Source organism: Paenibacillus sp. 01T47 (assembly GCF_056398245.1).
This window is the reverse complement of record NZ_JBFTPA010000005.1, coordinates 230,685-346,027: the sequence shown is the minus strand read 5'-3', so window position 1 is coordinate 346,027 and position 115,343 is coordinate 230,685. Positions and strand designations below refer to the sequence as shown.

Annotated in this window: 80 protein-coding genes and 1 pseudogene (2 of these 81 cut by a window edge); 13 read left to right on the top strand and 68 right to left on the bottom strand. The window is 47.1% G+C overall.

Annotation, left to right across the window (positions count from 1 at the left end; all coding sequences use genetic code 11):
* The 7 genes from AC1DOV_RS13385 to AC1DOV_RS13355 form a co-directional block, all read right to left on the bottom strand.
* Positions 1-1,721 carry the 5' portion of a DUF5696 domain-containing protein gene (locus AC1DOV_RS13385; RefSeq protein WP_477550190.1) on the bottom strand. It extends 832 nt beyond the left edge of the window, so the window shows 1,721 of its 2,553 coding nt (coding positions 1-1,721); the start codon lies at positions 1,719-1,721; its stop codon lies off the left edge, out of view.
* 17 nt (positions 1,722-1,738) lie between these two features.
* Positions 1,739-2,365, bottom strand: coding sequence for a Yip1 family protein (locus tag AC1DOV_RS13380; RefSeq protein WP_339204235.1), 627 nt, complete (start codon positions 2,363-2,365; stop codon positions 1,739-1,741).
* On the bottom strand, positions 2,358-3,815 hold the full coding sequence (locus tag AC1DOV_RS13375; protein ID WP_477550189.1) for a hypothetical protein: 1,458 nt from the start codon (positions 3,813-3,815) through the stop codon (positions 2,358-2,360). The genes AC1DOV_RS13380 and AC1DOV_RS13375 overlap by 8 nt, the downstream gene beginning before the upstream one ends.
* Before the next feature lie 16 nt (positions 3,816-3,831).
* Positions 3,832-4,695 (bottom strand): carbohydrate ABC transporter permease, encoded by an 864-nt coding sequence (locus tag AC1DOV_RS13370; RefSeq protein WP_441880614.1) that lies wholly within the window; start codon positions 4,693-4,695, stop codon positions 3,832-3,834.
* Positions 4,696-4,709: 14 nt separating this feature from the next.
* Positions 4,710-5,603, bottom strand: a complete 894-nt coding sequence (locus AC1DOV_RS13365; protein WP_477509117.1) for a carbohydrate ABC transporter permease — start codon at positions 5,601-5,603, stop codon at positions 4,710-4,712.
* 83 nt (positions 5,604-5,686) lie between these two features.
* Complete coding sequence (locus AC1DOV_RS13360; RefSeq protein ID WP_477550188.1) at positions 5,687-8,581, bottom strand: extracellular solute-binding protein; 2,895 nt, start codon at positions 8,579-8,581, stop codon at positions 5,687-5,689.
* A gap of 95 nt (positions 8,582-8,676) precedes the next feature.
* The gene (locus tag AC1DOV_RS13355) at positions 8,677-10,059 is read right to left on the bottom strand and encodes an ABC transporter substrate-binding protein (RefSeq protein WP_477508879.1); all 1,383 of its coding nucleotides are present in this window, start codon (positions 10,057-10,059) and stop codon (positions 8,677-8,679) included.
* 381 nt (positions 10,060-10,440) lie between these two features.
* Between AC1DOV_RS13355 and AC1DOV_RS13350 the strand changes: the two genes are divergently transcribed.
* Positions 10,441-11,202: a response regulator transcription factor gene (locus AC1DOV_RS13350; RefSeq protein ID WP_477508880.1), complete on the top strand. Its 762-nt coding sequence runs from the start codon at positions 10,441-10,443 to the stop codon at positions 11,200-11,202.
* 160 nt (positions 11,203-11,362) lie between these two features.
* On the opposite strand, the gene AC1DOV_RS13345 is transcribed toward AC1DOV_RS13350, so the two are convergent.
* The 6 genes from AC1DOV_RS13345 to AC1DOV_RS13320 form a co-directional block, all read right to left on the bottom strand.
* Entirely contained in the window at positions 11,363-12,238 is an 876-nt protein-coding gene (locus AC1DOV_RS13345; RefSeq protein ID WP_430060255.1) for an ABC transporter ATP-binding protein, read from the bottom strand.
* A gap of 3 nt (positions 12,239-12,241) precedes the next feature.
* Complete coding sequence (locus AC1DOV_RS13340) at positions 12,242-15,109, bottom strand: ABC transporter permease (RefSeq protein WP_477550187.1); 2,868 nt, start codon at positions 15,107-15,109, stop codon at positions 12,242-12,244.
* Positions 15,110-15,164: 55 nt separating this feature from the next.
* Entirely contained in the window at positions 15,165-16,250 is a 1,086-nt protein-coding gene (locus AC1DOV_RS13335) for an efflux RND transporter periplasmic adaptor subunit (RefSeq protein WP_477550186.1), read from the bottom strand.
* A complete protein-coding gene (locus tag AC1DOV_RS13330; RefSeq protein ID WP_441880612.1) occupies positions 16,198-16,881 on the bottom strand; it encodes an ABC transporter ATP-binding protein in 684 nt (227 codons plus the stop codon). The genes AC1DOV_RS13335 and AC1DOV_RS13330 overlap by 53 nt, the downstream gene beginning before the upstream one ends.
* A 538-nt stretch (positions 16,882-17,419) precedes the next feature.
* Positions 17,420-19,411: a glycoside hydrolase family 43 protein gene (locus tag AC1DOV_RS13325; protein WP_477550185.1), complete on the bottom strand. Its 1,992-nt coding sequence runs from the start codon at positions 19,409-19,411 to the stop codon at positions 17,420-17,422.
* 171 nt (positions 19,412-19,582) lie between these two features.
* Positions 19,583-21,154, bottom strand: coding sequence for a response regulator transcription factor (locus AC1DOV_RS13320; protein ID WP_477550184.1), 1,572 nt, complete (start codon positions 21,152-21,154; stop codon positions 19,583-19,585).
* Between the two features lie 122 nt (positions 21,155-21,276).
* Between AC1DOV_RS13320 and AC1DOV_RS13315 the strand changes: the two genes are divergently transcribed.
* Positions 21,277-22,419 (top strand): family 8 glycosyl hydrolase, encoded by a 1,143-nt coding sequence (locus AC1DOV_RS13315; protein ID WP_477550183.1) that lies wholly within the window; start codon positions 21,277-21,279, stop codon positions 22,417-22,419.
* A gap of 272 nt (positions 22,420-22,691) precedes the next feature.
* On the opposite strand, the gene AC1DOV_RS13310 is transcribed toward AC1DOV_RS13315, so the two are convergent.
* The 13 genes from AC1DOV_RS13310 to AC1DOV_RS13250 all read right to left on the bottom strand — a co-directional run bounded on the left by AC1DOV_RS13310 (position 22,692) and on the right by AC1DOV_RS13250 (position 41,846).
* Positions 22,692-24,320, bottom strand: coding sequence for a response regulator transcription factor (locus tag AC1DOV_RS13310; protein ID WP_477550182.1), 1,629 nt, complete (start codon positions 24,318-24,320; stop codon positions 22,692-22,694).
* Positions 24,295-26,064, bottom strand: coding sequence for a sensor histidine kinase (locus tag AC1DOV_RS13305; protein ID WP_441880477.1), 1,770 nt, complete (start codon positions 26,062-26,064; stop codon positions 24,295-24,297). Before AC1DOV_RS13305 ends, AC1DOV_RS13310 begins: the two co-directional genes overlap by 26 nt.
* 85 nt (positions 26,065-26,149) lie before the next feature.
* Positions 26,150-27,865, bottom strand: coding sequence for an extracellular solute-binding protein (locus tag AC1DOV_RS13300; protein ID WP_477550181.1), 1,716 nt, complete (start codon positions 27,863-27,865; stop codon positions 26,150-26,152).
* A gap of 165 nt (positions 27,866-28,030) precedes the next feature.
* The gene (locus AC1DOV_RS13295) at positions 28,031-30,883 is read right to left on the bottom strand and encodes an ABC transporter permease (RefSeq protein ID WP_477550180.1); all 2,853 of its coding nucleotides are present in this window, start codon (positions 30,881-30,883) and stop codon (positions 28,031-28,033) included.
* A 55-nt stretch (positions 30,884-30,938) separates the two neighbouring features.
* A complete protein-coding gene (locus AC1DOV_RS13290; protein ID WP_477550179.1) occupies positions 30,939-32,681 on the bottom strand; it encodes an ABC transporter ATP-binding protein in 1,743 nt (580 codons plus the stop codon).
* Positions 32,682-32,886: 205 nt separating this feature from the next.
* Entirely contained in the window at positions 32,887-34,200 is a 1,314-nt protein-coding gene (locus AC1DOV_RS13285; RefSeq protein ID WP_477550178.1) for an ABC transporter substrate-binding protein, read from the bottom strand.
* Between the two features lie 43 nt (positions 34,201-34,243).
* Positions 34,244-34,840 carry a thioredoxin domain-containing protein gene (locus AC1DOV_RS13280; protein WP_430060237.1) on the bottom strand — a complete coding sequence of 199 codons (597 nt, stop codon included), beginning with the start codon at positions 34,838-34,840 and terminating at the stop codon, positions 34,244-34,246.
* A 16-nt stretch (positions 34,841-34,856) separates the two neighbouring features.
* A complete protein-coding gene (locus tag AC1DOV_RS13275) occupies positions 34,857-35,375 on the bottom strand; it encodes a MauE/DoxX family redox-associated membrane protein (RefSeq protein WP_477550230.1) in 519 nt (172 codons plus the stop codon).
* Positions 35,376-35,757: 382 nt separating this feature from the next.
* Positions 35,758-37,074 carry an ABC transporter substrate-binding protein gene (locus tag AC1DOV_RS13270; protein WP_477550177.1) on the bottom strand — a complete coding sequence of 439 codons (1,317 nt, stop codon included), beginning with the start codon at positions 37,072-37,074 and terminating at the stop codon, positions 35,758-35,760.
* 72 nt (positions 37,075-37,146) lie between these two features.
* The gene (locus tag AC1DOV_RS13265) at positions 37,147-37,416 is read right to left on the bottom strand and encodes a hypothetical protein (protein WP_477550176.1); all 270 of its coding nucleotides are present in this window, start codon (positions 37,414-37,416) and stop codon (positions 37,147-37,149) included.
* Positions 37,417-37,676: 260 nt separating this feature from the next.
* Positions 37,677-38,153: a GNAT family N-acetyltransferase gene (locus tag AC1DOV_RS13260; protein ID WP_477550175.1), complete on the bottom strand. Its 477-nt coding sequence runs from the start codon at positions 38,151-38,153 to the stop codon at positions 37,677-37,679.
* 29 nt (positions 38,154-38,182) lie between these two features.
* Complete coding sequence (locus tag AC1DOV_RS13255; RefSeq protein WP_477550174.1) at positions 38,183-40,000, bottom strand: ABC transporter ATP-binding protein; 1,818 nt, start codon at positions 39,998-40,000, stop codon at positions 38,183-38,185.
* Positions 39,987-41,846, bottom strand: coding sequence for an ABC transporter ATP-binding protein (locus AC1DOV_RS13250; protein ID WP_477550173.1), 1,860 nt, complete (start codon positions 41,844-41,846; stop codon positions 39,987-39,989). The genes AC1DOV_RS13255 and AC1DOV_RS13250 overlap by 14 nt, the downstream gene beginning before the upstream one ends.
* 198 nt (positions 41,847-42,044) lie before the next feature.
* Between AC1DOV_RS13250 and AC1DOV_RS13245 the strand changes: the two genes are divergently transcribed.
* Genes AC1DOV_RS13245 through AC1DOV_RS13235 form a run of 3 tightly spaced genes read left to right on the top strand, consistent with a single transcriptional unit; the run spans position 42,045 to position 44,670 of the window.
* Complete coding sequence (locus AC1DOV_RS13245; RefSeq protein ID WP_441880457.1) at positions 42,045-43,055, top strand: ABC transporter ATP-binding protein; 1,011 nt, start codon at positions 42,045-42,047, stop codon at positions 43,053-43,055.
* 13 nt (positions 43,056-43,068) lie between these two features.
* Complete coding sequence (locus AC1DOV_RS13240) at positions 43,069-43,857, top strand: ABC transporter permease (RefSeq protein ID WP_477550172.1); 789 nt, start codon at positions 43,069-43,071, stop codon at positions 43,855-43,857.
* 18 nt (positions 43,858-43,875) lie between these two features.
* On the top strand, positions 43,876-44,670 hold the full coding sequence (locus AC1DOV_RS13235; RefSeq protein WP_477550171.1) for an ABC transporter permease: 795 nt from the start codon (positions 43,876-43,878) through the stop codon (positions 44,668-44,670).
* Between the two features lie 45 nt (positions 44,671-44,715).
* Here AC1DOV_RS13235 and AC1DOV_RS13230 read toward each other — a convergent pair whose 3' ends face one another.
* The 6 genes from AC1DOV_RS13230 to AC1DOV_RS13205 form a co-directional block, all read right to left on the bottom strand.
* On the bottom strand, positions 44,716-46,338 hold the full coding sequence (locus tag AC1DOV_RS13230; RefSeq protein WP_477550170.1) for a response regulator transcription factor: 1,623 nt from the start codon (positions 46,336-46,338) through the stop codon (positions 44,716-44,718).
* A 7-nt stretch (positions 46,339-46,345) separates the two neighbouring features.
* Positions 46,346-48,082, bottom strand: a complete 1,737-nt coding sequence (locus AC1DOV_RS13225; RefSeq protein ID WP_477550169.1) for a sensor histidine kinase — start codon at positions 48,080-48,082, stop codon at positions 46,346-46,348.
* Between the two features lie 80 nt (positions 48,083-48,162).
* Positions 48,163-49,755: an ABC transporter substrate-binding protein gene (locus tag AC1DOV_RS13220; protein ID WP_477550168.1), complete on the bottom strand. Its 1,593-nt coding sequence runs from the start codon at positions 49,753-49,755 to the stop codon at positions 48,163-48,165.
* Between the two features lie 62 nt (positions 49,756-49,817).
* Positions 49,818-50,732 (bottom strand): carbohydrate ABC transporter permease, encoded by a 915-nt coding sequence (locus AC1DOV_RS13215; RefSeq protein WP_477508895.1) that lies wholly within the window; start codon positions 50,730-50,732, stop codon positions 49,818-49,820.
* A gap of 14 nt (positions 50,733-50,746) precedes the next feature.
* The gene (locus tag AC1DOV_RS13210) at positions 50,747-51,655 is read right to left on the bottom strand and encodes an ABC transporter permease (RefSeq protein ID WP_477550167.1); all 909 of its coding nucleotides are present in this window, start codon (positions 51,653-51,655) and stop codon (positions 50,747-50,749) included.
* A 366-nt stretch (positions 51,656-52,021) separates the two neighbouring features.
* Positions 52,022-52,816 carry an alpha/beta hydrolase gene (locus AC1DOV_RS13205; RefSeq protein WP_441880443.1) on the bottom strand — a complete coding sequence of 265 codons (795 nt, stop codon included), beginning with the start codon at positions 52,814-52,816 and terminating at the stop codon, positions 52,022-52,024.
* Positions 52,817-53,191: 375 nt separating this feature from the next.
* Here AC1DOV_RS13205 and AC1DOV_RS13200 point away from each other — a divergent pair, with 375 nt between their 5' ends.
* Positions 53,192-54,898: an RICIN domain-containing protein gene (locus AC1DOV_RS13200; protein WP_477550166.1), complete on the top strand. Its 1,707-nt coding sequence runs from the start codon at positions 53,192-53,194 to the stop codon at positions 54,896-54,898.
* Between the two features lie 106 nt (positions 54,899-55,004).
* Positions 55,005-55,226: pseudogene (locus tag AC1DOV_RS13195) on the top strand (stage V sporulation protein R); the annotation flags it as partial.
* Between the two features lie 238 nt (positions 55,227-55,464).
* Here AC1DOV_RS13195 and AC1DOV_RS13190 read toward each other — a convergent pair.
* From AC1DOV_RS13190 to AC1DOV_RS13135, 12 genes are all read right to left on the bottom strand, one after another.
* A complete protein-coding gene (locus AC1DOV_RS13190) occupies positions 55,465-56,433 on the bottom strand; it encodes a glycoside hydrolase family protein (protein ID WP_477550165.1) in 969 nt (322 codons plus the stop codon).
* Between the two features lie 207 nt (positions 56,434-56,640).
* Complete coding sequence (locus AC1DOV_RS13185) at positions 56,641-58,935, bottom strand: chondroitinase-B domain-containing protein (RefSeq protein ID WP_477550164.1); 2,295 nt, start codon at positions 58,933-58,935, stop codon at positions 56,641-56,643.
* Positions 58,936-59,073: 138 nt separating this feature from the next.
* Positions 59,074-60,204: a glycoside hydrolase family 88 protein gene (locus AC1DOV_RS13180; protein WP_477550163.1), complete on the bottom strand. Its 1,131-nt coding sequence runs from the start codon at positions 60,202-60,204 to the stop codon at positions 59,074-59,076.
* Positions 60,205-60,225: 21 nt separating this feature from the next.
* The gene (locus AC1DOV_RS13175) at positions 60,226-61,101 is read right to left on the bottom strand and encodes a carbohydrate ABC transporter permease (RefSeq protein WP_477550162.1); all 876 of its coding nucleotides are present in this window, start codon (positions 61,099-61,101) and stop codon (positions 60,226-60,228) included.
* Between the two features lie 12 nt (positions 61,102-61,113).
* Positions 61,114-62,067 (bottom strand): ABC transporter permease, encoded by a 954-nt coding sequence (locus AC1DOV_RS13170; protein ID WP_477550161.1) that lies wholly within the window; start codon positions 62,065-62,067, stop codon positions 61,114-61,116.
* Between the two features lie 103 nt (positions 62,068-62,170).
* On the bottom strand, positions 62,171-63,841 hold the full coding sequence (locus AC1DOV_RS13165; RefSeq protein WP_477550160.1) for a type 2 periplasmic-binding domain-containing protein: 1,671 nt from the start codon (positions 63,839-63,841) through the stop codon (positions 62,171-62,173).
* A gap of 172 nt (positions 63,842-64,013) precedes the next feature.
* Positions 64,014-66,368 (bottom strand): AraC family transcriptional regulator, encoded by a 2,355-nt coding sequence (locus AC1DOV_RS13160; protein ID WP_477550159.1) that lies wholly within the window; start codon positions 66,366-66,368, stop codon positions 64,014-64,016.
* A gap of 21 nt (positions 66,369-66,389) precedes the next feature.
* The gene (locus tag AC1DOV_RS13155) at positions 66,390-67,571 is read right to left on the bottom strand and encodes a polysaccharide lyase 6 family protein (protein ID WP_477550158.1); all 1,182 of its coding nucleotides are present in this window, start codon (positions 67,569-67,571) and stop codon (positions 66,390-66,392) included.
* A 282-nt stretch (positions 67,572-67,853) separates the two neighbouring features.
* The gene (locus AC1DOV_RS13150) at positions 67,854-68,564 is read right to left on the bottom strand and encodes a metallophosphoesterase family protein (RefSeq protein ID WP_477550157.1); all 711 of its coding nucleotides are present in this window, start codon (positions 68,562-68,564) and stop codon (positions 67,854-67,856) included.
* 624 nt (positions 68,565-69,188) lie between these two features.
* Complete coding sequence (locus AC1DOV_RS13145) at positions 69,189-71,585, bottom strand: glycoside hydrolase family 95 protein (RefSeq protein WP_477550156.1); 2,397 nt, start codon at positions 71,583-71,585, stop codon at positions 69,189-69,191.
* 506 nt (positions 71,586-72,091) lie between these two features.
* Entirely contained in the window at positions 72,092-74,461 is a 2,370-nt protein-coding gene (locus AC1DOV_RS13140) for a beta-galactosidase (protein WP_477550155.1), read from the bottom strand.
* 220 nt (positions 74,462-74,681) lie between these two features.
* The gene (locus tag AC1DOV_RS13135) at positions 74,682-74,813 is read right to left on the bottom strand and encodes a hypothetical protein (RefSeq protein WP_477508908.1); all 132 of its coding nucleotides are present in this window, start codon (positions 74,811-74,813) and stop codon (positions 74,682-74,684) included.
* Positions 74,814-74,983: 170 nt separating this feature from the next.
* Between AC1DOV_RS13135 and AC1DOV_RS13130 the strand changes: the two genes are divergently transcribed.
* Positions 74,984-75,289 carry a hypothetical protein gene (locus tag AC1DOV_RS13130; protein WP_477508909.1) on the top strand — a complete coding sequence of 102 codons (306 nt, stop codon included), beginning with the start codon at positions 74,984-74,986 and terminating at the stop codon, positions 75,287-75,289.
* 140 nt (positions 75,290-75,429) lie between these two features.
* Here the strand turns inward: AC1DOV_RS13130 and AC1DOV_RS13125 are convergent, their stop codons facing one another.
* The 6 genes from AC1DOV_RS13125 to AC1DOV_RS13100 all read right to left on the bottom strand — a co-directional run bounded on the left by AC1DOV_RS13125 (position 75,430) and on the right by AC1DOV_RS13100 (position 83,586).
* Positions 75,430-76,623, bottom strand: a complete 1,194-nt coding sequence (locus tag AC1DOV_RS13125; protein WP_477508910.1) for a Gfo/Idh/MocA family protein — start codon at positions 76,621-76,623, stop codon at positions 75,430-75,432.
* A complete protein-coding gene (locus AC1DOV_RS13120; RefSeq protein WP_477508911.1) occupies positions 76,613-78,433 on the bottom strand; it encodes a right-handed parallel beta-helix repeat-containing protein in 1,821 nt (606 codons plus the stop codon). Before AC1DOV_RS13120 ends, AC1DOV_RS13125 begins: the two co-directional genes overlap by 11 nt.
* Before the next feature lie 127 nt (positions 78,434-78,560).
* A complete protein-coding gene (locus AC1DOV_RS13115) occupies positions 78,561-79,976 on the bottom strand; it encodes an endo-alpha-N-acetylgalactosaminidase family protein (RefSeq protein WP_477550154.1) in 1,416 nt (471 codons plus the stop codon).
* Between the two features lie 75 nt (positions 79,977-80,051).
* Positions 80,052-81,680 (bottom strand): extracellular solute-binding protein, encoded by a 1,629-nt coding sequence (locus AC1DOV_RS13110; protein ID WP_477550153.1) that lies wholly within the window; start codon positions 81,678-81,680, stop codon positions 80,052-80,054.
* Between the two features lie 60 nt (positions 81,681-81,740).
* Positions 81,741-82,628, bottom strand: a complete 888-nt coding sequence (locus tag AC1DOV_RS13105) for a carbohydrate ABC transporter permease (protein WP_477508914.1) — start codon at positions 82,626-82,628, stop codon at positions 81,741-81,743.
* Between the two features lie 13 nt (positions 82,629-82,641).
* Positions 82,642-83,586, bottom strand: coding sequence for an ABC transporter permease (locus tag AC1DOV_RS13100; RefSeq protein ID WP_339204297.1), 945 nt, complete (start codon positions 83,584-83,586; stop codon positions 82,642-82,644).
* Positions 83,587-83,977: 391 nt separating this feature from the next.
* Between AC1DOV_RS13100 and AC1DOV_RS13095 the strand changes: the two genes are divergently transcribed.
* On the top strand, positions 83,978-86,149 hold the full coding sequence (locus AC1DOV_RS13095; RefSeq protein WP_477550152.1) for a helix-turn-helix domain-containing protein: 2,172 nt from the start codon (positions 83,978-83,980) through the stop codon (positions 86,147-86,149).
* A gap of 82 nt (positions 86,150-86,231) precedes the next feature.
* On the opposite strand, the gene AC1DOV_RS13090 is transcribed toward AC1DOV_RS13095, so the two are convergent.
* Genes AC1DOV_RS13090 through AC1DOV_RS13075 form a run of 4 tightly spaced genes read right to left on the bottom strand, consistent with a single transcriptional unit; the run spans position 86,232 to position 91,143 of the window.
* Positions 86,232-87,248 (bottom strand): metallophosphoesterase family protein, encoded by a 1,017-nt coding sequence (locus tag AC1DOV_RS13090; protein ID WP_441880397.1) that lies wholly within the window; start codon positions 87,246-87,248, stop codon positions 86,232-86,234.
* Positions 87,245-88,075, bottom strand: coding sequence for an alkaline phosphatase family protein (locus AC1DOV_RS13085; RefSeq protein WP_441880395.1), 831 nt, complete (start codon positions 88,073-88,075; stop codon positions 87,245-87,247). Before AC1DOV_RS13085 ends, AC1DOV_RS13090 begins: the two co-directional genes overlap by 4 nt.
* Before the next feature lie 21 nt (positions 88,076-88,096).
* Positions 88,097-88,966 (bottom strand): EamA family transporter, encoded by an 870-nt coding sequence (locus AC1DOV_RS13080; protein ID WP_477550151.1) that lies wholly within the window; start codon positions 88,964-88,966, stop codon positions 88,097-88,099.
* A gap of 38 nt (positions 88,967-89,004) precedes the next feature.
* Complete coding sequence (locus AC1DOV_RS13075; RefSeq protein ID WP_477550150.1) at positions 89,005-91,143, bottom strand: alpha-amylase family protein; 2,139 nt, start codon at positions 91,141-91,143, stop codon at positions 89,005-89,007.
* Between the two features lie 262 nt (positions 91,144-91,405).
* Here AC1DOV_RS13075 and AC1DOV_RS13070 point away from each other — a divergent pair, with 262 nt between their 5' ends.
* From AC1DOV_RS13070 to AC1DOV_RS13060, 3 genes are all read left to right on the top strand, one after another.
* Positions 91,406-93,325: a DUF6259 domain-containing protein gene (locus AC1DOV_RS13070; RefSeq protein WP_477550149.1), complete on the top strand. Its 1,920-nt coding sequence runs from the start codon at positions 91,406-91,408 to the stop codon at positions 93,323-93,325.
* 127 nt (positions 93,326-93,452) lie between these two features.
* Positions 93,453-94,946 carry a cellulase family glycosylhydrolase gene (locus AC1DOV_RS13065; RefSeq protein ID WP_477550148.1) on the top strand — a complete coding sequence of 498 codons (1,494 nt, stop codon included), beginning with the start codon at positions 93,453-93,455 and terminating at the stop codon, positions 94,944-94,946.
* 60 nt (positions 94,947-95,006) lie between these two features.
* A complete protein-coding gene (locus AC1DOV_RS13060) occupies positions 95,007-95,579 on the top strand; it encodes a TetR/AcrR family transcriptional regulator (protein ID WP_477550147.1) in 573 nt (190 codons plus the stop codon).
* 693 nt (positions 95,580-96,272) lie between these two features.
* Here the strand turns inward: AC1DOV_RS13060 and AC1DOV_RS13055 are convergent.
* The 5 genes from AC1DOV_RS13055 to AC1DOV_RS13035 all read right to left on the bottom strand — a co-directional run bounded on the left by AC1DOV_RS13055 (position 96,273) and on the right by AC1DOV_RS13035 (position 99,840).
* Positions 96,273-96,395, bottom strand: a complete 123-nt coding sequence (locus AC1DOV_RS13055; RefSeq protein WP_477550146.1) for a hypothetical protein — start codon at positions 96,393-96,395, stop codon at positions 96,273-96,275.
* 238 nt (positions 96,396-96,633) lie between these two features.
* Positions 96,634-97,872, bottom strand: a complete 1,239-nt coding sequence (locus AC1DOV_RS13050; protein WP_477550145.1) for an anti-sigma factor — start codon at positions 97,870-97,872, stop codon at positions 96,634-96,636.
* Positions 97,869-98,372, bottom strand: coding sequence for a sigma-70 family RNA polymerase sigma factor (locus AC1DOV_RS13045; protein ID WP_477550144.1), 504 nt, complete (start codon positions 98,370-98,372; stop codon positions 97,869-97,871). Before AC1DOV_RS13045 ends, AC1DOV_RS13050 begins: the two co-directional genes overlap by 4 nt.
* A 320-nt stretch (positions 98,373-98,692) precedes the next feature.
* Positions 98,693-98,899, bottom strand: a complete 207-nt coding sequence (locus AC1DOV_RS13040) for a hypothetical protein (RefSeq protein ID WP_076267682.1) — start codon at positions 98,897-98,899, stop codon at positions 98,693-98,695.
* A gap of 122 nt (positions 98,900-99,021) precedes the next feature.
* Positions 99,022-99,840 carry a MerR family transcriptional regulator gene (locus AC1DOV_RS13035; RefSeq protein ID WP_477550143.1) on the bottom strand — a complete coding sequence of 273 codons (819 nt, stop codon included), beginning with the start codon at positions 99,838-99,840 and terminating at the stop codon, positions 99,022-99,024.
* Positions 99,841-99,995: 155 nt separating this feature from the next.
* Between AC1DOV_RS13035 and AC1DOV_RS13030 the strand changes: the two genes are divergently transcribed.
* The gene (locus AC1DOV_RS13030) at positions 99,996-101,507 is read left to right on the top strand and encodes an MFS transporter (RefSeq protein WP_477550142.1); all 1,512 of its coding nucleotides are present in this window, start codon (positions 99,996-99,998) and stop codon (positions 101,505-101,507) included.
* A 154-nt stretch (positions 101,508-101,661) separates the two neighbouring features.
* On the opposite strand, the gene AC1DOV_RS13025 is transcribed toward AC1DOV_RS13030, so the two are convergent.
* The 9 genes from AC1DOV_RS13025 to AC1DOV_RS12985 form a co-directional block, all read right to left on the bottom strand.
* Positions 101,662-105,405: an S-layer homology domain-containing protein gene (locus AC1DOV_RS13025; protein ID WP_477550141.1), complete on the bottom strand. Its 3,744-nt coding sequence runs from the start codon at positions 105,403-105,405 to the stop codon at positions 101,662-101,664.
* Positions 105,406-105,714: 309 nt separating this feature from the next.
* A complete protein-coding gene (locus AC1DOV_RS13020; RefSeq protein ID WP_477550229.1) occupies positions 105,715-107,451 on the bottom strand; it encodes an ABC transporter ATP-binding protein in 1,737 nt (578 codons plus the stop codon).
* Between the two features lie 43 nt (positions 107,452-107,494).
* Positions 107,495-109,258, bottom strand: coding sequence for an ABC transporter ATP-binding protein (locus tag AC1DOV_RS13015; RefSeq protein WP_477550140.1), 1,764 nt, complete (start codon positions 109,256-109,258; stop codon positions 107,495-107,497).
* Positions 109,259-109,352: 94 nt separating this feature from the next.
* Positions 109,353-109,787: a MarR family winged helix-turn-helix transcriptional regulator gene (locus AC1DOV_RS13010; RefSeq protein WP_339204315.1), complete on the bottom strand. Its 435-nt coding sequence runs from the start codon at positions 109,785-109,787 to the stop codon at positions 109,353-109,355.
* Positions 109,788-109,961: 174 nt separating this feature from the next.
* Complete coding sequence (locus tag AC1DOV_RS13005) at positions 109,962-111,038, bottom strand: hypothetical protein (protein ID WP_477550139.1); 1,077 nt, start codon at positions 111,036-111,038, stop codon at positions 109,962-109,964.
* On the bottom strand, positions 110,998-112,662 hold the full coding sequence (locus AC1DOV_RS13000; RefSeq protein ID WP_477550138.1) for a glycoside hydrolase family 3 protein: 1,665 nt from the start codon (positions 112,660-112,662) through the stop codon (positions 110,998-111,000). Before AC1DOV_RS13000 ends, AC1DOV_RS13005 begins: the two co-directional genes overlap by 41 nt.
* 13 nt (positions 112,663-112,675) lie before the next feature.
* Positions 112,676-113,701: a zinc-dependent alcohol dehydrogenase gene (locus AC1DOV_RS12995; protein WP_477550137.1), complete on the bottom strand. Its 1,026-nt coding sequence runs from the start codon at positions 113,699-113,701 to the stop codon at positions 112,676-112,678.
* A 75-nt stretch (positions 113,702-113,776) separates the two neighbouring features.
* The gene (locus AC1DOV_RS12990) at positions 113,777-114,580 is read right to left on the bottom strand and encodes an ABC transporter permease (protein WP_477550136.1); all 804 of its coding nucleotides are present in this window, start codon (positions 114,578-114,580) and stop codon (positions 113,777-113,779) included.
* Between the two features lie 12 nt (positions 114,581-114,592).
* Positions 114,593-115,343 carry the 3' portion of an ABC transporter permease gene (locus AC1DOV_RS12985; protein ID WP_477550135.1) on the bottom strand. It continues 59 nt past the right edge of the window, so only the last 751 of its 810 coding nucleotides appear in the window; its start codon lies off the right edge, out of view; the stop codon is at positions 114,593-114,595.

Sequence of the window (115,343 nt, the reverse complement as noted above, 5' to 3'; positions counted from 1 at the left end):
AATCCCTTCCCCGTATGCGCGGTTAGAATGGCTACGTCCGGATAGAGGTCTACGCCCTGCTCCTTCGCGAACATCGCCAAGCTGCGCAAGCCTTTTGCACCGCCAATCGCATTGTCTACCGACAGGTCATCGGGTACTTTATGATCGAGTCCGCCGTTGAACCAACCGGCATATCGAATCTTAATATTGGCGATGCCGAGCTTCTTCATTTCGCTAATCATTTCCTGCGTCTGCTTGAAAGTGGTAAGCGGCTCGAGCGTCATGTACGGGACGCCGACGAAATGCTTCTGTTTCGCAATGCTTCCCACGACCTGAACGTAGAACGGAAGCTCACTATCCCCGCTCCCCTTCTTCGGAGCCGGTAATCCGTCCTGGCGCTCCAAATATTGACGATAATACTCGGCCATGCCCTGATACGATGCTGACTCGCCCGTAAGGAAGGCATAACGCACCGTAAAATCACTTTTCATCGGTTGTTCCTGGAATTTCGGCAATGTTCGCTCCGATCCGTTCGCCTGGAGCGTAAGCTCCCCTTTGTTCGTAACGTTGAAGGTCGGATAAACATAATTGTAACTGTTCAATTTGCCGCTGATATCCGCATTGATCGTCGCAACAGGCGCGCCTTCTTCGATAATGCCAAGAAATGCGTTGCCGTCCCTGATCATGCCGAAAACCGGCAGCCTAACGGTTTGTTCGTTAACAGCGTTCTCGACCCTCTCCATTGCCTGGTCATTACCGTATACCGCCTGCTGGTACGCAGGGTACTTCGTCTTGCCGTTATTGAACGAGATGAGAGCGCCGGAGCCGTCCGGAACGAAGATCGAGCCTTTCTCCTTACTCCCCGCTGCGCCAAAGAAGCTTAGCATTGAGACGTTGCTGACCGGATACTCGCTAGGAGACTGAATTTCCTTTGATGGCACCCTAACAACAAGGCAGTCCGCATCGAGCTTATACTCGATGGAAGCGAGGAAAATTCTCGGTGCAGGCGAATCTTGCGAAAAATTCAGTTCAGCCATATCCTTCTCCAGATCCTCTTGCGTATAGCCGGCATCCTCGAATGCTTTGAACGCGCGATCAAGCTGAAGACCGTTCAGCGCTTGGTCATTCCGAGCATAGACCGCTTTATCCTCATTTTTTGTATAACCAATACGCAAAGCACGTTGACCTGCCTTATCCAGCTTGCCCGACAACTCATCAAAACGAGTCATACTTAACATGAGAGGCAGATCCATGGCAGATCTCTCGGCTTTACCGAATTTATAGGTTACTTTGACTCCGCTATCAATCGTTTCATATTTAACCTGTTCGTACAAGGCGCTGTCCAGGAACGTATTAATCGAATTGACCTGTCCGAAGCTGTTATAGTAATCTATTTTCAATTGCGAGGACAGCAAACCCTTATTCACCCCGGTTGCGACAGGATCAGCCTCCGCTTCGAGGGGATTGCTATGCCATACTTCGCCTCCGCTTTTGTTAAGCACGGCAATAGCGCCCGTCTCCTCGTTGATGAACAGCCTAAGCCGCTCATTCTCGGCGATTCCCTTCATATCGGCGAGACGCGCATCCGTGAACGAAGCGTTAAGCGCCTTTCCTTGCACGAATGCCGCCTCTAGCTGCTGCGCGTCTTCCGCTTGGTTTGCGGTACCCGAGCTGGAACAGCCGGCGACCAGCAGTCCGGTTGCGAGAAACGCGGACAAGATGGCATTTCTGGCCATACGCATCTAACGTTCCTCCTTTCCTAATTCCTCAAGGTGATTTCTTGATATAAGATCGTGATGAAGGTAATAATTTGTTGAATCAAGCTAAAAAACAATAAGCAGAGAAACGCCATGAACCCAATGGCAATCAGCGAGAGCATAATCGTTACGATTGTTTTGCTTGGTGTGAATTGATGAACGGTCATATTTCCAACGAACAGAAGATATACCGACCATAGAACGGCAAAGCTGTTGCAAAAATAATAAAACGTTGTCTCTTGCATGGAAATGACATTGCTTAGCCAAATCCACGGGAAGTTGACAATAACCAAAGGCAGTAGTGCGAAGCAGGTGGATGTGAAGATATCCACGAATTTACCTTCACCATCCATTAGAGTCGTAAGCGACCAATTCGCTACACACCAGAATAAGACCGGTACGAGAACATAAGTGATCTCCATTAAGCTGTTCATGTATTCAGGATTGTAGATGTTAACTAGAAACCCGCTGTACTGACTGCTTAGTACGTTAGTCAAGATAAGCATCAGCAGAATCCCGAACGACAAGATCAAGTTCAGCTTCTTGTTTTGTTCGTATTTCAGCTCCCAATAACCGTTAAAGGGATGCATGATAACATAAAATGGAAATGTAATGTACTCTTTATTCAAACGAAACGCCCCTCTTTCTAGCCTGCTTTTTCCGATAGATCCTTACGGTCAGGGTAACGGCGGCTAATCCGATGACAACCGTCATAACGGTGCTGAAGTTTGCTCTTAGCACTTCCTTGCGGTAAAGGAGAAACGCCTTGGAATAGTTGGGTTGATCAAGGCTTTGCTTGAAGTAACGCATCGCATCGTTGTAGTCGCCCTGCCTCAGAATCGCCTTGCCGATGCCGGAATAAGCGAAATCCAAATTCGTGTTCATATTAATAGTCTGCTCATAGAGCTGAAGCGCCTTGTCTTCCTCGCCCCGGTAATAGCTTCTGACGGCTTCATTCAACGTCCGGCCGTACTCCGTCGTCTGGAACAACGTCATTTCACCGAACGCCTTGTCCAGAACGAGGAAATCGTCCCCAACCCGTTCAATGGCAACCGGCGTGTTGAACTCGCCGATCCGATTGCCCATGCCTCCGAACACGTACATGAATTGCCCGTCTCCGTTATAAGTGAAAATCCGACCTCTCTTCGAATCAAGAACCGAGTAGATTTCACTGTCCGTAATATCGACGTCTATAAGTCTGGAAGGTCCAAGATCGCTCGTAAAGTTTATATCACCCTGCGGTTTGTAAAAACCGGTTCTTCGCAAAATATCATTGCCTTGGGCGTTCAGCTTACGAATGGTGTCACCCGAATCACCGCTGGTCGCGTAAATGAAGCCTTCGTCATTAATGTCCATATTGGTAAACTCCGTTGGCGTGAACATCACCATTTGGCTGCGCTGCGCCTTCGTCGATAGCCGCTTCCAGAACAGCTCCACTGGATCTACCCAGACACGGTTCGCGCCGATGTAAGAAGTGAACGCACCCTCCGCGCTAAATTCCATCAGCCCGTCGAACACACCTATCGCCATGACATAGATGCGCTGCGCTTTATCCATGACGACCCGCACCGGTTGAAAATTAAAGTTGACCGGCAGCAGATCGGATTCAGGCTTCTCTACGATTTGCGCCAAACGGCCTTTCTCATCCAAATGAACGACCCGCTTGTTTCCTGTATCGGCGATCAGCACATGCTTCTGATCGGTTACGAAGATACCTTGAGGATTCAGAAATGTATCGGTTGCTCCGGCGTTATCGAAGGTGTCGATGATGGCCTTCTGATGATAATTGATGTCCAAAACGACAATCCGATTATTGCCGGAATCGAGTACATATATTTCATTGTCCGCCGTCACGTGCAGATCACTTGGATCTTTAAACGCACCTACACCAAGCGAAGTGCCGGTCATTAGAGTCGTCGCTTCATAAGCGGAAGGAGATACGACAGTCTCTCCCCAGACGGAATAGTTGTAAGAATCGCCACTCGCAGCAGAAGCAAGCGTTCCTCCCGTGCTTATGCCAATTAAGCAGCATATGGCCGCAAGGAGATAAGCTCTTCGTTTGTTTTTACTCTTCAACATCGTGCAAGTCTCCCTTCTACTCTTTCATCCCGGAAGTCGCCATCGTCTGAATGACGCTGCTCTGGGAGATAACAAAGAGCGTGATCGGAACAACCATCAAGATGAGCGCGACGGCCGCTCCGACGCCCGCGCGCGCGATTCCACCTAGCGTAATCTGTCCCAGTGCGTAATGAAGCGTCTTCAGGTTCTCACTGTAGATGAAGCTGCCTCCGTCTGTTCCCCATAGCATAGGAAACTGCAAAATCATAAGCGTGAGCCACGCTGGCTTCACGTTCGGCATCACAATGCTCCAATAGATCCGGTACTCGCTCGCTCCATCAATCTTGGCGGCTTCCAGCAAAGCCGTCGGAAGCTGCTCCATGAATTGCTTCATTAAAAATAGGCCTAATGGAAAAGCGAGCGATGGAACGATAATTGATGCATGCGTATTGATCCAGCCGAGCCAAGACATGACCATATAGTTTGGAATCGCTGTGACATGACCCGAGAACATCAGCGACAGAACGACGATCGAGAAGAGCGTCTTCGAACCGAGGAACTGATATTTAGCCAGCGGATACGCCGCAGCGGAAGCCAGCAAAATATGTCCTACCGTCCCGATGAGAGTGATAAGCACTGTATTGGCAATGTAACGCGATAACGGTACCCATGAATTGCCCATCAAGGCAATCAGGTCATAGAAGTTATCCAATGTTGGATTATTGACAAAGAATCGCGGTGGGAATATAAATAATTCGTCCAGCGGCTTGAAGGCGTTGTTCACTGCATAAAGCAGAGGCAGCACCATAAAAGCTCCGAACACGGCGAGAAACGCGAACAAGATGAAGCTAACCGTAAACGAACGGTTCAGACGCTTCGTTGTCCGAAATACGGTCATCATTTTAACGACCAACGTTACTCACCTACCTTTCTGAGCAGTTTTTGCGTCAATTTGTTAGTCCCGATCATAATACCGAACAAAACGGTCGCAATCGCCGAGGCATAACCCATCTCGAATCGAATCGTGCCGTAATCCATCAGGTGGGTTACAATCGTGTGCGCCGCATAGTTGACGCTCGGGAAACCCGCGAGCGCGATCGTAATATCGGCCACCGCGAGAGATCCCGTAATTTGCAAAACGGCGCCGAACAGCAACTGCGGCCTCATCGAAGGCAGCGTAATGAACCATAGCTCCTGCCAGCGGTTTTTTATTCCGTCCACGACACCCGCTTCTATCAGCGTCCGATCAATCGTTTGCAGTCCTGCTATAAAGGCAAGGAAGCTTGTGCCTAAGCTGAGCCATAGCTGCACGATCATGACAATCATAAGAATGTATTTTTCATTAGTCAGCCATTGGATCGGCTCCAGAATAAATCCGAATTTAATCAGGAATCCGTTCAAATAACCATAGCGGTCGCCCGAAAATACAATCAGCCAGATAAAAAACACGTTTCCAGAAATCGCCGGCGCATAGAAGATCAAAGTCATAACCGCCCGTATCTTAGGCGACAGCTCGTTAATAACCCACGCAAAGAAAAAGCAGGCGATATAGCTGACCGGACCGGTAATGATTGCGAAGATGAATGTGTTCTTCAATGCAATCATGAAGATGTCGTCATTCAGAAATAATCTAGAGTAGTTCTGCCATCCGACAAACCGCGGAAATTCGAGCATGTTGAAGTAAAAAAAGCTAAGTATGAGTGAGAATACGACCGGAATGACCGTAAAGGTAAAGAAAATAAGCATGTATGGGCTCATCAGAAGGTAATAATGCTTATTTTTTTTCAGTTCCGTCCATACATGGGACATCTTCGATTTTTTCTTCGGATGGATAAGATTAGATACGGCTTGACTGGTTGTTTCGGCTTGCAATGAACTCCACCCCCAAACAATTACGGTAAATTAAATTCTTTCCGCTTAATCTCGATTTCATCGTTAATGTAGAGCACATAATCGTTAAGCGCTTCCCTAGAATTCTCGTTCGCGTTGACGACTCTGCGGAAGGCGTTGTCCAGATGTCGGCCGGTGAAATAACCGCCCGGCACTTGAGGTATGCCTTCAACCCACTCCCACTGACTGGACAGATTGTTGTAATCCTTGATTGGCCAAGGCAATTCTGCAAGTGCTTCTACGTTAGCAGTTGGATAACGTGCAGCTTCGCCCATTAAACCTTCCATCTCTCTACCGTAAGCAATTTGCGTATCCTTGCTGGTCCACCATTTCATAAATTCCCAGGACGCTTCCTTATTATCGGCATTCTCCATCATCATAACGCCAGTCGTATGACTGGCTACCGCATGATTAACGGTTCCGTTATCTTGCTCCGTACCAGGAACGAGCGTGAACTCCCACAGCCCTTTAATCTCAGGCGCGAGCACCGTCAGCATGTTATATGTTGTATAGTCCGCAATGCCGATTGGCATCTCGCCCGTACGGAATCGGTTCGGGAAGTCTGCCAATACCGGGAATTTGTAGTTCGTATAAAATTGCGTCCACTTCTTAAACATTTCCATAGATAAATCCGTATCAAGCGCACTCTTCTTATCGTCATCACGATAGAATTCGCCGCCATTCTGATAAAGCAGCATAGAGAAGGTCGCATTCGGTACGAGACTTGCGTTCGTAGCCTCGATTGGCAGCCAGAACTCCATGTTGTGCTTCTGGAGGACGGAAATCATGTTGTAAATATCCTGCCATGTCTTTGGCGGCGCAAGCCCTAGCTCCTCAAGAATATCCTTCCGATAGAACAGCATCGGGAACGACTGCTGCTCAGGCAGTGCATAAACGCCTTGATCGTACTTGTAAGGCGTAAGTCCACTGTCATGGAAACGCGAGGCTACATCATCGAAATCACTAAACTGGGTCAAGTCTGTCGCAGCATCCCGCATCGCATAGTTCACGGGAATGTCCTCACCGATTTGCATGGCAACGTCAGGTCCCTCGTCTGCCAGTGTTGCCGGAAGCAAGATGTTCCCCGGTACAAGCCTTAAATCTATCGCGATATTCGACTCCGGCGTGAAGGAATCGTCGATTAAGCTCTTAAGCACCTGTGCTTGATCCCGCCCCGTTGTAATCCACACCGTTATTTTACGGTCCTGCTCTCCTCCCGTATTGCCGATGCTGTCATAGTCCTCGGTGTAAGAAGCAAAGTACGCACCAAGCTCATGCTTCATCTCTTGAAAAAAAGTCGCTCCCGCTCTCGGAAGCTTCTTGTCTGGAGAGGACACAATGAGATAGTCCAGCTTAATCGGTTGCTCGCGAACCGTGAGAATCCACGTGCCTAATCCCCCGACATTCGTTTTAAATGCGGTTAAGCGATTGCCAACCGTTTCCGGATTTTTGATCATTTCCTTTAATTGACCAACCATGGTATGAAGAACGGCTACTTTGTCGCTCCGCTCTCCTGTCGATTTCTCTAAATAATCGGCTACGTTCTGTATGATTACGGCTTGCTCTTCGAATGTCTTAACCATGTCCGGTATCCGCTTCCCTAATTGGTAATCACGGAACGGATCGGGCGTATTTGACGTTATCATCAATATTTTCCGATACATCTCATTAAGCTGCAGCACGCTGGATTCAATCGTTCGAATGAGCGGGGCGATATCGCCGAGTGAAACTTCCATTCGAATGCGATGCGTTCCCTTGGACAAATGGAACAAATACGGCTCTTCTTCATCGCCCAGTACGTTCATCTCCCAATCCATGTTGAAATTAAAGCGTAAGCGCTTCATTTCCAGGAAAGGAGTCTCTCCGTCGATCGTGAGGCTTCGAGTGGCGTATATGCCGCGCAGTGTATCCTGCTTTTGCTTTAACGCGATCTGATATAAGCCGTCTTCTGGGGCCTCAAACTCCCACTCGATCCACTGTCCAGGAAGCTTCCAGTTCGTTCCGCCGATCGTATTGATTCGAAGCTTCGACACATTGTAAGGGATGACCGTCGGACTCGATCGGTCCGCCAGCGGATATAACGTAGGAGATGATTTGGCGACCGCGTCCTCCGCTTGTATTTCAAGGTATTGATCCGATACTGCCTTGATTCCTTTGGTCTCATACTCTTTCTTCATATCCTCATACGAATACAAAACTGATTCCTGATACAGCTCAATATAATCAATCGCCATCGGTTCCCTTAAGGCCGTCAAGGAAAACGATTGCTGCCCGCTCTCAAAGTAAAAGGAGTAAGGCTCGTCATAATATCCATTTCGATCCGTGAAAATTCCGATTTGCCATGCCGGTTTTTCTACCTGCCTTGGCCTGATTTCATTGCCGCGATCGTCACGCTCGATTTCGTCCTGTCGATTTCCCCAAACTCGATCGAATAATAATATATCCGCTCCCTTAAAAGGGACTTTTTCGTTAATGGCAAACTGCCTTTCGATCGCAGAGCTTTTTCCCTCGATCGGCAAATAATGAATCCTTATGTTGTACAGACCCGCTTGTTTTACCAGTACATCCCACACAATGGAGCCGTTATCCGGAGTGACAACCGCCTTGCCGGACAGTCCTTCTAAATCGTCCGCTATGTCGAACCCTTCTCCAGTCGTTCCCGAGAACTTCTCGCCCTCTATTCGGATGACTTCTTCCGGCCGCCCAGCATTTATGTGGCTAGTCAAATACGCATCATAACTGTCTTCTCCTGCTGATGCCGTAACAGCGTCGAAATCTCCCATGGCCATTACGCGTCTGCTATCCTTCGAATCTGAAGGGTAGAAAGCCCATATAGAAGTTGCCACTATAGTGAGAACGAGTATAATTGCGATGTAGTTCTTCTTTCTGAAGTTCAACTTTTCTCCCTCCTGCAGTAAGAAGTTAAATTCAACAACAGTCCCCATTAGAAATAGTTCTAAAATGGGGACTGTCTCTCACACGTTATTACATGTTAAGAACCATACACCGCATCAATCGCCGCTTGGAATACCGGTTTATACTTCTCGACAACTGTAGATACCGATACCCCGCTGTTGATCTCTCCGACAAAGTCCCAGAACTTCAAAGCATCGCCGTACGTACCATGGTCGAATACGATCATGCCAGATCCTACTTGCTTAGCGTTGTTAATGTCATCCTCGTTCGCAAAATTGCTTTCAAGGGACGCTTGACCCGGATAGTCATATTCGGAGTCGATATCGTTGATTTTTTCCCAAATGTAAAGCAGCTGCTCTGGATGCTCCACTGCCTTTGGAATTGTTAGTGCTTGGTATGCGCCTTCGCCGGAATGATATTCCGTTGCGCTTGGTCCTTTAGGGAACGGTACGAAGCCGATATCCGCATCCGGCATATCCGTTTTGAAGCCATTCAGTTCATAAATGGCACCGGCATACATGAGCGTATTTCCTTGACGGAAAAATTGCCCAGGCTCGGTCCAATCTCCACCCTCAGTCGGTCTGTACACTTGTTCGGTTGCGAGTTTCGACAAGAAATTCAATGTTTCCTGCGTTGCTGGATCATCCAGGTTTTGCTTGTCGCCTTTCGTCAGGTGAGCGCCGTTCGAATACATTGCATGCTCGACAACTTGAGAATTTGCAAGCCCCCAAGTATCCAGCTTGCCGTCGTTGTTTGTATCTTTATTGGCTTCTTTCGCTGCTTGAACGAATGTATCCCAATTCCAGTTGTCTTCTTTTACATAATCTTGAAGCGCCTTGATGCCAAGCTGATTCAAGAGCGTCCGATTGTAGAAAATGCCTTGAATCAGGTTGCCCTGGTCTTCTGTGAACGCATAGCCTTTGCCCTCATAAGTAAAGAATTCGCTTGTAGCCTTTTGATTGAACACTTTCGTGTTTTTCGTATACTCGTCGACCGGCCATAGCAAATCTTGCTTGACTAATGTCGGAATCGTATAGTTTCTTCCCAAACGGACGATATCGCCAAGCGGTTCTCCAGCAAGCAAGGATGCTGTTACTTTTTGTTGATATTCGCCGAAGTCGACCGCTACGTATTCCATTTTGAAGTTATGCTTCTTCATCAGTTCATCGAGGTTTTTCTTGCGTTGTATGTTATCCGGATTGTCTTCTTGAATCGCCATATCCCACCAGGAAACGACTTTGATCGTTCTTCCACCCATGTCGAAGTCCATCTCGGGCGAGCTGTATAACTCTTCTTCTCCGTCGCCCTCAGGAACGGTAGTCTCCGTGCCTGCATTGCCCGAGCCATTGTTCGAGCCGCCGTTTGTTCCGTTGTTCTTGCTGTTGCCCGAACCGCTGCTGCATGCAGAAAGAACGAGAACGAGCGCGCATAACAAAACCATTAATTTACGAATCTTCATTGCGAATCCCCCTTAACATATTGAACTACATCGAAAGTGTAGCGCTTTCATAAGGCAAGCAACAACCTGTTGAATATCAGGTTTATTACCTGTCATATTCTAGATTGGAAATCATTTACTTTCGCCAAAAGCCGGTTTTTTTTCAACAAGTAAAAACCTGTGGGCAATGCAAAGAAAAGCACGTTGTATCCACTGCCCCCAATTTACATAATTAAAGCGTAGACTTATCTCCCGTCAGGGAAACCCCTAAGTACAAGTATAAGAATGTAAAGCATCTGTTGATTTACTGTGCTTATATTTCACAGCGAAACGTTAGCTTTTACAGCCAAAGACGGCGGTAGACGTTTACGCTCAAGCAAATGCAATTGGGAGGTAACCATCGTGTATAAAGTGCTGCTTGTCGACTATGACTCCACATCGTCGATGGAGATGTTGCAACATATGCCAGAGTGGAATGGAATTGGATTTGAATTGGACGCTTATGCGAACAGCTCTGCGGACGCTATCGAATTTCTCGATCGAAACTATTTTTCGCTCATCCTGGTCGGCATGAACGGCTCTCACCATGACGCCTTGTTTCTTTGTGATTACATTCGCCGGAAGAGCCGCGTACCGCTCGTCTTGATAGGCGGAAGCAACGACTTCCAGCTTGCCAGAAAGGCTCTCTATTACCAAGTAAATGATTATTTGCCAGATCCTGTTTCTTCTGTCGAGTTGACTTCATGTCTTATGACCGTCAAAGGCGAGCTTGATTGTGTAAACGATAAAAATAAAGCGCTATCATGGACGCCTGTGGAAAATGATGCCCAGCTTCAGCCTAATATCATCGAGAGGGTCAAGGAATATGTCGATGAATCGCTGCATCAAAATATTACCTTGAAGCAAATTTCCAACAGTCTGCATTTCAATTGCTCGTATTTAGGTCAAAAATTCAAGTATCAGGAAAATATGACCTTCAATGAATATTTGCTGCAACAGCGCATGGAGAAAGCAAAGCTGCTGCTTGAGAATACGGACATGAAGGTGTACGAAATCGCGAATGAGATCGGATATTCGGAGATGGATTGGTTCTATAAGAAGTTCAAAGCGTATACCGGTGTAAGTGCTAACGAATATCGTAAGATGTTTTCCATTATCGCGTAACCGCTTACATTTTTGCGTAGCAGTATCGACTGACATTTCTAGCAAAAAAACCTCATCCTCGCCTAATAGCGGGAAATGAGGTTTTTGCTTTTCGCATAGGAGGTTTCCCAATCACGTCATAATCTTTAAGATTGCCGCTACGTTAACTTTCCGTGCGTTCCTAACGCGGATACAGGACAATGCGGCCATCCTCCATTTCTACCCGCACCTTGTTGATTTCTTTGAATCCTTCCGTGTCTAGGAAACCGGAAGGAATTTGCAGGCGACCCGCTTTATCCAGCACCGCATATTCCGTGTGGCTCTCCGCCTCCAACATAGCGCTTTCGGCATCCAACATGGCCAGCTCATCAGCGTACGAGACTTTGCGGATCATCTCTGCCGACGTTTTGCCATCCCGAATCTGGACGACCCGATCCACCTTGCGAGCCAGTTCCGGATCATGCGTTACAATTACGATCGTAATTCCGATCGATCGATTAAGCGCTCGGAACAAATCGAGTACTTGATTCGATGTGTTCGTATCAAGGGATCCTGTTGGCTCATCGGCGAGCAGCAGCTTCGGATCGTTGGCAAGCGCGATCGCGATCGCCACCCTCTGCTGCTCACCGCCAGACAGCTCATTCAGCCTGTTCTTCATCCGGTGGCCAAGTCCTACCGCCTCCAGCAGTTCCATAGCCCGTGCCCGCCGGCGCTTGCCGCGAAGCAGCATCGGAAGCTCCACATTAGCCAGCGCCGTTAAATAAGGAATAAGATTACGCGCATTGTTCTGCCATACAAAACCGACTGTATCCCGCTTATAGGCTACCAGTTCCTTTTCTCCGAACTTCAGCAGGTCTTTGCCGTCCACATAAAGCTTGCCGGCCGACGGCTTGTCAAGTCCCCCCAGCATGTTCAGGAGCGTCGACTTGCCGCTGCCTGAATTGCCGATAATCGCCATTAGCTCGCCGGCCTCGACCTGTAGATCCAGACCTTGCAGAGCGAACACCTCAAGATCCGCCATTTTGTAAATTTTGACGAGTCCTTCACTTCTAATCATCCTTTACTCCTCTCCAAGCTTGAGTGCTTGTGCAATCCGGATTCTCGACAAGCGGTAACCGAGAATAAGCAAACCCAGGGTCAGCGTAATGCCGACGATGCTGTACAGCTGCAAATAATCACTGAGCTGCTGAATCATTTCAAAAGGCGGTACTTGATCCTTCGTTGCGAAGGACATCTCGAAGAGCGGTACGAATAGCTCGCTTATCGAATTGCCGATGAAAACACCCAGAACAACTGCCGCTCCCGAAGTCAGCAATTGCTCGCTGACGAGCATGCCGATAATTTGTCCAAACCGAATACCCATTGCCCCGAGCACGCCGTATTGAAGTGTTCTGCCTGACAGCGTGAGCACCCAGAACAGCAAGAAGCCGAAAAAGCTGATGAGCATGGAGATAACGAATCCGAGTGTCATAACGCCATTGATTGCGAGTCTGAACGGATCGTTTTTCGATTCAATCAGCTCTTGCGTGGCATCCTGAAGCTGGATGATTCGCAGCTTCTTCTCTGCTAGTTGGTCGTAGACGAATTGGCTTGTAACGCCGTCCTTCAGTTTCAGCCATACTTCGTATGGCTCTACAGCAAGTCTCTTCTGAATTGTTCCGAGATGGCCCACGATCAAATTGGGTTGAACCGCTTTTTCATTATCCTTGCTGCCCGTAGGAAGCGGATTCCAGCTTGGCCAGTAGTCGATAATGCCATAGACGACGAATTGCGCCTGATCGAGCCCGTCCCAGGACAAGCTGATGGTGTCGCCTGGCTTTGCTTTTGCCTTCTTCGCGATTGAACGAGAGATCAATACCGCCTTCGTATTAGGCGCGAGGAGATTCAGGTAGCCGTTAATGGGATAGTCAAGCAGTCCATCCTTCATCCATGTCGTCTGGCCGAAGTTCATCGTGTCGATGCCAAAGAGCGTCGTCGATCCGCTTGCCCCGCTGGCAGGCGTGACGAAGCGCGCATTTTCTTTCTTAAATACTTTAGCGCTCGCCTCAATGCCTTCCAACTCTTCGAACGGCTGAAACGGTGGTTCGATGTAATTAACCCGGCTCGAGCTGGACGAGGTCGACTCGGACAGCGTTTGAGGAGCCGACGACATATAGGTTGAGGGACGCGCATCGCTTTCCCAGCGGGTCATAATCGACATATCCGCTCCGATGGCATACTGAATCTTGCTCTCCATGTTGTCGTTTATGGTTCGGGCCGCATTCGCGCTAAAGAGTCCTGTCGCAACGGTCATGATTAGAAACAGCTTGATCGTCTGATATTGACCGGACGATCGGCTAATCTGTATTAGCGTGTTGTACAGCGCTGGCGACCACCATCTGCGGCCTGCCCAATAGATTAGACGTATGAACCACGGATAAACCCGCAGCAGCAGCAAGCCGCCCCCGAGAGCAAAAAGCGAAGGCATCAGAAACAGCATCGGATCGAGCTGGAAAGCATCCGAATCAAGCCCTAACCGCTGCAAATCCTCCTGCCGTTTGTTGAAATTATAGAGCAAATACATAGCAACGCCGACGAGGATAAAATCAAGTCCGGTCTTATGCCAAAACGTCAGCTTGTTATGGCGGGCATTCTGCTGCTTATGACTGACGATACTGACTCTGGTTGCCATGAAAGCCGGTATGAGAGTCAAAACCAATGCGGCAGCTACCGCTGCACCCGACATCAAGTAAGCGCTGCTGGTCAAACTGACCTCAAGGGCCGAACGATCGACGAACTCTAGGAAACCGTTCGAGGCGCCTAATACTTTAGTGAACAGAATGCCGAGAAAAGGACCAACCGCAAGTGCGCTAACGCCAAGAAATAGGCTCTCGAACGTATAGGCCGTCATAATCTGCAGACGACTTGCCCCTCTGCTGCGCAGGACGGAAATCTCCGTCTTCTGCCGTTCAATAATGAGATTGGCCGCCATATAGAGATAGAAGGCGAGCATCAGCATGACCGGCGAATAAAGAGACAGCATCATGACATCAAGCTTCTCTTGTTTGCCTTGATAAGCATCCACTGTCGAAATGGCAGGAATGTTGACCTCGTCGACGCCGATGCGACCACGGAAATATCGCCTGATGTCCTTGTCGGCCTGTACGAATGCATCAATCGAATCGATCGTTAAATTCTCGTAATCAAGCGCCACGCGCCAATCGAGGCTCGCGAGCTTCGTCTTGCCTCCTATTATAAAATCGCTCTCGAATTGATCGAATGGAATAATAAAACCATCGCTGTCCTCTGAAGCGAGATAAGGCAAATAAGGATCAGCAGTCGGATCCGTCTCCATGATCCCTACCGCGATAAAGCGGAACTTCATTTTGTCCGGCGCTTCCGCGATCAATTCATCCCCGAGATCACGCTTCGTCGCAATAAGGAACTTCTGCGTAACGAGAGCCTCGTAAATGCCGTCCGTGCGTACGGCTGGCATCACGCCGTCGATCAGGCGAACGCGCTTCTCAAGACCGGATAGCGACTTGATGCTGCCCGCCGCCTTTTGCGACTGCTTCTCCTGATCCGTAGCATCAGCTCCGTACACCTTCATTCGCTGCGTGAAGCGTTGTTGATAAGCGGATAAAGCTTCGAGTCCCGCTCTTCCCGGTATCGTTTGCACGAATCGGTCAGCCCGCCTGATGGCCTCTACTGTCTTCTCGTCCACGATCGACGAGGATACTGTCGTTCCGATGCGGATATATCCCGGATACACGCCTTCTTGAAGCTGCACCGATTGAAGCTCCTTCTGCAGCGTCTGCTGCAATATGGCTTCGGAGTAAAGCGGCATGGAGCTGAACAAAGCCACGCACACAGTAAGGCCGATCCAAAGGTTCAACTGCAGCCACTTGTTGTTTGCCATCTTTCGAAGGATCATCGTCCATAAGGCCATACGTACACCCCATCCCAGCGCCGGATACATTGCTGTATCCGGTCTTCATTGTTAGTTAGTTGTTCAAGATGACCTTCTGGCCTTCCTCGAGTCCCTTAATGATTTCGGCCTCCGTCGGCGTTATCAGCCCCACCTCTACGTCGACCTCCTTGCGTCGCTCGCCTTCCGCCACCTGTACGTAATAGCGCCCCATGTAAGAACGAATGGCCGAGCGAGGCAGGATGATGACGTTCTCGCGCTTCTGAAGCTCGATCGTCAGCTCGGCGCTATCTCCGATTTGGATGCCTGCCGGGGCCTTATCCATGCTCATGTAGAGCGTTACAGCATTGCGCTCTGCTTTGGATCCGTCCGTTCCGATAGGCACAGTGGAAGGCGATTGCAGCACTTTGCCTGTATACGCCTTTCCCTTATATTTCAAATTGACCGGCATTCCTGCTTCGACCGGCTGTACCTCCTTCATGTCTGCGGCAACATACGTAAGCTGAATGCGGGACGTATCCGCGATCGATACGATAGCCTGGTAGGCGTTCACAAAGTCGCCCGCATTCAACGTCTCCACGAACGTCACCGTTCCCGATAGGGTCGCATAAAGACGTGATTTTGCAAGACGCTTCTCCATCGACTGAAGCGATATTTTCTCGCGTTCGAGATCGATTTCGCGCAAACGCAAGTCAGTGGTCGACGCGCCGTCAAGATATGCTTGCTTGAACAGCAGCTCTGCTCGTTCCACGTTAAGCTGTTGAAGGCTAACCTGAAGCTCAAGATCACCGGTTTCCTGCTCCACGAGCAGATCGCCAGCGTGAACTTCCTGCCCGGCGCTTACCTTGATTGCTTTGAGCCGGCCTCCCGATTCCTTGAATGACAAGTTCTCCGCGCTCGAGGAAACGAAATGAGCCGTTCCTTTCAGATATGTCTGAATCGATCCGCGGCTTGCTTCTACGATATCCAATTGCTCCTGCGCCGGCTGAACAAGCGGCGGCTGCAAAGCAGACTGCTCTGCAGGGAGAAGGCCGCAGCCGGACAGCGCTAGCATCAATGCCAACGCCACTGCCGATCGGCGCACGCCTGAAAGCAGCAGTCCGCCTCCCTTATTCGATGTTCGTTTGCGATACAATTCTTCCATCCTCCAATGAAATGACATGATCGACAAGCTCCATAATGCCCGGGTCATGCGTGGTCAGAACGACCGTCATACCAGAACGATTAACGAGCTCCCGGAATACTCTCATCACTTGAAAGCCCATTCGGCTATCGAGCTCCGCCGTCGGCTCGTCCGCGATGAGCAGCACAGGCTCGTGGGCAATTGCCCTTGCGATCGCCACGCGCTGCTGCTCTCCTCCTGAGAGCTCGGCCGGTCGGTGCTTCATTCTTTCCTTCATCCCAACCTGCTCCAATGCCCGTTCCGCCGCCTCCCGATTGCCCTTAAACGGCGTGCCCGCAACGCGCAGGCCGAATTCCACATTCTCGTATGCATTCATGAGCGGAATAAGTCCAAATGACTGGAAGACGAGGCCGATTTCTTTGCGCCTCAGAGCACTTCTCTCTTTTCCGGGCATACGCGTAATTTCTCTGTCTCGGAAAAACACTTGCCCTTCCGTTGGCTCGTCAAGCGCGCTGAGCATATTCAGCAAAGTCGTCTTGCCTGAACCGGACCTGCCCTTAAGCGCAACCATTGATCCGGCTGGTATAGCCAAATGAACATCCGATAACGCGGTGACGGCGCCACTGCCTCTACCGAATACACGCTTAAGGCCGACCGCCTTCAGAATCATCCCGCCGATTGCTTCTCCCGGCAATTCTAACTTCGCCAATACCGCTAACCTCCTCATTTTTCCCCGTTATTACTATTTATTTTAACGCTTTCATTTCTGTAGAAGTACCTGTTCATTTCTTGTTCGTTTACCCTATAAACGATAGCTTTGGTCTCGATTAACAACTAAAAAACAACAAATTGAACCCTAAATCGCAAGCTAAGGCCTCTTTTCAATTGAACTATATAAGTTGAACTAAAGTTTCTCGTTTTGGTCGCTGCACGAGAAGATCATTCTTACGATCGCGGTTGTAACCAAATTTTTTGATTGACTAAGACATTTAAAGGTAAAAATCCGGCTACAAAGGCGAACACTGCGTTTCTCCAGAACGATCTTCTCGCTTCGCTTAAACTGTATTTCTTTAGTTCAACCAATATAGGAACTCCACTAACAACAAAACCTCTGCTTTACATCAAAGAAAAGACTCGCAGCGAAGAGGCTGCAAGTCTTTTTCTGTTCAAGTAAGATGAATCGATTTCATTAAGGGTAACCTTTTCAATTATTTAGAAAACTGCCATGCACGAAAGGTGAACAAATCCGTATCGGCCTTGCCTTTGAACACAAAATACAGATCGTGAATGCCTACGGAGCCTTCAACCACCGTATTTACTTCTGTCCAGCCTGTCGATCCGTCATCAGCCTGTGGAACAGCAAGCGAACCTATCAAATCGCCATCCGGACTGTCCAAACGAAGCTCTATGACGGCAGCCTCGCTTCCGCCTGCTATGAACGCCGAAAACGTAGAGGCGCCGGCGCCGAAGTCCACGCCTGACACAGCTGTCCAATCGCCGTTGTGAATAGCTCCGATTGCAACCTCTTCTACCGTCGTTCCGTTAACGTCCATCTTATGCGGCAACGCATCAATGCCTGCGCTCCAAGCAAGCGTTCCCGCCTCCACTCGCACGAACGGGTTAAGCTTATCGAGCTGCGGTACACCTTTCAAATCCGCTTCAATTTCTAGAATCGAGCCGTCCGCGCCGAAGCTCACTTTGTTCAAATGCGTCGATCGATAGCCTTTCGGTACACCCATCGCCTTTGATAATGTCTGCGCGTGATACGCAATGTACCATTCGTCCTGGAATTGGAACATCGCATGGTGATTATTGCCGCCCACGCCGAAGAAGTGGCCGGGATTTTTCAGAATGGTGCCTTGGTATGTCCACGGCCCCATAGGATGATCGCTTATCATGTAAGCGATTTCCCCTGCAGGCGGGCTTCCTTCTGAACGAGTGCCGCCGTAAAAATTCGAGCAGTATGTGTAATAATAAGTACCGCCTGCTTTATTGATGCCGGCATCCTCGAACATGAATGGCGCAGGAATGACAGCGGCTTCGCCGACGACGCTGATCATGTCGTCCCCTAGCTGCATAACGCGAGCCGTATCCGGCTTCTCCTCTTTGCCCTCTGGGATACCCCCGCCAAAGTAGATGTACGCCTTGCCGTCATCATCGACCAGCACCGCCGGATCGAACAGCCATGTCACGCCTTCTGCGGCCGGCGCCGATCTCGCAATTAACGGCTTGCCGATCGGATCGATCCAAGGTCCCGTCGGGCTGTCGCTCGTGAGCACGCCAATGCCACTGGCGTTATTCGCAAAGTAAAGGAAGAACTTATCCTTGCCGTCAATCACCTTATGCGCCGCTGCCGGCGCCCAGGATTGCGTCGCCCACTTCGCCTCCCCTTCGGGACCAGCGGCAACTACGAAACCATGATCCGTCCAGTTCATTAAGTCCGAGGAGGAAACGATCGACAGCCGCTTGATTGATCCGTAAGAGTTATCCTTCACCTCTCCAGCGGAGTCGTATTCTAGTACGTCGTAGGTATTGTAAATATAAACACGGCCATTATATACGAGAGCATAAGGATCTGCGCCGAATTTATGGGATACGATCGGATTGCCGTTCTGCGGAAGCTTCCCAACCGCGCTGGCAGGCGGCTCATAGCTCAGCTTCGAGGTTGCCTGGTTAACGTCATATGCCGTGTTATTATGATTGGACTCCAAGATTTCCAGACTGCTTACCTTCAATTCATCTTTCATTTTCACAATCAACTCCCGCTTTTGTTTTAATGTAATCGTAGCCAGCGCTTTGCTGCCGTCAAGATTCGTGAATGAAACCTTGGAACCGTCGTCATTGCTGATCCAAAGCTCCAGCCCTTCATCGGAAGGCTTTAAGGCGACATTTGCCGCCAAAACATTATTGAGGTTCAGAACGATCGAACCGACTTCGAATGCAACCGGAATGTGAAGCAAGGCGCGAATTTGTACAACCTCAGCCCCGATCGGGAAATCATCCATGAGTAAATCCACTTCATATGTGCTATCCCTCTTCTTGCTAAGCTCTACCGTCTCTTCCTTCAGATAAGCCGACAGCTTCACATCAGGCCGCTGCTCCGATTCATTCCGGTTAGCCTGCAATTGGCTGAGAAGGAATATCGCTGTGGCGGTCACTGCAAAGGCGGCAATGATTCCAAAGCGCTTCTTGCTTGTCAAAAAGCTTTCACCTCTTTCCCTATTATTGAACATAGTAAGGTTAACCTCGGCAAGGAACAACCCGCCAAATTCTCAGTCATTACCCGTCTATTTCTAGTTGTTATGCAGATGAATCCGATCACGAAGCGAAATAGCAATTCGAGCAGCACCGCCAACTAACAGCCTTCGGTCTTATTGCAGGTTCCATTTATTTCGATATTCGGAAGGTGACATTTGCTCCAGCTTCTCGAATTGAGTGATGAAATAATCGGAATTGTTAAATCCGACACGCTCTGCCACCTCGTATATGCGAAAGTCCTTAATCCTCAACAATTTTTTCGCCTCTGTGATTCTAAGCTGCTGCAGGTATTCATTAAAGTACACACCGTATTTTTTTTTGAAGAGCTGTCCTAAATAAGCCGGATTCAAATAAAATTGACCAGCAATGATTTTCAAACTAATATTTTTGCTGTAATTTTGGTCGATGTACGTTTTGATTTTGTGAATTCTCCCCTTCCCGTAGGTTCTGTATAGCATGTTGATCAAATCGCTTGCTTCGAAAACGAAAGCGTTAAGCAGCCGTATGATCTCGTCTAACGTGACATTGTAATCATACCAATTAATAATTGGTTCAAAGGACGTCAGCTCGGTTTCATCGCCTTCCATGCTTCTAATCGATATACAAATCAATAACACGCAGTGTACGATGCTTGTTTGAATCGCCTCGGGCGAGAAACGTTTCTCGCGAAATTCAGAAAATATCCGATTAACGACCAGTCTGATTTCATATGAATCATTCTCCTCGACTGCCTCTACCAACTTCCGACATAGGTCGCCGTCTAATTGTCCGTAAACTAATGTTGTTTCTTTCACTTCGCTATATGCAATGAAACACTCGGCGCTTCTGTAATACTTGCTAGTTACTGCTTTTTTGGCGCTTGTATACGATTCCTTGATCTTATCCAATTGCTTGACCGTTGTTCCCGCGTAGGCGCGATACGGAAGCCCACAGCGATCTTCGAGCCGCATTAATAAAAGCTCCATAAACGTCTTTATGCTTCCTCCAACGCCAGCAAGATACATTGAGGGAACGATCAACCCATAGGTTCTTCCGTGCTCGGATATAAACGGCTCTGACGCTCTTGGGACGATTTGCTGTATCGCATCCCGAATGTCTGCCCGAATTTTCTCCTTTAACGGAAACTTCCTTCCGCTCCAAGGATGAACGTTATTCAGCTCAATTAGCGTGTATGTAAACGCCTCTGATCCGATCGCCATTTCCAGCACTATGCTTTCCTCTTTCGCCTTCCCCGTCGATTCTCCCCTGATCAAAGTTTCGATCTGCTTCTGGTTCTTCAGCATGCGTTTACGCACTTGAAGCTGTTTTTTCCTCTCCAGCTTGTCGTGCAGCTTCACAAGTGCATAAACAAAGTCATCTTCGTCGATAGGCTTAAGCACATAATCCAATACGCCCAAACGAACGGCCTGCTGCGCATAACAGAAATCGGTATGCCTGCTTATAATAACGAACTCGGTATCGAGCTTCTCCTCCTCCGCAGCTTGGATTAAGGCAAGACCGTCGAGTACGGGCATTCGGATATCAGTGATGACAAGATCGGGTTTTTTGTCTCTAATCATGGCAAGCGCGTCCTTGCCATCAGCCGCTTCACCGATCACTTGATAACCGTTGCCCTCCCAATCTATCATTCCTATAAAGTCTTTGCGGAAAAATAGTTCGTCGTCGACAATAATAACGCTATGCATGAGGCAGCCCTCTCTCTTCGAAAATTGAAAAGTGCTATATTTTTTAAAGTAAACGCTATAATTCCTTAAGCATCGACCATGTTATGATATGTTCAAAAAAATGTACTGTGGAGGTTGCGACAATGTCAGACTCAAACCAAGGTGCTTTCCATACAGGCAGCTACAGAAATCTATTCAAGGAACTTGGGTATTCCTTTCAGGAAATCGAAAGCAAGCTCGAGCAGGCTTGGAACGAGCTGTTCTATGGCAACCCTGAAATGCGCATCTATTACCCTTTGGGCGACGACAAAGGGTATCTTCTAGATACCGGCAATCTGGATGTACGCTCAGAAGGCATGTCTTACGGCATGATGATGGCGGTGCAAATGAACAAAAAAGATGAATTCGACAGACTATGGAACTATGCGAAGACGTTCATGCAGCATAAGGACGGGCGTTACAAGCATTACTTCGCGTGGCATTGCAAGCCAGACGGCTCTCGTATTTCACAAGGTCCAGCACCCGACGGGGAAGAGTTTTTCGCCATGGCCTTAATTTTCGCCTCGAACCGCTGGGGTAACGGGCCAGTGCCGTTTGATTATTCCGAGCAAGCTAAAACAATTCTGCGCGCATGCATCCATCAGGGAGAGAACGGCGAAGGCGACCCGATGTGGGATCCAGCAACTAAGCTGATTAAATTCATACCTGAATCGCCGTTTAGCGATCCCTCCTATCATCTCCCGCACTTCTATGAATTGTTCGCGATTCATGCCGATGAACAGGACAGGCCGTTCTGGAGAGATGCCGCAGAAGCGAGTCGCGCTTACCTGCATGCCGCCTGCCATCCGGAAACGGGACTCTCCCCCGAATACGCGAACTATGACGGAACGCCTGCGGTACCTCAGCGGCACGGCGACTTTCGGCATTTCTTCAGTGACGCTTACCGCGTAGCGGCGAATATCGGACTTGACTATGAATGGTTCCGCAAGGACCCATGGCAAATCGATCAGAGTAATCGCATCCAGGCGTTCTTCCGCAACATCGATGTTTCCGACTATCGTCGCTATACAATCGAAGGCAAACCATTTGAGGAACCGGCGCTCCATCCGATCGGCCTTCTCGCCACGAATGCAATGGCTTCTCTCGCTGCGGACGGACCCGATTCCGCCTATTTTGTCCGCTTGTTCTGGGACACGCCCCTCCGTACCGGCGAGCGGCGCTATTACGATAATTGCCTGTATTTCTTCAGTCTGCTGGCATTAAGCGGCAACTACCGTATTTATTAAACAATTTCACAAGGTGAAACGGCTGTCGCCGTCATTTGGCGGCGTGGCTCGATTCATTCCGAGTTATATAAGACTTCGATTGCGATCCGCGGCATTGCTCGGCCTCTCGTTACATCAATTTATCGTCTTCAAGATACATCCACAACCTGACGAATCATATTTTTTTACCCTTCAAATTGTAGTACTGCAACAACCGGCTGCGCGCAGAAACAATAAACAAGGCGAAAGGATAAGAGAAACCTTATCCTTTCGCCTTGTTCATTGGAATTCATCTATACGTTGAGTGAATCGCGATACTCTTGGGGCGTCATACCCGTCACCTTCTTGAAGAAACGCGTGAACGAATGAGCGGCTTCATACCCGACTGATACGGCAACCTCTCTTACCTTCAAATCGTTGTCATGCAGCAGTTCCTTCGCTTTTCTTGCTCTGCAGGTGTCGATATATTCAGATAGATTAATGCCTCGTTCCTGCTTGAAGAAACGCGACAGATAGGATGGATTGAAGTAGTGGATTTCCGCAAGCCTTACCAAAGAAAGGTCCTCCCTCAGATGGTCGTCGATGTACTGGCAGATTCGGTCAATAACTTGCGAGGTTCTGTCCCGCTCATCGCTCTGCTTATATCGGAAAATCGCTTCCGCGGTTTGCTTCAAATACTCGAACCCCTCCTTCATCGAGGCATGGCAGTCCAGTCGCATCAGCTTCCCGTGATCATCAAGGCGGCTTTGCAGCCCCAGCTTGTTCAAGCACGAGTAGAGTATCAGAGCAACCGAATAATAAGCTTCGATGGATCGCTGTGCTTGCTCGTTGTGAAGCAGCGCCACTCTCGACAATTGCTCCCAATCAGAATAAAACTCTTCCGCGCGGCCAGCCTCCAAATGTGCAGCCATAATCTCTACTTTACGGCTCGGTACGAATGCTTCTTTCCCCGAAAATCCGTCCATATTCTCGTCATGGTCCCTTAGAATCATGCCAATGCCAGTTCCGATCCTAAGCTGCTGCAGTCGGCGCAGTCTCTCATATTGCTGGGTGACGGCCGTCCAATCGCAGCTTGCTCCGCTTATTGTCAACGTGATTTCCAGTTTAAGAGAGGAGAGGCAGGCTTCTTGGATAAGCTCGAGTACCCCCTCGATATAACATGCGAAGTCGCCGGCTGGTTTCCCACCGCTTTCACTTCCAGTCTGTATGAACCACATAAGGTCACCATGCCGATCGACAATTCCGATGCTCTTCACATGGTCCTTCAGCAAGGAATCCCATATCGTCCTGGCCGAAGCAAGCAGCTTGCTCCTCTCCGTATACGTCATACCGGACGGGTACGACAACCTAGCAAGCACGAGCATGACAGTTTTCGTTGGGTCCAGTCCGATATTCAAATGGCCGAATTCCTCCATGAGCTCCTTCTGCTCCGAACAGAGCGAATCGCTCTCATGCAGCAGTTGCCTCATATAATCGCCTTGCGCCATGAACTCGTATGCATACTTCTGCTCACGTGATTGCTCAAGCAACATGTTCTCGACCGTGCTTCGCTGAATATCGAGCAAGGCCCCCCGGACGGCTTCCGTCACTTTCGCATACCCTTCTGTCTTCAGCAAATAACGGACATCCGGCATTTGAAATGCCCGGTAAGCAAAATCGAATTCGCTATGTCCCGTAAGAAAAATGACCTTGCATCTCGGCCAATACGTCAATATTTCTTCCGACAACTCCAGTCCGTTCTTGCCCGGCATGGCGATATCAGTCATTACAATATCGATGCGCGTTCGCGACATCCATTCCAAAGCTTCCTTAGCCGAATACGCCTTGCAAACGTCCAATTGATCCGGAATGAGCTTGCTCAACACCTCATAAAGTCCGTCGGTTATAATTTCCTCGTCATCGACGATTAGCAGCCGGTGCATCCCCATCCGCCTCCTTTGAATTTATGCGTATTTCGACTCGCAAGCCACCTAACTCACTTCTTGATAGAAACAAGCCGCTGCCTTCGCCATAGGTCAGTATAATCCGACGGTGGATATTAATGATCCCTGTCATTTCATGCGCTTCCCCGTTATTTGCCATTTGACCGTTCAAAGCGTCGACTAGAGCGTCGTCGATCCGGCTTCCGTTGTCTTCGACGACAATCATGGACTCCTGCTCATTCCGTACAAAGAAGATGCGCAGAAAGCCCTCCTCCGACATTTTCTCAAGACTATGTTCATACGCGTTCTCGATAATCGGCTGAACGATAAGCCTTGGTACACGTATGCGCTCCATTTCCTTCGGCAGCTCGTCGAACTGTACGCTTATGCGTCTAGAAAACCTAAGCTTCTGGATCTCGGTATACATCCTTGCATGCTTGATTTCCTCCGAAAGGTAAACATTATCCTCCCCGTTGCGCGTAATGAATCTGAAATATTCGCCCAGCATATTTGTAAAAAGCTCGATACGATCCGTATCGCCCGTTTTGGCAAGCGAATTAAGGATAAAGAAGCTATTGTACAGGAAATGCGGGTTAATCTGTGACTGCAGCTGCTTCAGCTCAGCCTTCTGCATCATCAGCTTCTGCTTAAAATCCTGATCGATCAGCGTCTGCAATTTGTTCAGCATGTGATTAAAACGATCATATAAATAACCGAACTCGTCCTTCTTCTCGTGATCGATCTGAATATCCAGCGTGCCGCCTTCCATTCTGCGGAAGCTCTGAACAAGCAGCAGCAGCGGCCGATGAACGAGCCTGTATGTCGAGAGGGAATAAACAACTATAGCGAGAATCGACGTGCCCGTGAACAGCCAAGCCCATAGATTAAACTTATTAAGCGGCCTTTTGACCGTCTCCTCCGGCAAATACGTGACGACCGAAAGCCCTAATTCCGGTGAATTGGCTTTGTCGACATGATACGTTTGTCCATTTACTTTCAATAGCAGGGAACTTTCTTTCGAAAGACGAGTTGTTTGCAAATATTTGTCCAAAATAACGCTAGAATTGTCGTTGCCAAGCAGCGTAAAATCCACCTCATCGGCGATCAAAAAAGAACCGCTCTCAGCATAAACGCTCAGTTGATTTAACGATTCCTTCAGCTTCGCCGTATCGAGCTCGATCTGCACGATATAAAGCGGCTCTTCCCCCTTCCTTCCCCCGAACTTGGAGGCGCTTAGGTGAAGTGAATCTCCCTGCCTGATGAGACGCTTCGCCCCGTTTCGTTCCGACACGGCACGGATTTGATCATACCTTCCTTGCTCGAGATCGTGAACGGCATTGCCGAATGAGAGCGTTTTGCCGATGGAGGGGATATGAACATATATATCCTTCATATAAGCGCTGCTGTTCTTAATGGAGGTCAGCCGATGAACCAAGTAGTCCATGCTCTCCTTCTTCTCGACGCTGTCCATCATATCCCACGTTACCGCGACTTTCGTAAGCTCTCCTTCCTGCAGCATATCGAATTGCTGAACCTCCAGCCATTCCACCTCGCGGTTCATGTCCTCAAGATACGATGACAGCTGCGCCAAGGTGTTTCTGGAAATGTCCTGGCTCGCGTTGGTGTAGCTCCAGTTATATAAATAAACGCCAAGTAAGATAATAGGCAAAATAACGACGAGATGCATGATAACAAGCCTTAAAAACAAAGCATGGCGCATGGAATTGACGGGTATCTTAAGCAATCTTACACAACTCCTCGCAAGCAGCTTTATCTATGGAGGGAACAAGTAATACTAAAGGAACGCCATGAGAGAACCTACTTCTTATCTAGGATGTACCGTCTTTCTTGGTATACCACTCGTTTACCTCAGCCGTCATCTGCGATCCGCCTAATCGATGCCATTCTTCGACGAAGCGGTCAAATTCCTCGATAGGCCGTCCGAGAATAATGTTCATATATGTTTTATGCTTCAAATCGTCCAATATGGATTGCTTCTCGATAATCGCTTGCGTCGGAACGCCGACGAACTTCTCGTAGAGCAGCTGATTGTTTTTTTCATAATCCCTGAAGATGGAGAACGCCCCCTTGGGCCCGTAAGTACGTTCCCACCCCCAGCCGGTTACGTTGTTTTTAGTCAAATACGCATCGATATTTTTTTTGATCGCTTTAGCCTCATCATGCAGCACCGCTTCGTCTCCCGTTGTCCGGAATTCATCCAGCTGCAGAAAAGCCTCGTAATTTTTGAGCAATGGGGCGGGAGTAAAGGGCGAGAGCTGCCATGCTGGATACGGAGTGCTGTAGTAGGTTTCGTATTCCGCTGTAACGCCCCAATTTTTCTCTAGATGCAAATTGATCATTTTCACGATCGCTTCGGGGTGCTCTACCCCTTTTTTGACGGCTAGAAACTGCGTAGTCGCAAAGCGAAGCGGTACTTTGGGCTTCTGGCCGCTATCCGACACAATAGGGAATGGCTGCCAGTCCGCATCGGCATCCTTCTCGTAGCTTGCTTGAACCAAGAATGAACCCCATTGCTCTCCGAACATCATGCCGATTTTCCCTTCCGAGATCATCGCCTTCTCTTTACGGCCGTCCTTTAACGCAAATTCCGGATCAATTTGTCCATCGCGGTACATCTGCTGAAGAACGGCTAGCGCCTTTTTCACTTCCGGCTGAACGGCTCCATTCATAAGCTTGCCCGTATCATCCTCCAGCCAAATGTTTGGGTAAGCGCCGTAACCGGCCATAAAATCCAAAGCCCCCATAACGGGATCCCACAAATATTGCGTTAGCGCCAGCCCGTACGTGTCGTTTTTGCCGTTTCCGTCGGGATCTTTTTCTGTAAACGCTTTCGAAATTGCGAGCAAATCATTCATCGTCTCTGGCGGCTTTAAAGCGAGCCGCTTCAGCCAATCGGTCCGTATCCATAAATATTGGGCACCTTCGATCGATGCCGACGTTTCTGGTATCGCCATCAGCTTCCCGTCAATCGTTGCCGCCTCAAACGGCCCCGTCCCTTCCTGGTTCAGCACATCCTTGGTGAACGGCGCTGCATACTGCTCGTACACGCTGGTTAAATCCTGCATGAGTCCTTCGTTTGCCAATTGCCGCAACTGCTGCGCATTCACTCTGACGATATCGGGTATGTTGCCCGATGCTAATGCAGATCCTAATTTTTGTTGATAGAGATCCCTTTTGGCAATCCATTCGTACTTAACACGAATGCCAAGCACATCCTCGTAGAGCTGGCTCCACCGATTGTTATCGAGTGTCTCCCCCGGAAAATTGGCTATCAAATCCGTAAAGTCTTCGTCTATTTCCCGTACGAGCGAAATTTCGATCGGTGGATTATATTTGGTTAAGCCTAAATCCGTATACATCGATTGTTCCGTAACTTCGGTATCAGGCTTCTCTGCTGATTCCTTATTTTCTTCGCACGCCGTAAGCGTCTGCATAAACATGAATACGGCGAGCATAAGCGCAGCCTTATTCCATATTCGCTTCCGCAAGATGACAACCCCATTTCTCGACAACGAATTAATCATGCATGTTTATTATTCTCCATGATTGATCACCAAAAAATCAAGAGCCAATCCTTTATAATGTTACCCAATCTTTACTTGATGAAAAAAACGAGGCACAAATCGGAACCCGATTGCCGATAGAATGCAAAAAACACGCCGGTTCTGGCGTGTTTTCATGTTGGCCTATTATTCCTCTCCCAGCTTAAGCGCTTGGCTAATTCGCGTACGCGACAACCGGTAGACGAGAATCGACAAGCCGATGCCAATCGTGAGCCCAACGATGCCATAGAGCTGCACATAATCTCCAAGCTTGCGCACGATTTGGAACGGCGGCACTTGCTCCGTTGTTGCGAAAGACATTTCGAACAGTGGAACGTATAGATCGCTCGTCAAGTTGCCGATATAGACGCCGATAATGATTGCGGCTCCCGAGGTGAGCGCCTGCTCGCTGACAAGCATGCTGAATACCTGGTGGAACGGAATGCCCATTGCCTGCAGCACTCCGTATTGAAGCGTGCGTCCGGATAAGGTCAGTACCCAGAAGATCAAGAAGCCGAAGAAGCAGATGAGCATCGCAACGGCAAAACCAAGCGTCATAACGCCGTTCATTGCCATCCGCAGCGGAGCGTTCGCGGACTGTATCAATTCCTGCTTTGCGTCACGGACACTCACAAGCGGAATTCCTTTCTCCGCAAGCTGATCGTAGATATGCGAGCTGGAAATGCCGGCCTTCAGCTTATACCATACCTCGTATGGCTCGAATCCAATTCGATTCTGAATTGTACCCAGATGTCCAACGATCAGATGAGGTTTCTCCGTCTCCTTGTCTCCAAACGACCTTTCGGAAGGTAGAGGATTCCATGTCGGCCAATAGTCGATAATGCCATATACAGTGAACACGGCTTGGGATTGTCCCTGCCAATAAACCCGAATATTATCGCCCGGCTTTACGCCGTGCTCCTCGGCAATGGAACGAGAGACGAGCACCGCCATCGGGTCTGGCGCAATAAGATTAAGATAGTTGTTAATGTGAGAATCAAGCAATCCGTCTTTCATCCAGACCGTCTTGCCGTAATCCAACGTGTCGATGCCGATTATCGTCATAACGCCAGAGCTCTTGTTATTCGTTTCTACGAAAAACGCGTCTTCCTTCCTGAACACTTTGGCTGCCGATTCCACGCCATCCAGCTCTCTCATCGGCTGGATGGGCGGCTCAATGTACTTCATTTGCTTCGAATTCGGTGCCAGACTTGCTTGACCTCCGGAATCGGACTCGTAGGTTTCCCACTTGGCCTTCACCGTGATATCCGCGCCGATAGCATATTGAATTTTACTTTCCATATTATCGTTAATTGTCCGCGCTGCATTGGCACTGAACAACCCTGTCGCTACAGTCATAATTAGAAACACCTTGATCGTCAAATATTGGCCAGATGAGCGACTGATCTGCACAAGCGAATGGTAAAGCGACGGCGGCCACCATCTGCGACCAGCCCAATATAAGAACCGAATGAACCATGGATAGACGCGAAGCGCCAATAGCCCCCCGCCAAGCGCGAACATTGCGGGCATGAAGAACAGCAGAGGATCAACCTGCAAGACATTGGCATCGAGCGCAAGCCGCTGCAAATCGTCCATTCGTTTATTGAAGTTAATCAGTAAATAGATGGCCAATCCGACCAAAATAATATCAATTCCGCTCTTGTACCAGAACGAGAGCTTAGCTCCTCGAGCCATCTCCTGCTTGTGGCTAACGATGCTGACGCGAGTAGCCATAAATGCCGGAATCAGGATCAGCAGAAGCGCCGCACCAACGGCAACCGCTCCAATCTTGTAAGACTTGCTGCTCAAGCTGATCTCAAGCGCCGAACGCTGGACGAACTCCAGAAAGCCGCTGGAAGCGCCCAGCAATTGTGTGAATTTCACGCCAAGAAACGGTCCGATCGCAAGTGCACTGAGGCCAAGAAGCAAGCCTTCTACGGTATAAGCCGTCATCAGCTGCGTACGGCTTGCTCCTCGGCTGCGCAGCACGGATATCTCCGTCTTCTGCTGATTAATAATCAGGTTTGCAACCATATATAAATAGAAGGAGAGCATTAGCATGACGGGCGTATACAACGCCAACATCATAACGGTCAGTTGACTCTCCGTCGCATGATATGATGCCGCTGTCGGCGTTGCCGGAATTTCGACCTCGGCAATGCCGATATAACCTTGGAAAAAACGTCGAATCTCGGTATCCGCCTTAACGAGCTGATCGATAAACTCAACGTTCAACTGCTCATATTCCATAGCATAACGCCATTCTAGGAAAGCGATTGCCGCTTTACCTCCTTGTACAAACTCGCGCTCGAACGTCTCGAATGGAATCATGAATCCGTCAACGACCTCTTCTGCAACAAAAGGCAAATATGGCTCCGCATTCGGATCGGTTACAATAAGTCCAACAGGGATTACACGGAAGCGTGCACGATCCCCTGTCATCACTTCGGCGATCAGTTCTTCTCCGAGCTCCCTCTTCGTCGACAGCAAGAAGCGTTCTGTAACGAGCGCCTCGTAGACGCCGTCCGTTCGATCGACGGGCATCCGTCCCTCAATAAGAAGAACCCGATGTTCCATGTCCGTCAGCGTCCTAAAGCCGCCTGTCGCATTCAGCACTTTCTTCTCTTGCTCCGACGCGTCCGCCCCGTATATTTTCATTTTTGATGTAAATCTTTGTTGGTAGAACGCTCTTGCTTCCATTCCCAACCGCTCGGGTATCAATTGTACGAATTGATCGGCCTCGGCGATCTGGCTTCTCGTCTTCTCGTCCGTCGTCTTGGAGGAGACGGTCGTACTAATTCCTACATATCCAGGAAATACAGCTTCCCTCTCTTGAAGCTGCTGGAGCTCCCTCAGCAACGTCCGCTGCAGGATGGCATCAGAATAAAGGGGCATCGAGCAGAATAGAGCCACACATACAGTCAGACCGAACCACAAGTTCAGCTGCAGCCACTTATTATTAACCACCTTGCGGAGAATCATCGTCCATAATGCCATATATACACCCCCGTCCTTGATATGAAGTTCATAGCAGGTTGGTTAGAAACCTAGATTATCGGTAAGCCAATGACTGCAATTCGAACATTCGGCTATATTCCCCTTGCAAGCTTAGCAATTGTTCATGTGAGCCTTGCTCGACTAGTGTGCCATTCTTCATGACTAGAATATGATCCGCCATTCGGCAGCTTCCGAGTCGATGAGAAATGAGCAGCGTAATGCGGCCTTCGGCCAGCTCCGTGAATCGCTTGAACAACTCCGCTTCAGCCATCGGGTCCATGGATGCTGTAGGCTCGTCAAGTACCATAATTGCAGAATCTCGCATAAACGACCTTGCGAGGGCAAGCTTCTGCCACTGGCCGACGGACAGCTCGTGCCCCCCATCAAAAATCGGGCCGAGCAACGTATCCATACCGTCCGGAAGCCCTTGTACAACGTCCGCGGCACCGGACCGCGCGGCAGCCGCCTCAATTGCGGCCAAGTCTTCCATCCGGCCTACATCGCCGAACCCAATATTCTCCTTCACGGATACTTGGTACCTTAGAAAATCCTGGAATACCGCTCCAGTACGGTCGCGAAATGTGTTAACGTCCAGCTCCATCAAGTCAACGCCGTCGTATCTTATAGAGCCCGAATATTCACGGTAAAGTCCAATCATGCAATTAACGAGCGTGCTCTTGCCCGCGCCGTTCTCCCCTACAATCGCTACTGTCTGATTCGGTTTGATTCGGAACGAAATATCGTTAAGCACGGGCTTTAGGCTGGTTGGATAGGCAAAAGTCAAATGATCAACGGTAATTCCTTCCGCAATGGGGCTGTTTAGCACATGCCGTCCCTGCCCGTTCTCTTCCTCCTCCGAATCCAAAAAGTCGTAATACTCGTTCATGACGAGCGTTTCCTCGTAGATGGACGACAAGTTCTGAGCAATCATGCGCATTGAAGCTTGAGTCGTGGCCAGCACTTGCGCGATCGCGACATAAGCCCCGAGCGATAGCTGCTGTGAATAACATACCCAGACCGCATAACAGGAGAATAAAAAGGCAAGCACTCCGTTCAGACCTTCAATTCCTATTCGCATCTTTTGCGCTCGAAGCTCGACCTTCTTCTGCTCGCCAGCATTTTTCCAGAAATATCCTCCCCAATAGTGTAGCAGCTTATTAGCGTGCCGATACAATCTGACCTCCTTAGCGGACTGACGGTTGGTCATCAGATCGAAGAAGTAGAACAGGCGCCGCGAGAACGGCGTCTGCACACGCATCAGCCAATACTTCCATTCACCGATTCTCATATGTACAACAAGCGTCGGAACGACAACAAGCACCATTCCCAGCGACAATACAAAGCTAAAATGCCACAGCAGGGCGAAGAATGAAGCGACCGTGAGCAGCGATTGGCCAATGGAAAAAAGCTGCTCTATCAGTTGAAAACCTCGAAAAGAGACGTTCATCTTAGCCCTTTGCAGTTGATCATAGTATTGTGGCTGCTCGAATCGAGACAGCGGAATACTCATTGATTTCCCCGCCAGCATCGTTTCCATTTTGAATTGCGTCTTCTGTTTCATCAGCATCGTCATGTATTGGGCTGCGGCATCCAAAAGCGCGCCAATCAGCAGCAGACCGCCGCTTGCCGCCAGCCACTTGACGGGCTCCGACATCTCGCCATCACGCGTGAGCAATCCGGCGACCGCATCTGTTAATTCCTTCACGACCAATACCTGCATAGCCGGAATGAATGCGCTCACAACTCGCATAACGAGAAGCAGCAGCACAAGTGGCGCCGATAAACGCCACACGAGCATCAATGAACGCCCCAGTATGGCTATTATGCTACGAATCCCGATGTTCGGTCTCTGAGTTTGATTTGTCATATTCATCTTCTCCATTGCACGCATAGGATTCCGGCTGCTCAAGGTGATGCCATAAAGTCAGTTCAAGCATGAGACGCCTCCTTTTTATCTTTCACAGTTTCATAACACTTCGAAAAGTTGTTTCGCGTATGCAATTTCATTTCAACTCCAGCTCTAACTCTAAAGCATAATGGTGCAGGGATTCACGAATCGGCAGGCCATTATGAATGGCAGCTAACCGATTAGGACTGCTCCATTGCTCAAAGTATGGCATGGAAAATGCCTCATGCATGAAGAGCGCTGCCGGAACGGAACGTTTCATTTCATGTATAATTAACGTTTTCCTCTCAGTGCTGGTTGTTACTGCTAAGGGCCTCATATTCGCTTGCAGCGTATAATCCGATATGTCCGAATAAATGGTGTCTTTATCCTCCATTAAATATTGCAGCAGCTTTAATGCCAGCTCCTTATTCTTCGACCGTGAGGCAAGAGATAGGCCCGATACATGAGCGGGATTAATGCCGCCATCTCCCGTAGGAAGCCCGGCAATGCCAATCAGATCATTGCGCTGGGATATTGCCTCGTAATTATTCGGGTCGCCAACAGACGCATATTCGACTGCAAGCGCAATCTCGCCGTCTAATAAATCAAAGGGCATTGCCGGCGGAATCGTGCCATTGACAACTTTCTCTCTATACTTTGTTCCGATGCCGACGAGCCACTCGGCACTTTTGATCGCCGCTTCACTATCGAGATATCCACGGTATGTGACACCATCTACCGCTGCGATACGCCCGCCGTTCAAACTTGTCGCCCACTCCAGCGTATACGGGTTAAGTGGAATATAAACGGTCTCTCCTGCTGCTCTCAGCTTGACAATCGTATCGTTCAGCTTTTCCCAGTCCCATTGATTCGAAGGAGGGTCCAGTCCAAGCGATTCAAAAGCTTGCTTATTATAGTAGACAATCATTGGATTGATCTTGCTCTTAATGCCCAGCACGTAGCCGTCATTGGAGGAGATCACATATTCGCTAACGCCTGTTTCATTCATATTCAGCGGTTCAATTGCGCCGCGCCGATACAATTCTAGCATCTGATTAGGCGCAAGCTCGAAGATATCCGGTACATCCTGTGCCCTCTGCGTTACTGTATACAAGTCGGCTGGCTTTGTAGTTTTTATCCAAGTCGGCACAGAATTAGAGCCTTGTGTCAAATTATAATCATTTATCCAACGAATCGTAATGTTCGTATTGGGATTGAGATCTCCAAATCGTTCGATTTTCCGCGCTAGCCGATGGTGCTCCACACCGTAAAACGAGCCGTTAATGGATACAAGCTGGATGGTCAGCGTGTCTTTCGACTTGGGTTCCTCACTGTTCCGTGCTGCTTCTTCAGCTGTTGTTGTCGACACGCAGCTGGATAATAAAGTGATGAAGAGCAATGCTACATTTATCATCATTGTGTATTTCACGACAGGGCTCCCACGATGTAAAAGTAATCTGTCAGATAACCGATTAGACTTGCTGCTCTGCATTAGATCTTTGCCGATAGAAGGCTAGTCTGCTTTTCTTCGACTGCTTCGGAGCCCACGTAAGGAGAAGGTCAAATTGCTCTTCATTCGTAATCAATCCTTTGGATGTGACTTTACCATCCGGAGATAGCAAATAGCCGAATGGGAAACGATCGGTCTTAATTGCTTTCAAACTTTCCTCGTTCTCCAGTTGAACAATCGGCACCATCAGGCTGTAGTTATGACCGATTGCCTTAACCTCTTGCAAATCACCATACATCATTGAGATAAACTCGTATTGATCGTTTTTGTTCTGCATGAAAGGATTGATCAGTGGATATAACGTCGTGCATGTGCCGCAGGTCGGAGAGGTGACCAATATAATTTTCTTTTTTCCTGAATCATTATGAACCGCAGCTTGTCCGCCAGTGATCGTCTGAAAGTGTGTTACTGGAAATTTCTCCCCTAGCGGCGCACCGAAATCGGAGTACAACAGTTCTTTTAGCTTGAAAGGCATATAGACCTTATTGCGCAACCGCAGCACACTGACCGCTAACATTATGACTAATAACCATAGAACAGCATTCGCAATGGATTGCATGTTATCCAACTCCCCCTTACTTGGAACCGTCACTTGCTAAAGTACCGAATGCCGCGTACGGCATTAAACTGTAAACCAGAAGCACACCGATCGAACCAACTCCAGCATAATAGATATCTTCGATTGGATACTCCGCCCATACAGTTGTTGTTCCGGTTGATAAGAGATATAGGGTAATGACAAGTAACAGGACAACCCGTAGTACCGTATTCCAACCGAACGACTCTGGATTAATATTGCCGAAGCAATTACAGGCCACTTTCAGCTGGCGTTTATATGCCCGGTAGATAGACCACACAAAGCAGCCTAGTAAAAACAAGATTATTAAATACGCGAGATACTGAGTCCCTGAAAATATAAGAAGGATCGAAACAGATAATTCTAGCAGTACAACAACAGCTGCACTCGGTAAAACAAGTCGACGGCTGATTTCTAATTGTTCAATCGTCTTCTTAAAAACTGTTAAACTGATTAGTTTTCCGAATCCAGACAACAAAAAGGTAATCAATAACAGGAACTGCAAAAAGGGACCCATCACTTTATGATCCTCCTATTCCAACATGAAATATAATGAGAAAACACGGCATAAAGCCGTGTTTTCTCATTATTGTAAGCATGTAGTCCACTGATTTTAAAGGTTGCAGCAACCCGACGAAGTCTGGGATAGAATGACACCATCACATACGTAATTCACCAGTTGAACCCCCAGTTTAGAAGAACCTCCGCAGGAACTCGCCAGACAGCCCCCTGATTGATATCCACACATATAATCACCTCCGTTTCTATTTTTTTACCAAGACCAGTCCTTGGAGAGTACAGACTACAGAATCGACAAAACTCTCGGACTCACAATCATTTTAACATTTATGGAATATTTTATAATACATGTCTAATTATTGGTTTTTGACTTAAAAACATTATTTGTCTCTCGCATCGCTATCCAGTTGATCCGCATACTGTTTTAGCATATCTCTAATTGACTGCCCGTCCCTGATCGCAAGCAGTGGTTTTGGCAAAAATAATTGTATCGCGTCATAAAAACCGATTTCGGCTACCTCATGCGTATTAAGTATTGCTGGAACGGACCTTTTCATAGCCTTTATAATTATCAATTTCCGTGCAGCGTCCACTGGCTCCTTCAAGGTTCTTGTAGCGGTCTGAAGTGTATGCGAAGCAATGTCCGTATACAATGAATCTCGGTCTTCTGATAGATACCGAATTAACTGCATAGCCAATTCTTTATGTTCTGATTTCGAGGTTAGGGATAATCCCGATATTAAAGCCGGATTATGACCGTTCGTTCCTACAGGTAACGCTGCCACTCCGATTTGGTTATTCTCTTGCGCAATCTCCTCATAGCTGTTTTTCATAGATATATTAAATCCATACGCATATTCTATCGCTAGCGCGATTTTACCATCGACCAAATCGTAAGGCATAGGGGGCCGTAAATCAGTTAAGGACATCGAGGCATATTCCATTTTCGTTCCGATAGTCATAATCCACTTGGCAGCTTTAATTGCATTATCACTATCGATATAACCGGCGAATGACCTGCCGTCTACTCCGACAACACGTCCACCGTACAGTCCCGTTGCCCACTCCAGTGTAAATGGCGATAGAGGAATATAGAGCGTCTCTCCCGCAGCCTTCAGCTTGACGATCGCATCGTTCAACATATCGATATCCCATTTTTCCGAAGGAACTTCAATCCCCAAGGTAGCAAAAATATCTTTATTGTAGTAAAGAATCATCGGGTTAATCTTGCTTTTCATACCCAGAACATATCCGTCATTAGTCGCAATCGCATAATCATCTAGATCCGATTCGTTCAAATTTAACGGCTCGATAACTCCCATCCGATACAATTCTCGCATCTGGTAGGGCACCAGTTCAACGATATCCGGAACGTTATTAGAGTCCTCATACAGCTCAGAAGGTACCTCAATTGGAGTCCAAGGTGCAAACAAAACTGGAGATTTGCTATATGGATTATTATAAGACTGAACCCACTCGATCTTAATTTCCACATTCGAATGCATATCGGCAAAACGCTGGATCTTCTGAGGGAGCGTATCCCCGCTATAACGACCAACCAGCTTAATTGTTAGCTGCTGTTTCTCCCCGACTCGAGCAGACGTATCGTTATTCCTGAGTGTATGCGATGACGACATACAACTCGATAACATCATAACGAACATTAGCAGTATCCCCAGTTTTCTGATGTTTGACATGAACATATTTCTCCTCTACGCCTTTACTTCACATGACAATGTAATGCCAGATGCTAATCTCGAGAGCCAAATTCAATATCTAATTCTTTCGCATATTGCTAACGCCTCTCTCCCATTCTGTCCATTCACGATCACTTGAAGAGACTTGGTGCTGCTCAACCATTTTTCTTGCTCAATATTCGACTTTCCTCCAACATTCACGGGTTCATCTAATTGATCGTAATTTGTACATTCGGATACTTTTCGCGGAAACGGTCGATTTTTTGCTTTTACAATTGTCGTACAGCCGGATATGAAGACCGTTTTTAGCAGTAAGATTGCAAATAACCTTTTGAATTTCATGACGCTCATCCTCCTTTTGCTTGTTCGTCAATGTATACGAAATATTTTCTTCATAAAAAAGTGTAACTTTTACATCTTTTGTAAACAACCTTTTGTTCAATGGTTTCTATACCTGTTAGATGATGGGATTTTCCACACAAGAGCATGGGTCAGATACTCATTTCATCGCACTAAAAAACAAACAAGCAGCCGACATGGTCGACTGCTTAACCGTATTCTCCAGTGTAGCGCACATAGAACTGCGGATTCGACTGATTTCATTAACGCTTACATAGAACAAACTCAGCATATACCTCACTAGAAGGGTGGGTATTTCCTGTTTCAACAAATCCTAATGAGGCATATAAATTTTTCGCAATTATGTTTTCGGGGTTATAGGTAACTTCAACAACCCTCGCTTCACCATGAGGAGATGTCTTAGCGAATTCTACAGCTTTTTCCATGGCTTCCTTCCCATACCCTTTGCCTTGATATCGCCCATCAATCATGATTTTAAAAACGCCATAGCTGCTGTATTCGAAATTCCCATTTCCATCGTCATAATACATCATGATAAAGCCGACCATAGTCTCATCTTTATAAATAGCAAATGTAATAATGACCTGCCCCTCTTTTGATGCGATATATGCTTCTGCGAGTGCATGTTGATTAGAGGAGATAAAGCGTTTCTGTTCCTCTGCAACTTTCAGCTCAATACATTCAATAAAGTTGTCCCACGTTATTTCTCTAAATTCCACTATCCAAGCCACCCCACAATCATTATTTTTCAAGCTCCTACAACCACGCGGTAACGTGATGCCTGAAGGTTAAACATTTGAGCGTACTTCCCGTCCATTCTCATAAGCTCTTCGTGTGAGCCTTGCTCAATTATTTGACCATTTTCCATCATGAGTATGCGATCCGCCATTCTGGTCGTCGATAAGCGGTGTGAAATAAAAATGATGGGTCGATCTTCTGCCTTCTCCAGCATCACTTGATTCAAATGATATTCGCTCATTGGATCCAAGGCGCTGGAAGGCTCGTCTAATAGGATGAGAAGAGTCGGCTTGGCGAACACTCTTGCGATCGCTACCTTCTGCGCCTCTCCACCAGATAGCTCTATCCCGGCGTCGTCAAACTCCTTGGTAATGGAGGTATCGGTCCCCAATCGCAAGGTCTGCAGCTTATTGCCAAAATCACTTTTCTCCAGCGCTTCTCTTACCAGAAATGAATCGCCGGATGAAAACTGATTCATGACGACATTTTGGGAAAGCGTAGCAGCGAACAGCTGATGATCCTGAAACACTGAGCTAATCTTCATACGATAATCATCCAGCTTGAACTGATCGATTTGTATCCCATTTAAACGAATTTCTCCCGAGCTTGCATCGTATAGACGCATGATCAGCTTCGTCAATGTCGTTTTTCCGGCACCATTGTAACCAACAATTGCAATTTTCTCACCTGGCCTAATGCTGAAATTAACATGATGAAGAATACGCGGCCCGGATGGACCATATTGGAACGATAACGCTTTTAGCATTAATCCAGTAAACTTATCCGGCACAGGCAGTGGATCTTCAACTTCCTTCAGAGCGTTCTTTTGCTCCAGGAAACTTCTTAACTTCTCGATGTACAAGCTGTTTTCTTGCATCTCACTGATGAGCGTCGTCATATATTGCATGTTGCCTTTTAGACGCCATGATGAATTCAACAGTGTAACCGCGCTACCAAAGCTTAACGTTCCTTTCACTAACGTCATAAAGACAACATAAGTCACGTACAGGCCGCTCAATATCAACTCATTGAAGAAATACTCTGAGGTGAAGTTTAACCAAAACTGCTTTTTTGAACGTTTTTTAACAATCCCGTGCATTTCTTTATGCGTATCGGTGAAATCTCTAAAAAATTTCTCCTTGATGGAATAAAGTCTTAATTCCTTCGCGTAATCAGCCAAGTAAAACAATCGTTTCAGATAGATTCGTTTACGATCCTTTTCGTTAAGCTCCATTCTCATTTTGTACCTGATTTTATTGGAGATCATGCTGACAATCAGAGTTAGAATGAAAGACGCGAGCACAAATAGCAAACCAAGCTTGTCAACAAACAAGAAAAAGCTTATAGAGGTTATAATAACCGTGACGGATCGGCACAATTTTCTAATGTTGTTTATCGTAGCATCAATTCGATTATGGGCATCATTGGCGCTCCATACATAATCATTATAATAAACAGGATCATCATAGTTGGCCAAATCGGTGCTAATCGCTTTTTCGTAGAGATCCATCCTTATTTTTTGATAAAGCAATTCCTTTCCTTTCGGTTCAACGCTTTGAAAATAGATGCTGTCCAGCACAAAGCAAATTGCGATAAACAAAATTGTAAGTCCGATATATAGAGCAACGGTAGAGAAGGAAGTTCCATATTGAACGCTGTCGAATACAAACTTAATCAAAATGACATGCTCAATAAAAATTTCGATTTCCTGCAAGCATGCATACAAGCATGTAAAAATGATATAGTTGCGGGAATGGCGCAGCCCGTATTTCATAATAAACCAATTATTTTTAAGGACTCTAGTAAAGCTATGCTTATTGGGCTTCATGCAGATTCACCACCCCTGCCAACTCTTCTTGATCAACATACTTTTCCGCTTGCTTTAAGAATAGCTCCGCATATTTCCCCTGCAGCTGCATCAATTCCATATGTGAACCAGACTCTCTGATTTCGCCATCCTCCATGAAATAAATACGATCTGCAAGCATAGCTGATGACATGCGATGAGAAATAATAACAACAGCTTTATCCTTGCAGGCTTCCATCATACTTTCAAAAATTTCATATTCCGCAATCGGATCCAACGCGCTCGTAGGCTCATCAAGCACGAGGATTTCAGCCTGTTGCGCAAAGATTCTAGCTATCGCAATCTTTTGAAACTCGCCGCCTGATAAAACAACCCCGTGTTCATCAAACTCCTTCGTGAGCATCGTATTTATTCCCTCCGGCAACGAGGCTACCTTATCATAAACTCTGCTTTTCTTGAGTGCATCTATGACGAGCTTGCGGTCTGCTTCGGAAACCAAATCACGCATAAGCACATTCTCTGCAATCGTCATCGAAAAAATCTTGAAATCCTGAAATATGGTTCCATACATTGAGCGGTATGACAGGAGATCAAACTCTTTAATATTTTGGCCATTCCATAATATTTCGCCGTCAGTAGGATCGTACAATCGCATCATGAGCTTGATTAGCGTTGATTTGCCGGCGCCATTATGGCCGACTAAAGCAATTTTCTCGTTCTTATTAACTTCTATCGTAATATCGCGAATAGCAGCCTCAGCTGCCCCATCATAAGTAAAGTTAATATGCCTAAATGTTAATTTCTGTATTGGCGGCGCAATTGCTTTAACTGGACCGGCATGCTCCTCGATTTCGGAAACGTAGCTTAAAAAGGTTTTTAAATTTTCAATGTAAATGCCGTTTTTATTAATTTCTACAAAACTATCAGACAATCGGATGAGCGACCACGCACCGCCGACCATTGCGCTTCCCAGAACGATAAAGGAACTGATAGAAATCGACTGCTTGACAATAGCCAAATAAGCTCCATACAACAGAACCCCTTGGAATATTAGTGTAAAGGTTGTAAATATCTTGAAAAAGGAAACAACTCCTGCTTTGACTCGATACTTATGAACGACCGAAATGGCACCGTCATACCCTTCTATATAGGTGTTTCTCAGAACTGAAAATATGCGGGACAGACGGATTTCCTTGGCAAAGTGGGATAAATAGATGACACGGTTGACATAATCCATTTTTCGTTGGTAGGGTACCCGTTCATTATTTTGCTGAAACTGGATTCGGTTAAGCTTTTTTCCAAAATAAAAATTTCCGAAAATAGGCAATAAAGCAAACCATACCACCCATGGGTCAATGGCGTACATCACGGCAAATATGCTAATCGTTGCGAGCGATACGAATATCACCCTTGAGAGATTTTCAAGAACAGCGCTGACTCTTTGATCGGCTTCTTGAATGGCTTTTGTATACTTGTTATAAAACTCATAATCCTCAAAACATTTCAATTCTACGGATGCTGCCTTCCGAAAGAGAATGAGATACAGCTTCTCATATAACTTGAGATCACTTAAGGGTTTGAAGCGAATTTCATACCAATTGTCCAGTAAAATTAAAGCAAGTATCAACACTAACGTCATAATTATGAAATGGATAATTTGCTGAAAGTCCCTTTCGATTGAAATAGACTCAATGAGGTACTTCATGAAATATACAGAAAAAAACACATTGCCAATCATTCTACCGGCTTGAACTGCAAAATCCGCCAGCACTCTCTGTGGATGTATACTCCAAGCTAATCTGAACACAAATAAGTTATTGGCAATAATCACTTTAATATGTTGAATTGTAAGTTTATTTTTCTCCAAGGCCGTTTCTTCCTCCAATAATTAGTAATTCAAAATTTACTACATAGTGGAATTGGAAACAACCTGTCAATTAGCTGATCATTCACCCGTCAAATCATAGTTTATTTTACATTTTATTGAATTTACTGCCAATATCCCTTAAGATTGTTAAGCTGTAAATAATCGAAGTAGCGATAAATTCTAAAGGCAGGTGACGATGTGAGTATAATAGCTGTTAACCGAATTACTAAGACGTATCGGCAATACCGAAGATTTCCTGGACTGATTGGGTCCGTTAGAAGTCTATTTACAAGGCAATATACGGAAGAAGATGCTGTTAACAATATGTCCTTTACGATCAATGAAGGAGAAGCCATTGGTTATCTGGGACCAAATGGTGCGGGTAAATCTACAATGATTAAAATGATGACAGGCATCCTGGTCCCAACGCACGGAGACATTAAAGTACTCGGCGCAGTACCGCATGAAGCAAGAAAAGCGAATGCACAGCAAATCGGGGTCGTTTTCGGACAACGAAGTCAATTATGGTGGGACCTTCCCGTCACTGATTCCTTTGATCTTCACAAATACATCTATAAAATACCAGATTCTGCTTTTCGTAAAAATCTGGAGCTTTGCATGAGTCTGCTCTCCATCCATGAATTTGTGCAGAAGCCTGTAAGACAGCTCAGCCTAGGGCAACGTATGCGAGTTGAGATCGCCATGGCGCTGCTTCATGAGCCCAAAATTCTATTTCTCGATGAACCAACGATCGGTCTAGATGTCATGGCCAAGGATCAAATTCGGCGCTTTCTCCGCACTGTAAATCGGGACCGTAAAGTAACGATCGTATTAACTACCCATGACATGAAAGATATTGAAGAAATTTGCCCACGTATGCTTGTCGTTAACAAAGGAAGCCTGGTCTACGATGGCTCTGTTGAAGATTTGCGAGCTAAGCTAGGAAGTGAAAGGAAAGTTATCATCGATTTCCGAGTCGATCCCGGGCTGATCGATATCCCTGGCATTACGATGCTTCAGGACGAGGGAATACGCAAAACCTTTCTAGTACCGCGAGGTGAATCAACCGTATTTGAACACGTCAGCCGGATTGCCTCCCAATATCCTGTAGAAGACGCCTCTATTGAAAGCCTGGATATCGAATCTGTAATACGCAAGTTGTATCTTCAACTAGCTAGCGAGGAACAAACGATCAGCAAAATCGGATGAGAAGGAGCAGACAATGTCGACCTATTTTTTGTTTACGTTAAAGGCCTTTGTTAACCAGTTAGCATATCGTTCCGAAGTATGGCTTCGTCTGCTGGGCAACTATTTTGCAATACTCATCCAAGTGGAGATTTGGAGGGCCGTTATCGGAAATGGCGGTTCAGCCAGTACGACAGTCGAACAAATGATTACATATAGTATACTAAACACCCTCCTTTTTGCTCTTTTGCTAAACCGGGTCAGCAGTAAAGTTGACGGCAGTCTTAAGTCCGGCAGTATCGCATCAGAGCTCGTCAAGCCGCTCTCCTATCCTTTATATCTGCTTTTTGACGGGCTTGGACAATCGCTTTATCAGTTCATTTTCACAGTTATCCCCTCTCTGATTCTTGCATGGATTTTGTTCGGGATGCTTCCTCCTGCTTCCACGATACATTTCATTGCTTTCCTAGTGGCTCTGCTAATGGCTTTAATACTTTCTTTTCTTCTTGGTTATCTTGTTTCTCTTCTGGCCTTTTGGTTCTTAAGCCATTTTGCGCTCAGTTGGACGCTTGGCGGCCTAACTACCATTTTCAGCGGTTCGTTTCTGCCCTTGTGGTTCTATTCCCCTTCTTGGGCAGCGGTCGCCAAGTTGTTGCCATTCCAATATCTAGGTTATGTACCTGCGGCGATTTATCTCGGTAATCTGAACGAGGCAGAATTATGGAGAACCGTCGCGTTGGGATGTGTATGGATCATCTTGTTGCTTGTTGTTGCCTATTGGCTTTGGGGCAAAGCCGTACGGCGATTAATTGTTCAAGGAGGCTAATAAGAAAGGAGGCGTACTATGACTTTATTACTCTTCAGTAAGCTGGTTCGATTATTGTTGAAAGAGAAAATGGAATACCGAGCTGATTTTATACTTTCTGCCTTCGCGCAAATCATTTCCTATGCAGGAGACTATATTGTCATTTGGCTGTTTATGAAGCAATTCAACTCGATTGCTGGCTGGAACTGGCCTGAAATTGCTTTGCTTTATAGCATCGGATTATTTACATATGCACTTGGCGCATCCTTTTCTTTCGTGCAAATGTCGGGTCTAGAAGGTCAAGTTCGGGAAGGCACATTCGATACGCTGCTCATTAAACCTGTCAACCCCTACTTATACCTGATTAGTCGCGGTTTTAACCTGGCATACGTCGCCCATATCAGTATTTCCGGAACTGTATTGATTTGGGCCATCGCTCAATTAAATTTACAGTGGGCGTGGACAGAATATGTCTATTTACTGCTTGCTTTAATCAGCGGTGCAATGATTCATGCTGGATTGCTCACTGCTATTGGCGCTACAACCTTCGTGTGGGTGAGGACGGGATATTTGTTTTCATTGTTTTTCCATTTGAAGGAGTTCATATCCTATCCTCTTCCCATATTCGGAACAGTGGTTCAGCTGCTCTTGACCGTTGGCGTTCCACTCGCTTTTGTCAATTTCTATCCTGCAGCCTTTCTTTTGTCGTACGAGACATCGCTAATACCGCATTGGGCCAAGTGGCTGGTCCCGCTCGCGGGTCCGCTGATTTATGGACTAGGCTACCGCTTTTGGATGTACGGCGCAAACAAGTATCAGGGAGCAGGCGGATAAATCTTTGCCGTTCTTAAAGTCCGTATCGTTGTGTAAAATGATTAATTAATCCCGTTTTTTCCGTGCTCGATATTGCTGTGGCGTTACGCTGACAATTCTTTTGAACAAGTTCGAAAAGCTTCCTAAGCTGGTATAACCTATACGCTCTGCAATGTCTGTAATCTTGTATTCGGTTTCTTCCAGCAATCGTTTGGCCTCTTGGATTCGTTCCTGAATGATGGCATCCGACAAAGATAACCCGGTTTCCTTCTTGAACAATCTGGATAAATACGCCGGGTTCAGATAGACATGGGCAGCCATTTCCTCCCGGGTAATCTCCTGGTTCAATCGTGAACGAATGTAATGTCTAATCTTGGTAACCACAGCAGAAGATACTTTGTTGCTTACCGTGAGAAGTCGTACGGTTGCCTTCAGGCAGCATCTCGTCCATTGTTGCAGGGCATCCGAGTGCTTGGGATAGCTTTCCTTATCTGTCAAGCTCTTTAATTCGGCCGACTTGTGAATAGATAAACCTTTTTGGGCCAATATGGTGTGAATAATGAAGAGAATACCGTGGATAAACTGATGATGAGATTCCTTTGTCCATGTATTTCCTTCACTGCTCCAGAACCATTGCTTCACGCGGCGATCCAGCTCTTCTAACTCACCAAGCTCCATAATAGTGGACCACTCCGCAAATAAGCTTAGTGGAGCTACAGCCTGCAATTGTTTCATGCTTTTTTCCATAGGAGTAGAGGCAGGCATGAATACTTGCCGGGATCGAGTTAAATTGTGCTGCTCTCTCTCTGTCACATACGTGTAGGCGCTAACGATTTCCGGTAATACTACCGTCGGACTAATATAAATAGATAAGGAGCATTGAAGAAGCCGTTCGCACTCGTTCAGAAACTGACGGCAATTGTGATTAAGCACGCTGTTAATAGAGGTTTCTTCACTTCTCACATATACGATCGCCAGATTAAGCCCTGTATGATCCTGAAATACAACACCTTCCAGCTCTAGCAGAAGCAGTTCTCCAGCCAAATTGCGAAGCGCGTATTCCATAATGGCTTCATCCCGCGCGCTCAGATTATCTTTCCATTGCTCAAGTCCAAACAGAACCAGGATATAACGATCACCAGGCTTGATCGACAAGCCACAAGTTTGTGCGGATCTTTGTAGCGAGTCCGGGAGCAGAGATGCCCGCTGACTAAGGATGTCCTGCCAGAAGCGTTCCACCAATATAGGCAGCTGATGTTCCCATTTTCTTCGATAGTCCTGCATCAGAGCTTCAAACTTTTTTTGTTCTTTTTGCCTACCGACCTCTGCAAAAGCATCGCTGGCCACTTTCTTCAATTGCTCATAATCGACGGGCTTCAGCAAATAATGGAACGCTCCATGATGGATGGCGCGCTGCGCGTACTCAAAGTCCGCATGACAAGTAAGCATAATCGTCAAAGTGTACGGCGAATGCTGCTCCACCCAGGCCAACAAATCCAAACCGCTGCTCCCCGGCATTTCGATATCGCAAATTAGCAAATCAATAGTAGTGTTCCTTAGTATCTTCAATGCTTGATCCACGTTCTCCGCCAAACTAATGTGCGTAACGCCCAGCACGCTCCAGTTCACGCCTTGCTGCAAACCGAGCAAGGCAAAATATTGGTCATCAACAATTAAGATTCTATACATACGATAATCAAAGCCTCCTTTGCATAGGCAATTTGATATTCACTATTCCGCCGCCCTGTGGATCATTGCTGAAGGCTATATTCGCGCGTCCATCATAGAACATAATCAAGCGTCTGCGCACATTCCATATCCCCAGTTGACGGTCTGTGGGCTCCTTTTCATATAAGCCAAGGTTAAGCATGACCAATTGCTGCTCGGAGAATCCAGGTCCAGAGTCGCGGATTTCGATGGCCATGCATGAATCCCCTTCTTTACTAGTTTCTTTACTTACCGTGACGTTGACTTCAAAATGCTTGGCATTATTAATAAATCCATGCTTCATAGCATTCTCCACGAACGGTTGTACAAGCAATGGCGGCACAAGGACGTTCTCAAGTTCCTTGGGCACCCGTTCGTGAAAACTCAACTTGTTCGGGTACATAACCATTTGGATTTCAAGGTAGTTTCGGATATGATTAAATTCGCTAACAAGCGTAATCCACGCATCGTTGGTGCTCATGATGAACCGGAAATAGGAGACGAGGTGGCTGATCATCTTTTTAATCAGTGAATACTTCTGAAGCTCTACAAGATGGAAGACGATATTTAAGGAATTCATGAAAAAATGGGGATTGATCTGGGCCTGAAGATGCTTAAGTTCGGCTTGCTGCACTTTCATTTGCTCTTCATATACGAAGATTTTTAAATTCCCAATTTGTTCAGCCATCCGATTGAACTGTTGTGTAATCAGTTGGAACTCCTTGGATTTCTCTTCCTTTAAACGGTAATCCAACTGTCCCTTGCCAAGTATGCGCATCCCGCTTGCCAACTGCTGAATGGGTTTAAATACAAGCCGGCTTAATAGAAAGAACAATACAACTAGAATGACAACTACCGCTATGGGAATGACCTTAATTACGCGTTGGAACAGAGGCAGCTCGTCCAGCAGCAATTCTTCGTCCAATAAAATGAAAACGTTGAGATCCGAAAAAAGAGACGGTTTACCTACGAACAAATAGCTGCTGCCGTCACTAAGTGGAATAGAAGCGCTAGAGCGATTCGATTGATCGTTCAGATGGCTACGGATGCGGACAAGATCCTCATTGGCGAATTGCCCCCACAACAGATGCCCCTCTTTGGATATAATGCCGATTTTCTCGTCGCTCTCTACGGACTCCAACCGGATTAGAGGCTGAGCTAATGAGTCAATGCTGACAAGTACACCGATGAGCAGCCTTCCACTTTTATCCGGAAGTGCCTTAAATAAGACCGGCTCGCCGCCGACGTTAATGATTTCCCACTTCAAGGACGTCGGAAGCTTGAACTTCTTCAGCCGAGCGGACAGACCGGCACGGATAGCCTCCTTCTCCTCGTAATACTCCTTTTGACTGCTGAGGAATAACTCCTCCCGGTCAAGATGATACACGAATACACTGCGAATAATAGAGTAGTAGCTAACATCGCTATACCATTGATCCATTAATTTTCTGATAGATAAATAATAGTTTACACTGTCTGGGTCGCTCTCCGAGTATAGCTCGAGCAGCATACTTTCATTTGCCGTTCGCAGCAAATAAGTACTGGTCTGCTCCAGCAGCTCATCAAGAGCGCCTAAATGAAGGGTCAACGTGTCCGATGCGGATTTCGCTACTTTCTCACGAACAATATTTGTGGAGTAGATATTGGTGTAGTAAAGAAAGAAAAAAAGTGGCGCCACTAATAGCAGGACGAGTGCGCTTACTTTAAATTGCAATGAAAGTCCCACAGTTCCACTCCTTTGTCTAGTATATGAACGCCCATGCGGCACGAAAGGGGAAAGACCATTTCGGTCTTTCCCCTGCCTGCTTATGACTGCTTCGCCTTCCACTCATCGTACTGCTTCTGAACTTCGGCGCGGATTTTCTCGATACCGTTGGCCTTTAGCTTGTCGTTGTATTCTGCCAATACCTTGTCGGCATCCAAGCTGCCCGTTTCAAGCAGCGGACGATATTCCTTGATAATGTTGCTGACGACGGACACCTCTGTTTTGACAGCGTCTGTATTGAAGTTGAAGCCAAACGACCTTACTTTGTGAGCTTTTTCGTTATAGGCTTTGAATTTCTCCCATTTGTCCGAGCTTTCGCCTTCCCATAAATAAGTGAGGGTCTGATTCCCGAACATCCACTCGATTCCTGGCGCCCACCCCGTATCCGCACGGGTAGCAATGCCATCTTTCAGCTTAATGAAATTATCCTTGCCCTCTACCTTGACATATTGCCGTCCTTCCACACCGAAATCGATCAGGTTGACAATATTTTTATCGGTATGGAGAAGGTTCAGAAGCATCATTGTCCGCTCGGGATCGACGGATGTGCGCCCGATCGCCATCATGGAGTTGCTGACGCTGGCTGTACTGATTTCGGGATCATTCCCTCTAAGCTTGACGAGTTCAATACCCGTGGCACTGGAATCTTCCTTGTCCGAATCAGGTTTATCGGAACCGAACTTCATCCAAGTTTTGCCTGCCTTTAATGCGTCTTCGGCGCTCGTTTTGGTCGTTGCGGCATCTTGGTTAATGAATCCCTTTTTGAACCAGTCGCTATAGAGCCTCATCCTGTAAATAGCCGCATCGGACTCCATCGAGCTGATGATCATCTTATCTGTCTTTGTATCCAATACGATTCCAGCAGGTGCTCCGGCTACAAGCTCGTAACGGAAGTTTTCTTCCATGCTCGGCCTTGTTTTATCGAAGTAACTCAGCGTATCGGAGCCACTGCCTGATAGCCAGATTGGAGCAAGCCCTGGTTCCTTATCTTTAATGGTTTGAAGCCACGGCTCCAGATCTTCCAGTGTGTTGATCGAGTTGATATCAAATCCGTATTTATCGATAAGATCTTTCCTGAACATAATCGTGTGGCTCTCGCCGATTTCTTTGTTGGTTGGGATCGCGTAGATTTTCCCATCTACTTTGCCGCCATCGAGAAAACGAGGATCCAGTGTCTCCATAATCCCTTGTCCGTATTTGGCCAACAAATCGTCCAGCGGGAGAAACGCCCCTTTGGTTACGTTGTTGGAAAAATCCGCCCAGTTCGGAGCAAAAGTTAAGTCTACTTGCTCTCCGGATTGATAGGCCAGCGCCATCTTCTCAGACCAGGAGGACCAAGGCAGTCCCTGAAAGTCGATTTCGGCGTTGATTTTTTCTTTCAAGTATTTATTGATTTCTTCTACAACTGCCTTGGAGTCGTTTTGCGGAAAATTGCCTACCGTATATACTTTGAGCTTGCGGTAGGTGGATATATCGGGATTGCTTGATCCGATATCCTCGGATGGCTTGCTTGTTGACAGCGGTTCTGCATTAGGTGAACCGGATGATCCTGAATTGGTGCTGCAGCCTGACATGACCAGCATAGTCGCGGTTACCCAAGCAAGCGCCATGCCCCACCCTTTCGTTTTCTTCATTTCTTGAACCCCCTATAAATTTTCATATATTCTAACCGGCCGTTAAGCCAGAGCTAGACGAATTAACCTTTGATAGCTCCAATGGTGAGCCCCTTGGTAAAGTACTTCTGAAAGAATGGATAAACGAACAGGATAGGACCAATGGAGACGACTACCATCGCCATCCGCAGACTTTCCGTCGGTACCGATTGCTGCACAAGCAGAGCTACTCCACTCCCCGCCAATTGATTTTTGAAAAACTCCGCTTGGCGAATCATTTGAATCATCACATACTGCAAAGAAAATTTATCGCTATCGTTAATGAACAACAAGGAGTTGAACCAATCGTTCCAATACATCAGCGTTGTGAACAATCCGATGGTTGCCAGCACTGGAAGTGAAATGGGAAGTACAAGCTGGAAAAAAATTCGCCACTCCGACGCTCCATCCAGCTTGCCCGATTCAATCATCTCTTCCGGTATCGTTTGCTGGAAAAATGTACGAGCAATGAAGATATAAAACGCGTTCGAAAGGCCTGGAAGGATAAGCGCGACATAAGTGTCCTTCAGATCCAAATAGTTGACGTACAACAGATAGAAAGGGACAAGCCCACCGGAGAACAGCATCGTAATCAAAAGATAAATATTAAAGGTTTTTTTAAACGGAAAATCTTTGCGAAAGATAGGATACGCATATAACGCAATTAACAACACTGCCAGCAAAGTACCAATAAAGGTAACAGATAGGCTAACCCCATAGGCCTTCATGAGAGTAGACGAATTGGCAAAAAGATAGTGGTATGCAGATCCATCGAACTCGTCAGGCCAGAACTTGTAGCCCTTTAACGTTAGAAGCTTTTCATTTGAAAACGAGATGGCGACGATCAGCAGGATCGGCAAAATGCAAGCGAGACTGAATGCGATGAAAATAATATGAAGCAATATCGCAGCTAGCTTAGACACCTTTTGGTACGGTTTAACGTTCGTTGCTTTGTTCATTTTGATTCTCCATTCTAGAAAAGTGCCGTGTCGCGATTAAGCTTACGAGCCAGGCTATTTGCTCCGATAACAAGGAAAAATCCAACTACCGATTGGTAGAAATTCGCTGCGGAGGCCATTCCCAAGTCATTGAGCTGAATCAGTCCTCTATAGACATACGTATCGATGACATCCGTCGTGGAGCGCAATGCGCCCGAGTCGAGCGTAACATGATAGAATAATCCGAAATCAGAGCGGAATAAGCCGCCCAAATTCAATATCGTCAGAATGACCATCACGGGAGTCAGGAGCGGAATTGTAATTCGGATGATCTGCTGCCACTTGCTGGCTCCATCCATGACCGCTGCTTCATACAGCTCCTCGCTGATGCCAGTTATTGCTGCCAAGTAAATGACGCTCCCTATGCCGACGGAATGCCACATTTTCGTTAACCACAGAATATAAGGCCAAGCCTCCGGGTGCATATAAGCATTAAATGAAGAGTGTCCGAACAAAGGCAAAACGTATTTGACCAGGAAACCGTATTCAGGGTGCAGAAAGGCGTACACGATATAGCTAACGACGACCATAGACAAAAAATTCGGCATGATCATCACTGTCTGATAGAGTCGCGATGCAAGCCTGGCACGTACCTCATTAACGGCAATGGCGATCACAACGGAGAGAATAAGACCGGTCACAATAAAGACAACATTGTAGGCGACCGTATTAATCGTTACTCGCCACGCATCGGAAGTAGCGAAGAGAAAACGGAAATTGTCGAGCCCTGCCCACGGACTGCCCATAATTCCGTCGATGTAGTTAATGTTCTTGAAAGCAATGAAAACGCCAAACATGGGAATATAACAATTAATGAAAAAAACGATGCTTGTCGGCAGCAGCATAAGCAGCAGCACGCGATACTTCACAATGTTCCGCAGCAAACGGACGTAGCCCCTCTGTCGCAGTGAATGAGCTTGCTTAGCAGAAAAATTTACAGATGAAGGAATTGACATAGCATTTAACCTCACTCTATTTCAATAGGATAGATTTATTATAATGAAGTTGGAAATTGGAATTCTCTATCTCAGGTGATCTCATTTATTAGAAAGTTACCTCTTAACCTGATTTCCAAATATCATCCTCGTTGTCTATTCTTCGTGTTTCGTCTTACAATCAAAAGTGGAACAAAACATCACAAAAGCATCACCTTAATAAGGTGATGCTCCGATTGTTGAGAATCCAAATTGTCATGATACCATGGTTATTATTTCACTCGTGTACCTCTAAGGGATCAGACGCTAGACAGGCTATCTAAAAATGAGTTGGGAAAAATGGTATAAATCGTTTTTCCAAACCGGCCAATCGTGGCCGCCGCTCTCCTCGTACCAAATATGGGGTACATCGTTCCTCTCCAAATAGGCATGTGTCCGGTCGCTGACATGCTTAAGATTGTCCAGAAGTCCGCATGACAACCAGAGCAAACTCAGCTTAGCCGCCGCATCTTCCGGATTCGGGACAAGCAACTCGGGTTCCTTTGTGTTTGGCGCAGAGGAAAAACCTCCAATCCAAGCAAAATGATCTAGATTGCCTAATCCGATATTGAGCGATTGTCCTCCTCCCATCGATAAACCGGCTAGAGCACGGTTCTCTCTCCTCGTCAGAACCGTATAGTTCGATTCCACATAAGGAATGAGATCATAAAGCAAATCGAATTCGAAATCCTCAAACGCCTTTAATTTGTCCGCGTCGAATAAATTGCCCTCCGCTCGGTCGTTCTGCATGGCACGGCCGTTAGGTAGAACCACAATCATGCGCGCAAGTTTATTGTCTGCATACAAATTATCAAGAATCACTTGCGGACCCGCATGATTGTACCATTCCTCTTCGTCTCCGCCGATACCATGCAATAAATAAAGAACGTTATATTCCCCTTGACCATCCGGGTAACCTGGAGGGATGTAAATCATCGCTCTACGCTTGCATCCTATTGTCTTAGAGAAATATTCAACCGTTTCAATTTTGCCGTGGGAAATATCTTCCCTGTACTGGTCATAACTCGTCGGAACGGCACGTCTTAGCAAATCATAGTTAATTGAACTCATCCTTTTTCCTTCCCCTTCCTGTTTACACCTACTTAACTGCGAAAAGTATAAACTTTCCATAATGAACAAACAACCTGTCAATTGTTACTATCACTTGTACGTTAAAGATAGAGTTAGAAGGGTTTCAGAACCATAATTAGACAGGTTGTTGATAGTGTCAAACGAATAGTAAACTCAATTTTGTAAGCGCATACATATTAATTTTACAAATAATTCACCTCTTTCATCTTCTCCTCTCCTGAAGTCTAAATGGTTATGAATCGTTATTCTTCACTTCTGAATCAGCTCTGGGTACCTCATCCACCGTATGCTTCACCACACCCTTGTACTACCATGAATTAACATATGTAAAACAAAAAAAGGAGATGAGTATTAATGATTAAAAAGAAAGTCAGTTTGGCAATGAAGCTTCTGCTGCTTGTGGCGCTAGTGATGTCGCCATTATTGCTGAGCGGCAAGAAGGCAGATGCGTGGGTTGGCATGCCGATGTCCAAGCTCCATGTAAGCGGCAACCAATTGGTGAACAGCAGTGGACAGCCTGTTTTGCTAAGCGGGTGGCATCAGCCTTCGGGCGCTTACTGGACGTACCAGAACAGCAATTACTACCTGAATCAGAATGGCGGGAATCGACATGCGGCGATCTTAGCGTATTTGAAAGATATCACCGACACCTTTACAAGCACCTCGGCCAAATACGGCAACAACCATGGATGGTATATGAATCAGGTACGTCTATTCATTGACCGGGAAGACATGGGCGACGTAGCGGCGGGCACGTACAATTTTGCCGGCCTGCAAGCCGTTACTCAGAACGTCATCATTCCTTATATCAACTATGCCAAGACCAAGGGCCTGTATGTCACCCTCGGCCTAGATTTCACTTTAAGCAACAACCAAGCAACAACCCCTGCCAATCTCGCAAAGTTTAATCAGATTTGGGGTTACCTCGCTGATCAGCCAGGAATCAAGAGCGCTGACAATGTTATGTTCGAGCTCATTAACGAGCCCGTGCTGTCTGATGTCAATGGCGTCTGGGGCGGTCATCCTTCCCAATCCAATTTCATTGCGTACTGGAACTCGCTCAAAAATTTCCAAAATTCCATGATCTCCACAATTCGCAGCAAAGGCGCGGATAACGTCATCTGGGCATCGGGACTTGGTTGGGATCAATACTATCAGCTATGCGCAGCCTATCCATTGACGGATTCACTGAACAATATAGGTTATTCCGTACATTGGTATCCGGGCTATGGCGCTTATGATGACTACACTCCTTTGCAACAGCAATGGGATACCAATATTAAGCCTTGCGCTGATAATTATCCAATTAATATTACGGAGACAACCTGGTTCAAGACCCAACCGGGAGACTCTTCCTACTGGGATCTGTTCAACGGCTCGAACGCAGGCTTCGGCAAAAATACCAAAGCGATCTTCACGGCAGCGGGCAATGTGAGCATCGCTGTCCATATGAATGGATTTTTGTTGAATCCCGGCACGAGAAGCTCATTTGCAGACCCAACAGGCGGATTGATGTATGATGGCAACACTGCCCGGGACGGCATGGCCCGATTTATATTCGAATGGTACTATGAACGTGCGCAGTTCAATCCTTGGAATGGTATATGGAATGGAGTCACGAATGGCGCAACTTACAAGCTCGTCAACCGTGCTTCGGGTAAAATACTCGAGGTTCCAGGCGGCCAGAATACTAACGCGTTGCAGCTTCAACAGCGAGCAGACAATAATACGACAGCTCAGCGCTGGATCGTCACGGATCAAGGCACCTACAATAACTATTACGAATTGCGAAGCGTAAGCTCAACTGACAACAAAGTCATGGATGTTCGTAACGGGACAAAAAACAACGGGGAAGCGATTCAGCTTATGCAGGATCTCTCCAATACCGCGCAGCAGTTCCGATTGATCAAGCTCAGCAACGGTTACTGGAGCATCTTGAATGTGAATAGCAACAAAGCGGTAGAAGTCGCCGGCTCCTCCACGACTGATGGCGCGAATATTCAGCAAAACTTATACAGCGGCAATCTCAATCAGCAATGGCAGCTGGTACAGATTAACTAGCAGGAAGAGGTACAAAAAAGGTGTCCTAAAGGGGGATAGACGGGACTGCCCCCCGGTTATGAATCTCTAATTCAAAATGTACTTATCGTCGCCCATGTGCTCGCTTATATCCAATAAATCGTGGGAGAAAATTCGCGATCAACTTGTTTATTCAAAAGTAAACGGTGGTTTCCCTAGATTGATGGTTAAGGATCTGAAGTATGTGGAGCGCACGCTTCTCCATGTCGTTCAGCTTCTGGGGAAGAATGTTCATCTAGAGACGTTTATTGAGGATAAAAAGATTGTGTTTCGCTGTGATGGGATGAAAACGAGTCGGAGGTTTGTTTGAGACAAGTGGATAGTGATTCATAATTCTGTTTTGAAGAGCGCTATCATATTTAAAGATGTTACAGAAAACCCGATCTCATTGGATCGGGTTTTCTGTAACACTCTTTTATGCAATTTTGTCATATACAAATATGGATAACATACTACATTTCGATCAATTCAGTGCAGTGGTTATACGTCATAGCCACATAACAATCGCTTGACGCCACGCAATTGCTCACCGCAAACTCCCCCATGTATCATTGCTTTAAAGGTATAACCATGTTCCATGTATCGGAAGCGTCCATAAAACCGTCATTGCCGTCCGAGACGGCCGCGAACAGATGAGTCGGCTTTCCGTTCTGGAAGAGCAGGAATGGCCGCTCCAGATTTCCCAGCGTCTGCACCGTGCCGTCATCCCATCGCACCGTCCGGGAATAGCTTTGCGGCTGTCCATGCAAGCTCCATTTCAACCCGTCTGGAGACCCCGCGTAGATGCCGCCGTATTTTTCACCACATAGACGCCCTTCCATATCTTTGGCGATCAAATGGTATCCTTTCGCTGTTTGCCAGATGAACGGATCTTCAATATGGAACGACTCCGGGGGAAACACCGGCTCTCCGCTCAGCACCCGGTATGGTCCCTCATAGTGATCCGCATACGCGACGCCAATCGTCATGCCGCCATGCAGGTTGCCTTCGTAGCTTCGTGCCTTGTAGATCAGCAGCACGGAACCGTCCTCCCGGACACACGGAGCCGGATTGGAGGTCAGAAAGCTATCGAATCGGCCGGGACGTGTTGGCAATATCGGTTCGTCCGCTCTGTACCAAGGGCCGAATACGCTGTCTGCGATAGCCAGGCCTACCCGTTTGTTCGCCCGCGCCACGATGCATTGCGGATCGGTTAACCCGAAATTTTCGGGCGGCTCCGGATCGCCTAGCGGATGGGTCGAGCCCGTATAATAAAGTAAATATTTGTTGTTATGCTTAACGATATGGGGGTTGTGCGTGCAGCGTCCGTCCCAATATTGCGCTCCCCTCGCCGGAAGCGCCACCTCGCGGAATTGGTACGGTCCCTCGGGCGTATCCGAGTCCGCCCTGACAATCTCTGAAGCCGTCATCCAGCCGGGGTGCATCGGGAGAGTCTTCGGCCAGCGCGAGGCAAACATATGAAATTTGCCGTCCTCGCCTTGCACGACGGAACCACACCATATCCAATAACCTTCCATTCGGAAGCCGCCGCCACGCGGAGCCGGCAGCATCGTGTCAGTATGCATGTAACGTCACCTCGCCTTTTCCCTCTGCTCCATAGCTTCTGCGAACCATGGTCTCCCATCCTTTCAAATAAAGTGAATAACCGGCCTGCTCCTCACAGCTATGGAACGACATAGTTATGCCGGCGGACCGACCGCCGGCATGCTTGCTCATCTATTACCCTAAGGCGTATTCAGCCCCACATCGCCTGCCGCTAGCGGGCGGTTCAGCAGAGGCGCGCTGGAATATTCATCCGCCCCCACATCCGTTGTCGCCCGCATTTGGCCGTCCATATCCTCCTGCACGAACGCGTATGTCCCTAAAGCGGCGTCAATCGCTGGGCTGCTTGCGGACAACTTCTGGATGCCGCTCACCGTAGTGAGCAGCGGATTGATATTTCGGATCTGCCCCGAGCTGCGCGATATGTTGCTGATGGTGCTGCCATACCCGATGTTGCCCTGAAACAGCGTATTCGTTGTCGCCGCCTCGTAATAAAGCGTGCCGGTGCTGTTGCGCACGAGATTGTTCGCCACGACGGAATCCTGCGGAGCATACGCTTTGCCCGATCCAATGACGATGCCGGTTGTGCTGTTTACAATCGTATTGTTGATGATAAGCGCCCGGTAAATTTTCCACTGTTTGCGCAATTGTTCGACCGTCGGGCTTGGTGGAGAGCCTCCAGTACCTCCGTCAAAATCGCCGTTAGGCAAATAGATTGCTTCGCCTGTCAAATTCTCGAAGTAGTTGTTATAAATCTTATGGTCATTGCCGAACATCCGGATGCCTTCCTGATCCGACTCGACGCCGTCCCCGAGGAAGAAGTTGCCGTATACGCTGTTGTTATGGCCGTGCCGCAGCGTTAGGCTGCCCTTGGACGTCAGGAATGTATTGAAGCGCACCGTATTGCTGCTGCTCTTCACCGAAACAATTTCCGGCTCGCCGTCGCAATTCTGAAATACATTATATTGTATCGTATTATAGCCGTGGGAGAGCGTTAGACCGGACAAGCCGAGACGGATCGTCTCTTTGCCGTTGGCTACCCATGGGCCTACATCATGGAAATAGTTGTATTCGATAATATCGTATTGCGAAATTTGCCCTGAACCATCCTGTCCTTCGTAAGCGATCAGCGGTTCGGTGTCGCTCTTCATTCCGAAGTCGTTCCGGTCGATGCGGTTATGATGGCTGTTCGTGCCCCGCACTTGCAGCCACATCAGGCCACCGCCCGAGCTTGGCAGCGCAAATGTATTACGGGTCAGTCGCACATGGTGCGAGCCTTCGAGCACCACTGCGCTATTGCTTATGTTCGTAAACTTTAATCCGTCCAGCACCACATGCGAGGAGTTTTCGACGCGGAAGCCCGACGCTCCCGAGATGATAGCTTGGCCGCGGTTTTTCGCCTTAATGACGATTGGAGCGTTGGCGGTGCCGTTTTTGTTCTGAACAGCAAACGGGCTTGTACGCGAATACGTGCCGTTTGCCAGCACAATCGTTTTACCCGCCGCAGCGGTTGCAAGCTCGGCAGTGAGCTGCGTGGAAGTGCTAACTTCGACAACCGTCCCTTCGCTACCGCTGCCGCTTGAATCGCTGCCATAAATTTCGACCTCTGCGAAGCTGTTCCATGCGTTCACCGAGTTGCCGTGGCCAACAATACGAACGTAGCGTACAGGGGCCACATCGGCAAAATCAAATGTCTGCAAGCTGTTGCTCAAACTGCTGACCGCTCCCGAAAGTGCTGTGCTGAAGTTGTAGCCATCATAGGAAGTCTGGATATCAAAGCTGAAAGTTCGCTCTGCCCCGTTGGTGAAGGCGATCTTCACGTATTCCACCCGCTTGCTCGATCCAAGGCCATATTGGATCCACTCCCCGTCGCCACTCGCCGCCCAGCGCGTGCCAAGATCGCCGTCGATCGTATTCGCGACGATGTTGCCGTCATCTCCACTAGCCATTAGCTGCGGTACAGTAACCGCCAGCTTGCTTGCACCCGGCGAAGGGCCGCTCGCGGTGCCGTACAGTTCAACTTCGGTATAGCTGTTCCACAGGTTGGAGGAATTGCCGTGCCCAACGACCCGCACATAGCGGGCAGGATCGACATCCGGAAAATCGAACGTTTGCAGGCCTTCCACAAGGCTGCTCACAATTCCGCTGCTGACGGTCGTGAAGGCGGAACCGTCCGTAGACGTCAAAATATCAAAAGTAGAAGTGCGGCTTGCCCCATTCAAAAAAGCAATTTTAATGGAAGACACTTTGCGGTTTACGCCCAAATCGTACTGAATCCATTGCCCGTCGCCATTCGCTGACCAACGTGTGGCGAAATCGCCGTCCACCGTGTTGGCCGGAACATTGCCGTCATGTCCACTCGCCGTCACGCTGGAGCTGCTAATTGTGAACTTCGCATCGGCCGCCCTCGCCGCTCCTGGCATTAACGCAACTAGCATACAGAGCAAAATCATGCATGTCATACTTTTGGTTCCCATAATTCTTCATCCTTTCCGTTATGAATTGATGGTTATTGAATCATTCCCTTCGTTCCGTCCGCACCTCCTCTCAAGAATACGGAAGCCGGGAGGTGCTACCTGTCCTCCCGGCTTCGTTAATACGGCCCATGATCCCGCTCAAAAAATATGCTGGCTCCAGCCCTTGCTCTTCGCCAAAGCTTCAATATAATAGTAATCGCCGTAAATCAGCGATACGTTGATGTTGCTATTGACTGGCTTATGCCCGGTTGCACCGAGCAGAATGCCTTCATACTCCGGCTGATCGAACGTACTGTAGTTGTTCGACAACGAGCGCAGAATGCGCGTGGCCGCGCGCTGATATAAAGCGGCTTCCTCAGGAGGCACCTGCGACGCGATATCGATCAGTCCGGATGCCGCGCAGCTTGCCGCCGAGGTGTCGCGCGGCTCGTCCGTCAAGTCGGCCGCTGCACGGAAATCCCAATGCGGCACATCGTCTTCCGCCAATGCGCTAATGAAATAATGCGCCACCCGCTTCGCCGCATTCAAGTAACGCGCTTCCCCCGTATAACGGTAAGCGCAGCTCATCCCGTAGAGCGCCCAAGCTTGGCCACGCGACCAGGACGATTGCGGCGCGAAGCCCTGTCCGCCGTCATAACGCTCCACTTCGCCCGTCTCCGGATCGAAGATTACGATATGATGCACCGAGCCGTCGTCTCTTATAAACGAGCGGAGCACCATATCTGCATGAGCAACCGCAATATGCTTGAATCGCGGATCATCACTTTCTTCGCTCGCCCAGAACAGCAGTGGCAAATTCATCATCGAATCGATGATCGACCATCCCGTCTGGTTGCGGGGCCACGCTCTAATGAACTGTCCGACCGGGTTGTACCTGCCTGCCAAATAGTTGGCGGCAAACAGCCCGCGCCGCCGTGCGTCCTCGTCGCCGGTCAGCTTGTAGCGAATAACCGATGTCGGCAGAAACTGAAAGCCAACATCGTGGTGGAAATGGTTGTCTCGCAAGTAACATTGCTCCATGCTTACATCCCAAGGCTCTGCCTCCTCCCGATAACGCCGCTCTCCGGTCATATCGTACAGAATCCACAGAATGCCCGGCCAAAAGCCCGAAATCCACTGATCCACTTTGATCTGGTCATATTTGCCCGCTGCCGAAACATGCGGCGCTTCTGTCCAGCCCGCTTCGATCATATGATCAACTTTAATCTTCACTTTATCCCACCAATCCGACAGCTCGGATGGTTTCAGCTTCACATTTTCATGGCTCATCTCAAAACTCCACTCCTTATCCTAACCTTTGATGGCACCGATCAAGGCGCCTTTCACGAAATATTTTTGCAATAACGGGTATACCAAAAAAATCGGAAGGGTAGCTACCATAATCGTGGCGTATTTCAATGTCTCGCCGAGTATGATGATCTCATCCTGGGATGCTCCCTCCGCCATAGAGCTCGCCTCGCCGATAATCAATATTTCTCGCAGGATCAACTGCAGCGGATACATCGACCGATCCTGAAGGAAGATCATGGCATTAAACCACGAGTTCCAGTGGCTTACTCCGTAATACAGGCCTACCACTGCAAGCACGGGCTTGCATAACGGCAGGAAGATGCGGAACAGAATGACAAAGTCGTTGGCGCCATCGATCTTGGCCGACTCTTCCAGCGCATCCGGCACCGCCTCGAACGAAGTCCGCATAATAATGAGGTTAAACGCGCTTATTGCTGTAGGCAGGATTAGCGCCCACAGTGAGTCCGTAATGCCCAGCCCTCTAACCAGCAAGTAGAACGGAATTAATCCACCACTGAAAAACATCGTAAACACGATAAAGAGCGTAAGCTGCTTGCGATATTGCAACGTTTTTCTGGACAAGGCGTATGCGGCGAAGGAAGTGAGCAGCAAATTGAGAGCCACGCCTACAATGACAATAAATAACGTGTTGCGATAGCCGAGCAGGATCATCGGGTTGCTGAATACCGCCCCGTATGTTTCAAGCGAGAAGCCCAGTGGCTTCCAAAGAATACCCTTATGCGCCATCATCAGCGCCGGTTCGCTGAATGAAGCAAATGCCACGTACAGAATTGGGTACATTGTTGCAATCATGAGCACGGACAAAAACAGCGTATTGCAAACCCGGAATATATGTTCACCCAAGCTTACTCGCATGCGAACCCTCCTCTACCACAAGCCCGTATTGTTCAACTTCCGGCTTATCCAGTTGGAGCCGATAACGAGCGCGAAGTTAATCACGGAGTTGAACAATCCGACTGCTGAGCTGAAACTGAATTGAAAATCTTGAAGCCCGACTCGGTACACATACGAGGAAATGACATCCGCTGTCACATAAGTGGTCGGGTTGTACAGCAGAATAACTTTCTCGAAGCCAACGCTCATAATTCGGCCAATGTCCAGGATGAGCAATATAACGAAGACGGGCAGCAACCCCGGTAGAGTAACATTAAGCATCTGCTTCCAGCGTCCACCGCCATCGATCTTGCAAGCTTCATATTGCTCGGGATCGATCGCAGACAGCGCGGCCAAGTAAATAATTGTACCCCAGCCTACATGCTGCCAAATATTCGACGAAACGAAGATCGTCCGGAAAAAAGACGGCTCCAGCAGCATCGTGATCCGCTCGCCGCCGAAAAATGCGATAATATCGTTAATGACGCCGTCACTGCTCGTAAAATCCTTGATCATGCCGCAAATAATGACAAGCGAAATAAAATGCGGCAAATAAGTGATTGTCTGAACCGAACGCTTGAACAGCGCATTTTTCACCTCATTAAGCAGCAAGGCGAGAATAAGCGGAGCGGGAAAACCGAAAACGAGATCGTACAAGCTTATCATCAGAGTGTTTTTAAACACCCGCCAAAAATACATTCCGCCAAAAAAGTCTCTGAAATGCCCCAGCCCTGCCCACGCGCTGCCCCCAATTCCAAGCCTGGGATTAAAATCCTTGAACGCAATAATCGCACCGTACATCGGAAAATATTGAAAAATAATGAAATATGCCAAAACAGGAGTAAGCATGATGTACAAATACTTGTTCTTAACTATGTCTTTCGCGATATTAAGCGGCAGACGCCCGGCATGCGCGACTTTGCTGCGTCCCAGCTTCAACTGAGCCATCTCCTACTCCTCCTGTCTACATGCAGCATCATCGGCAGGGGATGGTTGCACCACCCCCTGTCCCCACGGCGGCCTGCAGCCTACCGCAAGACGATACATGGAGTTATCTTTTGTTGTAGCGTTCCAAGGCACCTTGATAGATGTCGATTACATCGCGAATGCCCATATCTTCCAGCTGCTTCACGAAGCTGTCGAACTTGTCGAGCGGTTCGTTGCCCATTAAAAATTTGATAAACATTTCTTCCAAATACGTGTTGATTGCCGTCATCGTCTGCGCTACCTTCTTGCTCTCATCTACAGTAGGCGTAATGAACGCGGGCAAGATATGTTTCTCCGCATCGGTCTCCGACCAAACCTTGACCGCCTCATCCTGTTGCGTAAACGTGTTGGTCGTTTTTTGCTCATGCATCGGGAACGGGCCATTCGGAACTGTATATTGCGCCAGCATCTGCTGCGAAGTGTACTTTTCGTTTTTCACGATCATATCGGTAAATTTCGGGACGCCGTTGTCCATCGTGTAGCTTTCACCTTCAACGCCGAAGTTGTACATTATGGTTCCTTGCTCGCTAAATGCGAAATCCAGCCATTTTACGATCGTTTCCAGGTCTTTCGCTGATGTCGTCACGGCCGCGCTTGCTTTCGGGTTATATTTGAAATCGCGCTGTCCGGTGAATGGTTTTTCGCCTGCTTTCAATACCGGATAAGGAGCCGCTGCGAGATTAAAATCCGGATTTTGTGCTTTGCCGGACTCCAGCCATTTGCCCATGCCGCCGCCCAGCAGGTAAACAGTTGCGCCGGACTCGCCGTTCAGAAACCGCTTATCCAGCGTGTTGCGCTCTACGATTGGAAAGTCTTTATCAATCAGCCCTTCGGAATACCACTGGCGGAACAACGCCAAAACATCTTTGTATTGCGGATCTAACGGACCGTATTTCACTTTGCCCTGATCGTCAATATAGAAGCCGTGCGACGTTTTGTATGCGCCGAAAAACGCATCCTGTAAATTCATTTTGTTCGCGTATAGTGCCGTGAGCGGTGCTGCGGCGCCTTTTTTCTCCTTGAACGCCGTTAGGACCTTATGCCAATCATCTATCGTTACAGGCAATTGCAGCCCCAGCTCATCCAGCCAGTCTTTGCGCAGCATTGGTCCGCGGAAGACTACGCCTTCCGAGTTGCGTACCATCGGGAAGGCGTAATATTGACCGCTGTCGGTTTTCACCATTTTATCCAGATCCGGATCAGCTTCCAGCATCTTCTTTAGATTAGGCGCATATTTATCGATCAAATCGTTGAGCGGTACGATAACCCCGTCTGCAATCGCCTTTTCTGGTCCACCTGGATAGATGCTCCAGTCGTACTCCAGCACATCCGGCAGTTTGCTGGAAGCGAGCAACAAATTAAACTGCTCTTCCGCTTGACCGTCAGTCGGGTGGATGTAGGTTACTTTCACGCCGGTAGCTTCTGCAATCGCCTTCCCGATTGGCGCTTCCGCCAGATTCGTTGTAAATGTAATCAGGTTTCCGTTGATTGGAGCCCAGTACGAGAACGTATCTTTGGTATCCAGCGGATAAACCGGCTTATTCGCTCCCTCGTTGCCTTTGCTTTCGTCATTTCCGCCCGTATTGCTGACGGCGCTTTGAGTTGGCTCTGTCTTGTCCTTGTTGCCGGAGCCCCCATTACTAGTGCATGCGGTTAACAACAATGAGAGTACCATTGTGATCCCCAGTGTAAGCTGCAGCCCTTTGTGCATCTTGCCGTTACGTTTTTTCGCCATTGTGCCCCTCCGTTCTTTTCGTATCGAATATGTTGGTGTGAATACGCTTTCATCGTAACGCTAATTCAGTGCCACAAACCATTGTCAAAACCTCAAATATACTGCAATTTCTCAAAAATGAGGGTAGCAAAACCGCAAGTTAACCGCTTTTTCTTGAAAAAAAGCCCGAGAGCTACTTGACTTCCCTGTAGCGCCCGGGCGTAATGCCTTCGAACTTTTTAAATATGCGGTGGAAGGTATTCACATCGTTGTAACCGACCATCAGCGATATTTCGCTGACATTATATTTCTCACTGGTAAGCAGCAATTTGGCCTGCGCCAGCCGCGTCTTGTTAATGTAGTCGAGCAGAGATTCGCCCGCAAGATCCTTAAACAGTTTGGAAACATACGACGGCGTCATGGAGAAGGCTTCCCCGATCATGGAAATGTTCAGGTTCTCGTCTTGGTAATACTCGTTAACATATTTCATGACCTTATCGATTAGCGGATTGCTGCAGTATTCGCGGTTATTATTAACGTAGCCGCACAAAAGCTCCAGCATATCGTATAGCTGGCTGCGCATCTCCCCAACCGTCTGGCATTGCATCAGGCGTTCGATGGCGCGCACTCCGTCAGGCATATCCGGCTTGCCCGCGATGCGGATTTCTCCGATTACTTTTTGCAGCGTAGCCATCAGATCGAACATGAGACATTTCGCTGTATGGAAAGGATACGGCTCTGTCGTAACATTTTTCTGTACAATCTCACCGACAAACGTTTTCGCCTTATCGAGCTGGCCTTCGCGAACCATAACGATCAGTTGCTGCTCGGCCTTGAGAGGATAAAAATAACCACCAGGAGCAGTCCCCTGGTTGTCGCTGCCGCTCAGGTCCGCATAATGAATAATGCCCCCGCTGCCTGCAATGATACGGTATTCCATCGCCTCGACCGCTTCCTGAAACGCCTGAAAGATGCCATATTCGCCCTCCTGCTGTGCACTGATGGCAGCGGTCAACTGGACATCGGCATGACTTGCGATGAACGACATCGTTTCTTCCGCGATGTGCTCCAGCTCCCCCCGCTGCTCCTCCGGCGAAACAAGCTGATGGTTGACGATGCAGGCGAGCAGCTCCTGGTCCAGTTCTACCGCATAGGCGTTAACGGACTTTCGCGCAACCTCCTCGACCACATTGGCGATCAGGAAGTGCAGCAACCGCTTGTTATGTACCTGATCCTCATCCTTCCGATGGAACTTGCCGAAATGCTCGATGCGCAGCAAGATAACAGAAAATCCGCCCAGCGGGAAGCGCAGATCATAGGCTGAGAACGATTCGTGCAGCGGGATATGGCTGTCGAGCTGCCCCTTCAGCAACCGCTGCAGGAAATGCGATCTGAGTGTATTGTTATGCTGATTCAGCTTGTTATGAAGCTCCTCCTTCTCATGGAAGGTACTGCTCAGCGCCTGCTCCAGAAAGGAGTATTCATTTGAGCCGCGATCGAATGTAACACCAGCCTTGAACGACAAGCTCTGAATGAGCGCATGAATCGGCAGGTAGTTCCGCTTGAGCAGCCAATACGTTACGCCGCCGCCAATAATAAGGCAAAGCAAGATGCTTGCGATCGTCAATTGCTCTACTACGTTCATCTTCTGGTGGTATACGCCCGCCGGAAGCGTCATCACATATTTCCATCCCGTAATGGAAGAGGTTGTATAGGATGCAACAAGCCTGCGACCGGAAGCCTCGATCTCCAGTTGCCCCGATTCTTCCGGCATATCGCTGTAGTGTAGAGCAGGTTCCGCCAGCGACTCGCCCGTAGACGCAATGAACCGGTTGTCTTCATCCAAAATAAAGATTGTGCCTTCCTCAGGCACCGACGCTTGCTCCAGCAGCTTGCTGCGGTCAATCATAAATAGCAAGACAGCTCCCGGCTGATTCATGATCGTTGATGTCGCATTTTGGGCATACATGACCGTAGGCCTCCACTCATTCTCTTCAGATACAACAACCGAGTGGTAGCCTTTAATGTACCATTGGTCAAAATATTTTTGAAACGACTGGAACGGCATTTGCTCTTCAAGGCGGATATGGTCGTATAACGCTTCGATGTTCATACGGTTGTTGCGGGCGATGACCGTATCGCTATTTTTGTAATAAATATAAATGCCTTCAAGAAAATCGTTAGCAATTTCATATACGCGCAAATCATTTGCGATTTGGTATATTTCGTAGTGATCTGAATCAGACAAAATGGGATCGGCAGAAATAAATGATGCGATTCGCCTGTTGAGGCTCACCTCGAGGCTTAGGCTCTCGATTCCTTTGAACTGGCTATCTATGGCTTGCTCCATCTGAACAAGAATGGATTGGTTGGCGCGGTTAATTTCGGCCTTTACAACGTTCAGCGTCGCGCCGTATATAACGCCGCTGATCAGAATGGGCACGAGCAGCACCGAAATGTATGAAAGCATCCAGGTCAGAAATACGCTGCGATTTTTGTGCCGGAGCTGCTTTAGATAGATCGTCCACCGGTTTCGAGTTTGGGCCATAGGTTCTCCTCCATGTTAGCTTTAGTCGGAGTCGGGACCGACGTCAATTCTTGTTAGAATGGCCGGACAACGAATATCCTCGACTTCCGCTTTCTGATTGTTGATACATACCGCCGGAGACGGCCGGTATTCATATATGGCCTGTTGCTCCTTGCCGCATACACGGTTGTAAGCGATTACACAATTCTCAGGCGCATAAGGAATCCGCTTGCCCAGCGTAATACCATGACGACAATTCACAATCGTATTATTCACGACATGCGCGCGATAGACGCGCCAATGTTTCCTCAGTTCCTGCTGCGTCGGCGCCTCCGGATAGCCATCCGGACCCCCATCGTAGTTACCGCCGTCAATGAGCAGCGCATCCAACGTTAAGTTTTCCATATAATTATCAAAAATGTGATGGTCGTTGCCGTAAATGCGAAACCCGCCCATCTCTTCCTTCATGCCATCACCGATAAACACATTGTGATGAAAACGGTTTCCATGTCCGTGCCGCGCAGTCACTTGGCCGGCGGAGTTAAGGAATGTGTTGTACCGAATTGTATTATAGCAGCTTTTTACCGAAATAATCTCGGGCTCTCCGTCGCAATTTTCAAACAGATTGTGTTGAATCGTAATATAACCGTTCGAGAGAGAGATTCCGGACAAGCCTAGCCGGATCGCTTCAAGCCCGTTGACGACTCGTGGGCCTATATGATGAAAATAATTATATTCGATAACATCATGCTGCGAAATTTGTTCCCCGTCGCCATCAAAAATGACGAGCGGTCCAAGGTCGGCCTTTGGCCCGAACTCGTTGCGTTCGATTCGGTTCCAGCCGCTGCCGCTTCCCACCACAGACAGCAGGCTGTACTCCGCCCCAACCTGTCGCGGCTCAAATCTATTCCGCGCAATCCTCACGTGCCGCGAACCGTCCAGAATGATAGATTCGCGCTGCTCGACCTGGAATAGCAGCCCCCATACCTCTACATAAGCAGAGTTCAAGATGCGTATACTTGATTCGCCAGTTATCGTCGCTTTTCCTTTATTGAAAGCGCGAATGCTTAATATTGCGGTGTCCGATCCCACTTTGCCTTCAATAATATAGTCTTCATTCCGCTCGTAAACGCCGTCTGCCAACAAGATCGTGGAACCAGGTTCTGCCCGGCCCATGGCTGCCGCCAACTCGTCGCTACTCGACACCCAATAAATAGTAGTCATCTTCCCACCTGCTTCCTATTAAATAGGCTGATATGATCCGCAGCCTCTGCAGGATCATATCAGCAACTTCACAACCTCTATTATGAAAGATACGTTTCCCATGCCATAGTGTAAAAAAATGAAACAATCATAAAAAAGTAAACTGAGGCTCAAAAATAGCGAAAATAATCGCCTTGCAACCTGTAAATCGCAACCTGCCGGTGGACAAAACATGAGAAAGGACGTATCCCGATATCAAATCGTGGATACGTCCCCATTGCAGTTGCCTGTTTACCAGCCAGCTTAACCGAAAAAAAAGTAGGCAACCTTCATCTCTTCTTCCTTCAACAGCAACTTTTGTGCTGCTTCAAGCAGAGGCGTGCGATCATAGACAAGACTTTTCATTGCAATTTTGCCATCGGTAATCGTGAAATAGTGCGCTTCTTTCGACGGATCGTCGCGACGGCGGTAGGACACGCTTCCCGGATTCAGCCACAAACTGGCGTCGCTCAAATAATGAATGCATCTGCGATGCGTATGTCCGAAAATAATGCGGCGATCTCCTGTATCCTCTGTTGTCTCGCCGCTGCGTTCCTCCCAGAAAGCGTCGTACTTGGGCAAGCTGTCAATCGTCAAATAGTTGTCGTACAGATGCTGCATCGTATAACGATAGCCATCCATTTCGAATGTGCGGTAGACTGGTATGCTTTCTAGGAAGGAAATTTCCGCTTCACCGAGCAGCCTTGCATTGCAATGTGCCCACTTGATACTATCCGCCGCCACATTATGACCTCTATTACCGTTTCGGTATAGGTCGATAATAATGTCGTCGTGATTGCCGCGAACGCAAATTGCATCGTTCTTATGCACCCATTCGATAACTTCCCGCGGGAAAGGACCGTAGTCTACGAGATCTCCCGCGCAATAGATTAAGTCACAGCCTTGTTCTGCTTTGCGGATCGTTTCCAATGCATAGACGTTGCTGTGAATATCCGAAATAATTAAAGCTTTCATATTCAGTTCAACTCCCAAAAGTTCAATATTCCCAGCAGTACCGTCACCGCTTCCGTCCGCGCAATGTATCCCCTGGCATGAAACGGTTGCGCTCCCACCCCTGTACGATTTCCGTTTTTTGTTCCGAACAACTTGGTTAAAGCCAGCTTTACTCCCCCTCGTCACCCGGCACGAACCCACTCCAACATTCGGATCTAAGTGTTCTCCCATTTGCCCAGCACACTCTCCCTCCTTTATATAAAAAGATGGAACTTTGATAAATCGTCAAAAGCTAAAACCGCCCTCATATATTTCTACTTCCAATCTGCAATTTCTGGAATAGGCATCAAATGTTAAAAAAGTCACTCATGAGATTGTACATTTTCGAGAAAAAAGGCACGTACGCTGCCTCATACTAGCTTCCGTTAGCTCAATAAATAGAGCAGGTTACCGTAGCACCTGCTCATCAATGTCTTTTATTCAAATCGTGACTCGTTTGTGCTCGGCAACCCTCAAATGCAAGGGGGCGGGATGTTTTTCATCCTATTTAGAAGATTAAATGATTAACTTGCTATTCCTATCCATTTTCTTGCGAAATCCTTTTACATAAAAAGTCCGGAAATTGTCTGATCATTAAGCTTGATATCACAAAGCAGAAATTGGTCTAATTATGTACTGTTCACCTGCAACTGTAGGAAAAGAAATTTTCTTAATATGCTGCTCCGACTTAGCTATAACTACTCCATTATTGATAGCTTCAATTTCTACTTCAGCATCTATCGTACAATTGCGTCCTAGCTTTGAAACAAGCTTGGCCTGCGAAAGCCTACCACTTGCCCATTCGATCCCTATCTCGAATCCGCCGCGCGCACGCAAGCCTGTTACGCTTCCCGTCTGCCAAGTATCCGGCAAAGCCGGCAGCAGTTGCAGCTTCCCTGCATGTGACTGCAGCAGCATTTCAGCAATGCCAGCCGTTACCCCAAAGTTTCCATCAATCTGAAATGGAGGGTGAGCATCGAAAAGATTCGGGTAAACTCCTCCAGCATGCCCTCTATCTGGGTCCCTCTCATCAACAATTCGCAGCAAGTGACTAATTAATTTACGAGAACGGTTGCCTTCGCCAAAGCGTGCCCATAGTCCAACTTTCCATGCGAGACTCCAACCTGTTCCTTCATCACCCCGAATTTCTAAAGAGCGACGAGCTGCCTTGAACAAGTCACTATCGTGATCTTTCGTAAATTGACTGCCCGGATAAACGCCATATAAATGAGAAACATGGCGGTGATGGGGATCCTCTTCATCGAAATCAACAGACCATTCTTGGAGTCTGCCTCCTCTTCCGATTCGAAGCGGAGCTAACTTATCTCTCTTGCTGAGCAGCTCCTTCTGCCACGCCTCATCCACCTGCAGCACTTCTGCAGCTTCAACGCAGTTTGTAAACAGCTCCCAAATAAGTTCCATATCCATAGCGCTTGCCGTCGACACACCAACTAAGCTGCCATTCGCAGGATTTTTGAATTTATGCTCGGGAGAAGTGGAAGGCGATGTGACTAACGAGCCTTGATGATCCTCCGTTAAATAATCACTTATGAACAGAGCCGCCTGCTTCATAATCGGATATGCACGCTCTTTAAGAAATAGGAGACTACCGCCAAATAAATAATGCTCCCATAAATGACTGCATAGCCATGCTCCCGCCATCGGCCATAGTGCCCAGACTGGATCACCATGCCCATAGTCGCCTACAGGCGCTGTTTGTGCCCAAATATCAGTATTTTGATGAGCTGTCCAGCCTCTTATGCCATAGTGCACCTTGGCTGTCTCACTTCCTTTAATTTTCAAACTGTCAATCAAATCAAATAATGGGTCGTGACAATCGGGTAATCCGCAGGTCTCTGCAAGCCAATAATTCATTTGCGCATTAATATTCAGCGTCCAATTGCTGCTCCACGGCGCCCTCGTTTCTCGGTTCCATATCCCTTGAAGATTAGCCGGCTGACTTCCTTTCCGAGAGCTGGCAATAAGCAAATATCGTCCATATTGGAAAAATAGCTCTATGAGTCCATGATCATCAGCCCCGTGCATCCTAATCCGTTTATTAATTGGTATCTCTGATTCATGTTCCGATGAAGCCGAATCTAATTGCAATTGGACACGATCAAACAAAGGCTTGTAGTCGGCAAGATGTTTATCCTTCAGCACATCATAGGACTGTGCTGCCGCTAGCGATAATCGTCTTGCAACCTCCTCGGACGGATTCTTCCCCTCATGAGTAGGCGACTTATCATAACCATTAAAGCTAGATGCAGCAGTCCATATAAGCATAACCGAAGAGGCTTTACTGACATGAATACCGCTATCATCCAGCTCTATCATTCCACCATCCGCTGTTGCGGTTAGCCCCGCCTCAAAGCGAATAGCCTCACTTTCCACTTCCTCTTTATATACGATTGGGTTATCGGTACAATAATAGCTTGGATCCACATGATCCGGACAGCGGCCATTCATGACGAGACTATCATCTCGCACAGACATTCGATATTTTAGCGGACTCTGCATCCTAGCAGAGAAGTTAAGCGACGAAGCTTTGCTGGCAGTTAATCTCATTACAAGTATCTTATCTGGGTAAGAACAGAACGTCTCACGAATGATACGGTTATCTCCCACCTTAAACTCAACACGGGCAATAGCAGTCGCTAATTCAAGGCTTCGTTTGTATTCGGTAGCTAGATCACCATGATAAAAATCGAGTATGAGTTCTCCTAATGGCAAGTAGGATTGTGTATAGGGGCCCAACATAGACTTCGCTAGCTCGTCTGCTTCTTCATATCGCTCTTCTTGCAGCAGCTTCCTAACTTCGGGCAACACCGCTAATGCATTCGGATTATTATCTCCCTTAGGGGGACCTGACCAAAGCGTATCCTCATTTAGTTGTAATCGTTCTCTTTCCACACCGCCGAAAATCATCGCCCCTAGATGCCCATTCCCAACAGGCAGCGCCTCTGTCCATACATCTGCCGGCTTGTCAAAATACATATTCATTCACTTTCACTCCTCTTTGTTGTTTCCCGATAACTGCCGGGGGTTACGCCAACCTATTGTTTAAATACTTTATAAAAAAGTCCTAGCCACACAAATATTTGAAACGTGATCTGCTTTCTGAAACGTCTGCTGAATATGTCTGGTAAAGGACTGGTCAGAGAGGTTCATGTAACAGGATGTGAATTCGTTTTCATGTTTGCCTCCTTTCTATAGTCTTAATTATAAAACGTTTTCATTAAATGAATACGGATCATTTATTAGCACTTAGGTATCCGATATTAAGGTGCTTTACATAAAACATAAAAATCCCTAACCCCTAAGTTATTAGGGGATTGGGAATTTGCTTCAGTTGGGCTATTCGTTTGGTTAGCCGTATTGGCCAAGCAGCATCTCATGCTCATAGAATCCCTTATTAGCCTGCGCTTACTTGACTTACCGAAACGTTTGGAGCTAAGTTATCTGCACATTCTTTATAAGCTGACCCACATTCATATCATTCAGATCCTTTAAACCCTCCGATTGCCATTGTCTATGCTAATCGCATACTCCGCTTCCGCAGAAAGCGCCAAAATCTCTGGCTGGCGATCTTCCAGTGGTCTGGATGGCATGTAGATGTCTCTCTCCTTTAATAGAGGAGAAATTTTCAGAACAATCGAATGGCTCGCCAATTGATCACGAAATCTCTTTAAGCCTATTTTCCAAGGGACGCCGTTATAGAACTGATCTGCGACGCATTGTCCGGCAATATAGGCTTGTGCTACATCTCCTACGAAATCGACGATCAACGTGATTTCGCTCGCTTCATTGAATGCCGAAGCATCTATACGAATCTCCCATTCAGGAGCTTTTCCTTCTTGCCCCTTATCTTCGAATAAATATTTGAAGAAATCTCCGTTTAGCGAAGAATCACGGATCCGCTTCCATGAGAATTCGACTTCACGAGTTTGCAGGATCGGCTTGAACACCTGGAATATCCCCTCTTTGTCTTGTGAGGACTCCAACGGTACGCCCTGACAAGTGATGCTATGTTTAACAGGAGGATAAACAGCAAATGCCATCCGGTCGGCTTCAGTACCGCTAATGCGCAATCCTTTCTCCTTAAACACGACGTTTCCTTCGCATAGAATTAACCGTTCACCTCCAAATGCCCGGCCCTTCCACAAATGCAGCGACTGCTCTTCGGTTATTGTCAGCACCTTAACGACATGACTGGCAACAGAGCGAACAGCGAATTCGCAGCCAGACCCCGGTTTCAGATCGGAAATGGCGAGCGTACCATCCTGCCGAACCAAAGTTCCCTCTTTCAATTCGACATCGGAAACGGTATCCGATTCGAAGGCGAATTCGGGGCGCACGCCAGAAACCTCGAAGAATACATACAGCGTCTCCCCATCTCCGCGAAGCCTACATAACAACTGTGCGGTCGCATATTTCAAACGTACACCGTCCATATCCATATGGAATGGCCAGAAGAAGTAACCGTCCTTCTTAAGCGTAAATCCATTTGCAGGAACGTTCAGCTCACCTCCGGGCAACCGCAATTCAACCTGTACGTCATCCTTGTCTTTCATCTCCGTCAGTCTCTGGTAGTTGTTGAAGAACAGGAAGCCGCTATCTCCTTGCGCTCTCGCTACGACGCGTACCGTCTCGTTATCCTCCAAGGATGAAGGCCGAACTTGCGGAAAAACCACAGCCATAGGCGCCAGCCTATCTCCGAAATCGTGTAGAAATAAATGAAGCCGCTTTAGTTTTCTATAAGAATCCCTGATTCCGCCAAACTCTCCGAGCGGCGCCTGGAAATCGTAGCTCCGTACGGGCAACTGATTGCCTTGGGGATTGGATTCTTGCATCGTTGAAAGTTCTCCGAGCGGCTGGGTTCCTCCATGATACATATAATAGCCCAGCAGATTGCACCCGTTAGCTATCTTAATCATCGCCATCGCACCAACGTCGTCCGCCTGTATGATGGGACGCCGATGATAGGTAATTTGCACGCCGCCCCCAAGCTCGCAAGAGCCATCGGGATAACGTTCGATGTCTTCCAAATCTTTAATATCAACGGCTTTCTCGCCGAACAGATCGCTGCCGATGCTCGGATCATTGCGTACTGAATGGAAGAAATAATGCGGTCCTGGAGGCAGTTGGTTTGTATGCTTTTCCCAAGGATGATCCGGATAACCTCCGAATAGCGGCAGCATTTCGTCCTTCGGAATCCGTGCTCCACCTGGGCCTCCCCAACCTGTAACCGTATATAAAGGAGCTTTCATGCCCAATTCTCGCGCGATACTCTTTAAGGTTCGCAAATGCTCGGGGTTATCCGTCAACTCGTTGTCGAATTGCATACCGACGATCGAGCCGCCATCTTGGAAGGACAGCCCTTCGATCTGCTTAGCAATTTCCCCGTAAAACCTTCTAACATACCACAAATAGTCATCATCGTTTGTCCGTAACGCGCATCTTCCATAGATCCAATCCGGAAAGCCTCCATTACGGCATTCGCCATGCGCCCATGGGCCTATGCGAACAAGAACCTCCAATTCGTTCTTCTGACAGAGCTGCACGAATTTCCTAAGATCCTTGTCTCCCGACCAATCGAAGCGACCTTCTGTTTCTTCATGATAGATCCAGAATATATAAGTAGCGACGATCTGGATGCCACCCGCTTTCATCTTAAGCAGCTCTTCCTCCCACTGTCCATGAGGAAACCTGGAGAAATGAAACTCCCCCATAACCGGCAGCCACGGCTTTCCTTCGCGGGTGAGATGCAAGCTGTTCACGTTGATTTCCTCTCCCGCCGGATTGGTGCCTCCCATTTTTAGATGGCCTTCGATCAATACTGGCTTTCGTTGATTGCCGACATCTAGTAAGTATTTCATTGTTTCACTCCCCGAGTATGCGTCCTTCCAACCCATCCGAGCTGTTGCACTGGATTCGAGCGCTTGAATTAAATTTCACTTCCATCATAATTTTGGAATCCTACCTGAACAACGGGCATTTTTTAAGATCATTGTCCAAATCCGTCGAACTGTCTTATACAAATATTAATCTCGTAGTCAGATATTTAGAAATCGAAACTGATTGCTGACCAGAAGGCCATTAGAGTTCAGAACATGGCTTGTTGTCCATCTTCCAGCGTTCACCTGCAAGCAACTTCAACTTACTCACTTCTCCGCCCCTTACTCTAAAATCGACTGTCTGATCGACGTTCGAGACAAGCGTCACACTCATCCTCCGATCCTCTAGATTCCAGTTCAATATGAAGAGATATAGTTAGATTTTTAGGTCGTTCTCATTTCTTAATATTCGAAGCAATGATGGATATAATCGTTTGACAAAGCCTATTGTCCCGAATATGATAATACTGACTAGTCAGTACAAATTAAAAGGAGTTGATATTCATGCATGAAATGTACGAATTGAAAGCTATCTTTACGCCGAATGAAGGAAAACGCGGAGATTGGGCAAAACTTAAAGTGGAGTACGGCAATCTCGGGGATAGCATCGAGATCGACAAAACGATCATAAGAATTTCGGATTACGGGATTTACGATGCAATGAAACGCGAAGAAGACGGATCGTTCACATGGTCTTATCCAATTCCGTATGAGGCACTGATCCAAACCTACGAGATCGATGTGTATGCGATAGACAAGATAGGAAACAAGGGACCTAAGCAAACGGTTATCTTCACTGTTACCAGCTAAAAATTCCCTTTCACATGAAACCGACGGCAGCTCGAATGTCTGCCGTCGGTTGTTCCTCCTAATCTACCTTTTGTCCTCTTCGGTTAATATCTTCATCCAGCGACACATTGTCATCAAAGCGAAAGTCTATCGAGAACTTGTCACTTGCCGATCCATTTCCCGTTCGTGAAGTCTGGGATCGCTACCGGCTGCCCGCCCATAGCAATCGAATCCTCGGTTAATGAGGATATACTCATCCACGAAGCCATATCATATACATCAATCGGCGTTTGCGTCCTGTTCTTGAAACTCTCGATGAAATCCCGGAAGACAAGCCAATCCATACCGTCATGGCCTCCTTTAATTCCTTCCTGCAAATAGCTCTCCCACAGCGGATGTTCATATTGCTCGCGATGGTGCTCGACGTTCCCCCATTGCGTCTTCCAATTCGATTCATACTGGTTATGCTGTCCATCTATGAATAAAGAATGGTTCTCCTCCATATACATTCCTTTTGTTCCCCTAACCGTAAAACCTCTTGAATAATATCTAGGCAATGTAGTATCCAATGTGAGTGTAATCGTTTCTCCGCGAGCGCACTGGATGATAGTCGTTACGATATCGCCTTGCTTAAACCGAGTACGAGCAAGCTCGCTATCCTTCCTCTTGCTTGTGATGTATTCCTGCATGCCTCCCGATTTTGAGGCGAGAGACACAAGCGATACCATGCGATTTCCTCTATTGATATCTAGTATTCTGGCGATGGGACCTAGCTCGTGAGTGGGATAATTATCACAGTTTCTATGAATATATTCGTTCAGTCGATAATGACGGTTTTCTTTGCCATTAGCGATTTCATAGCGCAGGTCGTGAAGATAACCTCCTGAGCAATGGACGATTTCCCCGAGAATGCCTCGCTTTACCATATTTAATACCATGAGCTCATCGCGGCCATAGCAGCAATTCTCCAGCATCATGCATGGAACTCTCGTTCGCTCATAAGCTTCTACCAGCTTCCAGCATTCCTGCATGGAATAAGCTCCTCCGACCTCGCAAGCGACATACTTCCCTTTCTCCATCGCTTCGATTGCGATAGGGATATGGGTGGACCAAGGTGTGCAGATCATGATGACGTCAACTGCCTCTTTATTCAGAACTTCCTTATAGTCACCAGTTTCAAAAGGTCGACTGCAGCCTGCCTTCTCAATCAGATTAGCTGCCTGTTCGCGACGATCCTCGTGCAAGTCACAGACGGCGACGACTTCCACGTCCTCCATTTTCAGCAATATGATTTCCAAAAGCCCCGTTCCCCGTCCACTAAGCCCGATTAAACCGATTTTCACTTTAGATTTCATCCTCGTGATCCCTCCGAATAATAGCTGCTTGCCCCTTATCGATCGCAAGGTGCTCTGCCTTCATTGATATCGTCTTTACGATTGCGACTGCCTTGTCTGCCATTGTATTCCCGCGAATTTCAACTCCGCTGCATGCCCGTAAGCGGATGATTTCTTGCGAATCAGCGTATTCTCCGCCCATATCGCCGTTCCTTGAGATCTGGTTATCCGCAACAATTAAGTCGTTTATGCTCTTCGCATCCAATAATGGGGAACCGTCCAATTCAAAGCGGTTATTGCTAATCACAACGTTGCTGTGCACGGGTGCATCCACTGATACAACCGTGTTCTCCGGTTGAATCAGAATGACCGGCTGATTACCGTTACCACAAGCGACGAACCGATTTCCCCTTATCTGGACATCGCGAACCATCCCCGATTCATACCAGCTTACCGCATCGTCGGCGATGAGAATCGCGCTCATATGCAGCTTCTCGAACAAATTATTCTCGATGGTCACTTTACGGCGCGTTGTCACTAGAATTCCACGAGTCGGTATTCTCTTGAAGACATTTCCGCATATGGATACTTCGGGCGTCCATGTGACATTCTCGATGACATCCTCGTCCCCGATCATTCTCGGTACCGGAGCATCCAGCGTCAGTTCGGCTTCACGCAGACTACGCTGCTTGATGTCGACGACATGACGGGTAGCATAAGGTATTAACGAGCTAGCGGAAATAAAATCAATCTCATCGCCCAGATGGAAGGCGCTGAATCCGTAGCTTTGCGGATGCATAAACCGTACGCGAATGCATCTCTCGTCCTCGGCGCCAATGATTCTTAGATGGGTACCGTGAATATTGATGGCATCATCGTGCGCACCCTCGAATAAGCAATCGTTGATCGATATTTTTCCTTTCATCCCGGAAAGATGAACAAAATCGGCGAACGCCGCCGCTGTTCGTCCATGGGAAGGATCCGGCGCCAATCGCAAGCCCTCGAAAGTCAAGTTTTCGCTGAATTGCCCGACGATCCCAAGCCCATGCATATATTGCATCCAGACATGACGCCAGGTAATATTCCGGCAGCCAACGATCAGGGCACCAACCTGATCCCGAATGCCATCGCGCATTTGAAACACATGACCAACCTTCGTGATCGGAGCAGGCGATACAAACCAAAGCCGAAGCTTACCAAGCTCCATCTGTTCGACATGGCTGGCTAACGTGATCGGGTTGGGTACTCTCCAGGTCCGGTTGCTCACCGGGTCAAATTCCTGGGCAGGACCCCCGCGGTAAGACCAATCTTCATCAGTCCAATAAAGCTTATCGTCCATCAACAAATAATAAGAATCCGGATGAACCTCCACCTCCCAATAGCTTTCGCAGATCGCGACGATTCGCATTTCGGATATAGTCGGCCGGGCGAAATCGATCGTCAGGTTCCGTATTTCCACATCGACGCAGCCGTCCATGACGATCAGCGTCATCTTCCCGTGAAACAGCAGCCGCGAGCTGTTCCCTTCCACATGAATTCGTTTTGCCCCTTTGAACCAGAGGCCTATCGTTTTGATCGGATGGGGATGCTCCTTTTCGCTAGCCGTATTCGAGACATAGTAAGGTTCTTTGCTAGCGTTATTGGCATACAAATCATATCGTCCTGGCGGAAATTCGATCACCGTCGGCCCATCCTCGGCCGAAGCGGCATCGATCATAGCTTGTATGGCCCTAGTCGCATCCTCGCCAGAATCCGGTATCGCTCCGTAATCAGTTGCCCGAAACAAACGGGGCGCCGGATCGTTTCCTATCTCATTTGCTTGACCTCGCATGCTTCATCTCCCAGTATGATCGACTTTTCACTACACTCCTTCGACAAACTGCGCTTGAGCGCCATCGAATCAATTGTCGAAGCTGCAATGAGCGCCCCCTCGTCTCCTTCGTCCGCTCATTCTCTATTTATTGCTGCGATGGAATGATTGATATCGCCATTCCCAGCGCTAGAGAAAGCTCCAGCAACCCTCCCACAATTCGTTGACCAAGTTGCGCTTCCGATAATCCTTCAGCCGTAATTCGGTAGATATCAACGGCAGCTACTTCGTTCCAATCAGGCGGAAGCGACCAAGCCTTCTTCGAGTAACCACTCTTGCTGAATGCGATTAATTCCGGTTGCTCTTGCCATAAAGCAGGGAACAGCACGTCGTCTCCTACGCGCAGCGGCTTGCTGTCTCGACGAACGGAGTGATCCGCTAGATGAACGGAATGCCCTCCCGAATAATGAACGACCCTGTTATCGCCCTCGCCCTCTATCCGAATGCGATCAAGCGAATTCAAATACTGGTATTGAAGCATTCTTGTACAGATCTGCTCCATGAAGATATCGTGCCAATCCTCGCGTGAAACTTCGTTGTCAAGATCCCAGAATACATCCTCACCATGCACGCCCGCGCCGAACAAGAACTCCAGATCATGTCTGCGCGGAATGCCCGGTATAGAGTAATCTCGAATAGCAGCTCCGCTCAGCAGCTTGGCGGGTCTCTCCAGAAAATGCTTCTCCTGGTTCTGATCAAACCACCAGCACCACGGTTGCAATCCGATGAACGGATCGTTGCGATGATGGGCGAAATTTTCGCTTGTCACATCAATCCCGCGACTTCTGAAATAGCGGATTGTCCGGCGCATGTAGGAGGACTCCTCCTCCTGGGAGACGCCTCGGAAAACATTTGCTCTCGGAAAATAAGCGTCCAGGTGTACCGTGCCGGCCTTATCAAGCTCCAACAGCGAGATCAACTTCTCGATTCGCTGGACGATTATCCCGCTCTCCCATTCCTTCTTATAAAAAATTTGATAGGCAGCCATATTATTATAGTTACCGATTTGCAGCAAAGAACCATCTTCGTTACGCGAAATCAGATCATGCTCCATGTAAAGATCCCAATGCGGGCTATTATCGTAGGCGTCCGTCATATTGACATGAACGCTAACTGTTGTGTTATAACGTTTGGCTGCTTCCGCCAACCACAAATAGCTGTCCCTCGCAGTCGAATCCTGCGGCCTCTTCAAATGGACATTCACCTCATCCCAGGCAGGGTATCTGTCATCGTGACCATTATACTGCCATCCGACCAAATAAATGATTTTCGGAATGCCTCTGGTAAGTCGATCGATGTCCACAATATATCGAAGCGCCTGTTCAAACGTACAAAACACCTTCGACCCGCCTTTACCGTCCGGAATCGCCATGCCCAGCTTCATCGTGAGCGTCTGACTATAATCGAAATTGTAAGGGCTCTCCGGTTGCATCGTTTCTTGCCAATCGTAATATTCCCCCGGAATGGATCTCCACGCTTCATTAGTATCTATTGAGTTAGTCATCCTGGCCTCTTCCTTTCTGTAATGAAGAAACCTGACAGCGCCACACATCGACGCTGTCAGGCTTCGCATTTCTTTTTACTTGGATACTTGAGCGTTCATCATATCCACGATCGATTGATGATCGCCAATATCCGAAAGCTCCTTCTTAAATGCATCCCATTCGGAGAGATTTCTCTCGCCAAGCAGGAATTTATAAATATTTTCGTCCAAATACGTTTGTACCGCGGTCATGATTTGCGCTTTCTTCGCTTCGTCATCTTTGCTCAGACGAACGACCGGCGCTTGTTCATACGGAGCAATGGACGTTTCCGAACTTGTGAATTTACCCATTCCCTCTTGAGGACGCATCTCCTCGAATTGGCCCTTGGCGAAAAATTGCACTTTTTTATAAGCGATATAGTCAGTAGAATAATTTTGCGGGGCGAAGACGAAACCTTGACGCGTTGTACCATCGCCATTTAAGTCTTTCTTCTCTTGCCAGTCTCCGTTTTTGTTGATGAATTCCTTTTTACCTTCGACCACTTGGTAGGTTTTCCCTTCAACGCCCCAATGCATCAAATCAATCATTTCATCCGAATACTGATAATCGAGCATCTTGACGATAAGTTCCGGATATTTCGTGTTTTTGGAGACCATGACGCCGTAGTTGGCATAGATGGTATGACCCAAGAGGGCCGGCCCCAACACCCACTGATCGCCGTACTTTTCGTTTTTCGGATTGACCGCTGCTCCCCATGAGACGCCTTGATCCGGAACGGAATATTGCTCCCACCAACCTGCCCACGCCAACGGAAGCATGAAGGACTTGCCGGTTGTTACTTTCGCCTTCAATTGATCTTGAGACTGGCTCAGGAACTCGGGATCGAGCAGCTTCTCGTCGTACAATTTGCGAATATACATTAAACCTTCTTTGAAAGACTCCTCAGTCGGTCCGTATACGTATTTCTCGCCGTTCCAGTAAATATCGCTTTTCGTATGGTTCGAGAGAGCTAACGCGTCTATGAATTTTGGCCATTCCTGCGAATTGACCGGATAGGAATCCGGATACAGCTCTTTCAGCTTAACGGCCGCATCGTAGAATTCATCCCAGTTTTCCGGAACTTTGATATTATGTTTCTGGAAAACATCGAACCGGTATAACGCTGGGTATGCGGAACCCGCTAACCCCGTATCGTTCCGGAATCCATCCCCGAAGAAAAACATTTTGCCTTCCGGTGTATACATACTCTTGTCCGAGAACTTTGTAGACTCCAAATAAGCTTTATAGTTTGGAGCGTACTCGTCCAGGTAAGGCGCAATGTCCAAGAGGGACCCTTGGTTGCCGAATTGGAACATGACTTCGGCATCCTTCACACCCGACATAATGTCCGGTGTATCGCCGCTGGCCAGCGTCAATTTTATTTTCTCCGGATAGTCGTCACTGTTCACATAGATCCATTTAATATCAAGCTTTTTGCCGATATGCGCTTCCATCTTTTCCTTCCAGAGCTTATAGAGCTCGGTATCCTTCGGATCGTCCCCGAAGCTGGACATGTAAGCGTTAATCTTGATCGTTTCCTCAGCCGGTTCAGATGGCTTGGATGTCTCACCGGAATTGCTGTTGTTTGTTTGCTCTGACGGTTTGTTGTCTCCTTTGCTGCAGCCAGCAAACACGAGTGTCGCAATGAGCAGAAAACTAAGCACTAGAACCATTTTTTTCTTCAAAGCATAACCCCTCCATGAATTGTATTTGTTAATCTATGTTTAATTTCAGATCAACCGCTGTTAGCCTTTCACCGAACCGATCATCATTCCGGACACAAAATGCTTCTGCAATAGCGGGTAGACGAACAGAATCGGTAATATCGTGACGATGATAGACGCCATCCTAATGTTTTTGGTATTCAGATTGTACGTCTCGAGGAATCGTTGCAACCCGCCTGAACTCGTATCATCCTTCAGTTCGATTACCATCCTGCGCAAGAGCAACTGGATGGGATGACTGCTTTCGTCATTGAGAAAGATCATTGGTTCAAACCACATATTCCAGAACATGACTGCACCGAATAGCGCAAATGTCGCCAGCAGCGGCTTGGATAATGGCATATATATGCGAAACAGAATGCCGAGATCATTCGCTCCATCAAGGTAAGCGGATTCCCGCAACTCCTTGGGGATATCTTGGAAGAAAGTACGGAAAATGATGATATTGAATGCGCTCATTGCAACTGGCAGCACGATCGCCCATATCGTATTGAACAAATGCAAATCCCTGATAAGAAGGAAGTGCGGAATAAGTCCCCCACTAAATACCATCGTTATGATCACGTAAAAGACCAACGGTTTACGAAATACGAATTCGTTGATTGCTAACGGGTAGGCGAATAAGGAGGTCAGCAGCAATTGAAGAAAAGTGCCGATGACTAAGAACTCAATCGTATTCATATAAGCATTCAAGATGTTTTTATCCTGTAAAATGAATTTGTAGCTGTTAAAGTCAAATCCTCGCGGATACCAAGTAATCTTGCCCTGAGCAACTAAGGTGGGATCGCTAATCGAAACAGCAAACGTATTTAATAGCGGATAAAGCATAACAACACATAGCACGATCATAATCGTGTAATTAATAATATCGAAAGCTTTAGACCCAAGCCCTTCATTATATACTTTCAATGTATCCCCCCCCTTACCATAAACTGTTTTCAGATACTTTCTTGGAAAAGTAATTCGCAAATACAATTAAAACAAGACTGATCACGGAGAGCATCAAACCGACCGCAGCGCCATATTCAAACTGTCCGCCTTGCACGCCTACCCGATAGACGTAAGTTTCGATAACGTCCGCCGTTTCGTAAATTTTCGGATTGTACATGAGAAGCACTTTTTGAAAATCCGTGCTTAGAATACTTCCTAGCTTCAGAATGAGCATGACCGCTGTCGCGGGGATAATTGCCGGCCATGTGACGTATCTCAGTCTCTGCCAACGATTCGCGCCGTCTATGACCGCTGCTTCGTGTTGCGCCGGATCGACACCGGTAAGCGCTGCCAAATAGATGATGGCTCCATAGCCCAATTCCTGCCATATACCCGCACTAATGTAAATCGGCCGGAAAGCTTCCGATATATATAGCAGCGTCCTTGGTTCCGCCCCAAACCAAAACAGAATTTTATTGACGATCCCCTCTACTGAAGTAAATTCATGAACGAAACCGACAACGATTACCGCGGATAGAAAATGCGGGAAATAAGTAATCGTCTGCACAGCCCGCTTAAAAAATTTGTTGCGAAGTTCATTCAATAATAAAGCGAATAGGATTGGAGCCGGAAAACTGAAAATCAAAGAATAAAAAGCAAGCAATAGCGAGTTTTTAGTAATCCTCCAACTCATCGGACTATCAAAAAACGCCTTAAAATGGTCGAAGCCGACCCAAGGACTTCTTAAGAAGCCCAACGATGCGTCATAACTTTTGAAAGCGATTGTAATTCCATACATGGGTAAATACTTGAAAACTAGAATAACCAGAAAACCAGGCAGCACCATTAGGATCAAGTAGCGCTGCTTCCAACATTTTCGCAGAAAGCTTTGTTTTTTTCTGAGTTGCAGATTATGCGCAAGCTGTTGATTCTGCAAATTTCACCCCTCCAGTACACATATACATAATGACAATAAAATGTAAGCCCTTTCGAAATGCAGCTGATCATCTCACCAAGCCCACATCGTTCTTGGTGACCTCAGCATACGGGAGATGATGAATTTTAAGCAATTATCAACTATTAATATCGTTTGAATAATTTCATTTCGATCGAAAATCGATTGTATGTGAAAGAACGAAAATCGCTCCTGCATACGAAATATGGGAATGTCATTTATTAATGTGCTGTTCAATATTTCAGCTGCGCATGACAGCCAAGAATTATCCCCTTATAATGATGGAAAGCGCAACCCGCTTTATGCAAGCGGTTACAAAATTAAGATTAGAAACCGATCTACCTTATAGACAGAAAAAAGGGAGGTTTACAACTTGAACAGATTATTCCGAACTGTTTCCACTCGATATCACAGAAGCAGCGTTCTGTTTAAGCTGCTAATCGTCAACATGATTTTTATCATTCTGCTCACAACGCTGCTTGGGTTCAACTACTCGTATTTGAAAACAAACGTCAAGGAACAAGTTGTGCGAACGAATGAAGGCTTCCTGAAGCAATTGTCCGGGGACTTGTCTGGTGAATGGTTGGAGATTCGCAACATGATTTACAATTTCAGCGTTAGCTTGGATACGAAACTCCTGTCCAACAATCCCAAAAATTCGCGTTCTTATTACCCCACGTTAATGGCATACAAAAACAAAATAACGCAATCGAATCTGCAGCTACCATTCCGGGCGCAGATCTCCACTTACTTCCCGAATCAGGACTTGGTGATCAGCAGTGACGGAACCCGTAGTTTGAGCGTCTTCTATAAGAATCTGGATGTTAAAAACGGTGGTGAAACCTGCCGTTGTCTGCTGCAAAACGAATTGGAGCAACTGTATAATTTCCGCAATACTATCGTGTTCTCATACCGGCTATTCCCGGAAGGCTATATATTCGTACAAATCGCCAAAGCCGAGCTGCTCGCTTATCTGAACAATCAGACTATGTTGCTTGATAACGTTATCGTGATAAGCGATAGGGAAAATCAACTTTTTGTAAGTACAGCGACACTTGATCCAGCAATCGCCGAGCAACGGCTTCCTGAGCTAAAAGGTCCGCTCATCATTAATGGAAATAAATATACGCCTATTTCTCAAACAGATCCATTGTTCACTTACACCGTTTTGTTCTCGGAAAGCCAGATGCAAGAAAAGCTTAAAAAGGCCAACGGGTACACCTTCGTCTTGTTTGCCCTTTTCTTCGCCGTCAATTTGGGATTTCTGTTCGTCAACTGGTCCATGTTCAGGCCGCTAAGGCTCATGGCGAGAACATTCAATCAATGGACGACGGGCCCTGCTACGAAAAATGAATTCGCGATTCTCTCGGATACGTTCAAGGAACTAAATTCCGCCACAGTCTCCATGAAACAGGAGATCACGGAGCAAGCCGACATCTTGGAGCATAACGCGCTGCTTCGGCTGTCAACGGACGAGAATTATACGATGAAGCCCCACATAAACCGGATGCTGTCCGTGAAGTATGATTCCTATGCCATACTCACCGTCATTGAAGAAAGCAGCCAAGGCCAATCCGTTACCTTGTATGCTCCGTTACTGGAAGCGGCATTAAGTCAATCCCGACCTTACATTCGACTGCATGCCCATAGCGATAAATCTATATTTATCACAAGCTGCTCCGACACGAACGCATTGGAAGCTCTTGTTTCCCGCGTCTTTGATAGCTGTCCCGATCCGGTAGACAACATGCTTGTATTTTGCGGTATCAGCTCCATTCATACGCGATTAGAGGACATCGGCAAAGCGCTTCGTGAATCGACTGACGCGATTGACAAGCATGTCCCCAATCTAGCCCATTTAAAGAGCGTCATTCTCTATCAAGATCGGAACAACGATCAAGCGGCGGTCATCCACTTGTCTATCGATAAGGAGCAAGAACTTGTCAACTATACCCTTAAAGGAAATACGGAAACGCTACAGCAATTTTTCGATAAAACGATACAAAAGACGTTCAAAAATTTAACATTTGAACAGTTCCGGAACATGCTTCGTTACCTCCACGACCTGCTGCTTGTCATCATGAACAGTAAGAAGATCAGCGTCGAAGAGGTGTGGAACGTTCCACCGGCATTTTCGCATACGTACCATCTCCAGTATTTATTCCGGCAGATCCAAGAGGGATATTTTCTCGTGGCCAAGCGATCCGCCCTGCCGATTACGCCACTTCTGGAGCAGATCAACCAATATATTGACAAGCATTATGCCAATCCGGATTTATCGTTAACGCTAATTGCCGATCATCTGGCTATCACTCACGTGTATTTATCGACATACTTTAAGAAGCACTCCGGCTACAACTTAAACTACTACATGCACCTTGTTCGCATCCAAGCTGCAATCCGGCTTATCCAATCTCATCCGAATATGACCATGAAGGATATCGCGGAACAAGTCGGATACTCGAATGCTGGAACGTTCATCCGGCATTTCAAGAAAATATCCGGGACGACGCCCACGCAGCATGTCAGGTTACAGCAGGAATAGAAATAAACAGAACACGATACTAGTAAGGAGGCCGCTGCTTTGAACGGCCTCCCTGCTGCTTTGCTCCGGCACTGCCGAGCTTTTATGTTTCGAAGGTTATGATCCTGTCTACTCCCGCTCCGAACCGGGTAAGGCGCAATTCGCCCTTCGCGTAATCAATGCTGATGAGATCGAACGCCGTCTCAGTCACCGTACCGACCGTCCTTTCGGGGCTTTCGTCATAATTTCTGTAGCTGACCGCGTTAAGCGTAGATATCATCGGGATACCGTCATGATACAGCACCTGATCGATATGAACGTGTCCGAACAGGCAAGCGACGACGTGTTTACGGTTTGTTTTGATGATTTTCCAAATCTTCTCACCGTTCTCAACTTCTCCGTCGACGTACCCTTTAACCCCACGTTGAATAATAGGCAGATGCGAGAAAATGACAACTTTCCAGTTTTCGCTTTCCGGTACACTGGTAAAATCGAACACCCTATGTTCGAACCAATCGACCTGCCTGTCCGAGAAGGCGTATTCCCATTGCCCGTTTTGCTGCAGCATCCCGTCCGCTTTTATTTTGTAGACAATATCGATGCTGTTCAACATTGCGATCCTCGTCTTTTTGTCCGGGATATCATAGTAGTAATAGAGGCCGCATTCGTTCCCTTTATCGAATGTTACCGTGCCTTCCAACGGTTTAAGCCAATTCTCGTAAGATTCAATAGGACAGATCACATGCTCTACACTTCCGGTTTTTCGATAGAAATCATGTATGGAATTATCGTCATGGTTGCCTTTGACCGGTAACGTGGGACACTCCGGTACACGAAGCGTATTAAGAATTTCTCTTTGCGATTGCACGACCTCCTCTTTCGGGCCGTTCTCACTGAAATCTCCGCCGCACACGATCGCATCCAGTGGAAGCAATTGCGCCAATCCCCTGATGGCCGCGGCCGCTTGAAGCTGATTGCCTCCCGACATATGATGCGGATCCGTATAGAAGAGCAATCGTACGATCGCATCTCCCTGATCTTTTGTTGCCTTTTGGGCCACTGCCGAAAGCTCTGAACGGAAATACACTGGAATTTCTATGTCCTGATTAAGGCGGTTCACTCGACTGCCTCCTTGAACAAGCCTGCGGGAACTTGGCCTGACCAGGTGTTCGGTGCCTCTAAACCGAGCGCTTTAACGACGACAGCAGCAGTATCTTCTATGCGAATCGGCCTCGCCTCGGTAGGGGTGGATACGTTCGGGCCTGCGCAGCCCCAGAAAATTGTCACATCCTTCGGATGATCGCTGCCGTGATTCAACGGATCCTCGCCGCCCCCGCCATGATCCGCGAGAAATATAATTAGGCATTCCTCCAACAAGTCCTTATTCCGAAGAAGATAAAGAATGTTACCCACCAATTCGTCCGTCTCTTCAATGACTTCCAAGTATAGCGGCGACCCATAACCGAAGTTATGTCCCGCCCCATCGATTCCGTCGAATTGGATGAACATGACCTTGAAGTCCGAATGCTTTTCGGTAAAGCCGGCTACTTCTCGAACCAGATGCTTATCAGCATGGACGTTTGCAATATACGTAGCAACCCCCTCTTCAATAATTCCGTCATTAATCGGCTTCCATGCGCTGAACGAGGCGATTACAGCAGACGGATCGGCTTCCTTGACGAGTCTCATAAAAGAAGGATAAGGCGAATCGGCTGGATACTTGCTCTTCTCGGCTCTTTCGTTCGTCAAGCCATGCAGCTCAGGCTTTACCCCATGAAACATAGATCCCCAACACTCCCCGCTAATGGTCGGAATCACTGTTTGGGCAGCGTAAGTAATAAATCCGCCGTCCAATGCTTGATCGATATTCGGAGTACGTGCTTGATCGATCATATTTCCGGCGCCATCCAAGCCGATAACAATTACTCTCTTCGTTAATTCCTTCACGTTAATCATCTCCTTTATTTGTTATCCGCTCATTCCAACTACAATAATACCGGCTGTTATCGCAGAAGCTGTCACAAGTCTTCTGAACCCGCTTTTTTCTTTTAGTATCCATATTCCCAGCAAAGTAGCCATGACCGTACCCACTTCCCTAATCGGAGCCAGGTGGGACACCGGTGCTAATTCCATCGCAACGAGAAACAAGAAATATGAGCCCGGCATCAGGATTGATCCGAGCAGGATCATTCGTTTATTTCTTCGCCACTCGCCCGTTAACACTTGTACGTTCAGCATCGTTCGACTATTTCCTAGCATAAAACCAAAGTTGGAAACCGAAATCAGAATCAAAGGAGATACGTATTGCAAAGTCATTTTATCAATGAGCACATAAGAAGTAATACATAACCCTACTCCCACAGCGGTCAATATAGGCTTCATCTGGAAAGCCTGACCTGCTGAGGGGACCCTCTTCCATTCACTTAGTCCCAATATGCCGATAAATATAATACTGACTCCAATCCATCCCCATAAAGATAATCGCTCGCCCATAAATATGACGCTAATCAAAGGAATAAGCAGCACTCCCGTACCACGCTGAATCGGATAAACCTGCGACAAATCACCTAACGCGTACACTTTGGATAACATCCATGCATAGGTCGCTTGTGCTGTCATGGACAGCAACAATAAAACATAAACCTCCGGCGGATAGCTCCTGCTCACCAATTGTGTCAGTAATAAGGGAATAAGCAGCACGTTCGCCGCAATGACAATGAGGGAGAGATAAGCTTGCTTATGCTTACTTTTCTTAGTGAATAGATTCCATAGAGCATTGTGCCTGACACGAGAACCAACGATACAGCGATCCACAACATACCCAAACCTTCTTTGCAATTGATTGCCTTAACAGGACAACGATGGTCTAATCCGCATCATGTTTTGAAGCTAAGAAAAACTTTTCCACTCTCTGCCTCGAAACGGATGCACAATGTCAACAACCAGCCTTCTTCGCAAGCGCTGTCATCTATCGCAATCGCGAGTCCGATCCCGGAATGCTCCTCAAGCGTGTACGAAGCCGGTACCTTTATCCAGTAGTGCTCTGTCATGCCTCTCGCTCCGCACAGCTCGAGCCGCAAGCAGTTATTGTCCCAGCATTCGTCGAGCACGCTAACCGCATCCATGCTAACGTGGCGGGAAGAACCAATAAATTGTGGTCGGTTTTCGGCTTTACATAACCCGACAATTTGGCAAGCCCCAAGCTCTAATGGATCTAACGCGATCGCTACAGAAAACTTGCCCATATAGCTTTGCTTCCAGAAATCGAATGCATGATATGCGTCACTCGGATCCAATGCCAATGCTTCAAGCTCCAGTTTAACCTCAGTTAGCGGAACAATCGCGAATCGGCCAGCTACGCACCAGCGGCGAAATGGAAGGTCGAAATGAATGGCCCAGAGCGATGCCGTCACATACGATTCCCGCATCTCGTCGTTCAAACCCAATATCGCATACGCATACTCTTCCCTCGTCTGACTAGCATTTTGCTGCGGAAAAGTTAAGTCCAATGGAAAAGTCATATCAAGTGGGCCGGTTTCACCTGTCATCGTCGGCAGCGAAGGGATGCAGCGCTGAATGGAGCGAATCCTTTCGCTATCGTACAGGTCTGTATCATCGCTAATAATCATCAAGCCGCCTGTTAGCGATACGAGCGATAGAAGCGTTTGCCCCCAGTCTTTCTCTGTTCGCACGCAAACGTAATCAGGATCGTTCAAGAACAAAATTCGCTGCGTGTGATACCACCTTGCTGTCTCCACCATTTGCTTGCAAATCGCTGTCCAGCTCGCATTGGAATCCCCTGCAATTCTACAAGCATCGACGATTCCGACCGCTTCTGTTAACACGCCCCAGCATGCTAGAAAATATGCATCCTCCCCGAGCTGCTCTCGCGCACATTGGAGATAAGCTCGCAAGCTGCGAGATGCCTCTTCGCTCGTAATACATCCTTCATGGACAGCCTTGTGCAAACCTTCGTATAGATAGTGACGAATTTGATCTGTTTTGAAATAGCTGTAGCCTATTTCCTTCAATCCCTTGTAGAGTGGCGCAACCTGCTCTGCAAGCGTTTCTGGCACTGCCTTGATCACGTATTCAATCCATTGTCCATATAGCGGATCGCCGTTGATATCCCGCTCGAAACGGTCGCGATGTGCAGCGACGAACTCAGGATTCGTGACCATCGCGCTCGTCCATATGCCCGCCTGAAAATCTCTCCCCACGATGCTGGAAATTATACCCTTGTGTCCATCAGGAAAGCGTGCGTTCGTCGATAGCCAAGCGTCAGCAACGATGCCATCTCTCTCTGGCGGAATAGCCTCACGCTGAAACCCGTCATCAATCTGCATGTGAGTCAGACCATAAGGCTTGAAGTGCGTTTCCAAAAATGAAGCCGTACGTTCAATATCCTCCCCGGTTACCTGTTGTGCGAATGCCTCCCATGAACTCCAGCCGGTAATCGGCTGCAATTGCGGACGCCATTGCCAAGGCTTATGGTACTCGTAGTGAAGATGCATCCGATAATAATGCATTCGTAAATTGACGATCCAAGGCCGTAAGCCCCCTTCTATTTCGAGTTCAGCTTGCCAGTTCCCATCTTCGTTCTGCTCTAAGCGCGATTTTGTCCACCTCCATCCTGCTCCGTGCCAATCGATCAACAAATCCTGTAGAACATCGTACAAGCCATTAACCCCAGAGAGCAGCGGTTTGCCGACCTGTCCAAGTATGGCTTGCCCTCTTACAGCACGATTCGGCCTCATGTTTATCGCTTCTTTACTCAAATAAACGATGACTTTGACCGCAGCTGGTTTATCCAATGCCAAGTAGAGCTGCTGGATCAATGGGTTGCTTTGGATATTGCCGTTTGATACTTCCCGATAATAAGGCTTTATCCCCTCTGGAATGCTCATCGACAGTAAGCGACTGCCGTTATAATCGTAATTCAGTGACCGAGTGCTGGCATCCCAGCTTTGCGATGCATGTGAAACGGGGGGTTCCTTGCCTGATATCACGCTCATCCAACGACCTCCATATACGATTGATTTCCCCATACTGTCATGCTAATCAAGAGCATATTCAGACACAACATTCATAATTTAATCTGGCACTCGAAAATGCATAAGCACGATATTCAATTATTCATATTCCTTTCAAATTTTTAACCGAACAACCCTATAGCACCATTTTTTCGTAATGATCTTAATAAAGCGATATAGTTGATTCCCCCTTTAAGTGATAGATTAAGGGACATCACCATCTATTTTAGAAAGGAACAGTGATATGACCATCCAAAATACGGAGCAGTTATTCATGATGGAAAACAACGGCATGAAGGTTTCACTAGACAAGAGAAGTCTAATTGTGCGCGTGGATACGGGAGACACCACGTGGGAAACCGTTCCCGAAGCCGCGAGTATGGCATTAGGATTCGAGGATACTGGTCGAGTTCAAATCCCTCTTAGTCAGGCTGAGAACAAAAGCTTCACACCGATCGTGTCGGGCTACTTCCAAGGCGTCCGCATTCAGCTTAATCATTCTTCCGAGGACGGGATTGCCAGCGGGATTCAAACGGTTGTTACCGTTCTGATGAACACACATCACGGCGAACTCGTGTTTGAAGTGCTTGAAGTTAGCGAAGGTAAAGACGTATGCGAAGTCGTATGGCCCGGTACTTTCCATTACGCCAGTGCTCGCGAGAGTGATTATACGGTCGTGCCGGCCATGCAAGGCTACTTAATTCCGGGAAATTGGCCGCAGCCTATCCGTAGATATCATCAAGGAATGATGTTCAGCAGGGATGCCTATATGCCGTGGTGGGGGCAGGTTAAAGATGGGAATGGCTATCTATCAATCATCGAAACGCCGGCAGACGCCCGATTGTCCATAGAGCATATTCCACTTGTGCACACGCATGCAGAAGTCGTATGGCTTCATTCGCTTGAGCGCTTCAGCGCTGCGCGGAGACTACGTATCCGCTTCGCGAAAGATATGAGCTATGTCGTAATGGCTAAGTTGTATCGCCAATATGTACGCAGCCTAGGAAAATTACGAACATTAACAGAGAAGCAAGTGCAGAATCCGCAACTATCTGCATTAATTGGCTCGGCCATCGTACACACGAGCGTGCATACTCGCATTGCACCGAACTCATATTATTTTGATAAGGAAAATCCCGAGCTGAACGACTATGCCGTATCCTTCGAAGAGCGGGCCCGACAGCTCACGGCGCTCAAACAAAAATATGCCGGTAAGCTCTATGTCCACGTGGATGGGTGGGGGCTTAATGGCTACGACAATCTTCATCCTGACGTCCTCCCACCAACCCCTAAAGGTGGCGGATGGGAAGGATTCCGAAAGCTTCAAGAGGTTTGCCGGGAGGAACAGATTCTACTTGCGCTGCACGACAATTACCGCGACTACTATCATGATGCCGCTTCCTACGACCCTAATCTGACGATTAAGGATAGGAAAGGAAAGCAGGAATTTTCTGACTACTGGGCAGGAGGCGCCCATAGCTGGCTTTGTACAAGTTTGTCCAAAGGCTATGCTGAGCGCAATCACGATCTGCTGCAAGAAAACGGTATCCACCCGAATGGCGTTTACATCGATGTTTTCGCCGTAGTGCCTGGGGATGAATGCTATGATCCGGGGCATCGGATGACCAGAACAGAATGCTTGGCTTACCGTGCCTCCTGTTTTGAGGAAATCCGCTCTAGAGGGATGCTGGTCAGCTCGGAGGAGCCCGCAGATTGGGCATTACCTGCGCTGGATCTCGTCCATCATGCTCCCTATGCGCTTGATCCGGACCCTGGAGGCGGTAAAAGCATCGGCGTTTCAACCCCTTTATTTTCCCTTGTCTATCATGATGCGATCATTGTGCCTTGGTCTTTGAATAGAGGAGACTGGGGAATCCCAGAGACCGATCTCGGATCACTTCATGGTTTGTTGAATGCCGGCGTCCCTTATCTGTCGATCCAACCTTCAGAGAAAGAGATTCCGATCGTCCGGACGCTAGCTCGGCTTCATCAGCTTGTAGGGGTTCTTGAGATGATGAGTCACGAATTTATTAAAGGAAGTAATTGGCGCAAGCAACGCAGCACGTACGCAGACGGTACAATCGTCGAGATTGATCTAGACAAGGATAGTTATAAGATCATTCCGGCTAGCGAGGAGCCGTTCTCATCAGTAGGACTTATATAGGCCGATTAACGCCAAGCCAAGCCGTAACTAATGACCTCTCTTTCAATTTCAGATTGACATTTCCGGTATCCACCCTTTAAGATTAAACTGACTAGTCAGTACAATTTTGAATTAGGGAGGAATTCATATGAAAAGCATGACAACAAAAGGCTCTCGTTTCATTGATGCTCAAGGACGCCAAGTCATTCTTCACGGCATAAGCATGGTTTGTAAGGACAAAGAAAAAGGATATATCGATGATTGGACACAGACGGATTTTCTAAAATTAAAGCAATGGGGATTCAACGTCATCCGGCTGGGAATTATTTGGGACGGAATCGAACCGTCGCCAGGACAATTCAATGGCCAATACGTAGATAACGTCCAGAAGATGATACGGTTGGCCGATCAATTCGGCCTGTACGTCATTCTCGATATGCACCAAGATTTGTATAGCTCGCTGTACGCGGACGGCGCCCCTGCTTGGGCTACATTGACCGACAACCATGAGTATGCCCGAACCGATCTCTGGAGCGATGCCTATCTGTTCGACCGGGCAGTTCAAACCGCATTCGACCACTTCTGGAACAACACCCCTGCTTCCGATGGCGTCGGCTTACAGGACCATTACGTATCGGCTTGGCGTTTCGTCGTCGAAAGGCTTCGCGACGAGCCTAATCTCATCGGATACGATATGATGAACGAACCCTTCATCGGCTCCAAAGTCGGGGAAATGGTTCAAGGCATGTTTGCTGCGTACGGAGAACAGGCAGCAAAACTAACGGGACAGCTCCCCCCTAACATGGAAGAGCTACTGAACATATGGCTCGATCCCGAGAAGAAGCTGCAGGCACTAAGTTTGCTGGATTCCATCGATGTTTATCGCCAAGTCATGCATGCGACTGCACCCGCGCAGGACGTTTTCGAACGGGATGTGCTCTCTCCCTTTTTCCAAAAGACGGGCCAAGCCATTCGCGAAGCAGATCCTGACCGAATTCTGTTTCTTGAAACGAATTACTTTTCTAATCTGGGAGTGACCAGTTCGATCCAACCAGTCGTCGGGGCAAACGGCCAACCAGATGATCAGCAGGCGTATGCGCCGCATGGCTACGATTTGGTTACAGATTCCGATTACGTGCACGTTGCTAATAGCCGTCGTGTTGACTTTATTTTCGACAATCACGCACAAACCCAGAACAGGCTGAACATGCCGATGGTCATCGGGGAATGGGGAGCTTATGGCGAATCCCACCTGGCGGAACAAGCGTGTCTTGACGTTCAGAAAAACTTTGAACGATTGTTATGCGGTGATATTTACTGGTGTTATTTGTACCCCGAAATGGATCAGTTCAGCTCCTTTAACGGAGTGTGCCGCGGCTTTCCTGCAGCCGTCGCCGGGAAAATCTTGAGCTACTCCTATGATCGCAATCACAACCGTTTCGAGATGGAGTGGGATGAGGATGCCGGCATCGACGTACCGACAAGAATCTATTTTCCGGATATCAAAGCCATGCAGTCCGCAGACTTGAAACTAACCTCCGCTGAGAGTGGATATGAATGGTCAGGCTTAGAAGGATCGTCAGCGGGTTATCTTTGCTTGCAGCGCTCCGGTGGAGGAAGAAGGACGCTGAGAATCGGTTAATTCCCCGACATATGGTATACTCTAGGGAAAATCAATACCTAGGAAGGGACCGATAGTAAGGTGAGCAGAAATAAAATTATCGATGCCGCAATCAAACTTTTTTCCGAATTCGGTTATCACAAGACGAGCATGGACGATATCGCCAAAGAAGCCAACGTAGCTAAGGGCACGCTTTACTATCATTTCTCGGGCAAAGGAGAGCTGTTCGAGAGAATCGTGACTGACGGACTTCAAATGCTGATGGAGAAAATCGAGGACGTGCTGCAGGAAGACGAGACCGCCGATAAGCAAATCCGGAAAATCGTTAGCAAGCATATCGAGTTGTTCTTACAATACGGTGAGCTTATTCATATTATCTCTAACGAGATTACGAACGGAATCGAGCCAGATATATTGGAGCGGATCGGTGTAATTAAGCAGAATTATATCATCTTCTTGTCTGAAGTCCTCCGCCAGGGGCATAATGACGGGGAATTAAACAAACTGAACTTCGAGCTCGCAGCTGCCTGCTTACTCGGTATGCTAGAAAGTGCGAGTATCTATGTGGTCAAGCATTCGGAAGCTGTCACAAGCGAGCATTTGCATGAGACGATCAATGCTTTCGTGCTTCCGGCGCTATTGAGAAAATATTAAGCTTCGCTTTGTTAAGAGGAGACTAAGAGAGTTGACGGTATCTCTTTCATTTTGTAATCGAGACGCAATTTCCCTATCATCTTCTCTTCATTTTCAAAGATTAAGTTACATTCGTGAGCCCTTTTGAAATATAAACTTGAGGATTGCAGCCCTTTGCCGCAATCCTCTCCATATTGTAGAGGACCTCACGTTTTTTAAAAACGTGAGGTTTCTTTTTTTGTTTTGGGGGTCTCGAGGAGAGGCAATAGTTGTTACACCATGAGCGATTGTTCCGTCGCGTTCCACAACCCTCGCAAACGGCAGAACCTGTTCGTATCCAGGTTGATTGAGTCCAATTTCCCGCAGACTTTTGCGAATCAGCATACTCCTGTCTCGAATACGGAGTCCAATGAACAGCTTTTGCGACTTGTTCCGGGTAATCCCGAATCGCCTTGAACATCCTATCAGTCATGCTCCACTTGCTACCGGGACAGTGCAATATTCTCTGCGCTCCCATTAGGCAGCCCTTCCTCCCAATTCATTCAATATTCAATCTTGGCTTTTATTCACTTCTATCAATCGTGCAGATCGTGCTATAATTCCAAAAAGGAGTGATATCATTGAGTGGTTTCTTAATCGTTGTCATTATTTTTGCAGTGTTATTTGGTTTTTTCAAAAAGAAGAAGAATTGATTCAATATTCAGCGAATGTTAGTCAGAACAGCCTCATTTGCTCGTCGGCTGAACCAGCGGTCACCTCGTTTATCCAAAGGATTTCGGTCTCGATTTGCCCAGCTTCATCCAATGCTTGCCGCTCTTCTTTATGCCAATGAGACAACGTTAACATCTGTCAACTAAGCTTATAATACATAAAGGCTCTGCCACAGGTATTTACTCCCGGCAGAGCCTTCAATCTTTTTGTTAGATTCCTATGGCTTCATATCACCCATATGTAAGTGAAAGTGAGCCGACCAGCCTAGATCGTCCTGTCTGAATAAACCCGTAGTGATCCTCTTCACGATACTCGATGATGTTCATCGTTCTTCTCCTTTCTTGTTTTTTTAACATCTTCTACCCTACTCGCGCGATTGCCAGTTCCATAGCTGTACTTCACCAACCCTTATATCTCTGACCCATGGCTCCTCACGCAGCTTTAGCAGCTCTTTGACCGGGCCGGTAATAACAGCCCCATACAGCCTTACACCATTTTTTTCCACATAATCAATTGTGTAATCTAACTGTAGAAAAGGAGCTACTTTGGTTGAAATACCTTTATTTTTCTGTAGCATGTATAAGGTTTTCTTGAAATAGCCATTCCTCTTTTCCCCGTCTCCATAGGATTCGAGTGATGGATAAGATCCTCCACTGGACACCACTTTTCCGAACCACCCTGTCTTTTCTTCCGAGTAAAAATCCACCGTCATATCATCAGATTGCCAGATCGGATAGTAAGGAAAACCCACTGGATTTGTAATGGCTCCGCCGCTATCAACTTGCTTCGGATCAAGACCGGTATCCACCGCGAACCAGACTGGCTCCATGTTCTTATGCTCGAATTGCTTTAATAGCTCATCTGTCGAGAATAACCGGTCCAATGTTAGATAAGCTTCTGCCACAGTTCCCTCTGGGAGCTTCTCGAGCTTTACCCACTCATTATGGTTAAAGCGCTCCTCTTCCCGGCGGTTAGTCTCCTGCTGTTCGCTTTGATTTGCTGGTTTATAATCGGGATGATAAAAAATACTATTGCCCCCTATCATGTTTCCCTGCCAAGTAATCTGCGGAGCCGAGGCTAGATTCAACAGAAACCGCATCGAAAAATCTGCTACAGCAATCTCTTCGTCACCAACTCTTTTATTCAGCTTACCTGTAAAGTCCATTGTAAAAAAAGCATTGCCTGTTCCATTCATATTGACCTTCAGATTGGGGTGGGAAACAGCGACTGCTGACTCCACAACATCCCGGTAAGCCTTCATCCGGTCCGGCGTGCCGCTCCCGTAAAATACACCAGTAATAATCATACTAATCACAGTCAGCACTAGTAGGACGGATAGTACCGTAAAGACATTCATCACCCGCGCCTTCCATTTGCCACGTCGGATAATAACGGCTTCTTTCAATGAAGGTATGCGATTACGCGTCGTCTGTCCATCCTTCCCCTCACGGGAAAGCTTCTGGTCTGACTGTGTGACAACTTTCTCCAAATAAGCTTGATAAACCTCCATCTTCTCCATTTCACGCTCTACTTCCTCACGCTCTTCATCAGTGAGCTTGCCTTCAGCATAATCATGTAACTTTCGTTTGAAATCCTCACTCATTCTGATCCCTCCCCCTTTCTACCGTGTCCCCGTACCGCTTGCCGTGCTCGAAACAGCAAAATCTTCACATGTGATAATCGGATATCCATAATGTCTGCAGCCTCCTGATACGTAAGCTGGTTAAAATCAATGAGCAGCATCGCCTGCTGCTGATTTTCCGGCAATCCGGATAAAGACCGCCCGATTTCGTTCCAACGCTCCTGACGCAACAGTTCATCCTCCGGGGTATGATGATCTGCAAGACGCTGAAAATAATCAGGGGTCTGCAGTGTTGTGCGGCTCTCCTTGCGCTTGTAATCTACATAAGCATTATAGGCAACCCGGAATAACCATGGCTTGATCTTCTCGTCTTGACAATTTTCCAAATAAAGATATGCCCGGTAAAAGGTCTCCTGCATCAAATCTTCTGCCGTATGATGGTCGTAGCAGAGGGAGCGCAAGTAGCGATAGACATCCTGCACATAAAGCTGGTAAATATCATCCAGATGGTTTCCCTTCATTTTCTCCCCCCTGCCCTAATCACGAATCAGATGAACTAAAGTTACAGTTTACAGTCAAAAAAACGGAAGTCGTCCAGAAGAATATATTTGTACGATCATCAAATGATCTCTTTACGTTGATTTTGAATAATAGCACAGCACCTTGAAATCAATAAGTAAACAATATTATATCCTCTATACAAAAATAGCGAGCAAACCAATTAGGCCTACTCGCTAGATTGTTAAAAATGACTATTCAAACTTTAAATGAATCTGGATATAAAAAAGCCATCTTAGCCCCGTTAACATTGCTAAAATGGCTTATTATTTGCATTCTAATTTCATTCCTCAGATATAAAGCGTTTGGGATAAACGGGAACAATTTTATAAATTTCTTGCCTCGGCAACCAATCCGTACTTTGTGCATTAATTACTTTTACATAATCTGTGAATTCAGGATCTTTAACATCAAGAAGAACACCCTCATAGGTAACTGTTGAGTCTAACTCTACAACGACTACATGTCCAATAAAATCATCGATCCGCATTAAGCCGCCCTCCTTATTTTAAGCAGTTCGACAAGATCAAAAACTATCCTTCAAAGATTGTTGCTTATTTTTTCACTATATATCATCCCGAAGTCATTAGGCGCAAAATTCGCAAGCATGTTCTAATCAGTAACCTCAACGGAGACCCGAACAACATAGCTATCCGAATCCATCTCTGAGAAGTAGTTGAGCAAATCCATTACGTACACATTCCCGCATACTTTCATTCCTTTGCGCTCAATGTATTTTTTAATAATGGAGCAAGCCTCTGAAATGCTCTCGTAAGAGCCTTGATGGTCCATAACAACATAAAAACCCTTGGGCTTGATAAGCATTCTGTCTCCCAAAATCGGCGCTTTAATCCTATTTCCTACATGGCTCCAAGAAAAGGTGCTGGATTCATAACTTGCTTTGCTTATAAGTGCCCAGATTGGAAATTCGTGATTGATAAAAAGTTTTTCACAATAATTGCGATGTTCACTTAACTTAACAGCAAATTCCTCTTCGTCCCCTTGTTCGAGCGGCGTCGCAATTAAATACTCCATTTCACATTCTTCTATAGAAGGATTGTCCCGCAACGTCTCCATCGATGTCTCCGTCATTTGAATGGCATTTTGCAAAATATTTTGCATCCGTTTAATTCGAAGCAGCTCTGCTTCCAATTCATGATGCTTTTGATTAAACAGCTCAATGAGATTGGAAGCGTTACGGTTCTGAATAAAACCTTTGATTTCCTGAAGAGAGCTCCCAGCCTTCTTAAGCACATTAATAATATCCAAAATATAGGATTGGCGATGAGAATAATAGCGATATCCATTTACATGAATAAATTCAGGCTTTAAGAGCCCGATCTCGTCATAGTGAAGAAGGGTATGCTTTGTAACCCCGCTTATGCTGGCCAGTTTGCTGATCGTGAGGTAGCGACCGTTAATATCCGACATTGTGTATTCCTCCGAGTCTGAAAATCCCATAAACCAATACATGGACTACCGCTAAATTTTACCTAATGAAATTGGCTTTGACAATAGGGTAACCCTGTAGTTTAGAGTTAATTCAGAAGGTTGTTAGATTAGTTTGACGTGGAGGGGAAAGAAAGATGTATCGTTTCAATCGTTGGATCGTTCTGGCAGTCGTATCAAGCGCACTTTTGCTCATTGTAATGGATGCGACGATTCTTTATACAGCAATGCCAAGCTTAACTTACGATCTGGGTGCTTCGGCATCGGAAAAATTATGGATTCTGAACGGTTATTCGCTTGTTATGGCAGGTCTGCTCCCGGCGATGGGTGCTCTGGGAGATCGTTACGGCCATAAAAAAATATTCGCCCTTGGATTGCTCGTATTTACGACAACTTCTCTCTTAGCGGCTTTTGCTCCAACTCCGTCTGTGTTGGTCGTAGGACGGGTACTCCTTGCTGTTGGGGCATCCATGATGATGCCTGCTACATTATCCATCATTAGAGTCACATTTACCGACCCGCGTGAGCTCGGACTTGCGATCGGCATTTGGGGTTCCATTGCTTCTGGAGGGGCAGGAATTGGTCCCCTTGTAGGCGGACTGCTTATGGAGCATTTTTGGTGGGGTGCCGCCTTTTTGATCAATGTTCCAATCGCGATCTTAGCGTTTGTTTTGACGCTGGTATATGTTCCGAAGCATGAAGGCAATAAGAATACGAAGTGGGATCTTACCGGCTCCATTCAGATCATGATTTCCATGGTGGCGATTGTTTTTGCTATTAAAGAATTTGCAAAGCGCGAAGGGTCTCCCATGCTTGCTGCTATTGCCGCCGTTATCGGGATTGTGGCAATGATTATTTTTATTCGTCGTCAGCTCAAAAGCCCAAACCCGATGCTCGACCTGTCGCTCTTTAAAATATCTCCTTTTATGACAGGATGTATTACAGCTTTAGTCGGTCTATTTGGACAGCTCGGAGTTCAGTATATTGTGACTCAGCGACTTCAACTAGTGGTAGAAATGAGTCCGCTGCAAGCGGGTCTGATCACGCTAAGCGTACCGGCGACGGCTCTTATTGCAGGTCCACTGATCGGTAAGATATTGCATCGCTATAATGTGATATATATCAAAGGCCTCGCACTTCTGACTGCCGCTTTGGGAACGATGATTTATGTCTTTCAATTTAATTCCGGCCTTGCTGGACAAATGATTGGACTAGCACTCCTCGGAGCAGGCTTGGGAGCAGGAATGACGGCAGCTTCTCACTCGATCATGAGTTATGCACCACCTGAAAAAGCGGGGATGGCGGCTTCAATTGAGGAAGTGGCCTATGAAGTCGGCGGGGCGTCCGGAATTGCAATCATCGGAAGCATTTCTGGTCTAGTGTATACGCTCGCTATGAATATCCCCGAGGGACTTCAGGTTCCTGCCAATGTAAAAGACAGCCTGGACGAAGCGCTGTTGGTTGCCGATGGGTTGCCTGTTCAGGCATCCGAAGCGTTGAAAGCGGCTGGGCGCTTAGCTTTTGATCAATCTTTTTTCGTCATACTGCTGGGGTTATCCGTATTTTTTGCAATAACCTCTTTAGTTATATTATGGATAGGAAAAAGATCAAAACAAAGCAGTTCAGAACAACGTTCAGAACAATCATGAAAGTGCTGAATTAAGAAGTTTGAAGAAATTATATTGCGGAGCAATCAAGATACATTACATTCCTACAAGCAAAAACCCCGACCTCTTAAGGTCGGGGTTTTACATGCTGATGGCGAGCCTTGGTTATACAACACTACAATTATTTTAACTTTACTTATTGTTCAAGCAATTTATCCAACAAGCGAATAATCATCGCAACTGACTCGGCACGGGAAGCAGATTCATTTGGTTTGAACAATCCGTTGCCTTTACCGCTTACGATACCTGCATTAGCAAAAGCATTAATTGGTTCAGAAGCCCAGTTCGTGACTACATCCGAGAACGGATTGGTTGTGCTAGGAACATAGTTCGTCAATCGAGCAAGCATTGCAACGATTTCAGCACGGGAAATTTTTTGATTAGGATGGAAAGAACCATCACTATAACCTGTAATTATCCCATTAGCCTGCAATGCTGCAATCGCTTCTGAGGCCCAATGACCCTTGGTGTCAGAGAAAGAAGCACCGTTTGAACTCGTTAAACCAAAAGCTTTTGCAAGCATCGTGGCGAACTCAGCGCGAGTTACATTTTCATTGGGATGGTAAGAACCATCACTATAGCCTTTTACAATCCCCATCTTAGCAGCACGCTCCACTGCTAAAGCACTCCACGAAGATGCTGGGACGTCCGTAAATTTTAAAGCAGGAGCAGATTTCTCTTTTTCCACGATAGCTTTAACTACATCCACATCGATCTTGTCGTTGAAGACTGGTTTCGTAATCGTTGGTGTTGATGTTGGCGCCGGCGTTGCTTTTGGTGTTGATATTGGCGTCGATATTGGTGCTGATGTTGAAGTTGGTGTTGGTGTTGGTGTTGGTGTTGGTGTTGGTGTTGGTGTTGGTGTTGGTGTTGGTGTTGGTGTTGGTGTTGGTGTTGGCGTTGGTGTTGGAGTCGGCTCAACTCCCGTTGTTTTCACGACAGTAAACTCATCGATCTTATTCCCCGCACTTGTACGTGCTTCCACATGAATCCCGTCCTCAGTAATTTCAATAGCGGAATATACTGGCACGTCCTCATCAAAGATATGTTTCAAATAATTATATTGCGTACCATCATAAAATTTCCAGCCCGATGCACCACCATCAAGATAAACGGTACCTTCATTTGTATCCTTATTGGGCTTACCATCTTGCATTGGATAGGTACGCGCATACACATGATCATGACCTACTAGAACCAAATCAACTTTTTTCTCTTCTAAAATAGGTGCAAAATACGTTTGTGTATACTCAACAAGAGTTTCTCGACCATTTTCTGTATGGTAAGCAGGACGATGGAACATCACGATAGTCCATTTTTTATCATTTTTATTTAAATCTTCTTCGAGCCAAGCTGCTTGATCTATCATTTGTTCCTCTGTACCCTCTGAGTTCAATACGACAAAATGAGTATCATCAACCTCATAAGAGTAAGCATATTGAAGCTGAGATTCTGGTCCGTTCGTTGGGAAATTCGCCCCTTTCGTGAATACTTCTTTCCCTTCACTCTTCACATCATGATTACCCAATGTTAGAGCAGTTGGAATTTTTGTTGCGTAGACTGCAGATGCTTGCCAGAATTTCTGCCATTCTTCAAATGCGCCGCCTACATCAACCATATCTCCACCATGCATAATAAACTGTGTTGATGGATGTTGTTTCAAAGCGTTAGTCATTAGTTCTTGATAGGCTTGTATGCCTTGTGATTGATTCGTATGAGAATCTGTAATAAACAAAAATGAGGTCGGTGTTGATTTATTCTGATCAACTGTCGAATATTCATACCACGCCGACCAATTGCCCTCATAACCTACACGATATTTATAGGCGGTATCTGCTTTCAAACCTTCAATCAGAGCATTATGAAACCGGATTTCACCCTTCGTTCCATTTTCCTTCATACTAAGCACTTGAAGCTCACTCTCAGCTTGATGTTGTTTTACACGTTTGATATCAGGACTTTCTCCTGTTCCCCATTCATTAGCTTCAATGTATTCAAGATAAGTAACGGTTTGGTCTGGCTTTGTTTGCCAAGCAGCGCGCAGCTCAGAAGACATATCTTCTGCCACATAGGTTTGAACATATTGAGGTGTATCTGTACCATATTGCTCCACGACTTCATAATTGACAACCTTGCTGTTTTTATCACCATTGACCGCTTGAACCTGATAGGTTCCAAGTGCCAATGTAGTTAGGTCTGTCGTTAATTGTCCTTTAGCATCTGTTTTACCAAGGCTGCTGTTCAATAACTGACTGCTAACATCCGATTCAGAAATATAACCTGTTGTTTGGCCATCTGCGAAAATAATTTCGAATAAGCCATCTTCAGCTTTTGCAGAAGCATAGTAACGTTCACCAGCTTTTGCAACCATTAATACCTCAGAAGACGTATCGTCATCCTCATATACATTAGACGTTACGGTGTTAACGGTAACTACTGAGCTTTGCTTTAATAATCCAATGAAAACAATGTCCGCACCTTCATACGGCTTGCCCACATGGTCTAATACTGTAAATGTAGAAGGCGTGCCTAAACCAACTCCCGTCATTTCCAGCTGATATGGAAATGCGATGGTATAGTGAATAGGAGCAGCGAGTGGTGAGCTAGTCTGAACTTCGCCAGCTGTAAGATTTGTATTGCTCATGGTTATGGTCTTGTAAGCTTCACCACGCTCCAGCGCGGCATGAGAGCTCACTCTAAAATTAACCGTAACGGTATTATGGGCTGCTGCTACGTTATTAAGTGCTACTTTAACCATCCCGTGCTCATTATCAATATCCGAGGTTAGGGCAACACCAGTCGCCTGAGTAATGCTTTCAACTTGAAGAATACCCTTATCATAATTTAGTGCAAATTCTGCCTGTTCTGCATTCAAATAATCTTTGATACCTACTTGCACAGAGTAGATTTCGTTACTTATTGCTTCTTTGTTAGCAGTCATGAACAATCGTTCTCCTGCATTCACTGTGAAAGCGAATGTTTTCCCTGCCGGGTTACCAACCTTATCCTTCACTTCAATCACAAGCTCATGATAACCGCCATCCACATATTTTCCTGGGTAGGTTAATACCTTTGTATTTTCAGAATAGTCCACTTTATCCGTTATATTTGTTCCATCCAAAAGAACAGATAAAGTATCCAAATCCAAACCTGATCCATTATCGTCCAGCTCAACCTTCAATGCATCAAGTGGAGTGCTTAATACTTCATTCGGAACAGGGGCTATAGGTTTAATAGTTGGAACTTCTTTATCCTCATCAAGTTCCTTATAGATAAAGGTAATATCGTCTACCCAAATCGAGCCTTTATTTTTCTTGCTCATATTCGATTGTTTCAATTGAAAAAACAATTCAAGGACGATCGGACCTGGTTTTCCCTGCGGCACATCCGCCTCAATATATTTCCAACCAGACCAGTCTACACCCATTTGATTTTCATCATAAAATTCTGCTTGGAATGAAGATCCGCCTTTATCTCTAAATTTTGTCGTTAGCAAATGTCCTTCATTGTTCCCATAAACCCACATGCCTACTTTAGTAGGGTAGCCTGTTACTGGAATATTCCCTGTTTTATACCCGACTTCAATTTGAGAAGGGTTATCTACGATGCCAATCATATCGTAATCAATTCTAGCTGAATATTGTCCATTTCTTACATGCTTCTTGTTGTTCTCCAAGTGCAGCGTAGCATCATACATGCGTTTAGGATTAAATTTCACATCTGAGATTCCATCTTCAAAATCTTCAACGATAACATTTGGCGATGCTTCATCTACTGCAAAGACATGGTTTTTTTGACCAAAACCGCTATGTAGTCCTCCTCCTAGCAGCGTTATAATGGATGCAATTACTATTGTCTTGCGTAATACTTTTGCTCTCATTACGTTTCCTTCTCCCTTAGTAAAATTGTTAGTCAATGAGAACTATAACAGTGCATTGTAAAATTAAACCTCCTTAACTATTAAGAAATTTTATTTTTATTCACAAAAATTGTAATTAAGCGTCCTTTCGAGTTTAGCTGTGATGGAAAAAAAGCGAGTAGGAAATACAAAAAAACCCGATCTCATTCGATCGGGTTTTCTATTTCCGCGGAATTAATTCATCGTACTTGCCCCAGCGCCTCTCTAAGTTCTACACTATGGATTGACGACTATTCCACGATTTTTAGTTATTTTGGAGTACATGCCCCTTTACAAAGCCGCTTCCGCAGTCTCAAACTGGCTATTGTACAATTCAGCATAGAAGCCGTTTGCCGCAAGAAGCTCGTAATGATTGCCGCTTTCGATAATATCGCCGTCCTTCATGACGAGAATAATATCGGCATTCTTGATCGTAGACAACCTGTGCGCGATAACAAAAGAAGTTCGTCCTGCCATCAACCGGTCCATCGCTTCCTGAATGAGAAGCTCCGTTCTCGTATCGACGGAGCTTGTCGCCTCGTCGAGGATGAGCAGCGGGGCGTTCGCAATGAGCGCTCTTGCGATGGTGATCAGTTGTTTCTGGCCTGCAGAAAGATTCACCTGCTCGTTCAATACCGTGTCGTAGCCATGCGTCAAGGTTCGAACAAAATGATCAATGCCGACGGCCTTGCAAACTTCCTTCACGTCGGCATCGGTAACCCCTTGCTTGTTGAAGACGATATTTTCTTTGATCGTCCCCTCGAACAGCCATGTATCCTGAAGCACCATACAGAACTGTTCATGAACATTTTCCCGAGGAAGCTCATGGATCGGAACGCCATCGATGGCGATTTCCCCGCCATTCAGCTCATAGAACCGCATCAACAAATTGACGATTGTCGTCTTCCCGGCACCCGTCGGTCCTACGATGGCGATCTTCTGACCAGGCAATGCACGGGCTGAGAAATCATTAATGATGAGCTTATTCGGATCATATCCGAAGGAAACATTCCTGAACTCTACCTGCCCCTTAACATCCTTAAGCACTTTCGATTTATGGTTCTCGTCCTCGAGCTCTTTCTCTTCCAAAAACTCAAAAACGCGCGCGGCTGCGGCTGCAGTCGATTGCAGACTTGTCGCGGCCTGTGCAATTTGCCCCAAGGGCTGCGTGAACAAACGAACATAAAGCATGAAAGCAACGATGACACCAAACGAAATTTGACCATTCATCGCTAATGCTCCGCCGACAATACAGACCGACACATAACCGAAGTTTCCGACAAACATCATGAGCGGCATCGTCAAGCCGGATAAAAATTGCGACTTCCATGAGCTTTCATATAATTTAGCGTTGATTTCATTAAAGGTTTCCTTCGCTTTCCTCTCGCCATTATAGACCTTAACAACATCGTAGCCTGAGAATATTTCCTCGACATGGCCATTCATCGCGCCAAGGTTTGCCTGCTGGTGAACGAAATGCGTTTGGGACTTTTTGATCATCACGGTCATGAAGCCAAATCCTAGAAATGTCGAAATGATCGCCGTCAACGTCATCCACACGTTGGTATAGAACATCATGACCAATGAACCGACCAGCATGGTGACGGAAGTGACAAGCATCCCGACGCTCTGATTCATCGTTTGTCCAATCGTATCGATATCGTTCGTGACGCGGCTCAGCACGTCGCCATTGCTGGTGGAATCGAAATACTTTAGTGGAAGCTTGTTAATCTTCTTGGAGATGCGGGTACGCAAGCTTCTCGACACCTTCTGCGTTACCGTAGCCATAATATAACCTTGGAAGAACGAGAAGATGACGCTTAATCCATATAGAACGGCAAGCAGTATACCAATGCTGCTAACCGCATCCATGTCAATTTCACCCATTAACCCCTCAGTAATGTGATCCGTCATGTCTTTCAGCTTCCCTGGCCCAACAATCGTAAATATCGTGCCCACAACGGACAGCAGCAGTGCCATGATAATAAGAGGAAGATACGGCTTGCAATACGCGACGAGCTTGCCCATTGTGCCTTTGAAATCGATGTTTTGCTTAGTTGCGACCTGTTCTTTAGCCAATTTCAAGCTCCTCCTTCGATAACTGAGAGTTCGCGATCTGACGATATACCTCGCAGGTCTGAAGCAGTTCTTGATGTGTGCCTCTTCCTACTATCTTGCCTTCGTCAAGAACGAGTATGAGATCGGCTTCCTTAATCGTTCCGATTCTCTGCCCCACAATTAGATTAGTAGCTCCAGCTGTTTCTTGATTCAGCATGGAACGCAGCTCGCGGTCGGTCTTGTAATCAAGTGCAGAGAAGGAGTCGTCAAAAATGTAAATGTCCGGCTTACGATAGATAGCCCTAGCGATGGATAAGCGCTGCTTCTGTCCGCCGGACAAATTCGAGCCGCCTTGCGAGATCGTGCCCTCATACCCGCCTTCCAGCTTCTCGACAAACTCTTGTCCCTTAGCGATCGCTACCGCTTTCTTCACATCGTCCGCCGAGCCAGCCACATGCCCATTATCACCATAAGCAACGTTGGACGTTACTGTTCCGCTGAACAATACGGCTTTCTGAGGAACATAACCAAGCTTGTTATGCAGGTCTTTCAGTGAGTAATCCTTCACATTCATTCCCGCAACAAGCACTTCGCCGTCCGTCACATCGTAAAACCTTGGAATTAAGTTCATCATTGTACTCTTGCCGCTACCCGTGGAGCCGATAAACGCAACCGTCTCTCCCCTGCGTGCAACAAAGCTGATATCCCTAAGTACATATTCATCCGAATCCGCATACTTGAAGCTGACATTCCGGAATTCAATCTCTCCTGCTTTCGCAGTATTAGTCGATTTCGAACTGCCATCCTTGATGCTTGGTTCTGTATTTAATACTTCCATGACACGCTTGGCAGCAACCGACGCCCGCGGCAGCATGAAAAAAACCATCGACAGCATCATAAAAGCCATGACGATCTGCATGGCATAGGACGAGAAAATGACCATGTCGCTAAACAAGCCTAATCTAGCTGCTGTATCCGCTCCATTAATCAGATACGCACCGATCCAATAAATCGCCAAGCTTAATCCGCTCATGATTAGACTCATGACCGGCATCATTAATGCCATTAATCGGCTCGTGAATAGATTCGCATCGGTTAACTCCCGATTTGCATACTCGAACTTTGCTTCTTGGCTCGGTCCAGCATTATAAGCACGAATGACACGCAGACCTTGAAGCCCTTCTCTCGTTACTCGGTTCAGTTGATCCGTTAGTCCTTGAATCATTCTGAACTTCGGCATGGCGAACAAAATAACGATCGCGATCATGAGAAGAAGCAGTGCAACCGAAATACCGGACGAGAGTGTCCATTGCCAGCTCTTGCTTGAGATTTTCACAATTGCCCAGCCTGCCAAAATAGGCGCTTTAATCATGACCTGCAGCCCCATCGCCACAATCGTTTGTACTTGCGTAATATCGTTCGTGGAACGCGTAATGAGGCTTGCTGTTGAAAATTGATTCATCTCGGCCATGGAGAATGATTCAACCTTGTCGAAGAGCAGGCTTCTAAGCCTCTTAGCGAGTGATGCAGCGCTCTTCGCGACCAAATAAACAACGATGAAGGACGCAATTAAGCTTCCAATGGCACACAGCATCATATAGGCGCCTGGCTCCCATACCTCGTTTAAGGAGCTGCCTTCCGTCTGCACCAGCTTTGTGATTTCTGCCAAATAATCGGGAAGCTTGAGATCGAGCCATACCTGGAACACGATAAATGCAGTACTGATGACGATAAACCAAACATTTTTGGGATTGAAATACTTCAAAATCTTAAGCATTTATCAAACGCTCCTTCTCCATGTTGTTAGCCATAGAACTGTAAGCCTACTAACTATATTACAATAATAAAAGCCGCTCTAACAACTTCGACGACTACTCCAAATTCTTTTTGATTTTATCGAGCACATTAAAAAAAGTATCCATCTCCTCTTGCGATAGACCTTTCTTAATTTCACGCTCCAATTCAACGTATTTTAAAATTATGGCTTCATGGTATTCAATAGCTTTTGGCGTAAGAATAATCCTCTTTAGTCTTGCATCATAAGGAACAGACTCTCTCGTTATAAGATTATTTTTCTCCATCAACTGCAAAATCTTACTCGCGGTCGAACGCCGAATCGTGAACTGGCTCTCGAAATCGCGTTGAAAAATCTCCTTGTGCTGGTTCTCAACAAAGTACCTTAGCACCCATCCATGCATGCCAGTCAATTGATCGCCATATTTTTGACTCATAAACCCGCTAACCTGTCTATGCAGCATATTTCTTAGCGTTCTAAGTTCGAGCGCAACTGATCGATCTCTGTTCATTTTCGCCCCCCTTTACCTATCATCTCCAGCTCTTTCCTCATTTTATCATAATTATTGTTAGTCAACTAACATTAATTATACATTAGAAGCTTTTAACTACAATGAACATCAAAGAGGAGCTGTCCTCGCGGCAGCTCCCTCCTTCTAGCTCATCTCTTATAACATTTTAGACAGCTATCTACTTTCTACATAAATCTTATCCGATTTCGATGGTTCTTCTAGAAGTTTAATTAATTTAAGCAAAAGAACAGGCTCTTCTTCTCGGAATTGGTCAAAGCGGAGCTTCAACCGTTTAAATACTTCCTTATCTTCGCGAATAACATGGCGAATGTATTGATCTCTCAGCTTCATCGCCCGTTTTGTTATATCCTTGTAGCCTTCCACAAGCTCTTCGTCATACGGGATTATCCCCTCTTCTACAAGATATCCGATTCGCTCGCTCATCATTTTTTTATGCTCCCAGAGAACGTGAAGATGTCTCGCATCGTTGCGGTCACCCAGCCTAGAATCGTTTTGCTCTACAGCATCAAAGTACATTTGCAGATAGTCATATACCTTGATTCCGAAAGCTTCCTCGTCTGGATTATAATTAATTCGGTTTAAATGAGTCTCGCCATTAACATAATCAAGCAGTTGGTCGATCGCAGCCGTTTTATCAAAAGGATAAGCAGAATGCGGTGCGTATTTGTAAAAATACGTATGATGATCAGACGTGAGTTTCTCCTTCAAAAGCTTTCGCATAGAACCTGCAGCATCCTGAAACTCATGGAATGGGATCTTCACATTACGGTACACCCCCGTATGATCGAACATGGAAGCATCAAACATATTTTCCTCCCAGTCAAAACCGTACAGAAAAAGATGATGAGGGAACGGCTCTTTCTGATAAGAAGCTGCCGGTGACAGCTTGGCTTCATCCACAAACACAATGCAGTAATAGCCGCTGCGGATCTGATCCGTGAAAAATTTCGGCCAGTCATCCAATGCCAAATTATCTAGAATCGTATAATTCACAGAGCATGTTAGAAGAAACGGATTATTGAAATTCAGCTCGTTTGGCTTGCCCCGAAAAAAATCGATAAAATATTGCCTGCCGTCCTCCAGAAATTTAGTGGTACAGGATAACTGGATAAAGTTGCTGTAATACCAAGGAATCGTTTCTTCGTGGACGCTGGTGATTGAAAGGGTGTAGGCCCATCGTAAAAATCCTTTAAGTGGCGGATTCAACACGGGAAGCTGTACCGGGTTCATATGATTCGCCTCCTTCTAATGAGTATTCGGGAATCGTAACCGGTAAAGTTCCTTCAGGCTTAAGCCTGCCTAGTAAAACGCTAGAAAGGGCCTGCAATGTTAGCGGATGATGCTCATAACAGGCTAGGAAACCTTTAGCTTCTGGAAATGCCGCGAGATCAACGGGGTTGCGAAGGGAGATCGGAATGACTTTGTTCCCTCCTACCAGAAGCTTACGAACCAAAACGGTCTGCCCGTGATTAGAAGCCGTATGGAATATTCCCACGACGATCTGCCCATATCCTTCTGCTCCGGAGACCAAGTCCGTAATCTCATCCGTACTCGGACTAGTCCCATACAAACGCTCCGTGAACTTTGCCTTCATCAAAGGATTTAGAAAGCTGCCGAGGGTATCATCGTATATCGGTTCATCCTCAGACTTGCAAGCAGCCGCCATCTGCGGCCAAAGCACTAGCGTGTCGACTTCGGAAGACAACTGGCAAAAATTCGGTTCACGGTTCACCGAGGTAATGCTTTTCTCGCGAAGCAGCTTAATCGTCCGAAGTGTTTGCGAATGATCGAGATAGGTCCGCGTTTCTTCCCAGCTGCGCTCTCGCAGCTCTCCGATGCGGAGCTCCTTAAGGAGAAGAATGCGCTCCACGGAAGCATCAATCCGATCTTCAGGCAGACGCCCATCTGCTACCGCATCTTCCAGTGCAGCTGCCGCCTCCAGCTGGCTTTCGTACGTATGGCTGACGAGAAGAAGATCTGCTCCAGCAAGTACGGCTCTTACGACTGCCTCCCCGACGCCAATGCCTTGCGTTACAGCGTTCATTTCCATGCAATCCGTTACGATAAGCCCCTTGAAATCCAGCTCTTCCCGTAGCAGACCGGTCAATACTTCATGAGAATGTGTGGCTGGAACAGACAAACCGCCGCTTAGCAATGGAATCCCGACATGGGCAGTCATTACGGCTTCAGCCCCTGCCCGCGCACATCGCCGAAACGGTACAAGCTCGACAGACCGCAGTCGCTCAAGAGAATGCCTCACGACTGGCAGCTCTGCGTGCGAATCTACTTCTGTGTCGCCATGCCCAGGAAAATGCTTAATTACAGAGACGATGCCTCCATCCTGAAAGCCAAGCATTGCGGCGATCCCAAGCTCAGCGACAAGTTCAGCTTCGTCGCCGTATGCCCGGACATCAATAATCGGATTTCGCGGATTGACGTTAATATCAACCACCGGCGCGAAATTCATATTGATGCCTAGCAACTTCAGCTCTTTTGCCGTTCCCTTTGCAGCTTCATACAGCAGCAAAGGATCACGTGCCGCTCCCAAAGCCATTGCCGCTGGCAGCTGTGAAATTCCCTGTCTTAACCGGACGACCATGCCACCTTCCTGATCTGTTCCGATCCATAGCGGTATGCCTGTTGCATCCGCAGCCATTTGTTGGAGTTTCTTCGTTAAAGCAAATGCCTGCTCAGGGTTGTCCAAATTACGGGAAAAGAACACGACTCCCCCAATGAAATGGTTTTGCAAGAGGTCGCCAATATTCGCATCCGGCGTAAGTCCATCGAAGCCTACCATAAGCATCTGCCCAATTTTTTCTTTCATCGTAAGCTGGCTACAAGCTCTCACCTGCATTCCTCCTCTGACGTTACAATTGCGTCCAATCGAATAAAACGCCTAACAAATCAGGCTTACTCCCGGAGAGCCGGGAATAAACCGATACAGCTTCGAGCGGGCTTGCTTCTTCCGTTATGAGACTTGCGACGTCCAATTTCCCACGACGGATAGAATCGAATATGAACATGTTCATATCCTCCTCCGTCCAGCCTTTAAAACCTTCCATCATTCGGCCGTGAATCCCTAGTATGCTGACCGAATTAAAAACGACTTTGGGCCCTATCGTCTGTTTTGAAGGCTCTGTCGAGTCACCTAACAGAATGACTTTGCCGAGGTCTCGTGTTAACTGCGTACAGTAGGGCAGTACCGCATAAGAACCCGTCACATCATATATCGTGTCCAGCATTTTGCCATCAGTAAGTTGTTCTACCGCTCCGAATGCTTCGGCTACCGTAAGATTCAGCAGATCGGTCGCACCGCTTCTAAGGGCTTGGTTCAGGCGGGTGCTTTCCGGAGCAATCGCAATAATCTGCCTTGCACCACTGGAATTCAGATACTGAATGACAAGCTGGCCGATAAGACCGAGTCCAACAACTCCCACTCTTTCACCAAAGGCGGGTTCTGCGCGCAGAATCCCTAGAAGAGCAACCTTCGCGATCTGTGTAAAAACCGCCTCTTCGTCACGGATTGAATCTGGTATAATTGCCGCTTCCTTATAGTCTGCGAGGAAATATTGCCGGTGACCAGCCGGGCAGATGACCCGATCGCCGGGCTTTATTCCCTCCACTCCAATGCCTGTCTCCAGCACTTGCGCCGCCATCGAGTAACCGGGATAGAATGGATACCGAACCCAAGATGACCAGACCGTTCCTTCATCGAAACGCCCCTTTAGACAAGCCAGCTCCGTTCCTGTACTTATTAGTGATTTTTTGGCTGCACATAAAATTTGTCCTCGTCCTGGCTTCGGCACCTGTTCCTCTATAAGCTCAATTCGATCTGGCTCCTGAAAAACGCAATTTATCGAGGTGCGGCCTTGCGTTGTCGCCATGTCCGGCATGCAATGACACTTCCTTTTCTAGGCATGGGATATAGATGCTGATATTTGTAATTTCCTTATGATCGCAAAACCATCTTAACTGCTCGCGCTGCTATATCCCTTTACAGCCTGATTCCAAAGCAGCCGTACAGCTGCGAAGAGCAGAAGGGAACCGATCAGCGCCATTCCTGCATATAACCAGCTGAGCTGTCCAAGCAGGAACATAGGTCCGAAATTAGTAATAAGAAACAGCGGAATAACGAAGGTCCCGATTCTGCGGACCCAAGCAGGATAAATAGCCATAGGGAAATTGTTGGCATCCCAGACGGAATGGGCGATATCCGACATAGCCCCCGTCTGGACGAACCAGAATGAAAGCAGCGCTGGGATAATCATTAGGCAGTACGTGATGACAACCGAGACCAGCAGCATTAAAGCAAATCCTGCAAGTTGAAGGAACGACAACGGAATATCCATCGCATGCCAGCCGATTCCGACCATAGTGAAACCGACCAAAATATCGGGAATTGGCAGCGCCAGATCGACGTATCGCAAAGATGCCATGAACTGCAGGGAAACGGGCTTCGTAATCATCAAATCAAGCGAGCCGTCTTTAATATACTCAGGAATTTTCATGAAATTTGTAAAAAACAACCCGACATAAATTCCCGTAACGACGGTATGCATGCCTATAAATAGAAGCAACCCTTCAGGAGGTATGCCTTCTACATGTAGATCAGTGCGGAACACGACGAGCACATACAAAAGTTTGGCAAGCAGATAGACAGATTCGACAAGTAGGCTCATCACAAAATTGCCCCGAAACTCCATCTGAGCAATGAGACAATTTTTGATAAACATACCGTACAGGCGCAAGTGTTTTCTCGCAATTTTAAACATATGGAACGTCTGCTACCCCCCGACCGCCGAATATTTCTTTATGGATACGCGCCACGTCAGACGGGAAATGAGCAAGAAGAGCAATATCCATCCAGCCTGAATAAACAGCCCCTGATACATAGCCATCGTCCCTGTTTTACCGCTCAGAACATTCACCGGAAAATAAATGGTATACGGAAAAGGAGTATATTGAAGCGCCTTTACAACCTTTTCCCCGAAAATTTCCAAAGGGAACATGCCACCGCTCAAAATATTGACTAGCAAACTTGTAATCACAAAAAAGTATGAGATTTCATGCAAATAAAACGCGCTGGCGCAAATGCAGTAGGCGATCAAAAAGTTGAGCAGAAGCGCACCCCACAGCGTCACAGCGAACAAGATTATACGTACGACCTGAATATCCAGTACTTCCCTAGCGGCTGAAATCCAGATCATACAAATAAGCAAAAGTGCAGTAATAACGTAATAAATCGCCTTTTGACCGATAAAAGACATCAGCCTGTACCCGAAGTAGCTGACTGGCTTAATCAAATATTTGTTAAGGCCGCCATTCTTAATATCGCCGGCAATCTCGTGCTCAAACTGGGTAGCAATCAGCTTGGACACCAGCCCTGCCAAGACCGTATACAAAATAATTTGACCATACGAATACGAGAACAACGCCGCCTTGCCGGAATGTTCGTACACCGCCGTCCAAATAAAATATTGAACGAGAATCGGAAAAGCAGCCCCAAGAAGACCAAGAAAGAAGTGAAATCGGTAT

Bases quoted from the DNA above. Each gene is read 5' to 3' on its own strand.
- AC1DOV_RS13375 (WP_477550189.1), bottom strand. From the start codon at position 3,815: ATGTTGAAGAGTAAAAACAAACGAAGAGCTTATCTCCTTGCGGCCATA.
- AC1DOV_RS13370 (WP_441880614.1), bottom strand. From the start codon at position 4,695: ATGATGACCGTATTTCGGACAACGAAGCGTCTGAACCGTTCGTTTACG.
- AC1DOV_RS13365 (WP_477509117.1), bottom strand. From the start codon at position 5,603: ATGTCCCATGTATGGACGGAACTGAAAAAAAATAAGCATTATTACCTT.
- AC1DOV_RS13355 (WP_477508879.1), bottom strand. From the start codon at position 10,059: ATGAAGATTCGTAAATTAATGGTTTTGTTATGCGCGCTCGTTCTCGTT.
- AC1DOV_RS13345 (WP_430060255.1), bottom strand. From the start codon at position 12,238: ATGATTAGAAGTGAAGGACTCGTCAAAATTTACAAAATGGCGGATCTT.
- AC1DOV_RS13340 (WP_477550187.1), bottom strand. From the start codon at position 15,109: ATGGCCTTATGGACGATGATCCTTCGAAAGATGGCAAACAACAAGTGG.
- AC1DOV_RS13335 (WP_477550186.1), bottom strand. From the start codon at position 16,250: ATGTCATTTCATTGGAGGATGGAAGAATTGTATCGCAAACGAACATCG.
- AC1DOV_RS13330 (WP_441880612.1), bottom strand. From the start codon at position 16,881: ATGATTCTGAAGGCGGTCGGCCTTAAGCGTGTATTCGGTAGAGGCAGT.
- AC1DOV_RS13320 (WP_477550184.1), bottom strand. From the start codon at position 21,154: ATGCATAGCGTTATTATTGTCGACGACGAACTATTTTTCCGCAAAGAC.
- AC1DOV_RS13315 (WP_477550183.1), top strand. From the start codon at position 21,277: ATGTCAGACTCAAACCAAGGTGCTTTCCATACAGGCAGCTACAGAAAT.
- AC1DOV_RS13310 (WP_477550182.1), bottom strand. From the start codon at position 24,320: ATGCACCGGCTGCTAATCGTCGATGACGAGGAAATTATAACCGACGGA.
- AC1DOV_RS13300 (WP_477550181.1), bottom strand. From the start codon at position 27,865: ATGATTAATTCGTTGTCGAGAAATGGGGTTGTCATCTTGCGGAAGCGA.
- AC1DOV_RS13295 (WP_477550180.1), bottom strand. From the start codon at position 30,883: ATGGCATTATGGACGATGATTCTCCGCAAGGTGGTTAATAATAAGTGG.
- AC1DOV_RS13290 (WP_477550179.1), bottom strand. From the start codon at position 32,681: ATGCTCGTGTGGCGTTTATCGGCGCCACTTGTGCTGCTGCTTCTCGTT.
- AC1DOV_RS13280 (WP_430060237.1), bottom strand. From the start codon at position 34,840: ATGCAATCCATTGCGAATGCTGTTCTATGGTTATTAGTCATAATGTTA.
- AC1DOV_RS13275 (WP_477550230.1), bottom strand. From the start codon at position 35,375: ATGGGTCCCTTTTTGCAGTTCCTGTTATTGATTACCTTTTTGTTGTCT.
- AC1DOV_RS13270 (WP_477550177.1), bottom strand. From the start codon at position 37,074: ATGTCAAACATCAGAAAACTGGGGATACTGCTAATGTTCGTTATGATG.
- AC1DOV_RS13265 (WP_477550176.1), bottom strand. From the start codon at position 37,416: ATGAAATTCAAAAGGTTATTTGCAATCTTACTGCTAAAAACGGTCTTC.
- AC1DOV_RS13255 (WP_477550174.1), bottom strand. From the start codon at position 40,000: ATGAAGCCCAATAAGCATAGCTTTACTAGAGTCCTTAAAAATAATTGG.
- AC1DOV_RS13240 (WP_477550172.1), top strand. From the start codon at position 43,069: ATGTCGACCTATTTTTTGTTTACGTTAAAGGCCTTTGTTAACCAGTTA.
- AC1DOV_RS13235 (WP_477550171.1), top strand. From the start codon at position 43,876: ATGACTTTATTACTCTTCAGTAAGCTGGTTCGATTATTGTTGAAAGAG.
- AC1DOV_RS13230 (WP_477550170.1), bottom strand. From the start codon at position 46,338: ATGTATAGAATCTTAATTGTTGATGACCAATATTTTGCCTTGCTCGGT.
- AC1DOV_RS13220 (WP_477550168.1), bottom strand. From the start codon at position 49,755: ATGAAGAAAACGAAAGGGTGGGGCATGGCGCTTGCTTGGGTAACCGCG.
- AC1DOV_RS13215 (WP_477508895.1), bottom strand. From the start codon at position 50,732: ATGAACAAAGCAACGAACGTTAAACCGTACCAAAAGGTGTCTAAGCTA.
- AC1DOV_RS13205 (WP_441880443.1), bottom strand. From the start codon at position 52,816: ATGAGTTCAATTAACTATGATTTGCTAAGACGTGCCGTTCCGACGAGT.
- AC1DOV_RS13200 (WP_477550166.1), top strand. From the start codon at position 53,192: ATGATTAAAAAGAAAGTCAGTTTGGCAATGAAGCTTCTGCTGCTTGTG.
- AC1DOV_RS13190 (WP_477550165.1), bottom strand. From the start codon at position 56,433: ATGGAAGGTTATTGGATATGGTGTGGTTCCGTCGTGCAAGGCGAGGAC.
- AC1DOV_RS13185 (WP_477550164.1), bottom strand. From the start codon at position 58,935: ATGGGAACCAAAAGTATGACATGCATGATTTTGCTCTGTATGCTAGTT.
- AC1DOV_RS13180 (WP_477550163.1), bottom strand. From the start codon at position 60,204: ATGAGCCATGAAAATGTGAAGCTGAAACCATCCGAGCTGTCGGATTGG.
- AC1DOV_RS13175 (WP_477550162.1), bottom strand. From the start codon at position 61,101: ATGCGAGTAAGCTTGGGTGAACATATATTCCGGGTTTGCAATACGCTG.
- AC1DOV_RS13170 (WP_477550161.1), bottom strand. From the start codon at position 62,067: ATGGCTCAGTTGAAGCTGGGACGCAGCAAAGTCGCGCATGCCGGGCGT.
- AC1DOV_RS13165 (WP_477550160.1), bottom strand. From the start codon at position 63,841: ATGGCGAAAAAACGTAACGGCAAGATGCACAAAGGGCTGCAGCTTACA.
- AC1DOV_RS13160 (WP_477550159.1), bottom strand. From the start codon at position 66,368: ATGGCCCAAACTCGAAACCGGTGGACGATCTATCTAAAGCAGCTCCGG.
- AC1DOV_RS13155 (WP_477550158.1), bottom strand. From the start codon at position 67,571: ATGACTACTATTTATTGGGTGTCGAGTAGCGACGAGTTGGCGGCAGCC.
- AC1DOV_RS13150 (WP_477550157.1), bottom strand. From the start codon at position 68,564: ATGAAAGCTTTAATTATTTCGGATATTCACAGCAACGTCTATGCATTG.
- AC1DOV_RS13145 (WP_477550156.1), bottom strand. From the start codon at position 71,585: ATGAATATGTATTTTGACAAGCCGGCAGATGTATGGACAGAGGCGCTG.
- AC1DOV_RS13140 (WP_477550155.1), bottom strand. From the start codon at position 74,461: ATGAAATACTTACTAGATGTCGGCAATCAACGAAAGCCAGTATTGATC.
- AC1DOV_RS13135 (WP_477508908.1), bottom strand. From the start codon at position 74,813: ATGAGTGTGACGCTTGTCTCGAACGTCGATCAGACAGTCGATTTTAGA.
- AC1DOV_RS13130 (WP_477508909.1), top strand. From the start codon at position 74,984: ATGCATGAAATGTACGAATTGAAAGCTATCTTTACGCCGAATGAAGGA.
- AC1DOV_RS13125 (WP_477508910.1), bottom strand. From the start codon at position 76,623: ATGAAATCTAAAGTGAAAATCGGTTTAATCGGGCTTAGTGGACGGGGA.
- AC1DOV_RS13120 (WP_477508911.1), bottom strand. From the start codon at position 78,433: ATGCGAGGTCAAGCAAATGAGATAGGAAACGATCCGGCGCCCCGTTTG.
- AC1DOV_RS13115 (WP_477550154.1), bottom strand. From the start codon at position 79,976: ATGACTAACTCAATAGATACTAATGAAGCGTGGAGATCCATTCCGGGG.
- AC1DOV_RS13075 (WP_477550150.1), bottom strand. From the start codon at position 91,143: ATGAGCGTGATATCAGGCAAGGAACCCCCCGTTTCACATGCATCGCAA.
- AC1DOV_RS13070 (WP_477550149.1), top strand. From the start codon at position 91,406: ATGACCATCCAAAATACGGAGCAGTTATTCATGATGGAAAACAACGGC.
- AC1DOV_RS13065 (WP_477550148.1), top strand. From the start codon at position 93,453: ATGAAAAGCATGACAACAAAAGGCTCTCGTTTCATTGATGCTCAAGGA.
- AC1DOV_RS13050 (WP_477550145.1), bottom strand. From the start codon at position 97,872: ATGAGTGAGGATTTCAAACGAAAGTTACATGATTATGCTGAAGGCAAG.
- AC1DOV_RS13045 (WP_477550144.1), bottom strand. From the start codon at position 98,372: ATGAAGGGAAACCATCTGGATGATATTTACCAGCTTTATGTGCAGGAT.
- AC1DOV_RS13040 (WP_076267682.1), bottom strand. From the start codon at position 98,899: ATGCGGATCGATGATTTTATTGGACATGTAGTCGTTGTAGAGTTAGAC.
- AC1DOV_RS13035 (WP_477550143.1), bottom strand. From the start codon at position 99,840: ATGTCGGATATTAACGGTCGCTACCTCACGATCAGCAAACTGGCCAGC.
- AC1DOV_RS13030 (WP_477550142.1), top strand. From the start codon at position 99,996: ATGTATCGTTTCAATCGTTGGATCGTTCTGGCAGTCGTATCAAGCGCA.
- AC1DOV_RS13025 (WP_477550141.1), bottom strand. From the start codon at position 105,405: ATGAGAGCAAAAGTATTACGCAAGACAATAGTAATTGCATCCATTATA.
- AC1DOV_RS13020 (WP_477550229.1), bottom strand. From the start codon at position 107,451: ATGGGCAAGCTCGTCGCGTATTGCAAGCCGTATCTTCCTCTTATTATC.
- AC1DOV_RS13015 (WP_477550140.1), bottom strand. From the start codon at position 109,258: ATGCTTAAGATTTTGAAGTATTTCAATCCCAAAAATGTTTGGTTTATC.
- AC1DOV_RS13010 (WP_339204315.1), bottom strand. From the start codon at position 109,787: ATGAACAGAGATCGATCAGTTGCGCTCGAACTTAGAACGCTAAGAAAT.
- AC1DOV_RS13005 (WP_477550139.1), bottom strand. From the start codon at position 111,038: ATGAACCCGGTACAGCTTCCCGTGTTGAATCCGCCACTTAAAGGATTT.
- AC1DOV_RS13000 (WP_477550138.1), bottom strand. From the start codon at position 112,662: ATGCAGGTGAGAGCTTGTAGCCAGCTTACGATGAAAGAAAAAATTGGG.
- AC1DOV_RS12995 (WP_477550137.1), bottom strand. From the start codon at position 113,701: ATGCCGGACATGGCGACAACGCAAGGCCGCACCTCGATAAATTGCGTT.
- AC1DOV_RS12990 (WP_477550136.1), bottom strand. From the start codon at position 114,580: ATGTTTAAAATTGCGAGAAAACACTTGCGCCTGTACGGTATGTTTATC.